75 protein-coding genes and 1 pseudogene are annotated in these 102,472 nt (G+C 45.4%); 64 read left to right on the top strand and 12 right to left on the bottom strand.

The genetic code is table 11. The annotated features are described in order from the left end of the window. Positions 1-1,135 (top strand): helicase-related protein (locus QP794_RS30870; RefSeq protein WP_285080604.1); only part of this gene is annotated, 1,135 nt, incomplete at its 5' end. A 36-nt stretch (positions 1,136-1,171) separates the two neighbouring features. Here QP794_RS30870 and QP794_RS30865 read toward each other — a convergent pair. Beyond that, complete coding sequence (locus QP794_RS30865; RefSeq protein WP_285080603.1) at positions 1,172-1,399, bottom strand: hypothetical protein; 228 nt, start codon at positions 1,397-1,399, stop codon at positions 1,172-1,174. Between QP794_RS30865 and QP794_RS30860 the strand changes: the two genes are divergently transcribed. The 17 genes from QP794_RS30860 to QP794_RS30780 all read left to right on the top strand — a co-directional run bounded on the left by QP794_RS30860 (position 1,394) and on the right by QP794_RS30780 (position 19,584). Continuing rightward, positions 1,394-2,392, top strand: coding sequence for a ComF family protein (locus QP794_RS30860; protein WP_285080602.1), 999 nt, complete (start codon positions 1,394-1,396; stop codon positions 2,390-2,392). The two genes, QP794_RS30865 and QP794_RS30860, sit on opposite strands and share 6 nt — an antisense overlap. Positions 2,393-2,723: 331 nt before the next feature. After that, complete coding sequence (locus QP794_RS30855; RefSeq protein ID WP_285080601.1) at positions 2,724-6,728, top strand: fibronectin type III domain-containing protein; 4,005 nt, start codon at positions 2,724-2,726, stop codon at positions 6,726-6,728. Beyond that, entirely contained in the window at positions 6,713-7,714 is a 1,002-nt protein-coding gene (locus QP794_RS30850) for a fibronectin type III domain-containing protein (RefSeq protein WP_285080600.1), read from the top strand. The genes QP794_RS30855 and QP794_RS30850 overlap by 16 nt, the downstream gene beginning before the upstream one ends. Before the next feature lie 146 nt (positions 7,715-7,860). After that, a complete protein-coding gene (locus tag QP794_RS30845; RefSeq protein WP_053779525.1) occupies positions 7,861-8,268 on the top strand; it encodes a TIGR03826 family flagellar region protein in 408 nt (135 codons plus the stop codon). Positions 8,269-8,538: 270 nt separating this feature from the next. After that, positions 8,539-8,823, top strand: a complete 285-nt coding sequence (gene flgM / locus QP794_RS30840; protein WP_053779526.1) for a flagellar biosynthesis anti-sigma factor FlgM — start codon at positions 8,539-8,541, stop codon at positions 8,821-8,823. Between the two features lie 11 nt (positions 8,824-8,834). Beyond that, positions 8,835-9,338: a flagellar protein FlgN gene (locus tag QP794_RS30835; RefSeq protein ID WP_072733605.1), complete on the top strand. Its 504-nt coding sequence runs from the start codon at positions 8,835-8,837 to the stop codon at positions 9,336-9,338. Between the two features lie 19 nt (positions 9,339-9,357). Next, a complete protein-coding gene (gene flgK / locus QP794_RS30830) occupies positions 9,358-10,914 on the top strand; it encodes a flagellar hook-associated protein FlgK (protein WP_285080598.1) in 1,557 nt (518 codons plus the stop codon). 24 nt (positions 10,915-10,938) lie between these two features. Further along, positions 10,939-11,859, top strand: coding sequence for a flagellar hook-associated protein FlgL (gene flgL / locus QP794_RS30825; RefSeq protein WP_285080597.1), 921 nt, complete (start codon positions 10,939-10,941; stop codon positions 11,857-11,859). A gap of 16 nt (positions 11,860-11,875) precedes the next feature. Then, the gene (locus QP794_RS30820; protein ID WP_094939482.1) at positions 11,876-12,445 is read left to right on the top strand and encodes a DUF6470 family protein; all 570 of its coding nucleotides are present in this window, start codon (positions 11,876-11,878) and stop codon (positions 12,443-12,445) included. Between the two features lie 103 nt (positions 12,446-12,548). After that, entirely contained in the window at positions 12,549-12,977 is a 429-nt protein-coding gene (fliW, locus tag QP794_RS30815; protein WP_285080596.1) for a flagellar assembly protein FliW, read from the top strand. Position 12,978: 1 nt separating this feature from the next. After that, the gene (gene csrA, locus QP794_RS30810) at positions 12,979-13,224 is read left to right on the top strand and encodes a carbon storage regulator CsrA (RefSeq protein ID WP_285080595.1); all 246 of its coding nucleotides are present in this window, start codon (positions 12,979-12,981) and stop codon (positions 13,222-13,224) included. 145 nt (positions 13,225-13,369) lie between these two features. Beyond that, entirely contained in the window at positions 13,370-15,124 is a 1,755-nt protein-coding gene (locus tag QP794_RS30805) for a flagellin N-terminal helical domain-containing protein (protein WP_285080594.1), read from the top strand. Between the two features lie 135 nt (positions 15,125-15,259). Further along, on the top strand, positions 15,260-15,646 hold the full coding sequence (locus QP794_RS30800) for a flagellar protein FlaG (RefSeq protein WP_285080593.1): 387 nt from the start codon (positions 15,260-15,262) through the stop codon (positions 15,644-15,646). 17 nt (positions 15,647-15,663) lie between these two features. Further along, a complete protein-coding gene (gene fliD / locus QP794_RS30795; protein ID WP_285080592.1) occupies positions 15,664-17,544 on the top strand; it encodes a flagellar filament capping protein FliD in 1,881 nt (626 codons plus the stop codon). A 17-nt stretch (positions 17,545-17,561) separates the two neighbouring features. Then, positions 17,562-17,972 carry a flagellar export chaperone FliS gene (gene fliS, locus QP794_RS30790; protein ID WP_285080590.1) on the top strand — a complete coding sequence of 137 codons (411 nt, stop codon included), beginning with the start codon at positions 17,562-17,564 and terminating at the stop codon, positions 17,970-17,972. Continuing rightward, positions 17,965-18,306: a flagellar protein FliT gene (locus tag QP794_RS30785; protein ID WP_094939476.1), complete on the top strand. Its 342-nt coding sequence runs from the start codon at positions 17,965-17,967 to the stop codon at positions 18,304-18,306. The genes fliS and QP794_RS30785 overlap by 8 nt, the downstream gene beginning before the upstream one ends. 165 nt (positions 18,307-18,471) lie before the next feature. After that, positions 18,472-19,584 carry a hypothetical protein gene (locus tag QP794_RS30780; protein WP_285080589.1) on the top strand — a complete coding sequence of 371 codons (1,113 nt, stop codon included), beginning with the start codon at positions 18,472-18,474 and terminating at the stop codon, positions 19,582-19,584. A 295-nt stretch (positions 19,585-19,879) separates the two neighbouring features. Here QP794_RS30780 and QP794_RS30775 read toward each other — a convergent pair whose 3' ends face one another. From QP794_RS30775 to QP794_RS30765, 3 genes are all read right to left on the bottom strand, one after another. Next, positions 19,880-20,074 (bottom strand): hypothetical protein, encoded by a 195-nt coding sequence (locus QP794_RS30775; RefSeq protein WP_285080587.1) that lies wholly within the window; start codon positions 20,072-20,074, stop codon positions 19,880-19,882. 44 nt (positions 20,075-20,118) lie between these two features. Continuing rightward, the gene (locus tag QP794_RS30770) at positions 20,119-20,403 is read right to left on the bottom strand and encodes a hypothetical protein (RefSeq protein WP_285080586.1); all 285 of its coding nucleotides are present in this window, start codon (positions 20,401-20,403) and stop codon (positions 20,119-20,121) included. 427 nt (positions 20,404-20,830) lie between these two features. Further along, positions 20,831-20,989: a hypothetical protein gene (locus QP794_RS30765; RefSeq protein ID WP_285080585.1), complete on the bottom strand. Its 159-nt coding sequence runs from the start codon at positions 20,987-20,989 to the stop codon at positions 20,831-20,833. Between the two features lie 483 nt (positions 20,990-21,472). Here QP794_RS30765 and QP794_RS30760 point away from each other — a divergent pair, with 483 nt between their 5' ends. From QP794_RS30760 to QP794_RS30705, 12 genes are all read left to right on the top strand, one after another. Continuing rightward, positions 21,473-22,171 (top strand): S-layer homology domain-containing protein, encoded by a 699-nt coding sequence (locus QP794_RS30760; protein WP_285080584.1) that lies wholly within the window; start codon positions 21,473-21,475, stop codon positions 22,169-22,171. A gap of 68 nt (positions 22,172-22,239) precedes the next feature. Beyond that, entirely contained in the window at positions 22,240-25,170 is a 2,931-nt protein-coding gene (locus QP794_RS30755) for a glycosyltransferase (protein WP_285080583.1), read from the top strand. A 16-nt stretch (positions 25,171-25,186) separates the two neighbouring features. After that, a complete protein-coding gene (locus tag QP794_RS30750) occupies positions 25,187-26,050 on the top strand; it encodes a hypothetical protein (protein ID WP_285080582.1) in 864 nt (287 codons plus the stop codon). Beyond that, entirely contained in the window at positions 26,040-28,787 is a 2,748-nt protein-coding gene (locus tag QP794_RS30745) for a glycosyltransferase (protein ID WP_285080581.1), read from the top strand. Before QP794_RS30750 ends, QP794_RS30745 begins: the two co-directional genes overlap by 11 nt. Positions 28,788-28,802: 15 nt before the next feature. Continuing rightward, positions 28,803-31,472, top strand: coding sequence for an LTA synthase family protein (locus tag QP794_RS30740; RefSeq protein WP_285080580.1), 2,670 nt, complete (start codon positions 28,803-28,805; stop codon positions 31,470-31,472). A gap of 5 nt (positions 31,473-31,477) precedes the next feature. Beyond that, complete coding sequence (locus QP794_RS30735) at positions 31,478-32,392, top strand: interleukin-like EMT inducer domain-containing protein (RefSeq protein ID WP_285080579.1); 915 nt, start codon at positions 31,478-31,480, stop codon at positions 32,390-32,392. Further along, positions 32,389-34,077, top strand: coding sequence for an interleukin-like EMT inducer domain-containing protein (locus QP794_RS30730; protein WP_285080577.1), 1,689 nt, complete (start codon positions 32,389-32,391; stop codon positions 34,075-34,077). Before QP794_RS30735 ends, QP794_RS30730 begins: the two co-directional genes overlap by 4 nt. A 187-nt stretch (positions 34,078-34,264) precedes the next feature. Next, on the top strand, positions 34,265-34,462 hold the full coding sequence (locus QP794_RS30725; RefSeq protein ID WP_024631599.1) for a cold shock domain-containing protein: 198 nt from the start codon (positions 34,265-34,267) through the stop codon (positions 34,460-34,462). Between the two features lie 425 nt (positions 34,463-34,887). Continuing rightward, entirely contained in the window at positions 34,888-35,451 is a 564-nt protein-coding gene (hpf, locus tag QP794_RS30720) for a ribosome hibernation-promoting factor, HPF/YfiA family (RefSeq protein ID WP_053779540.1), read from the top strand. A gap of 844 nt (positions 35,452-36,295) precedes the next feature. Next, on the top strand, positions 36,296-38,800 hold the full coding sequence (secA, locus tag QP794_RS30715) for a preprotein translocase subunit SecA (protein WP_079350368.1): 2,505 nt from the start codon (positions 36,296-36,298) through the stop codon (positions 38,798-38,800). A 441-nt stretch (positions 38,801-39,241) separates the two neighbouring features. Further along, positions 39,242-40,355, top strand: a protein-coding gene (gene prfB, locus QP794_RS30710) for a peptide chain release factor 2 (protein ID WP_285080576.1) whose coding sequence is annotated in 2 segments (ribosomal slippage) — positions 39,242-39,313 and positions 39,315-40,355 — 1,113 coding nt in all. Because the reading frame shifts where the segments join, the coding sequence is not laid out codon by codon here. A 100-nt stretch (positions 40,356-40,455) separates the two neighbouring features. Then, the gene (locus QP794_RS30705) at positions 40,456-41,361 is read left to right on the top strand and encodes a YitT family protein (protein ID WP_024631595.1); all 906 of its coding nucleotides are present in this window, start codon (positions 40,456-40,458) and stop codon (positions 41,359-41,361) included. Positions 41,362-41,584: 223 nt separating this feature from the next. Here the strand turns inward: QP794_RS30705 and cls are convergent, their stop codons facing one another. Then, positions 41,585-43,033, bottom strand: coding sequence for a cardiolipin synthase (cls, locus tag QP794_RS30700; RefSeq protein WP_285080575.1), 1,449 nt, complete (start codon positions 43,031-43,033; stop codon positions 41,585-41,587). Between the two features lie 331 nt (positions 43,034-43,364). On the opposite strand from cls, the gene argC reads away from it, so the two are divergent. The 7 genes from argC to argH all read left to right on the top strand — a co-directional run bounded on the left by argC (position 43,365) and on the right by argH (position 52,474). Next, complete coding sequence (gene argC, locus QP794_RS30695; protein ID WP_285080574.1) at positions 43,365-44,414, top strand: N-acetyl-gamma-glutamyl-phosphate reductase; 1,050 nt, start codon at positions 43,365-43,367, stop codon at positions 44,412-44,414. Between the two features lie 117 nt (positions 44,415-44,531). After that, a complete protein-coding gene (gene argJ / locus QP794_RS30690) occupies positions 44,532-45,770 on the top strand; it encodes a bifunctional glutamate N-acetyltransferase/amino-acid acetyltransferase ArgJ (RefSeq protein WP_483311973.1) in 1,239 nt (412 codons plus the stop codon). Positions 45,771-46,104: 334 nt separating this feature from the next. Next, the gene (gene argB, locus QP794_RS30685) at positions 46,105-46,944 is read left to right on the top strand and encodes an acetylglutamate kinase (RefSeq protein ID WP_285080573.1); all 840 of its coding nucleotides are present in this window, start codon (positions 46,105-46,107) and stop codon (positions 46,942-46,944) included. 283 nt (positions 46,945-47,227) lie between these two features. Next, the gene (locus QP794_RS30680; protein ID WP_285080572.1) at positions 47,228-48,484 is read left to right on the top strand and encodes an acetylornithine transaminase; all 1,257 of its coding nucleotides are present in this window, start codon (positions 47,228-47,230) and stop codon (positions 48,482-48,484) included. A gap of 192 nt (positions 48,485-48,676) precedes the next feature. Continuing rightward, positions 48,677-49,645: an ornithine carbamoyltransferase gene (argF, locus tag QP794_RS30675; RefSeq protein ID WP_285080570.1), complete on the top strand. Its 969-nt coding sequence runs from the start codon at positions 48,677-48,679 to the stop codon at positions 49,643-49,645. A gap of 85 nt (positions 49,646-49,730) precedes the next feature. Beyond that, a complete protein-coding gene (locus QP794_RS30670; protein ID WP_285080568.1) occupies positions 49,731-50,966 on the top strand; it encodes an argininosuccinate synthase in 1,236 nt (411 codons plus the stop codon). A 104-nt stretch (positions 50,967-51,070) separates the two neighbouring features. Further along, positions 51,071-52,474 carry an argininosuccinate lyase gene (argH, locus tag QP794_RS30665; protein WP_285080607.1) on the top strand — a complete coding sequence of 468 codons (1,404 nt, stop codon included), beginning with the start codon at positions 51,071-51,073 and terminating at the stop codon, positions 52,472-52,474. Positions 52,475-52,623: 149 nt separating this feature from the next. On the opposite strand, the gene QP794_RS30660 is transcribed toward argH, so the two are convergent. Then, a complete protein-coding gene (locus QP794_RS30660) occupies positions 52,624-53,412 on the bottom strand; it encodes an alpha/beta hydrolase (protein WP_285080567.1) in 789 nt (262 codons plus the stop codon). Between the two features lie 305 nt (positions 53,413-53,717). Here QP794_RS30660 and QP794_RS30655 point away from each other — a divergent pair, with 305 nt between their 5' ends. The 4 genes from QP794_RS30655 (at position 53,718) to QP794_RS30640 (ending at position 57,442) form a co-directional block, all read left to right on the top strand. Beyond that, positions 53,718-54,341 carry a YhbD family protein gene (locus tag QP794_RS30655; RefSeq protein ID WP_285080565.1) on the top strand — a complete coding sequence of 208 codons (624 nt, stop codon included), beginning with the start codon at positions 53,718-53,720 and terminating at the stop codon, positions 54,339-54,341. A gap of 14 nt (positions 54,342-54,355) precedes the next feature. Next, positions 54,356-55,081 carry a polymer-forming cytoskeletal protein gene (locus QP794_RS30650; RefSeq protein ID WP_285080564.1) on the top strand — a complete coding sequence of 242 codons (726 nt, stop codon included), beginning with the start codon at positions 54,356-54,358 and terminating at the stop codon, positions 55,079-55,081. A 32-nt stretch (positions 55,082-55,113) separates the two neighbouring features. Continuing rightward, positions 55,114-55,809 (top strand): hypothetical protein, encoded by a 696-nt coding sequence (locus tag QP794_RS30645; RefSeq protein WP_285080562.1) that lies wholly within the window; start codon positions 55,114-55,116, stop codon positions 55,807-55,809. Between the two features lie 73 nt (positions 55,810-55,882). Beyond that, the gene (locus QP794_RS30640) at positions 55,883-57,442 is read left to right on the top strand and encodes an MDR family MFS transporter (RefSeq protein WP_024631582.1); all 1,560 of its coding nucleotides are present in this window, start codon (positions 55,883-55,885) and stop codon (positions 57,440-57,442) included. Positions 57,443-57,625: 183 nt separating this feature from the next. Here QP794_RS30640 and QP794_RS30635 read toward each other — a convergent pair whose 3' ends face one another. After that, positions 57,626-59,059 carry a VanW family protein gene (locus QP794_RS30635; protein WP_285080561.1) on the bottom strand — a complete coding sequence of 478 codons (1,434 nt, stop codon included), beginning with the start codon at positions 59,057-59,059 and terminating at the stop codon, positions 57,626-57,628. 252 nt (positions 59,060-59,311) lie between these two features. On the opposite strand from QP794_RS30635, the gene ftsE reads away from it, so the two are divergent. The 5 genes from ftsE to QP794_RS30610 all read left to right on the top strand — a co-directional run bounded on the left by ftsE (position 59,312) and on the right by QP794_RS30610 (position 65,339). After that, positions 59,312-59,998 (top strand): cell division ATP-binding protein FtsE, encoded by a 687-nt coding sequence (gene ftsE / locus QP794_RS30630; protein ID WP_024631580.1) that lies wholly within the window; start codon positions 59,312-59,314, stop codon positions 59,996-59,998. Further along, positions 59,988-60,905, top strand: coding sequence for a permease-like cell division protein FtsX (gene ftsX, locus QP794_RS30625; protein WP_079350381.1), 918 nt, complete (start codon positions 59,988-59,990; stop codon positions 60,903-60,905). Before ftsE ends, ftsX begins: the two co-directional genes overlap by 11 nt. Positions 60,906-61,059: 154 nt before the next feature. Continuing rightward, on the top strand, positions 61,060-62,346 hold the full coding sequence (locus tag QP794_RS30620; RefSeq protein WP_079350382.1) for a murein hydrolase activator EnvC family protein: 1,287 nt from the start codon (positions 61,060-61,062) through the stop codon (positions 62,344-62,346). 133 nt (positions 62,347-62,479) lie between these two features. Next, positions 62,480-63,949 (top strand): S41 family peptidase, encoded by a 1,470-nt coding sequence (locus QP794_RS30615; RefSeq protein ID WP_285080605.1) that lies wholly within the window; start codon positions 62,480-62,482, stop codon positions 63,947-63,949. Between the two features lie 64 nt (positions 63,950-64,013). Further along, positions 64,014-65,339 (top strand): PDZ domain-containing protein, encoded by a 1,326-nt coding sequence (locus tag QP794_RS30610; RefSeq protein ID WP_285080560.1) that lies wholly within the window; start codon positions 64,014-64,016, stop codon positions 65,337-65,339. Positions 65,340-65,391: 52 nt separating this feature from the next. On the opposite strand, the gene QP794_RS30605 is transcribed toward QP794_RS30610, so the two are convergent. Together QP794_RS30605 and QP794_RS30600 are read right to left on the bottom strand one after the other, a co-directional pair. After that, a complete protein-coding gene (locus QP794_RS30605; protein WP_285080558.1) occupies positions 65,392-66,084 on the bottom strand; it encodes a response regulator in 693 nt (230 codons plus the stop codon). A 19-nt stretch (positions 66,085-66,103) separates the two neighbouring features. Next, the gene (locus QP794_RS30600) at positions 66,104-67,378 is read right to left on the bottom strand and encodes a sensor histidine kinase (RefSeq protein ID WP_285080557.1); all 1,275 of its coding nucleotides are present in this window, start codon (positions 67,376-67,378) and stop codon (positions 66,104-66,106) included. Positions 67,379-67,586: 208 nt separating this feature from the next. Here QP794_RS30600 and QP794_RS30595 point away from each other — a divergent pair, with 208 nt between their 5' ends. The 3 genes from QP794_RS30595 to QP794_RS30585 are packed head-to-tail and all read left to right on the top strand — an operon-like array spanning position 67,587 to position 70,895. Further along, positions 67,587-68,522, top strand: coding sequence for an ABC transporter ATP-binding protein (locus tag QP794_RS30595; RefSeq protein ID WP_024631573.1), 936 nt, complete (start codon positions 67,587-67,589; stop codon positions 68,520-68,522). 11 nt (positions 68,523-68,533) lie between these two features. Next, positions 68,534-69,724: an ABC transporter permease gene (locus QP794_RS30590; RefSeq protein WP_285080556.1), complete on the top strand. Its 1,191-nt coding sequence runs from the start codon at positions 68,534-68,536 to the stop codon at positions 69,722-69,724. After that, the gene (locus tag QP794_RS30585; protein WP_285080555.1) at positions 69,717-70,895 is read left to right on the top strand and encodes an ABC transporter permease; all 1,179 of its coding nucleotides are present in this window, start codon (positions 69,717-69,719) and stop codon (positions 70,893-70,895) included. Before QP794_RS30590 ends, QP794_RS30585 begins: the two co-directional genes overlap by 8 nt. 188 nt (positions 70,896-71,083) lie before the next feature. On the opposite strand, the gene QP794_RS30580 is transcribed toward QP794_RS30585, so the two are convergent. Together QP794_RS30580 and QP794_RS30575 are read right to left on the bottom strand one after the other, a co-directional pair. Beyond that, on the bottom strand, positions 71,084-71,926 hold the full coding sequence (locus tag QP794_RS30580) for a flagellar motor protein MotB (protein ID WP_285080554.1): 843 nt from the start codon (positions 71,924-71,926) through the stop codon (positions 71,084-71,086). Further along, complete coding sequence (locus QP794_RS30575; RefSeq protein ID WP_285080553.1) at positions 71,910-72,707, bottom strand: flagellar motor protein; 798 nt, start codon at positions 72,705-72,707, stop codon at positions 71,910-71,912. The genes QP794_RS30580 and QP794_RS30575 overlap by 17 nt, the downstream gene beginning before the upstream one ends. Before the next feature lie 169 nt (positions 72,708-72,876). Here QP794_RS30575 and uvrB point away from each other — a divergent pair, with 169 nt between their 5' ends. The 15 genes and pseudogenes from uvrB (at position 72,877) to ligA (ending at position 100,222) form a co-directional block, all read left to right on the top strand. Next, a complete protein-coding gene (uvrB, locus tag QP794_RS30570; RefSeq protein ID WP_285080552.1) occupies positions 72,877-74,868 on the top strand; it encodes an excinuclease ABC subunit UvrB in 1,992 nt (663 codons plus the stop codon). 790 nt (positions 74,869-75,658) lie between these two features. Beyond that, positions 75,659-78,517 carry an excinuclease ABC subunit UvrA gene (uvrA, locus tag QP794_RS30565; protein WP_024631566.1) on the top strand — a complete coding sequence of 953 codons (2,859 nt, stop codon included), beginning with the start codon at positions 75,659-75,661 and terminating at the stop codon, positions 78,515-78,517. 526 nt (positions 78,518-79,043) lie between these two features. Next, a complete protein-coding gene (locus QP794_RS30560; RefSeq protein WP_024631564.1) occupies positions 79,044-79,256 on the top strand; it encodes a hypothetical protein in 213 nt (70 codons plus the stop codon). A gap of 274 nt (positions 79,257-79,530) precedes the next feature. After that, positions 79,531-80,697 carry a S1C family serine protease gene (locus QP794_RS30555; RefSeq protein ID WP_285080551.1) on the top strand — a complete coding sequence of 389 codons (1,167 nt, stop codon included), beginning with the start codon at positions 79,531-79,533 and terminating at the stop codon, positions 80,695-80,697. After that, a complete protein-coding gene (locus QP794_RS30550; protein ID WP_285080550.1) occupies positions 80,684-82,639 on the top strand; it encodes a stalk domain-containing protein in 1,956 nt (651 codons plus the stop codon). The genes QP794_RS30555 and QP794_RS30550 overlap by 14 nt, the downstream gene beginning before the upstream one ends. A 578-nt stretch (positions 82,640-83,217) precedes the next feature. Then, positions 83,218-85,731: a U32 family peptidase gene (locus tag QP794_RS30545; protein ID WP_285080549.1), complete on the top strand. Its 2,514-nt coding sequence runs from the start codon at positions 83,218-83,220 to the stop codon at positions 85,729-85,731. A gap of 191 nt (positions 85,732-85,922) precedes the next feature. Further along, entirely contained in the window at positions 85,923-89,630 is a 3,708-nt protein-coding gene (locus QP794_RS33405; RefSeq protein WP_483311975.1) for a DEAD/DEAH box helicase, read from the top strand. Positions 89,631-89,703: 73 nt separating this feature from the next. Next, a pseudogene (gene galU / locus QP794_RS30535) lies at positions 89,704-90,581 on the top strand (UTP--glucose-1-phosphate uridylyltransferase GalU). A gap of 181 nt (positions 90,582-90,762) precedes the next feature. Next, a complete protein-coding gene (gene rfbC / locus QP794_RS30530; RefSeq protein ID WP_094939665.1) occupies positions 90,763-91,311 on the top strand; it encodes a dTDP-4-dehydrorhamnose 3,5-epimerase in 549 nt (182 codons plus the stop codon). Between the two features lie 53 nt (positions 91,312-91,364). Continuing rightward, complete coding sequence (gene rfbB / locus QP794_RS30525; RefSeq protein WP_285080547.1) at positions 91,365-92,390, top strand: dTDP-glucose 4,6-dehydratase; 1,026 nt, start codon at positions 91,365-91,367, stop codon at positions 92,388-92,390. Next, a complete protein-coding gene (gene rfbD / locus QP794_RS30520; RefSeq protein ID WP_285080546.1) occupies positions 92,387-93,268 on the top strand; it encodes a dTDP-4-dehydrorhamnose reductase in 882 nt (293 codons plus the stop codon). Before rfbB ends, rfbD begins: the two co-directional genes overlap by 4 nt. Positions 93,269-93,458: 190 nt before the next feature. After that, entirely contained in the window at positions 93,459-94,334 is an 876-nt protein-coding gene (locus QP794_RS30515; RefSeq protein ID WP_285080545.1) for a phosphatidylinositol-specific phospholipase C/glycerophosphodiester phosphodiesterase family protein, read from the top strand. A gap of 296 nt (positions 94,335-94,630) precedes the next feature. Further along, entirely contained in the window at positions 94,631-95,317 is a 687-nt protein-coding gene (pcrB, locus tag QP794_RS30510) for a heptaprenylglyceryl phosphate synthase (protein ID WP_483311974.1), read from the top strand. Positions 95,318-95,728: 411 nt separating this feature from the next. Further along, positions 95,729-98,089, top strand: coding sequence for a DNA helicase PcrA (gene pcrA / locus QP794_RS30505; RefSeq protein ID WP_285080543.1), 2,361 nt, complete (start codon positions 95,729-95,731; stop codon positions 98,087-98,089). Positions 98,090-98,203: 114 nt separating this feature from the next. Next, positions 98,204-100,222, top strand: coding sequence for an NAD-dependent DNA ligase LigA (gene ligA, locus QP794_RS30500; RefSeq protein ID WP_285080542.1), 2,019 nt, complete (start codon positions 98,204-98,206; stop codon positions 100,220-100,222). Between the two features lie 158 nt (positions 100,223-100,380). Here the strand turns inward: ligA and QP794_RS30495 are convergent, their stop codons facing one another. Further along, positions 100,381-101,733, bottom strand: coding sequence for a molybdopterin-dependent oxidoreductase (locus QP794_RS30495; protein ID WP_285080541.1), 1,353 nt, complete (start codon positions 101,731-101,733; stop codon positions 100,381-100,383). Positions 101,734-102,472 lie beyond the last annotated feature (739 nt).

The following is a 102,472-nucleotide window of genomic DNA, read 5'->3' as shown; positions in this document are numbered from 1 at the left end:
CGGTGAAGCATCGCGTCGTGGCATGGCCGTTGACCCCACCGAGGGCGGACTTGCCCGGTGGGGGTTGAGCCCGGCGCAGAGCGCGGCGGCTGCCGAGGCGCTGGCGTTTTTGGCCCGGCCATCCGCAGGGGATGGGCCGGGGCGGTTTTTGCTGTGGGCCGTGACCGGGGCCGGTAAAACCGAGATGATATTCCCTTTGCTCCAATACATATTGGAGCGGGGTGGACGAGCTCTTGTTGCTACGCCGCGCAGGGATGTTGTGCTGGAGCTTGCTCCTCGTCTGGCGAAGGCGTTTCCCGACATCTCACTTGCTACGCTATATGGAGGCAGCACCGAGCGCTGGAAAGACGCACAGCTCACACTCGCGACAACGCACCAACTGATGCGTTTTTACCGGGCATTCGATATCGTCATTATCGACGAACTCGATGCTTTTCCCTATCACAACGATCCTATGCTCGCTCATGCTGCAGCGTCCTCGTGCAAACCTCATGGACACTTTGTATACCTGTCTGCTACGCCGCCAGCTCGGCTGCAGAAGGAAGCTGCTCAGGGGGGACTCGCTCACGCCAGAGTACCGGTTCGTTTTCATCGCCATCCCCTGCCTGTGCCACACCTGATGAAAATGCCTACCGTCGCTGAATGTATTCGGAAGCGGGAGCTGCCCGCCACACTAAAAAAAAGCATTCAGACTTCATTACTACGCGATGCTCAGGTATTTGTATTTGTGACACGCATCGCGCAGATTGAAGCGTTTATTCACTTGATGCGTCGCATGTTTCCACAAATCCATATCGAAGGAACATCATCCCAAGATCCAGATCGCGCGAGCAAAGTGATTGCTTTTCGTGAACGGACCATACGTCTGCTCGTGACCACCACTATCTTGGAGCGGGGCGTCACCATCCCGCGTAGCGATGTATTCATTTTGGATGCGGATAATGGCCTCTTCGACGAAGCATCTCTGGTACAGATGGCGGGTAGAGCAGGTAGATCCATGGATGATCCAGCAGGAAGAGTCGTCTTTGCATCGTCCCGTCGTACACGTTCTCAGGTCCGAGCAGTGGCACAGATCCGAAAGATGAATACCATCGCCCGCCGCAAAGGATACCTGCACCCACCGTCTCATCCATAAATCCAACTTTGGAGGCTCAAATCTATGCCCATCTGGCTAAACGATATAACTGATCATTTGCACCAGCTTACCCATCGTCTGCATAACCTGTTCACCCCACCAGGAGCAACTTGCCTGACCTGTGGAACCCGAGCGATCCTTTCGAAAATCTATCCAGGGGTATGTACCCGATGTGTACAGCAAATTCCGTGGATTCGTACCATTCGCTGCTTGCGCTGTGGTCGAGGAATCGGTTGCCCGGACTGTGTCCGTCCACACATGCAAAACCGTTCTTTCATCCTCAACCGCAGCGCCGTTCAGTACAATACTTTAATGAAGGAATGGATTGGCATGTACAAATTCAAAGGTCACGCACGCTACGCGCCGCTACTAACATCTCTTCTGATTCAAGCATTTCAAGCAATGAGTGAGGAACTTAACCCTGTTTTGGCAAAAGAAACCCTGGCCCCCGTGGCTCATCCCGCCACCCCTGCTCAATCTCATATGGATGCCAGTTCACATCCATGTAATTCGAGTGCGTCAACAAACGCACTCGTTCACCGACCAGGCGGGGGCGATTTAAACAACAACGCGCCCGTTCACCGACTTGGCTCGCGTCAATCAATCAGCACGCCTGTTCACTCACCAAACTTGTATGCGCCCGTGCATATACACGCGCAACTCAATAGCCACAGCCCATACGCGAGCTATACGCATGCTCATCCAGGAGCAGCACCACGCAACCGCCAGTCGCTGCTCCAAAACAACAAGCCGCGATGGCGGCCAGACGTGGTGACCTATGTCCCCGTCAGCAACGAACGCCTTGCCGAGCGCGGCTTCAACCAGGCCGAGCGGCTCGCATCAGGACTCGCCGCAGCCTGTCGGCTACCAGTTGTTGATCTGCTACAGCGCCGGATCAACACCACCAAACAAAGCTTCAAAACACGCGGCGAGCGCATCCAGACCATGCAGGATGCTTTCTCAATGCAGCCGGGTGGAACGGAGATAATGGCTGATCTCTACAGAGCTTCAAATGAAACCATGCCAATGAACATGCATTCACAGCCAGTTAATTCATATACGATTGGAAAAGAAGCCTCTTCACATATCCTACCTACAGCACAAGGTGGGCGTATTGCTCCCTTACGCTTGTTACTGATTGATGATATTTACACAACCGGTAGTACCCTGGATGCCTGTGGACATGTGATCTTAAACGCTGGGCATTCGATGAACATTCCAATCGAAATTTACACGCTGACTTTGGCCAGATCCTGACCTTTGATATGCATATTCACTTAATAGATGGCTATCTATGTGGTTATCATACGCAAGTTAGATAATGAACTAAAATTAATAGCTTTTATATACAAAAGGGAAAGTACGTTCTTGTATGTACAGAGTTATCACTTTTGTTTATTTTCATATACATACATATAATTTGTGTGTTGGTTGTTTAACGAAATTATAAGCATAAATTTAGACAAGAATATTTTTATATGTAAAAAAGAGGAATTGTTTTTGCCGTGTAGAATAGATAGTTCTGCCGTTCACCATAGGTGACAGCACAGGGAGTGGCAAAACATATCTTTTTAAGGGGAGAACAAAGGTGAGTGCAGGAAAAAGAAAAAATGGGTTTTACTTATGGACCGTCCGTTTACTGGTGCTGATGCTGGTATTCGGACAGTTTGGCGTGTACGAGGGGAACCGGGCGAATGCCGCAACAGGTAGTGGTATTGTCTCATCGAGTAATGACTTTCAGTATGTAATGACAAACAACAACGGTAAATTACAGGTGAACCAGAGGGATGTTAACCTCAGTTGGGTTAGATCCTACAACATTTCAACAACAGGTTACTCTTTTACAAGAAGGCAGTCTATCTTGGGATTTACCAGTGATATTACGAATATAAGTTTTGGATCGTATACCTCTAAATATACGGGGCAAATCGATAATGCATTTCTTATTGATTTAAGTAAAGTTCGTGAATACTTCACTGAGATGACGTATAGGCAATCCGGCATGGAAGTGGGGCAATGGACCATTTCGAACTATAATGTTTTGGGTCAGCTTACACCGGTTGATGTATACAATTATGATGTTAGGCAGTTAAGTTTGGTTGTTAATGCGGATACGGGAGAGGTCGTGGACTTCTATTCTGAACTGAACCCATATTATACACGCAAAGCGGAACCGGCCTCTTTTACCAAACAGTTGGTGGACCCGGTGACGATTGACAACATGCCAGCTATTCCAGCTGGGATCACAGGAAAACAAAGTGAAAGTGCAGTTAACTTGAACTGGCAGCATGCGCAGCAGGCTGTGCAATATGAAGTTGAGGAGAATGGCATCATTAAGGGACCTTATTATGGGACAACCTTTGTCAGCAACGCATTATTGCCAGATACGTTGTATTCCTATAGAGTGCGTTCTCTTAATTCAATAGGTACAAGTGAATGGAGCTCGTTGTACGAGATCAAAACCTTGCTCCAACAACCGGTGATTTCGGCAAGCTCCCAGGAAGGTAAAAATATTATCCAATGGAACGCGGTTGATCAAGCTAGTCATTATCAATTAAAGATTGATGATGAAACGCCTATTGAGCTTGGCAATGTGACATCGTATGAGCACGAGGGTCTCGCAGCAAACTCAAGTCATACGTATACGCTAAAAGCTCTGTCTTCGAACAATGAGAGCGATTGGAGTAAAACCATAACGCAACTGGTAGTTCCGGACTCCGTCAGTGGTTTGAAAGTAACAGAAGCAACATTTAATAAAGTTGCACTATCCTGGACCGCTGTAAAAGGTGCGACAGGTTACGATTTAGAGATTGATGGTAACATCGTCGCTGTAACTGGTACCACATACAGCAAAACAGGACTCATTCCTAATACAGAACATACTTTTCGGTTAAGACCTAAAAATACAGGCGGGGCAGGCAGTTGGTCTGATCTGTTAACCGTGTCTACTCAATTGAGTACACCCGTATTGAAATCAAGCCCTTCACAGGAAGAAATTATTCTCGTTTGGCCTTCTATTGAGGGTGCTACTTCATATGAAGTGGAAGCCGATGGAGTAATTGTTGGTAATGTTGTAGATCCGACATTTACGCATACCGGACTCACACCAGCTACAGCTCATAAATACCGTGTGCGTGCTTTGACCGATACCAATACAAGTGCATGGACAGCCATACTGACTCAAAATACGTTACCAGGTTCTGTGGCAGGATTAACAGTGAATTCTGTAACCAATACGGCTATAGCATTAAAATGGACAACTGTAACTGGAGCTACCGGATACGATCTGGAAATCGACGGAACAGTTGTCGCTGTCACCGGCGTTGCCTACACGAAGAGTGGCCTTGCAGCAAACACAGATCACACCTTCCGCATACGGTCGAAGAATGCCGCTGGTGTAGGAACATGGAGTGATTTAATCAGCGGAACCACGCTATTGAATACACCTGTTTTGAAAGCCGCATCGGAAGAAACCGCTATTAATCTGACGTGGGCAGAAATCGCCGACGCTACGAAATATGAAGTAGAAGCCGATGGCGTGGTAGTGGGGACGGTGAGCGAACCTTCATACACGCACAGCAGTCTGCTCGCAGGAACAGCACATAAATATCGTGTACGGGCTTTGACCGACACCAACACAAGTGCATGGACAGCCATTTTAACGCAAAGCACATTGCCTACCTCTGTTACTGGACTGACTATTAACTCCGTAACGAATGTAACAATAGCTTTGAAATGGAATGCAGTAACCGGAGCAACGGGATATGACCTGGAGATCGATGGGACCGTAGTATCCACTACCGCTACTTCATACAACAAAAGTGGTCTTACAGCAAACACAGATCACACCTTCCGCATTCGTTCCAAGAATGCCGCAGGAGTAGGAACATGGAGTGATTTGATTAGCGGAACCACGCAATTGAACACTCCTGTATTGAAAGCCACATCGGAAGAGACAGCCATTAACCTAACATGGGCAGAAATTGCCGACGCTACAAAATATGAAGTTGAGGCTGATGGTGTGGTGGTGGCCACAGTGAACGAACCATCGTACACGCATAGCGGATTGCTTGCAGGAACAGCACATAAATATCGCGTGCGTGCACTGACCAACACCAATACGAGTGCATGGACAGCTATTTTGACGCAAAGCACAATCCCAGCTTCCGTCAGCGGACTGACTATTAACTCGGTAACGAATGTAGCAATAGCATTAAAATGGAACGCAGTAACTGGAGCAACTGGTTACGATCTGGAAATCGACGGTACAGTTGTCGCTGTTACTGGCGTTGCCTACACGAAAAGTGGTCTCGCAGCAAATACAGATCATACCTTCCGCATCCGTTCCAAAAATGCCGCAGGTGTTGGAACGTGGAGTGATTTAATCAGCGGAACAACACAATTAAACACTCCTGTATTAAAAGCTACATCGGAAGAAACGGCTATTAACCTGACATGGGCAGAAATCGCCGACGCTACGAAATATGAGGTGGAAGCCGATGGTGTGGTATTAGCGACAGTGAACGAACCTTCGTACACGCACAGCAGCTTGCTCGCAGGAACAGCACATAAATATCGCGTACGTGCTCTGACCGACACCAACATAAGCGCATGGACAGCCATTTTAACGCAAAGCACATTGCCTGCTTCGGTTACCGGATTGACCATTAACTCCGTAACGAATGTGGCAATAGTTTTGAAATGGAACGCAGTAACCGGAGCAACGGGATATGACCTGGAGATTGATGGCACGTTAGTATCCACTACTGCTGCTGCCTACACGAAGAGTGGTCTTGCAGCAAACACAAATCACACCTTCCGCATCCGCTCGAAGAATGCCGCGGGAGTAGGGACGTGGAGTGATTTGGTCAGCGGAACTACGCTATTAAATACCCCAGTGTTGAAAGCGACATCGGAAGAAACGGCTATTAACCTGAGATGGGTAGAAATCGCCGATGCTACGAAATATGAGGTAGAAGCCGACGGTGTGGTAGTAGCGACAGTGAACGAACCTTCATATAAGCACAACAGCTTGCTCGCTGGAACAGCACATAAATATCGCGTACGTGCTTTGACGGACACGAACGCAAGTGCATGGACAGCCGTACTGACTCAAAATACGTTACCAGGTTCTGTTACTGGATTAACTGTAAACTCCGTAACCAATACGGCTATTGTCTTGAAATGGAACGCAGTAACCGGAGCAACTGGTTACGATCTGGAGATCGACGGTACAGTCGTCGCTGTTACTGGCGTTGCCTACACGAAGAGTGGTCTCGCAGCAAATACAGATCACACCTTCCGCATCCGTTCGAAAAATGCTGCAGGAGTAGGAACATGGAGTGATTTGATCAGCGGAACTACGCAATTGAACACTCCTGTATTGAAAGCGACATCGGAAGAGACGGCTATTAATCTGACGTGGGCAGAAATCGCCGACGCTACAAAATATGAAGTGGACGCTGATGGCGTGGTAGTGGTCACAGTGAACGAACCATCGTACACGCATAGCGGCTTGCTTGCAGGAACAGCACATAAATATCGTGTACGTGCTTTGACCAATACCAACACAAGTGCATGGACAGCTATTTAACGCAAAGCACACTGCCTGCTTCCGTTAGTGGATTGACTATTAACACGGTAACAAATGCAGCAATAGCATTGAAATGGAACGCGGTAACCGGAGCAACGGGATTTGACCTGGAGATTGACGGCACAGTTGTTGCTGTTACTGGCGTTGCCTACACGAAGAGTGGTTTCGCAGCAAATACAGATCATACCTTCCGCATCCGTTCCAAAAATGCCGCAGGATTAGGAACATGGAGTGATTTGATCAGCGGAACTACGCAATTGAGCACTCCTGTATTAAAAGCGACATCGGAAGAGACGGCTATTAATCTGACGTGGGCAGAAATCGCTGACGCTACGAAATATGAAGTAGAAGCCGATGGCGTGGTAGTGGCGACAGTGAACGAACCTTCGTACACACATAGTAACTTGCTCGCAGGAACAGCACATAAACATCGCGTACGTGCGCTGACCGATACCAATACGAGTGCATGGACAGCCATTTTGACGCAAAACACATTGCCTGCTTCGGTTACCGGATTGACTGTTAACTCCGTAACAAATATAGCAATAGCTTTGAAATGGAACGCAGTCACTGGAGCTACAGCTTACGATTTGGAGATCGATGGTACAGTTGTCGTTGTTACTGGAGTTGCCTACACGAAAAGTAGTCTTGCAGCAAACACAGATCACACCTTCCGCATTCGTTCCAAGAATGCCGCTGGAGTAGGGACATGGAGTGATTTAATTAAGGGAACAACACAATTGAGCATCCCTGTATTGAAAGGAACTTCAGAGAGAACCAGTATTCTATTAACATGGGATTCAGTCAGTGGTGCCTCTTCATATGAAGTTGAAGCAGATGGTCAAATCGTAGCCACTTTAAATGATACAACCTTTATTCATTCCGATTTGCTTCCATCGAGCTTTCATAAATATCGCATTCGTGCATTGAATGATCAAAATATAAGTGCTTGGTCTTCTATAGTAAGCATCAAAACATTAAATTAAGGAGTAGATCGGGGGATAGGTTGCGCATACATGCACCCTATCCTCTCTTTTTGTTCGCAAAGAGACTATGGCTTGATGTGAAAAAATAAGGTAATGTATAGTTATTATCCATTCGGAAAAGGAAGTTTGAGAGGGGCGTTTTAACAATGAATCTGGGTAATTGTCCGCGTTGTGGCAAATTATATGCGTTGAATTTTCGGGATGTATGCTCGAATTGTATCAAGGAAATTGAACTGGAATACCAGACTTGTGTGGAATATCTACGCGAAAACAAAGGCACTAACATACAGGAACTATCTGATGCAACAGAAGTTTCAATTAAAAATATTACCAAGTTCATTCGTGAGGGACGGATTTCCATCGAAAACGCTCCAAATATGATGTATCCTTGTGAAGTATGTGGAACCCTGATTCGTGAGGGCCATATGTGTGACTCTTGCCGGAATCGTTTGACCAAAGATTTGGCTGGAGCGGCCCGAGAAGTAGGTCAGAAGGATAACGGCAGCATAGGCGGACGAACCTATAATGCTGTCGACAAACTACGGGATCTATAGGAACGAGGGCTTAAATACAAGTTTTGCTATAACAAATGTTTTGGAACGTACCGATAAACTTATTAAAGATTATCGGTTTTTTTTATTATCCTAATCGTTCGACAACATAAAGATAATGTAAGAAGAAACATTGATCGACGTAGATTCAAGGGAGACAGACCGCAGTTCAGCAGTAGTTTTTCTTGCGATTATAGAATCCTTCAGCTTCGCTGAAAACGTATGAATTCTATAATCTAATAAAATCCTAAGGTGGAAGGAAGTGCAATTCGTATGAAAATCAATGAACCGAGTAGAATTGGTGCAATCAATTCATATCAGAGGAACGTTGAATCCAATCAGCAGGCTGATGCCAAAAAGAGCCGCCGTAAGGACGAGGTATCCATTTCTCCGGAGGCGATGAAGATGCTTGAGGAACAAGGTCGTACACAGGATGCAGGACGTATACAACGGATACAGGAACTGAAAGAGCAGGTAAGTTCGGGAACTTACCAAGTGGACAGCAGCAAGCTTGCTGACAAGTTACTGCCGTACTTTAAGTCTTTTGATAAGGAATAGGTGATCACGTAATGGCAGCACTGGACAGATTAATTGCAGTTTTGCAGCAAATGGAACAAAGTCACCGCGAGATGCTGGCTCTCAGCGAGATCAAGAGACAGGTCATTGTCAAAAACGATGTGGATCAACTCATTGCTGTAATGAATAAGGAATCCAAATTTATGAAACAGCAGGAGCCACTTGAGAGCGAACGATTGAGTGCAGTACATGAACTGCTTCAGGAGCGGGGTATCAAGTCGATGCTTAACCTGAATATCACAGAGATCTCCAAGCTGATCTTTGATCCGGCTGATAAACAGCGATTGCTTGAAGTCCAGAAGAAGCTAGCGGGAACATTGCAGGAATTGAAAGAAATTAATCAATTGAATCAAAAACTGATCGAGCAATCATTGATGTTTATTGATCTCTCAATGGACATATTTGCTTCTCGGCCGGAACAGGATGCCACATATCAGCATCCTGCTGATAAGAACGGTAATCCAGGGCGAATCGGTCTTTTTGATACACGTGCCTGATTAATTAGGGGGAAACAAGGTGACATCTACTTTTCATTCAATCGAAACCGCTAAACGCAGCTTGTTCACACAGACGACAGCGCTTAGCACAACAGGACATAACGTGGCGAATGCAAACACGGAAGGGTACTCCCGCCAGAAGGTAAACATGCAGGCGTCCATTCCGATGGAGCCATTTGCGTTTTTGCATAGTACAACACCAGGACAACTCGGAACAGGGGTGGAGTTTGACTCCATTACCCGTGTGCGTGAGAAATTCTTGGACGACCAATTCCGAAATGAAAACACTAACTTCGGGAGTTGGTCCATTCAGCGAGATACGCTGGAGAAACTCGAAGCCATTGTGAATGAACCATCCGACACCGGATTTCGGACGGTAATGGATAACTTCTACAAATCCTGGTCGGATCTGAGCAAAAATCCAGAGGATGTTACTGCTCGTCGTATCGTGAAAGAAACGACTCTGGCACTTACAGATGCGATGAATCAGATTAGCCGCCAACTGGACAATCTTAGTAAAGATTTGGATAACAATATCGAAGTTAAAGCTAATGAAATTCAGGGCTATCTTGGTAATATCGCTAATCTTAACAGCGCTATTGTTAAGGTCGAATCGCTAGGCGATAATGCCAACGATTTGCGTGACCAACGGGATTTGATGGCGGACAAATTGTCTAAGATAATGAACGTTACTGTAACGGATTCTCCGCAAGGATACTCCGTTCAGATGAACGGACAAGCGCTGGTTACAGGTGGTGCTGTGCAAGCAACGGTAGATTCTGCTTTTCTGAATACGGCTTACACTGCGGGCGATCTTACCAATGGTGAAGTCCACGGTATGATTAAGTCCAGAGACACCTTGGTGAGTGATTATCAGAAACAGATGAATGAACTGGCCAACACGCTTGCTAATGGTGATATTGAAATCACGATTCCAGCGGGCTCTGTCTTGCCGGATAACACCGTCCTGGACGGTGTTACATACACAGGTACATCGCGTACACTAACTGCGGATCTAAAGGTTACGGTTAAAGGCTTGAATGGTCTGCATCAGCTTGGGTACAGCATGGACGGCACCAATTCACCAGGAGTACCTTTCTTTACAGCAGCTGGTGGTGGAACCACGATTACAGCTGGGAATATCTCATTGAACGCCGAAATTCTGGCTGATCCCAATAAGATTGCAACTTCTCTGCGTACAGTTACTGATGCTTCCGGAGCAGAGACTGTGGTTAAAGGGAATAACACCCTAGCACTTTTACTTGCTAATCTGAAGGATACCCCTATGAAATCCTCGGATGGATTGCGTAATGCAACCATTGGTGCACAATTCAGTGCAATCGTAGGTCAACTGGGGGTTCAGTCTCAAGAAGCTGCACGTCAGACGTCTAACTCTGAGTTTCTTGTGGAGCAAGTAGACACGCGTCGTCAATCGGTAAGTGGTGTATCGTTGGATGAAGAGATGTCAAATATGATCAAGTTCCAGCATGCATATAACGCATCTGCTCGATTTATGACCACATATGATGAATTACTTGATAAGTTGATTAATTCTACTGGGACAGTAGGTAGATAATAGAAAGGAGTGACTTAACAGACCATGAGAATAACCAATAATATGCTCAGTTCACAGTTGCTTTTGAACCTGAACCGGAATGCCCAACAGATGAATAACACTCAGACCCAACTCGCGACAGGTCGTAAAATTAACAAGCCCTCTGACGATCCAGTAGGAATAACATACTCCCTTCGTTATCGAGCAGAGCTTTCATCTAATGAGCAGTATCAGAAAAACGTAGACAGTGCTATATCCTGGCTGGAATTTAACGATACCGTTATGAACCAAGCTGGGGAAGTCGTTCAGCGTCTACGTGAATTGACGGTGAAGGGTTCAACAGGAACTAACCCTCAGTCAGCACTCGATAGTATTAATGAAGAAGTGAAACAGCTCAAGGAGCAGTTGATTGATATTTCTAACAGCAAGCTAAACGGTAAATATATCTTCAATGGTGAAACCTATGATGTGAAGCCATATGATTTTTCTGCTAATCCAGATGGATCTTTCGACACATCCAATGCTGCCTCCGTTTTAACGGACAAAGGTAAAATCAATTTTATTGTTGGTGAAAGCGTACAACTGCCTATTAACGTCAATGGCAATGAGGTATTTGGCAATGAAACGGAAGAGGATAATTTGTTCGTAACAGTTAACAACATTATGAAGGCTTTAACAGACGGGAACATTGAAGAATTATCGAAGCAATTGGATAACATAGATAGCCGTATGGACAAAATGCTGGCGATCCGTTCCGAACTTGGTGCCAAAACGAATCGTGTTGATCTAATGATGGGGCGTCTCGATGATCTCAATATCAATTTGACAGATTTACAAGCCAAAGTTGAGGATGCAGACTATGCTGAACTGGCGATGAAATCCAAAATACAGGAAAATATCTATAACGCTTCTTTGTCTGCTGGTGCCAAAATCATTTCTCCATCTCTGGTAGACTTCCTGAGATAAAGAGGAGGAGTAATTAGTGAAGACTCTTCCTGTCGTTCAGATTCGAACAACGCCATCTATTCTCAATATTGATGCTGACCCTGGTCAGTACTCTATTCGCCAGCCTAAGGCAGAAGTGCAGCTAAACACCAGACCTGCCAAGCTAACGGTAGAGAGTCATCCAATCACGCTTCATGTAGATCAGAGCAAGGCTTTCTCAGCTTACAATGGCGGGAATATGATTGATATGAATGCGCGAATATATTCGGGAATACAGCAACAGTTCTTGCAAAACATAGCTGAACGTGTTCAACAGGGGAATCAATTGGCAGCGATTCATAAGCCGGGTAATACGATTGCAAATATAGTAGGCATGAACTGGCAACCACAGCCTTTCCCTGAAACGCGCACTCCGGCTTCTTTTGATAATGTTGATACACGTGTTGATACAAGGCCACCGGATATTAACTTTCAACCTGCCGTTTCTGAAATGAACGTCATCGTTAATAAACCGGAGATTGAGTATCAACGGGGTAAGCTTGATATTTATGTGAAGCAATATGCATCAGTTCAATATACTCCACCTGACATAGATGTTGGGTTGTAAGTTATAATGTAGAGCTATAGACGGGTCTCGATGCAGCCATCTATGGCTCTTTTCGTATAAATTCTTCGCCAAGGAGGCGTTTACCATTCAGATTCAGACAAGTATGTGGGGAGAACTAGAGGTCAAAGAGGAAGATATCTATCTATTTCCAAAAGGTTTACCCGGATTTGAAGATGAGACGAAATATGCGTTAATTCCATGGGAGGAGACTCCGTTCAGTTATTTACAGTCTGTACATGAACCGGGTCTATCTTTCTTGTTGGTTAGTCCATTTATGTTTGTACCCGATTATAGTTTTGAATTGGGGGAAGTTGATAAGGAAGAGTTGGGAATTAAGGAGCAAGTGTCGGTGTACTCCATGGTGACCATCCATTCTGAAACGAATAAATCCACCATGAACTTGTTGGCTCCTGTTGTGCTTAACCCGGATCAACATTTAGGGAAACAAGTTGTACTCCACCATTCCAGCTATGAGACACGTCATCTCATCTGGGCAGAAGACGAAGCGAACTCAGTGAAGGGTGGCGTCTGATATGCTGGTATTATCACGTAAAAAAGGTGAATCCATTGTGATTCAAGATCATATTGAAGTCACTGTGCTTGCTGTAGAAGGGGATACCGTACGAATTGGTATTTCTGCTCCTAAGCATATCGATATCTTTCGTCAGGAGATCTACGCATCCATTCAGGAAGCAAATCGGGAGTCTGCAACGCCTCTGGCAGCCAATATTGAAGCGTTTATGGAGCGGTTAAGGAAAACAGATCATAAAAAAGATTAAAAATATTCCAATTTGCTATAAACAGTTGCTCACCTTCCGTCGATATATAATTTAGACGCTGCTTCGGCAGGGCGGCCGACCTTAATGTCGCGGCGTTTACCACATGGATGTGGAACTAATTTATTTTCAGGGAGGAAATACTCTAATGATTATCAACCATAATATCGCGGCATTGAACACACACCGTCAACTGTCTGCAAACACTGCTAACACTAACAAAAATATCGAAAAATTGTCTTCCGGTCTTCGCATCAACCGTGCTGGTGACGATGCTGCAGGTCTGGCAATTTCCGAAAAAATGCGCGGTCAAATCCGCGGTTTGGACCAAGCTTCCCGTAATGCTCAAGATGGTATCTCTTTGATCCAAACAGCTGAGGGTGCTTTGAATGAAACTCACTCCATCCTGCAACGTCAACGTGAGATTGCTAACCAATCCGCTAACGGAACAAACACAGATTCCGATCGTCAAGCTTTGCAAGACGAAATGAACCAATTGACTTCCGAAATCAACCGTATCGGTAACACAACTGAGTTCAATACTCAGAAATTGTTGCAAGGTGATGGAAAAGCAACATTGCCAGGCACTAACGGTGCTGTTACTGATGCTCTTGTAGGTGTTGGAACAGCTGGTGCAGCTGGAACTGCTGGTACAGTGGTAGTAGGAGCAACAAATCATACTCAAGCTACCCAAGCAACAACTGTGGCCGCTGAGGCTGCGGCAGGTAATACAGCAACGTTCGTAGTTAATGGTCAAGAATTGAAAGTAACCTTTGCTGCATCTGGTTCAAATGGTGGGGTAGCAGGCGACCGTAAAGCATACGATGTAACAGGTAACTCTGCTACAATTACTTTGGATGCAACAGGAGTGAATAATACTGTAGCCTCAGCAGCGGCAGACATTGAAAAAGCTTTAAAAGCAATGATCGAGAAGAATGATGTACTTAAAGGGAATGTTTCGACTACTTCTAATGCTACTTCGGTGACACTTACTGCAGTTTCTGAAAATGCTGGAGGTCAACTGTATGGATCTTTAGGTAATATCAGTGCTTCTTCCGGAACTGCAGGATTTATTACGGCTGGTGCTGATGATGTGGGCTCAACAACGTATACACAAGCCTCAGCAAGTATTGGTTTCACAGTTGCCAATGCTGCGGATGCAGCAAAATTAGTGGGTACTGGTTTGACCATTAACGATCAACAAATTGAATTTTATGATGCGACTAAAGGTGCATACACAGGTAAGGCACTGGGTGTTAACATTAGTGGGGCGGCTAATGCAACTGATGTTGTAAAAGCTATTACTAATACACTTAGTAATAAATTGGATGGTGTTAAACTTACTGGAGCGGCAGGGGTCCTTACAGTTACGGCAACTGCTAAAGGGGAAGCTGGTAACGGAATTAAAGTATCTAATGGAGGAGTTCAAAAGAACTTTGAAACTTCTTTCCAAATCGGTGCTAACACTGGCCAATCCATGAGCTTGGCAATCGGAGACATGCGTTCTTCCGCTCTGGGTATCACTGGTAAAGCTGGTGATGCTGGTTTCACAGCTGCCAACACAGTTACTGACGGAACAAACGATGTTAAAGGCGAAGCTGCTTTGAACATCTCCACTAAAGAAGGCGCAGCTGCTGCAATCGCAGTTCTGGATAAAGCAACTGCAACTGTATCCAGCGAACGTTCTAAACTGGGTGCTGTTCAAAACCGTCTGGAGCACACAATCAACAACTTGGGAACAGCTTCTGAGAACCTGACAGCTGCTGAATCCCGTATCCGTGACGTTGACATGGCTAAAGAAATGATGAGCCAAACGAAAAACAACATTTTGGCTCAAGCAGCTCAAGCAATGTTGGCGCAAGCAAACCAACAGCCACAAGGCGTTCTGCAATTGCTTCGTTAATTTTATCAGGCTCTATACTAAACCTTGGATCTTTGATCCAAGGTTTTTTTGTTGGATTTTACATATTTCCTAAAGCTGGGGACTTGCTTGACCGATATATATTATAAATGCGAACATGTTGGAGGTCGTTTAAGGGTGAACATTCAATTTTCTTTATCTGCTGCCTCATCTGTAAGTAGTGCTGGGCTTGAGGTACAGAACCCGGCAAGCGCTTCACAAGCGGGACCAGAAACAACTAACATCAAGACAGCCAAAGAAGCTTATAACAAGGAAAAACAAGGTATGCACTTATCGATCGGGGAAGAGCAGTTGATTCGTAATATCGATCGTGCAGTCAAGGCTCTACAGGGGCCGGAGACTACGCTGGACATCAGCATTCATGAGAAGACACATGAGATCATGGTCAAAGTTCTGAACAAGGATACAGGAGAATTAATCCGTGAGGTTCCTCCAGAGAAGACGCTGGATCTGGTAGCCAAGATGATGGAAATTGCAGGGATACTCGTTGATGAAAAAATATAATTGGTGGAGGTGCTGATGTGGTTACACGTATTAATGGATTTTCCGGAATGGATATCGAAAGTATGGTCAAAAGTATGATGGCAACAAAGCGCGTACCTTTGGACAAACTTAACCAGGAAAAACAACTTTTGCAGTGGCAACGGGAAAGTTACCGTGAATTAAGCAGTAAATTATATGATTTCAGATCCAATAAGTTAATTACAAAATATGGAAGTTCTACAGCGTTGAACGCGAATAAAGCAACAGTTACAGGAAACACCGATGCGGTCAAAGCAGAAGCATCTGCAACGGCTAACGGAGTTGAAATGAAGGTAAGTGTCACCCAACTCGCTAAAAGTGCAACGGTGTCCACGTCTGGTTTGGGACAAGGTGTAAGTGGTTCTACGTCATTAGCAGCCCTTGAGGGTGTAGACTTATCCAAGATGGGTTCGGCAGATATGGCGAAGTATCTGCAAAAGGGTTTTGATATAAAAATTAATGGTGTAAGCTTTACTGATAAAGATGGGAAGTCCTTATTTAATGGAATGACATCGATCTCTACGCTGGTATCTACAATTAATACGAATACTCAGGCGAATGCTATCGCGAGTTATGATGAAATTACAGGTAAGTTATCAATAGCTTCGAAAACAGGCGGACTGGATAGTAAAGTAATTGTTGAAACCCCCACAGGTGGAAACTCCGTTTTGGCACTATTTTCTAAAAAAACAGTGATTGAAACAAATGGTGCAGGTACAGGGGTTACCGATGATAAAACACTGGCTGATCTGTACAAGCTAAGTGGTGGTAAAGATCCGGAATCGGGTGCGCCTGCGAAAACATACAGCTTTGTTTTGAATGGGAAGACTTTTAATTTCAGTGAAACGGATAAAATATCAGATGTAGTAGATAAAATAAATTCTGGTGACGCCAAGGCAACAGCAAGCTTTGCAGACGGGAAGTTAACTATTACTGCTTTGTCAGGTGAAGAGTTGAAGATGAGCGGTGGTTCCTACGATTTTATGAATTTGTTTAAAGGAACCAAATCTTATGAGGATGTGACAGGTCAACTTACATCTACAGCAGGACAAGATGCCATAGTAAGTGTGAATGATGAACCCTTAAAAGATATCAAGAGCAACACGTTCTCTCTTAATGGAGTACAAATTACCTTGATGGATGTAACGACGAAAAATGGAGTAGATACTCCAACCATCATTAAAAATCAAAGTGACCCAGACAAAGCTTTGGAATCCATCAAAGGGTTTATTGAAGATTACAATACATTGATCAAAGCTCTGAATTCAAAGGTTGAAGAGACGAAGTATCGTGATTTCAAACCATTGACAGATGAGCAAAAAAAAGAACTGAAGGAATCTGAGATTGATACCTGGACTGAGAAAGCAAAGAGCGGTTTGCTTAAAAATGATGATATCATTAAATCCGTATTGTCCGAGATGCGTGCAGTAATTACGGAGAAACTTGGTCCTCTAAGTGCTTTGGGGATTACAACAGGTAACTATTCGGAAAATGGTAAACTGGTTATTGAGAACGAAACAAAATTGAAGAATATGATTAGTTCCAATCCACAACTTGCATTGGATCTGTTTCAAGGTCCTGCCAGCGCTCCAAATGAAGGTATATTCGACAAATTGGCAGATAAGGTATCTAATGCGATTGAGAAAGTCTATCAGCGTGCAGGTACCAACAGATATACAACTGATATAACCAGTGCTTTTCGTGATGAGAACATCATGGGTCGTAAAATGAAAGATTATAATAATCGAATTCTGACGATGCAAACGAACTTGCAAAGAACGGAAGACAGATACTATAAACAATTTGCTGCGATGGAAGCAGCGATGAACAAGATGCAAACACAGTCGTCCAGCCTCTTTTCCAGTTTGGGACAATCTTAATATAAAGGGTGAGACTTTTGATTACATCTCCTTATGATAAATACCGCCAATCTTCGGTCCAGACATCAAACCCGGCGCAATTGGTCATTATGTTGTATGATGGGGCAATCCGTTTTGTAAAGACAGCTATAGACGGTTTAGCACAAAATGACAATGAGAAGACAAGCTTGAATTTGGGGAAAGCCCAAACCATTATCAGTGAGTTGATGAGCACGTTAGATCGTTCTTATGATATCTCCAAAAACTTGCATTCGCTCTACGAGTATACTAACTATTTGCTTGTAGAAGCTAACATTCGTAAAGATGCAGCTAAAGCCGAAGAGGCAGTGGGTTATCTGACGGATCTTCGTGAAACGTGGCTGCAAGCATCCAAAATTGCTGCAGGGCAGGAAGCACCGCCTGTTTCTACGGAAAGTGCTCATGGATAGATTGACGTATATGACTCAGCTGCAGCAGCTAACGAGCACTATTATGGAAGAGTTATATGAAGCCGATTATGAGAAGCTTGAAGCTTTTGTTGAGGAACGTCAGTTTATTATTGACGGACTCGTGGAGCAGTTCTCATCACGGTCTGCAAGTTTATCTGAGAAGATGGAGATCGAGCAACTTCTGGGCAATGATAACGAGATTGTAGCGCGTATGAACGTTCTTCGATTGGAAGCCCAGGACTGGCTCCATAAGCGTGGACAGGCCAAGACACAACGAAATGCTTATGAGTCCGGCTATACGCCAGATAGTTTTTTGATGGACAAGAAAAAATAAGAACTTTACAGAAACCTTCATGCATTACTTGACTAAGATTTAGTCAGGATAATCGCAAGAAGGTTTCTTATTATTATTTGTAGATATTTGTTACCGAAAAAAGGTATACACCTATTTTTTTTGAATAACATTATTGTTAATAAAATACATAAAAGGAGAATTGATATGAGGAAAATGTTTTTAGTAGCATCGAAGTGTTTACTGGGCCTCACATTAGTAAGTGGACTGTTTAGTGGAACAACATGGGCAGAATCTAATGGAGAGAGCCTGCAGGCAGTTCAGATTGAGCTACCCAACAATTTATCTAAACTAGAGCTTCCTGATACCGCCTATTCAACTAAAGGAATTGCTAGAGGTAAGAAAATTGAGGTTGATCGTCCTGAGATTTCTATTTTATCTAATTTTAACGTGACGGGGGATCGCATAAGTTTTAGTGACAGTTTAACTGCAGCTGATCCAACAGACTTCTGGTTTTTTAGTGTTCCAACCGATCGCACAATTTTGACTCAGTTACGATCTGCTAACGCTAATTATAGAGTTGATTTGTATTCAATAGATTGGAACACAGGAACTGCAACTCCAACACCATTTTGGGGCAAGGCAGGTGAGATCAAATTTGCAACCGATTTGGCAGCAGGGGATTGGGGACTTCGAGTTACCTCCACAGGTACAGTAGGCGACTCCTATAGTATTCATGCTAACATGGCTAATCCTTCAGTAGTTCCTGATCCAAGTAATCCTTCCAAAACAGCGAAACTCACTTCGTATTCTGAAAACCTAATCTTTGCAGTAATGGAGTATCCTAATGGTGATATTACTGTAAACGGAGAAAAAATTGGGAATACGTCTGCTGTGAGTAATATTAATGCACATCTCGCTTGGGCTAGGGAATACACCTTTACAAACGGAGGAGCACATTCATCCATAAATCATGATGTTGATGATGTAAGGATTAAAAGTGTCACAATTCCATTGAAGTATACGTCTCAATATGCGCAGTCGGACAATGCTGTGTTTATAACTCTAGATAAAGGGACTTTATTTACTTCATTCCGTTCTAATTTTGTTTCTGGTGTTCCCACTTCAAGCTGGAGTACTTTTGATGATGTACAAGGCAGAACGACACCTCGTAGACTTGATGATATTGATATGCTTGGTGATCCAGATCTCTTGGTGTATGATTTGGATAAGAAAAAAGTTATTGATTTTGCGAGTAGCTTGAACTATTGGTATGCAAAGGGGATAGAGGCTTTCCCTTCTGTTGTTTATTATAGATAATTTAGTACTCATTTAAGTAGTTAGAAGCTAATGTTGAAAAATAATGATCTAAATAAAAAGAAGCTCATCGTAGGATGAGCTTCTTTTTATATTTATACTTTAGTTAAAGTTAGATTACGTTACACGCTATCGTTTTCGTATCTAAATCCAAAATCAGGTCTCCGAACCACAACTTGTTACAAATGCAACACCACCCTGATATGGGCTTGTTAATTATTAAAACTCCAGTGCATCTTCAACATCGATTCCGTAAAGTTTAATCATTCTTTTTAATTCAATGACGCACCGACTTTGTCTAATAGATTGTAATCAGATAAATCTGTTCATCTTCTTCGAGATAGTGAAAGGATAGCGAGCGCGAACCGTATTTGTAGATCATGTCATATCCGCCTTCTGCTTCATTTAAATATTCTTTCTGTGGTTTACCTAGCCATAACTTCACCGTTTCAGGATAGAGATTACGTTGCTCTGCGAACAGGTTGAAGACCATGATTCTCGATCTGTTATCCAGTTCGTGCAGGTAAGAGTCAAAGCCTATCGCGAATAAACATAATATGCTCCCCATTCGCCTTTCTCTCTAAATTTAGCCTTTTTCAATGTGTTGAGCATAGATTTGTGGGTCATACCCAGCTTGATATTGGGCTGATTCGGGAGAATCCCCTTCATTGCAGAGTTCTTCAAGCTTTCGAGATAGGCGCGATCTCCGATTCCTGAGTTAGGCCATGTTGGCTGATCAAAATTAAGATAACGAGTGTCAGTTAAACGCAATTCTAATTTACTAATGTTGAGTTTAAAGGTTTCTATTTCATATTTAAACACGGTGTTATTGTAGAACTTGAACTGACCCGTGCGTCAGACAACATCTGTATGCCGCTATCGCGACCAGCAGGATAGAAATTATTTATTTTTTTGCCTTTGTTATCTACGAATTTCAACGGTTGTAATACACCTGAGCGAATAATAAACGGTTTAGCCAAATTAAAGTTAGATGATCCCCACTCCGTGATGAACAGCATATCTGGTGTAAGTTTTTCCTTACTCTTAATGGTGTAATGCCAGGTTTGTGGTAAGGTAATAGAATGAAGGTCAAGGTCCGCGAACTGAACTGTGCCGTAGGTGGCTCCTTTTTTTAATAATGCTGCGCGATAAGTGCCTGTATATGTAGGGTCACCAGGGTTGTTATTGGTCCATAAGTCTTCTTCCGTTAGAGTTGAGATTTCTTCATCTTGAGCAAAAATAAGACTGTTTATGGCGTTTGGTACGCATCACGAAGTGTGAAGGATAACCGACTGATTTCTTTTAATTCCTCTGCAGGTATTCGATCCCCTTGAGCATCTGCATGATTGGATTGGGCCAATACAATATCCCGGAAAAAAGGATAGGTAGTAGAATAATAGCAATCCAATTTTGCTTCCGAAGTGAGTGAATCATTTCTGAAATCTCCCCTTGTTAAATGAAATATTACTACCCTGTGACGTTCTAGACTACGATTTTTGGGCGTGCCTAACTGACATGTTATATCTCGAATAACACTTGAGTCAAGAGATGGATGTCTGCGCAGAGCACGTGGCTGGTACTAAATTCTGATTTAAGAAGGAAATGATAGGTTTTAAAAACTTATTAAATGCAATTCTAATCAATTGGAAAAGAACAACGGGCTATTTAGGGAAAATACTTAAATTAATTTTCTATGGCATTTTTTTGCTGGTAGGGCTTGCTTGGAAACGAATTAACTCTTATTGGAAATTGAAAAATCTTAAAAAAACCTTATAATTTTTGTAATTAAATAGAATTTTAATTATGTTTTTTACAGGAATATTATAGGTCAATATGATATTATAATCATGGTGTTTCCATAAACATACATAGTAGAATCTGGGAGGATGGCATGTTGCAAAGAAAAAAGGATAAAATCACGAAATATGTTCTTTCATCAACTCTATTGGCGACTTCTTTCGCCGGGCAAGCATCTGTTTATGCTGCAGATGAAAAAGTAGCACCTGATGCAACTCAGGCTATAGTTAAAGAACTCATGGATAAGGGTGTCTTAACGGGTAACCAAAATGGAGATATGAATCTGGACGGAAAACTAACTCGGATTCAAGTAGCGGCTATCTTAGCTAGATCTTTAAATCTTAAATTGTCAGATAGTCCTAGCATTAGTTTCAGGGATGTAAGTTCTGATAGTTGGGGACTGAAGTATATTGACGCTCTGGAGAAACTTGGAGTAATCACAGGCTCCTCTGGTAAATTCAGACCTAATGACGTAATCACTAAAGAAGAGTTAGCAGTAATTTTGGTTCGTGTTACTCAAACAAGCATTGTTGGAAAAGGTGACAATCTTACTTTCTCGGATAAAGAAAGTGTTAGTTCATGGGCTAGAGCTTATGTCCAAGCAGCAATCGATGCTAAGTTGCTATCTGCTGATAATGGCCAGTTCAATCCGAAAAAACAGGTGACTCGTAAAGAAGTAGCAATCTTCACAGATAGTTTCATAAAAAGTGAAAAATATGAAACTTACAAACAATCCGCTAATGATCTGTTAGACAAAGGCGGAAAAATCTCCAACAGCGATCCGTCTATTTAATTTAATCACCCCAAAGTTGCTACAATGTGTAGCGACTTTGGGGTGATCCTGAAATATAGGGGGAACATATGTTTATTTCTGCTTGTATACTTACAAAGAATAACGAAGATACAATAGGTCTGGCTATAAGTAGTTTGAAAAATCATGTAGACAGAGTAATTGTTGCAGATACAGGTTCGGATGATTCTACGGTTTTAATTGCTTCAGAACTAGGAGCAGAAATTCATTCTTTTTCTTGGTGTGATGATTTTTCGAAAGCAAGAAATTTTTGCCTTCAATTAGTCCGAAATGATAACTGGGTTTTATGGTTAGATTCAGATGAAGAATTTGTCTGGTCAAATGACGTTAGTTTTAAAGGTTGGTTACAAGAAAAGTTCTTTAATTCCACGGATGTACTTTTGCTTGAAGTAAGACATATACGAACTGGAGAGCCACAGGAAGTGATGGCTCTTACTCATGCAGAAAGATTGTTTTCACCAATGTTCTTTCGGTATACAGGAAGCGTACATGAAAATATAACTTGTGTTTCAGAAGATGGTTTTCAGAAAACAATTCAATACTGTCCATATGCTTGGATAATACATTCTGGATACTCCCCCGAATTTCAAGAGCCAAAGCATCAAAGAAATATGGCATTTTTAAAAAATGAATTAACTGAGAACCCCTCTAATCCATTAACTTTCAGATACATAGCCAATGAGGCTTATAATTTTGGTGATTACAATCAGAGTCTCCTGAACGCTTCAAAGGCCTTGGAGTTGATCCCATTAACTGGAACATACAGTAGGGCACAATCCTACTTTTATAGTATCATGTCCAACGTACACCTAAACAAAACAAATGAAGCTCAGGAAATGATAGAACGTTGTGTTGCTGAACTCCCTCATTACTCGGACCCGTATTGTATTGCTGGAGAATTATGCTTTAGTCAGTCGCTTTGGGAAGAAGCTCTAAAATGGTATGACGCATGGTTTGATTCAGTAAATCAGGAAAAAGAAATGTTTCCTGACTATTTTATATCACAAAGAAAACAAATATATAAACGAAGACAAGAGTCGTATAGAAATTTAAATGGGAGTATATCTATGAAAGAGGTAAAGGATATGAATCTGTCAATTTTGATTACTTACCCTGAACTAGAATTTGATTGGGAAGAGTTAATCCTTCACATTAAGGAGAAGCTAAGAGATGTAAATTTTCATATTGGGGTATGGTGTGATCAGAAATTCCAAGTCGATCAAAAGATTAAGTTGTTATGGAGAGAAAATAAAATTCAAACTTTTTATGAAGCGGACTGGCAAAAAACAGTTTCCAGTTTTGTGAAAAAGAATAACACTCAGTACTTATGGAAATGGGAAGCTAACGAACGATTAACATCAGATTTTAACTTAGAAACATTTATCCATCATATTAATAATTATAAAAATGAGGTCGTTATAAATAGATTTTCTGAACGAGTAGGCTGTACGTGGCAGGAAAAACGTATATGGGATGTAAGCCATACAGAATATAACGATTTTCGAGTTGAAATAAACTCCTTGTATAATGGAGATAACTATCACGAAAACATGATTACTTTAGAAAAACCCCTCATGGTCCCGAAGGAGCGACAGAAGGATTATAGTGAGAGAGTCTCAATGGAGTCTGGATTCAATAGAATGTTGACAAACTTTGGGTGTCAGAGATATGAAGAAGTGATTAAACAATCAACTGCTAGTGAAGAGGATTTTTGGATATCCTCTCAATTTTTCAAAGCACTTGCTTATATTTGTCTGGAGCAAATTGATCAAGCAGCAAATATTGTTTATGACATGATCGATAATGATTTAACAGATAAAGATGTCTTTGATTTTATTTATCTACACAGTAAGCTTGCGCAGAATGTAACTGTTGATGAAATGAAAAAGGAGTCAATACAATTATTAACAGACGTGCTTGAATCGAACCCTATTATTGAGACAAAGCACCTAAAGATTCTGGAGACTCATTGGTGGGCCCAGATGGGAGAGCTCTATTGGCAAATAGGTGACGCGGATCAAGCCATTAAGTCCTTTCGTCAAAGTCTGGAAGTTTCTTCGTTTAAAAACTTGGAGTGCGCATATCGTTTAGTCGAGGTAATCCAAATGCAATTCAAAGATGAGGGTATTGATACGATTGTACGAACCATATTAGGGGTGTTCCAAGATTCTCCTAATGGTAAATCAGTTTTAGGACTCATGTTTGAACATTTAAATCTCCAAGATTGGGCTTTATTGTTTAAGAGGGAAGATATCACAACCGCTTTGGATATCTCCGCTATTGAAAAAGATAACTTGGTGAGTATCATTCTACCTGTTTACAATGATACCCAGTACTTGTCAGAAAGCATTAGGAGTATACTCTCGCAAAGTTACGTTAATTTGGAGTTGATTATCATTGATGATGGATCAACTGTTGATGTCAAGAAATATGTTGATAGATATAAATATGATAGTAGAATTAAATACTTTAGAACAAAGAATAATTCAGGAATTCCTAGCGCAATAAATTACGGGATCACTAAAGCTGTTGGATCCATTATGGCATGGACATCAGCTGACAATTTCACTCACTCAAGATGGGTGGAAAAAATGGTTTTAAGACTGGAAAGTGAGCCGACGGCAGTGGCTGCTTACTCTTCATATTATCATGTGGATGAAGATGGAATCATTATTGGTACTAAAAAGGAACCCTACTATAAACTTAATGGATTACAGAATAGTGGGCCTTCATTTTTTTGGAGATCGAACATACTACGTAAGTCAGGGGTTTTTGACGAATCACTATTTGGAATAGAAGATAGAGATTTTGCAATCAGAATTGCATTACAAGGTAAAATTATTTATCATTCCGAACCCCTTTATTACTACAGAATTCATGAAGGATCTCTTTCGTCCAAAATTGAATTGGGCAGTCATGGTGGTTGGAACGAGTTACATGAGAAGTTGAAGAAAAAGTGGATATATCTGAGTTTTGTTTAACCAGGGGGTAAGTTAGTTGATTAATCAAATGATTATCGATGCTATCGGAGATGGACGTTCAAATCAGGAACATTTGGAGATTCAATTAGAAAATTTGAAATCAGTATATAAAAAAAAGACATTCGATATTTTTAAACTAGAAAAGAAAATGGAAGCGGTTCTTGAGAATTTAACCAGCATTGATCTGAAAATTAATGGTTATATGCAGGAATTGCAGATATTACAAGTTCAGATTGACGGTATGGAAATTCCTTTAAATAATGCAAGATCCCAGGTCCCATTCGAAAACGATTATTTAAATAGAAAGAGTTATTATCAAGCAGCATACGAATCTGTTGACCCTGAATGTTTTAACCTAATTGGATTAGAAAATGAAAAGCTTATGAAGGTCATTATCTCATTGGATGGATTGGATTTCCAAATAAAGAGAGCTAGTGAACTAATGGAGGATTTGGCTGAGAGAGAGTATGTATGTTTTCATTTTGAAAGGGATATAGAAAATGATGTTGAGCGCATTTCAAAAAATAACTATGCATATAAGAGCGAAGTTCAACTATTAAGTTGGTTAAAATCAATAGACATCGTACCACTAATATTGGTGAATTCTGTACAGCAAACAGCGTTGCTAGATTTGATTGACAAAAAGTATATTTGGTATGACATATGTAACGATGGCGACTTATTGTGGGGGGAACAAGCAACTTCAAAAATGAAACATTTTGAGTTGCTCGAAGCTGCGGATATGGTTACGTACTCTGATCGAAGGTGGAAGAGATACACGCTCTCAAGAAATGATTCAATGGTATGGAAACCTTGTGAAGGATCCTATGAAGTGTTGACTAAAATGATTTTTGGGGAGTCCTTCAATCATGATAAATAAAAACAGTGCTAAACCATACTCAATCATTCGTCAGGAAATTAACAGTGTGCAAGCAGCTTTACAGCAGATGGAACTTATTAAAGAAAATCAGCAGATGAAACTGGAAAGCTTGAATTCGGAATTTTTAAACCGTGAAATAACGGTTATTGAAAAGAAAGCAGCTATCGAGCAGCTTAATGAAAGAGTGACTACTCAAAATTATGAGTTAGCAAAATATGATTTGTTATATTTTACAGAGTATAACGCGCAGTATAAATATTATAAAACAGTTGTTGAGTCTCCCATATCTGAAGAAGCAATTCAAATAATTAAAATTATACAGAAATATGAATATACTGGGATTGTAGTGTACCCTAATGCTGTACAATGGAATCCAGTACAAAGACCACAGCAAATGATGTTGGATTTGGCTAAGCGAGGATACCTTTGTTTCTTTTGCGATACATCGCAAAGTGTTGACATACATAAGGAGCAAGAGGGGATGTATGTTATATCCAATCAGAGTCATCTGCTTCAAGCGCTACAAACGTATCATGTGTTAGTGTTGAATTCTTGGTTGATGCAAAATGCCTGGATTGAGCATTTGCCTCATAAAACAATTTGGTATGACGTTTTAGATCGGGTTGATTTTTTCTCGTTCTATGATAAAGGTATGTTAGCGGCACATTATCAAAATCTATATGAAGCCGATATTGTTACGTACTCAGCACAAGCCTTATCAGAATATGTCTCTAAACGCAAAGATGCAGTGTATCTACCAAACGCTGTGAATTTTGAAGATTTTGTTATAATAAATCAAAAAAATGATATGCCTGAAGATCTATCACCTTTAATAGATGGAACAAGTAAGATCATTGGTTATTATGGTGCAATTGAAGAATGGTTTGACGTTGAACTCATATCAAAATTGGCGAATCAGAAAAATATTAAAATTATTTTGATTGGTTATTGCGGCCTGACTGAGATCGAATTCCCGGAAAATGTACATCTATTGGGACCAAAACCATATTCAGAACTGAAGCAATATACTACATTTTTTGATGCAATGATTATACCTTTTTTGGTAAATGATCTTACAAATGCGGTTTCCCCTGTAAAGTTTTTTGAATACTGTGCAATAGGTAAACCTATTATTACTACCCCTATTGCGGAAGTATTGCAGTACGAGGGCCCTGGTATCACTTTAGTGAATACGGATGAGTTTGTATCTTTGGAACCCTCGTTTTGGAGAATGGAATCGAACGCATTCCATCACTTGCGCAAGATTGCCCGAGAAAATCAGTGGAACCAAAGAACGTCGACTGTTTTGGATGTTTTAGAGAAAATACCAGCATTTCTACCCGTTCTTGCTAATAGGGTTTATGACAAAACACAAGTTAATGTATTTGCAGCTACATTTTTGGATTACAAAGGAGAAAACTATTATTCAGGTGGAGCGGAACGCTATCTAGTAGACCTTCATGAGGTATGTGAAGATTTGGGGTTGAAACTGAATATTTATCAATATGGACACTTTTCATGGTACCGAAAATACAAGGATATAGATGTCTATAGTTTAGGTCATAAAATGCTTGATATGGATGAATTTACCATGGAAAATCTCTTATCTTTTAGTCGGAGATTTGATTATATGGCTAAAGGGCATTCCATGTTGAATATTTATTCTGCTTTTTTTCAATCCTATCCTAATGTAGCACATCCTAGTATAGGGATTAGTCACGGGGTTGCGTGGGATTCTCCGCATAGCCAGTTTGAGAATGGTACTCAGTTCTGGAATGTTAATGAGAGATATATTCAGAGTGCAGATGATCTGCAAAAAGTTGTATCAGTGGATACTAATACAGCTAATTGGTTCCAAACCGTTTCATATGGCACCTCATTAAAAATAGAAACAATACCTAATTACGTGGATCGAACTGAATTCTTTCCGGTGCAGAGGAAAGAAGATGGGAAAATAAGAATTGTATATCCGCGAAGGCTTTATAGACCACGAGGGTTATATATCACTCTTGATATCGTTGATAACATATTAAATGATTATCCTAATGCAGAGTTTCATTTCGTAGGAAAAGGATTTCCGGAAGACTTGCAAGCAATATATGACAAGATGGAGCAATGGACGGGAAGAATATATTGTTATCATAGTGAACCTGAGGATATGCACGCTGTGTATAAGAAGGCAGATATTGTATTGATCCCCACCCTATACAGTGAAGGTACCAGTCTTTCTTGTTTAGAAGCTTGTGCAACGGGGAATGCAGTAATTGCTACCCGGGTAGGTGGGCTTACAGATATCATTATTGACCATCATAACGGGTTGCTAATTCACCCAGACCAAGCTTCACTTGAGAAAGCTGTAAGAACTTGTTTGGATAACCCTGAACTAATGAAAAAAATTGGTGAGAATGCTATTGAAGTCTCCAAAGCGTTTAATAAAGATATTTGGAAAAAACGTTGGAAAGATGTAGTTAAAGAGTTGCTTCAGGAACAAGGAGTGGAATGGGATTATAATTCAGCAGGTAATTCAAAAAATGAGATAATTGAGATTGTAATCGGTCCAAATGTAAGACAAAGTAAATGGCTTCCATATGTTATACAGTGCTTGAAGCAAGGGATGAAAGTCTTTATAAGATCGGGACAAAAACCGGAGTTGGATCTTAATTTTGCAAGAATACAGTGGCTACCTCTGGATGCTGAAGTTTATTTTGAGCCAGACGTTGTGAAGAAGTTTGTTTAGAGAAAGGGAATGTATATGTCCTCTTTGATCGTTTCTGTTTTAGTGTTTGTTTGGCATTTTTCTTGGAATTTAACGATTAATAAAGCGTTGGGCAACAAAACTCTATCATGGGCTCATATACTACTTATGAGCCTCCTGGTGGGGCTGTTATCTGAACCGATTCACCAACAGAGTAAAGTGTTACTGCTGGTGGGAATATCATTTTTCAGCCTTCTTTACTATATCAATTTAATTCATGTTCGTTTTTTTGGACACTTGGTTCCTTGGGTACAGATTAAGGAATTTTTTTCGAAGAAAAAAACTACCGCCGCAGGCGGCGATATGTTAGTGCAAGCGCTTAAAGGATTAGTAAGATCTGTAGATTTGATTCTTCTACTAGTTTACCTTGTCACCACAATAGGTATCTTATTTTTAAAGACAGAGCTCCTTAATTCCATTTATAGCATTGTGGCGCTTAATATTGTTTTATTATCACTTATCATCGTTACATGTTTTAAATACAGGGAGATAAAAGAAGGACGGGTTAATCCCTATCTATTTGGTGTGTTCTTTTCTTATTATTTCGTATATTTGAATGAGCAGAAGAGGAAGGAGCAACACGAAGAACTATTTAAAATGTTTGAAAAAGAACAGGATCATGATACGAAGCTCGAAGAATCGAAAAAGGAAGTAAGACAAAAAGATGAGTTTTTCGGAAAATGGAAGGGTAAAAATGTTATTCTTATTCAATTAGAATCGTTTCAACATTTCCTTATTAATCACAAGGTTGACGGTCAAGAGGTGACACCTTTTCTTAATCGTATGGCTCGTGAAAATATACAATTCACAGAAGTTTACAGCCAGTTTGCTATAGGACACACTGTTGATGCAGAGTTTGCAGCGTTACATTCGTTATATCCATTGAAAGACGAAATTATTAACTTTAAACACTTTGACAAAAATTATCGTGGATTAGCTCAAATTCTTAAAGAGAATAATTATGAGACCGCAGCTTTCCACGGGTATAAGGGTGATTTTTATAATCGGAGAATTATGATGAAAACTCACGGATTTGACTCTTTCTATGCGGAAGAGGATTTTGATTCTTCTGAACGAGCTTCAAATTGGATGTCGGACAGGTCATTCTTTGAACAGTCTATTGATAGAATTAAAAACATGAAAGAACCGTTTTTTTCATTCATGATAACCCTGACATCGCATTTTCCGTTTGAATTGGAACAGAAGTACTGGGGATTAGATATAGAAAAGGATCAAACTGATTTTATGTCCGGATATTATCAAAGTGCTAACTATACTGACCGTGCACTAGAATATTTCTATAATCAGTTGGTAGAAGAAGGCCTTCACAAAAACACGGTCCTTGCATTTTACGGAGATCATGAAGGAGTGACACTGGAGAATCTTCCTGCTTTATTCAATATTTTAGGACTTGAGCAAGATAATATTCTTAAAGCAATTAACCAACAGAGAGTGGCAAAGATCCCATTTATCCTGGCTTCGGCTGATGAGGAACAGTCTGTTAAATTGTCTTCATCTAATATTGGTAGTACTTTGGATATAAGTGAAACTTTACTGCATTTAATGGGACTTCCGGCGATTTCTTATGCGATGGGCGAGAGTTTATTTACATTTTCTCCCGATAGAACTGTCCCTTTGACGCAGTACCCTCTAGGATCCTTTGTGTCTAAAAAAATGTTTTGCTATGCTTCTTCAACGGGAAATTATAGTGAAAGTACCTTTTTTGATCGCGAGAAAAATAGAATGGTATTGCCGGTTTTTGGGGAAAATAAAAAGTGTTTTGATTTTAGCAAGCAGCAAATTATTAAGTCAGAATATTTAATCACTGGTAATCAACTTATCGATATCAGAGCTGAGAAAGACAAGAATTATATAGACGTTATAGATATTAATCCAAAGTTAGAAGAACTCCTTTTTGTTGCTGAACGAGATGCTATTATCATTCCCATAGCAAAGAGTTTCGAGCAGGAGTACAAGAAACAGACACAAGATAATCTTTTGATTTTAGATAATCTTCAAAAGTATTACTGTGAACAGACTAAACGAAATATCAAATTCTTCTCTATGATAGATTTCGACATTAATAGACAGAGAATATATTTTGAAGATCCTCAATATGTTGATGATATAGTTAATAAAGGTTACTCTGTTTCTGACGCAATATCGGACTCGTTAGAAGTTTTCTTGGACAGTTTGCCAGATGATGTTTGTATCATAATCACTTCCAAGGACGATGCTTCTAATCAGTTTGATGAGCTATATTATAATGAAATTCAAAACTATGGATTTGAAAAGCTGAAAAAAGGCTCTAATTACCGATTTAGTTATATTAACTTAATTTATAAGAATAAGGGGTTTACTTCATTTTATGAAGTGAGTTCAAGTTCTGCGTTAGAACTCCATTTGAATAAAAACCAGTTCTTTAATGGATTGTATATTCCTTTTAAACTTGGTGCTATAAGTAAGGGGGCCCTTGTTGGAAATCGTTCTGAAATCAATGTTAATGGTTTCCCATATAGTTTAAATAAGCGAGGTCTGAATATTGTTGTAGTAAGTATGCAGACATCAAAAGTACTTCAATCGGTCTGGGCAGATACGTATTTAAATACGAAAGTCAATAATGGAATGTACAAAGCTACAAAAAGTGATGTTACAAATGGGGGGTAAGTATTGTGCTTAGTTTAAATATAACTGCAACAGCACTTGCTCTCTTATGGATTTCCTTACTTGCATCCTTAGCTTTAAAGAGAGAAAAAAAGCAATTTACGGTACAGTTAGAAGAACAAGAAGAACAGCCATTAGTTGTGAAAGATATATCTGAACGATACAACCCAGTTAGTTTTTCAGTGTGGTATGAATTTTTAGAGAGTGTTCTTGAGGTACGAACTAAAATTATTTTTAACCCACAATGGTATCGCGCTTCGGAGGAGTACAAAAAATTTGACGAATATTGTAAGGATAAAGGTGTTACTGTGCTTAAAGAACACAATCTTGATTTTCAAAGGGATCGATCTGCAATTCACTTTGATGATCCACTTTTGATGCCGTTACTATGGAATAAAGGATACAATATCAAATTTGTAAAAGGGAAAAGTTTTACAGACTTATTAAAAGAGGTTGCTCCATTCACACTAATATTTCTATCAGTCAAGGACGACGGTTCTCAAGCGCTGAATCATAAATGGCAAGAGAAACTTGCGGACTACGGTGTACAAAAGTTGACTCGTGAATTTTTGCGTTCGAGTTACATTAACGTAATCTGGAAGAAGGGAGAGAGGGAATATATCAGTCTTCATGAAGAAGTTTCAGACAAAGCAATATCTAAGACAATCGAGTCAGGATATAAGGTTAAAGAATTTATTATGCCAATCCATTTGGAAGTCAAAAGTGCCGGGTATAACAGTGGAAATGTTTCGAGTGTTAAGATAGAGGGATTAGAATATTCGCCTAATTTACGTGGTATGAATATTATAGTTTACGATCTAATAGATTCAAAGGTTAAAAGTGTTCATAGAGTGGATACGTTTGTGAGTATTTTTGAAGATAATACGATATATTGTGCATATCCTGAGGAGGAGAAAATGTGAATAGCGAACTAGACCTATCACTATTGGATTATGGGGCAATTTACATTCCTCTTTCTAATTATTCTAGAAGTCAAAATGATTTGGCTTATGCTGCATATCGTAGTATGTTTTATAGAAAAAATGATACTTGGATCGAAGATATTTCCAAGATCGATTTGGATCTGAATCGAAAAAGTATATATTTCCACACAAGCATTTATATACCTCAGTTTAGTCAACATAATTATTCTGTTGAGCTTACACAAGGAAAATCCTTGGTACAATATCTTATGGAAACTGAAGTAGGATCTTATGTTGTAATTTCAATAAAAGATGACGGGAGTCAACAAATTAAAGATGATGTCTTAGAAGAAGTTAAAGCTCTAGGTATTACACTTCTGGATAGCAGTAAACTTCGATATAGCTATATATGGTTGGCGCGCAAAACGAATGAAATTAGTTATGAAGTAATATACCAGGAATGTTCTTCTGAAGAATTAAGCTGGGAAGGTCAACTGGATGGTAACCACATACTGATAAAAAGTAGCGGAGCAAATGCAGGGAATTATAGTAGCGTAATGATCAATGGTGTTGAGAAAAGTATGAATTCCCGAGGGATGAACATTGTAAGTTGGAAAGAATCGCATAAGGTAGTTTCAACTAATTTCGATACATTCTCTACAATTTATATGCAAGGTAGTTTATTCAAGGCTACTCCTTCTAACTTAAAAAGAAATGATTCCCAATTCAGCGTTGTTAGCCATGCTGGTGGTATATTTCAAGGTCTCAGCTATACTAACTGCAGAGAAGCGATAGAATGGAATTACCGGGTTAAAGGACATCGTATTTTTGAAATAGATTTTGAGTTGACTTCAGATGGCGAAATGGTTGCTAGACATGATTGGCAAACATACCTCTACGATTATTTACAGCAGAAACCGCCCGAAGGAGTAAAAGAAGATGAGCCTCTAACTTTGGATCAATTCAAGGAACTTAAAATATTAAATAAGTATACTCCACTCACAATCACGGATATTTACGAACTTATGGTCAACTATCCCGATTTATATATCGTAACTGACACCAAATATCTGAAAGCTGACATAGTGAAGACTCAATTCAAGAGGATCATATCAGCAGTTGAACCGTATGGTTATGAATTACTTTTACGCATTGTACCACAGATATATAGGGAAGATATGTACTCAATCATTGAAGAGATATTTCCGTTTCCTAGTTATATCTATACACTATATGCGACCCATTCTTCTGATGAACAGATCCTTCAATTTGTTGAAGGAAAGCCTATTGGTGCTGTGACTACATATCCAGACAGGTATACTTCTAATTTTGGTAGAGAGTTAAAGTCACTTGGTGTTGAAGTTGCACTTCATACAATTAATGATATGGAGCAGGTCAAGAAATATGTGGGTATGAATGTTGATGGGTTTTATACAGATAGTTTATCTTCTATTGATATTGAGAGTGAGATTATAAGATATCAATCTGAGGTAAATGCAAGCAGGGACATGTTACTATTATATATCGAAAAACGTTTTGGAACGGTTACTTCACGTATATTAAATAGGTTTCAGCAATTTAGCAAACAGGAACTTAAAGAATTTGCTCCCAAGTTGTTTCTTATCAACACCTTAGAGGAGTTCTATCAGCTATGTGAAGAAGTGAAATTCCAATTAAATGCATAATTATTTTATAGAATTAAGTTAAGGTGACAGCATTATTAAAATAACGCCATTTTCCAACAAAAAATTCCAAGAAAACATTTACGTTACCAATTGACAATGGATAACTTTGGATGGTATTATCTGAGTTGTGGGCAGAGGTTAAGGCCGAAAGCTTCACTTCATTTGATGACGAAGGGAATGTTAGTGCATGCAAGGTAAAGTAAAATGGTTCAACGCAGAAAAAGGTTACGGTTTCATTGAAACTGAAGACGGCGGCGACGTATTCGTACATTTCTCCGCAATTCAATCCGAAGGATTCAAAACTTTGGAAGAAGGTCAATCCGTAGAATTCGACATCGTCGAAGGCGCGCGTGGACCGCAAGCAGCTAACGTAATCAAATTATAATCATCCGGACAATCCGACCTACATATATGGTTAGATGGTTACCAATTGAATTATCGCTAGCATCAGACTCCGGTTTTTCCGGGGTCTTTTTTTGTTTTAATAGATTCATAATATACAATTTCACAGGTCAGTTGAGGTCAATATTCGTAGGAGTCTGGCAGATACAACAGGTAAATTAATTTTCATTTTACATAACAGATTGAAGGAGCTCGGAAACGGTTAATTACATCATCAAGCGCCTAATAAGACCATCCATGTTAATTAACGATTATGCCTCAAAATGGTGAAATATCGCGAAATATGGCGGTAATCCTATATTGGCTGATGTGGCTTGAACAGATGTCATTATTCGGTCACCGGGAGTTTTTACATGGCGCTTACATTCGTGTTATAATGAAGTGGCAAAGGAAAAGGAGGAGTGCCCTATGAATTTAAGTATTCGAGGTCAACAAATCGAGGTTACCGATGCTTTGAAGGATTATGTCGACAAAAAGTTGAGTAGACTCGAGAAGTATTTCGATGCACCCCTTAACTCTGACGGTGCTGTTACCCTGAGCACGACGAGAGGCTTGCATACAGTAGAGGTGACGATCCCTTTGAAAGGCATTGTGCTCCGCGCCGAGGATGAGAGTGACGATATGTACGCTTCCATTGACTCCGTGGTAGACAAGCTGGAACGTCAGATCCGTAAACACAAAACGAAAATTAACCGTAAGTTCCGCCAGGAAGGCAGCCTGAAAACACTGTTCGTCGAAGATCCGACAGGCACAGTAGCTACTGCTGAACTGGATGCGGAAACTGAAGATGACGACTTGGAAGTGGTTCGGACGAAACGGTTTATGTTGAAACCGATGGACGTGGAAGAGGCTATCCTCCAAATGAACATGGTTGGCCACAATTTCTTCGTATTCTCCAACATTGAGAATGAAGAAGTCAGCGTTGTGTACAAACGGAACGATGGAAAATACGGTTTGATCGAACAAGGTTAATGGAGTCAGTGTAATTGACTGACCTAATGCACTGATTTAGTACACTAACCTGGTTTAGTAACTAAACTATTGAATTGAAAAATAATTTCTTAACTGATAGCGAATGAACACAGGGACATCTTAGCTTCCTGTATTGGATTAAACTAACAAGAGCCTCCATCCTTTATGGGATGGGGCTCTTTTGTGCGTTGTCGGGCTGGAAAAAAGTCGCTGGGGCAAGATTGTGAAACTATTTCCCATGCTACTGCGTCTAATATATAGTAGGAATGAGACAAATCCGTGCAAGGAGGAATACCAAATTCCAAATACTCACGGAAATGTTACTGAGGATATATTCTTTTTCTCAACATTGAGATTTTCATCCAAATTTACCACCAAAATTCGTTAACATGGCTTATCTAACTGGAAAATGAAACGATAGAATCCAGGGCTTCCGCTAACGACTATGATTTTTTGCACTTAAACTACTTTTGAGAGGCTTCAAAAGTTCAAAGAAGTGTACCGTGGCGTGTTGCGGCGACCCTTACAAACTGTTACAATTTATGCAAGAGAATCATTGTCCTGATGAGGAATTGTCAACGAATGATCGCTAATCATAATCAATGACAGGCACAGCACCATGAACATGATTCATAAGGCTCGGTTTTCGGCTTATTTCTAATAACCTGATCCGGTTGAATACCGAATCAGCTTCATGAGGGAACCTTGGCAAGCCTGGAGTTGATTCATCCATATTATTATTTATATTGTTTGTCACCCCCGGGCAAGTGGATACATATCCATCCGATGGTGTCGCGTGGCGGCAGCAGGGGGTCTATTCTGTTTTGCACGAAAGGGGTATACCATGCTAGGACTTGTCAAAAAGATCTTCGGCGACATGAACGAACGTGATGTTAAACGTCTGATGAAGACAGTCGATGTAATCAATAAACTGGAACCACAATTTCAGGCTCTGTCTGATGAACAACTGAAATCCAAAACGGATGAATACCGTGCCCGCATTGAAAAGGGAGAAACAACTGATGAACTTCTTCCGGAGGCATTTGCAACCGTACGTGAGGCATCGCGTCGTGTATTGGGCAAACGTCACTATGATGTACAGATGCTCGGAGGCATTGCTTTGCATGAAGGCCGGATTTCAGAGATGAAAACGGGTGAAGGTAAGACACTGGTAGGAACACTCCCGGTATACCTGAATGCATTGATGTCCAAAGGTGTACACGTGGTAACGGTCAATGATTATTTGGCTCAACGGGATAGCCAGGAAATGGGACAAATTTATGAATTCATGGGCATGACGGTAGGGGTTAACCTGAGCGGTATGGACCATGCTTTGAAACAACATGCGTATGCATGTGATATTACGTACGGAACGAACAACGAATTTGGCTTTGACTATTTGCGTGACAACATGGTGTTGTACAAAGAACAGATGGTACAACGTCCATTGTTCTTCTGTATTATTGATGAAGTGGACTCCATTTTGGTCGATGAGGCACGTACGCCTTTGATCATTTCCGGACAAGCTCAGAAATCAACGGACCTGTATTATGCAGCCGACCGTTTCGTGAAACGTTTGGTTCCAGAAGAAGACTTTACGGTGGACATCAAGGTGAAATCCGTAGCGCTGACTGAAGCGGGTGTGGCGAAAGCGGAGAAAGCATTTGGTATCGAAAACTTGTATGATCATGCCAATGTTACGCTCAACCATCACATCGTACAGGGATTGAAAGCGAACGTAATCATGCGTCGTGACGTTGACTACGTGGTGAGTGACGAGGAAGTACTGATCGTCGATGAGTTCACAGGCCGTTTGATGGCAGGACGTCGTTATAGCGATGGATTGCACCAAGCGATTGAAGCCAAAGAAGGCATTGAAGTACAGAACGAGAGCATGACTCTTGCTACGATTACATTCCAGAACTATTTCCGGATGTACCGCAAGCTTGCGGGAATGACGGGTACAGCGAAGACCGAGGAAGAAGAGTTCAAAAAAATCTACGGTCTCGAAGTATTGCAGATCCCAACCAACCGTCCGAACAAACGGGATGATATGGCTGATGTGGTGTACAAGAGCATTGATGGCAAGTTCAAAGCGGTTGTGGAAGAAATCGTGGAACGTCACAGCAAGAACCAGCCAGTTCTGGTTGGTACGGTATCGATTGAGAACTCCGAGCGTCTTTCGGACATGCTGAAACGCCGTGGAATCAGACACCAGGTATTGAATGCCAAGTACCACGCTGAAGAAGCGGAAATCATCTCAGGTGCAGGTCAAGCAGGAGCGGTGACGATTGCAACTAACATGGCTGGACGGGGTACAGATATTATCCTGGGCGAAGGTGTCGCTGAAGTGGGCGGTCTTCACATCATCGGTACAGAGCGTCATGAATCTCGCCGGATTGATAACCAGCTGCGTGGACGTGCAGGACGTCAGGGTGACCCGGGTTCCACACAGTTCTACCTGTCACTGGGTGATGAGCTGATGAAGCGTTTCGGTGCAGACAATGTACTGAACATGATGGAGCGTCTTGGTTTTGAAGAAGACCAACCGATTGAGAGCCGGATGATTACCCGTGCGGTAGAGTCGGCACAAAAACGGGTTGAAGGGAATAACTTTGACGTACGTAAAGTCGTTCTGCAGTATGATGATGTCATGAACCAACAACGTGAAATTATATATAAACAGCGCCGTGAGGTGCTTGAGTCCGAGAATATCAAACAGATCGTTATGGATATGATCAAGCCTTCCATTGAACGTATCGTGGAAGCTCATTGCAGTGATGATATTCCGGAAAACTGGGAGCTTCAAGAAGTTGCCGACTACATGAACAGCAAATTGCTGGATGAAGGCTCAGTAACGAAAGATGACCTGTGGGGCAAGGAAGCGGAAGAGATTATCGACTACCTGTTTGAGAAAGTTCAGAACAAGTACAATGCACGTGAAGAGCGAATCGGTGAAGAGATGGTTCGTGAATTCGAGAAAGTGGTTGTGCTCCGCGCAGTAGACAGCAAATGGATGGATCATATTGATGCGATGGATCAATTACGTCAAGGTATCCACCTTCGTGCCTACGGCGGTACAGATCCACTGCGTGAGTACCAGTTCGAAGGCTTCGAAATGTTCCATCAGATGATTGCTTCGATTCAGGAAGAAGTGGCAACCTATGTGATGAGAGCGCAAATCGAGAGCAACCAGGAGCGTCAGGCGGTTGTTGACGAAAGTCAGATCTCGACAAGCGGCGAACCTACGGAGAAACGTCCGGTAAAAGTATCTGACCAAATCGGACGCAACGATGCTTGTCCATGTGGCAGCGGCAAAAAGTTCAAACACTGCCACGGTCAAGAGTAGTCAAAAGCTCCTCTTATATACCCTGTGTATAAGTTGGATCTGAATTTTTTACACCATAACGGAGAGTGCAGAAGCAATCTGGAGAAGCAACGCGTTCGCCTTTATCACCGGATTTTTCCCTTGTGAGAGGGAATCAAAAAAATCTGGGGATAAGAGCGATCGAAAGATGCTACTGCAATCGGAGTGGTAAGGTGTAACGAATGCTGGCTCAACTTAAATAGAATGACATGAACGGCTCCTTGCAGCCGGGTATTCCAAATGATCAAGTGAAGGATGCATAACCTGTAATTGGTGCATAGTTATAACTATGTGACCAGGATTATGGAGAAGAGGATTGCCGATATAAAGGTGACCGAGACTCCAAGGTGAAGCATCAGATACTTGTTCTGGAGGAATGCCCTGGATGCGGGGAGCTTATCTTAATGAAAAGAGGAATTGCACATGATCGATCCAAGCGTGAAGCAGGACCTGCGTGAAATAGGCAAGAAACTAACAAATCTTAGGGGGTCTCTTTGACTTAGATCTCAAGCAAGAGATGATTGAGAACTTCGAAGTGAAGATGTCCGTCCCGGATTTCTGGGATGATAATGATAAGGCACAAGCCTTAATCGCTGAGCTGAACGCGGTGAAGGGTTCTGTGGATCAGTACACCAAGCTGCAGCAGGATTATGACGATGCGGTCATGATGGCAGAACTGGCTGACGAAGAAGGCGACGATGATCTGGCTGTGGAGATCGGCAACAGCGTAACAGCCATCGTGAGTAAAGTAGAAGAGTTCGAGCTACAGCTTCTGCTGAATCAGCCGTATGACAAGATGAATGCGATTCTAGAGCTTCACCCGGGTGCTGGTGGTACCGAGTCTCAGGACTGGGGACAGATGCTGATGCGGATGTACACACGCTGGGCCGAGAAGCGTGGCTTCAAGGTTGAGGTGCTGGATTATCTGGCAGGAGATGAAGCAGGAATCAAGAGTGTCACATTATCGATCAAGGGGCATAATGCTTATGGGTATCTGAAAGCCGAAAAGGGTGTCCACCGATTGGTGCGGATATCACCTTTTGACTCCTCAGGACGTAGACATACTTCCTTCGTATCCTGTGATGTGGTTCCAGAGATTGATGACACGATTGAATTGGATATTCGAACAGAAGATCTTAAGATCGATACGTATCGTGCGAGCGGTGCGGGTGGACAGCATATCAATACCACCGACTCAGCCGTACGGATCACTCACCTTCCAACTGGTGTGGTGGTAACGTGTCAGAATGAACGTTCACAGATCAAGAACCGTGAGCGGGCGATGACGATGCTTCGTTCCAAATTGTATGAACGTAAAATTGAAGAACAAAAACAGCATCTGGACGAAATCCGAGGAGAACAGTCGGATATTGCGTGGGGTAGCCAGATTCGCTCCTATGTATTCCATCCCTATAGTATGGTAAAGGATCACCGTACGAGCGTAGAGACGGGAAACACTGGTGCAGTAATGGATGGCGACCTCGATGGATTCATCGACGGTTATTTGCGCAGCCAGATTAAAGTAGATACCGATTAATCAAAAGTTCCTGTATAGACCCGATACGTGTAGGCGTATGCTGGGTGTATACAGGGGCTTTTTTTTGAGCATATATACAAAAAAAGGAGAGCACGATGACATGCAGCAGCAACAGCATTTACACAATAACCGCAAGAAGAGGCTAACTACCCTCATTCCCCTGAACGGTCCATGGAGAAATGTCGTGGATACCGTATCCATCATATTAGGTTCGTTTTTGATTGCCGTGGCCTTTAATTTATTTTTACTTCCGAATCAGATTGCGTCAGGCGGGGTATCCGGGTTATCGATATTAGGCAAACAATGGCTGGGGCTTGAGCCGGCATACACCCAGTGGGCTATTAATATTCCGCTTCTGATCGCGGGTTTTCTCCTGATTGGCAAGCAGTATGGTATCCGTTCTGTGCTTGGCAGTATCGTTCTGCCTTTGTTCGTATTTCTCACGAAAGACTGGGCCATCCCAACAACGAATCCGCTCCTAGGTTCACTCTATGGAGGAATTGGGGTTGGTCTCGGGATTGGGATTGTCTATCGGGGGAGAGGTTCAACAGGAGGCATGAGCATTCTTGCCAGGATCGTACAAAAATACAGTGGGCTGAGTTATTCCCTTTGTGTCGTGATGATGGATGCTACAGTTATTATTATGGCTGCCTTTGTACTGTCTTTGGAACAGTCGCTCTTTGCTCTGATCGGGTTATACGTTACCGGAAAAGTCATTGATGCCGTCGAGATGGGGCTTGGTTACTCGAAGGTTGCTTATATTATTTCCAACCAGACCGAACCGATTACGAAGGTGATTCTGGATGATCTGGATCGCGGACTGACGAAGCTGGAGGCAAAAGGTGGCTACACCGACGATCAGCGAACCGTTCTGATGGTGGTCGTTGGACAGAATGAGGTGCCGAGACTGAAAGCCTTGATCCGGTCCGTCGACCCGGGGGCTTTTGTCATTATTAGCAATGCGCATGAAGTATTGGGCGAAGGCTTTAAGCGCGAGGAAGTGTAAGGTACAGCGAGTAGGCAATCTATAAATTAAACTTAACATTTACATGATAACAGAGAGCAGTTTAAGCAGTTCGTTTAACTAACAAGAAAGTAAGCATATAAATGTAAAAAAAGCAGGTACTCCTCCACCAGACATGGCTGGAAAGGAAGTACTTGCTTTTTGTTTTGTCTTTTGAACGAAAATCACTGTGCTACTTGCTGTATATCTACTATCACTACTATATCTACAGAATCGGAGACAGCAGACGAGAAATCGCTTCTTTAAATTTGATCTTCACACTGCGTTTATTGTATTCATCAAGCGTCATCTCACGGGATACAAGAAGATCATGCTCAAATGTCTGCACAAGAGCAGTCGCAATTGCTTCGTCATACATAAATGCATTTACCTCAAAGTTCAGGCGGAAGCTGCGGTAATCAATATTAGCGGTTCCCACGGATGCGACCATACTGTCGATAATGAGTGTTTTGGCATGAATAAAGCCGTTATCGTATATAAATACAGTTGCCCCTACTTTTAACAACTCACCGATATAAGACAGCGTAGCCCAATATACGAAGGCGTGATCCGGTTTATTAGGAATCATGATGCGAACATCAATCCCTGACAGGCACGCAAGACGAATGGCTTCGAATACACTGGCGTCCGGGATAAAATAAGGCGTCTGTATGAGAATGGAGTGTTTGGCACCATTGATCATTTTCAGATAACTGTTTTTGATGTGCTCGGTCTCAGCATCCGGTCCGCTGGATACAATCTGCATCGCAGTTGTTCCTGTACCCTCAATATGAGGGAAATGCGCCGGAACATAAGGGGTATCATGCTGCTTGGACGCTTCATTCCAATCCAGAAGAAAACGGGTCTGAAGAGCATGAACAGCATTACCCTGAATACGCAAATGCGTATCGCGCCAGTAACCGAACTTGGAATTCAAACCGAGATATTCATCCCCTACATTAAACCCGCCTGTATAACCTAGGTTACCGTCAATAATAACGATTTTACGATGATTTCGGTAATTCATACGTAGGTTAATCAGACTGAATTTGGATGGGAAAAAGACTTCAACCAAACCGCCTGCTTCGCGCAATTCTTTGAAAAAGCGTTTGGATACCCGCCGTGAGCCGAGTGCGTCATATAGCAGACGAACTTTGACGCCTTCCTTCGCTTTGCGGATGAGTGCATCCCGGATTCTTTTGCCGAGTCGGTCACCTCTATAAATGTAGTATTGCACATGAACATGATCCTGCGCTGCCTCGATATCATCAAGCAACCGCTGGAATTTGTCTGTCCCGTCCGTGATAATTTCGACCGCATTGTCTTCGGTCAACAGAGCGTCATTCTGCTTCAGGTTCATATAAATCATGTCCTGACTGCTCTCTGTGGCCTGATTACGGAACGGTGTTCGGTTGTCTTGCAGCTGTTCAAGCTGAGCAGCAATACGTTCTTCAAGCCCGAGCTTCTTGCGCTCTTTCCACTGGAAAAGCCGGTAGCGCGTCAGGTTTTGCCCTGTTAATAGATAGAGTACAAACCCGAACACCGGAATAAAGTTTAAGACGAGCAGCCAAGCCCAGGATGCACTTGCATCCTTTCGTTCGAAGAAAACGACCGCTGCTGCGAAAATAATATTCAGGCCCAGGAGTACAACAAGTAAAATGGATTCGATATGCACTGTAGTCCCCCATGTCTCATAATGACCATCATGAATCCATTCATAAACCCTTCCTCGTGTAGATTGATTATGAAATAGACCCTGGTTGTAATGTTTCCTATAATACGTATTTTAGCAGAAGTATACGGGTTCGTCCGCAGATGTTGGAAAGATATGTTCGGGATACAACATTATCCGTGTTAAATTGATGGTAGAGTGTTGTATTTATATAACTAGAGTTGTATAATAATACACAAATATGCATAGAAGCGACGGAATTGCTGTATGAACGTCCCTTGAGGGCAGGAGAACAGTTATAAATAGCGCATACAACAGGATTGGGGGAGCGAGAGTGAATAACAAATTAAAAGTGGCAATCGTCGGTTCCACCGGCTACGGCGGGGTGGAACTGATTCGTTTTTTCCAAAACCATCCGCTGGTTGAAATTACTTCGGTAATCTCTTCATCCAGCAGTGGTGAGTCCATCGCAGATGGATTCCCGCATTTGACGGACGTGATTCATAGGCCACTCGACGGCGTAGATCCGGCTGAGATCGCAAGTCGTGCAGATCTGGTGTTCACAGCAACCCCGTCTGGTGTAAGTGCGAAGCTCGTTCCAAGCCTGCTTGAGGCTGGTCTTAAGGTCATTGATCTCTCTGGAGATTTCAGACTCAAGGATGGAACGGTGTATGAAGAGTGGTATAAACATCCGGCACCATCTGCTTCATTGTTGGAACAAGCGGTATATGGCATGGCAGAGGTGTATGGAGACGAAGTGAAGGGGAAGAACTTTATTTCCAACCCAGGCTGCTACCCAACGGCGACGTTACTTGGATTAATTCCAGCTGTTGAGGCAGGATGGATTGATCCTACCAGTATCATCATTGATGCCAAATCCGGCGTGTCGGGTGCGGGACGGGGAACAAGTCTGATGAATCATTATGCAGAAATGAACGAGAATTTCAAAGCATACAAACTCAATAAACATCAGCATATTCCCGAAATCGAGCAAGTGCTGGGCAATATCACTGGAACTCCAGTCACAGTAACGTTCACAACGCAGCTGGTGCCGATGACGCGTGGAATCATGAGTACGATGTATGCCAATCTAATTGGCGAACACAGTGACCGTGAAATCGTTGATCTGTACCGCAAATATTATGAGAATCGGCCTTTTGTGCGTGTGCGTGAGCCGGGGATCTGGCCTTCAACGAAGGAAGTGTACGGATCGAACTATTGTGATATCGGATTTGCAGCTGACCCTCGTACAGGTCGTTTGACGATTATTTCGGTCATAGACAACCTGGTGAAAGGTGCATCCGGGCAAGCCATTCAAAATATGAACCTGATGATGGGATGGGAGGAGAACCTCGGGCTGAACATGACGCCGGTATATCCATAAGGTTTGAATTATTGGGGGAGCGTCCAGACGCAATTTCCGAAACCATGTGGGGAAGACGGATCAGGCAAAGCAAGCGGACAATCGGCATGCAGCCGAACGCTTAACGGGGGATAACATATGGAAACGAATGTGGAGCAAAAGGCTTTTACGATAGTTGAGAACGGAACGATTGTAACCCCGCGCGGGTTCAGTGCTGGCGGATTGCATTGTGGTTTGAAAAAAACATCTCGCAACGACATCGGAGCGATCCGCTGTGACGTGCCGGCAACTGCAGCTGCGGTGTATACAACGAACGTATTCCAGGCCGCACCTTTGAAAGTCACGCGTGAGAGCTTGAGCAATGGACGCCTTCAGGCAGTCATCGTGAACAGCGGGAATGCCAATGCTTGTACCGGACAACAAGGGGAAGAGGATGCCTACGCCATGCGTACGGCGGCTGCACGTGAATTGGGCGTAGCGGAAGAGGATGTTGCTGTCGCTTCCACAGGTGTTATTGGTGAATTGCTGAAGATGGACGCTGTGCACTCGGGGATTAGCGGACTTCCGGCACGCTTGGGCAAGGAAGCAGGAGAAGCGGAGCATTTTTCCCAAGCTATTCTGACTACCGATTTGGTGAAAAAAGAAGCCTGCGTCGCCGTTGAGGTGAACGGCAAAACGATTACGATTGCAGGTGCTGCCAAGGGATCGGGGATGATTCATCCGAATATGGCAACCATGCTGGCCTTTATGACCTCGGATGCAGTCATTGGCGCAGAAGCGTTGCAGCGCCTGCTGCGCCAGGCGACCAATCATACATTTAACATGATTACAGTAGATGGAGATACAAGCACGAACGACATGCTCGTTGCGATGTCCAGTGGACTGGCAGACAACGAAGAACTGACCACGGAACATCCGGACTGGGAAGCTTTTGCTGCTGGATTTACTTATGTGTGCGAGGTACTTGCCAAAGCCATTGCGCGTGATGGCGAAGGAGCAACCAAGCTGGTTGAGGTACAGGTAACAGGTGCGGTAAGTGATGAATCGGCGCAAGCCATTGCGAAGACTGTCATTGGATCGAGTCTCGTGAAATCCGCCATGTTTGGCGCAGATGCCAACTGGGGACGAATTATTGCAGCTGTAGGGCGCGCAGGACAGCCGGTGAACCCGGAGACGGTGGATATCCGTCTGGGAGACATTTCTGTACTTGCTCAATCCCGTCCGGTCGTTTTTGACGAAGAAGCGGCACTGGCCTACTTGCAGACCGATAACGTACGCATTGTAGTCGATTTGCACCACGGCGAGGGAACAGCCATCGCTTGGGGCTGTGACCTGACGTATGACTATGTACGAATTAACGCGGCATACCGTACGTAATAAGTAACTGTTTTATATTTACACGTTAAAAATGCAGCTTTCCTATGAGAAGCTGCTTCGTAAAATATGTTGAAAATTATATATGAGATTTAAACTCACCTTTGGTGTTTGACAACTGGCGAAGGCAGTGGAAGAGTCGGAATCGATTCTGTAGAAGCGTAGCGTTCGCCTTTGTCTCCGAGTTTTTCCCCTTAGAGAGGGGAATCCAAAAAACTTGGAGACAACAGCGATCGAAAGAACGATCCGGATCTGTAACGTTCAGCCGCTTTCTGTCAGGCATCTATGAAGTGTTAAATCTGTTTAAATTAAATTTTAATATGAAAGGAGTGCCCTCATGAATTCAACATTGCAAAATGAGAGTGCCGGAACTGAGGCAGGCGCCGAGAAGCAGACGTTTGTCATGAAATGCGGAGGCAGCACGCTGGCGGCGTTGCCTGACTCCTTTTTTGCAGATCTGCGTGACTTGCAGTCCCAGGGAACTCAGCCTGTCATTGTGCATGGCGGCGGCCCGGCGATCTCGGATAATTTAGCGAAGCTGGGCATTGAGACCGAGTTCGTGAACGGATTGCGGAAGACGACGGAACCTGTATTGGATGTCGTAGAGATGGTTCTCGCGGGGAGTATTAACAAACAAATCGTACGTCTGATCCAACGTGTTGGTGGACGTGCGCTGGGCTTATCCGGTGTGGATGGTGGTCTGATCCAGGCGAAACCGGTTAGCAATCATGCAGAGATAGGCTGGGTAGGTGACGTAACGGGCGTTAACGCGGAGATTATTCAAGGAATTGTAAATATGGGCTATATGCCAGTTATCGCGCCGGTTGGTGTAGATGCAACTGGTCAGCGCTATAACATCAATGCGGATACAGCCGCAGGTGCCGTAGCTTCCCATCTCGGAGTTAGCCGGATGATTGTAGTAACCGATGTCCCTGGCATTATGAAGACTATAGGCGGCGAGAAAAAAGTATTGCCAGCCGTCTCTGTACAAGAGATCGAGGATATGATTCAAACCGGAGAAATCTATGGCGGCATGATTCCAAAGGTGCGTGCAGCCATCGCTTGTATTCACGGCAAAGTGCGTGAGGTCGTTATCGTAGACGGCAGCGAACCACAGATTCTGAGCCGTGTGCTTGGCGGAGAAACGATCGGAACCCGAATTATGCGTATGCAATAATACGAACTTGTAATAACGTGAGGAATCAACATTTTGTACACGGCTTTTTTTATATAAGATGAACTGGACATGACACGAGAACGGAGAGTGCAGAACCAATCTGAAGAAGCGAAGCGTCCGCCTTTATCCCCGGATTTTACCCTCTATTAAGGGGATCGAAAAAATCCGGGGATAACAGCGGTCGGAAGATGGTACTGCAATCGGAGTGGCCTTGTGGAAAGTAGGGTTAGCTTATAGGGTTTGCCTAGTGTACTCATACAAAGGAATAGGAGTGTGATAGGTGATGGCAAAAGGCAATGAACAGCCAGGTTCTGGCACAGCAGTAGCGGGCGTAGCGGCGACAGGTGCAGCGGTACAGACGGATAGCTCTCTTTTCCAAACGTATGCACGTTATCCAATCAGTCTGGTCAAGGGTAAAGGCAGCTGGCTATGGGATGATCAGGGCAATCGTTATCTTGATTTCATGTGCGGGTTGGCTGTAACGAGTCTGGGCCATGCACCGGAGAAAGTCGGAGCCAAGCTGAAAGCGCAGATTGATGAGCTGTGGCATGTATCCAACCTGTTCCAGATTCCGGGTCAGGAAAAAGCAGCGGCTTTGTTAACAGCAAATACATGTGCAGACGCGGTGTTCTTTTGTAACAGTGGTGCAGAAGCGAATGAAGCGGCAATTAAACTGGCTCGTCGCTATCACCAGAAAGTGAAAGGCACAGGTCGGTACGAAGTTATTACATTTGCCCAATCCTTCCACGGACGGACACTCGCAACCTTGACAGCAACTGGGCAGGATAAGGTGAAAGAAGGATTTTTGCCATTGCCAGCCGGATTCGTAACGGTTCCTTTGCATGACACAGCGGCACTCGAAGCGGCAATCGGACCCAATACAGCAGCAATTATGCTGGAGATGGTGCAGGCCGAGGGTGGGGTACATCCGGTCAAACCAGAGTTTGTCCATCACGTTCGGAAACTGTGTGAAGAGCACGGACTGCTGTTGATCGTAGACGAGGTGCAGACAGGAATGGGACGTACAGGTAAACTGTTTGCGCATGAGCATTATGGCATTGAGCCTGACATTTTCACAGTAGCCAAAGGTATTGGCAGCGGCTTCCCTGTAGGTGCGATGCTGGGTAAAGGTTATCTGAAAGATGCGTTTACTGCGGGCAGCCATGCAACGACGTTTGGCGGTACACCGCTCGCTTCCTCGGTTGTCATTGCGACGATTGAAACGATGCTCGAAGATCAACTGCCAGAGCGTGCAGCTGAAATGGGCGAGTACTTGATGAACTCTTTGCGGGAACGTCTGGCAGGCAACTCATTTGTGAAAGAAGTTCGGGGGATGGGTCTGCTTGTTGGGATAGAATGTGCTGAAGCGGTGGGAGACATCGTGCTCGCTGGTCAGAAGCGAGGCATTCTCTTTGTTTCTGCAGGACCGAATGTCATTCGTCTGCTTCCAAACTTGTATGTGAGCAAGGAAGAGATCGATGAGGCAGTATCCTTGGTAGCAGCGTTAATTGAAGAGCATGTGGCGGCGAAGAACGCTTAATAAGACTTTATAAAACCTTTCTGACTCGGGGCCTTCATTGGCCTCGAAGAGGAACAAGATGAAGAATCCCTGTAGCCGCGCGGTAAATTAGCGGAAGATGAAAGTGAGCACCCGGATGGCAAGAGCTCAACCTTCTACACTCTTCTGCCCATGCGGGTGCAGGGAACCGGAAATAAGGAGGACAAAATGAACATGACACAAACACAACAGACGGAGAAGGTCCAGAAGGTCGATCTTAGAGGCCGTGATTTTATTGAATTTACAGATTATACAGCGGAGGAAATTCGCTATTTGCTGGACCTTGCGATTGAGATTAAAGGCAAACAAAAAAACGGCGTACCGTATCAGCCACTCCAAGGCAAAACGATCGGACTCATTTTTGAAAAGTCATCTACGCGTACACGTGTATCCTTTGAAGTAGGCATGTTCCAATTAGGCGGTCACGCGCTCTTCTTGAGCAAAAACGATATTCAACTCGGTCGTGGCGAAACGACACATGATACAGCTAAAGTCCTGTCACGTTACCTGGATGGCATCATGATTCGTACCTTTGGACACCATAATGTGACTGAACTGGCACAACATGCGGATGTTCCAGTTATTAACGGCCTGAGTGATGCAGCGCATCCATGCCAGGTACTCGCGGACTTCCAAACCGTGCTGGAGCACAAAGGCAAGCTGGAAGGTCTGAAAATGGCTTATGTGGGAGATGGCAATAACATGGCCCATTCCCTGATGCTTGGTGCAGCGAAGATGGGTATGCATGTTGCAGTAGCCACTCCTGAAGGTTATGAGCCTGACAGCGCAGTGGAAGAGCAGGCGCGCAGCATTGCACAGGAGAGCGGCTCACAAGTGACTGTAACGTACAGTGCAAAGGAAGCTGTGAAAGATGCAGATATCGTCTATACAGATGTATGGGCAAGCATGGGTTTTGAAGAGGAGCAGAAGATTCGTGAACAAGCATTCGCCGCGTATCAGGTGGATGAGGAACTGATGAAAGGCGCGAAGCCGGATTATATGTTCCTGCACTGCCTGCCAGCTCACCGTGGAGAAGAAGTGAGTGCCGGAGTGATTGACGGTCCAAACTCCCTGATCTTTGATCAGGCGGAGAACCGGCTGCATGCGCAGAAAGCGTTAATGGCTGCGTTAATGAGCGAATAGACGCTGTTTGCCTGATTGGGTTGATTTTAGGCACAGATTTCGCGATGATAGATTAAGCAACTGAACTTGGGGAGGACCATTGAACATGGCTAAGGAAAAAATCGTACTCGCTTATTCTGGCGGGTTGGACACATCTGTAATTTTGAAATGGTTGAAAGAAACATATGATGCGGAGATTATCGCATTTACGGCGGATATCGGACAAAAGGATGAACTGGACGGCCTTGAGGAAAAAGCTCTCGCTACAGGCGCTTCCAAAGTGTACATCGACGATCTGCGCGACGAGTTCGCCAAAGATTTCATCTATCCAATGTTCCAGGCAGGCGCCCTTTATGAAGGACAGTACCTGCTTGGTACAAGTATCGCACGTCCACTGATCGCTAAACGAATGGTCGATATCGCTCGTGCAGAAGGCGCTACTGCGATTGCTCACGGCGCTACGGGTAAAGGGAATGACCAGGTTCGTTTTGAGTTGAACGCAGCTGCGCTGACACCAGACATTCAAGTCATCGCACCTTGGCGTCTGGAAGAATTCCGCAACCAGTTCCCGGGACGTGCTGAGATGATTGCTTATGCTGAAAAACACGGCATTCCGGTAACGGCGTCGGCGGCTAAGCCGTACTCCACAGACCGTAACCTGCTGCATATCAGCTATGAGAGCGGCGTGCTTGAAGATCCTTGGTTCGATCCAAGTACGGACGAGAACAAGGACATGTTCCTACTAAGCAGTGCACCTGAAGATGCACCAGATCAAGCGGAGTATGTTGTACTTGATTTTGAACAGGGTAATTGTGTTGCACTGAATGGTGAGCGTTTAAGCCCACTGCAAGTGATGGAGCAACTGAACGAACTTGGTGGTAAACATGGTATCGGTCGTGTGGACATGGTTGAGAACCGCTTTGTCGGTATGAAGAGCCGTGGCGTATACGAGACACCGGGTGGAACCATTCTGTTTACGGCACACCGCAAAATGGAATCCATCACGATGGACCGTGAAGTCATGAACCTGCGTGACAGCCTGATCACACGTTACAGCACACTCGTTTACAACGGTTTCTGGTTCGCACCGGAACGTCTGGCGCTGCAAGCACTGGTAACGGAAAGCCAGAAAAATGTAACAGGTACCATTCGTGTGAAACTGTATAAAGGTAACATCATTGGCGCAGGTGTGAAAAGTCCTGTCAGCCTGTACAACCCGGACATTGCCACAATGGAAGCTGATCCAACGCAAGCATACGATCAAGGGGATGCAACGGGCTTTATCCGCCTGAATGCATTGCGTTTGAAAGTAAACTCCGGTGTGGAGCAAAACAAAAACTAATTTCATCTGCATATTGAGCATCACGATTATAACTGACAAGGCGGGCCGTTCTTGCACATCTGGCAGGAGCGGCTTTGTCCATGAGCGAAAGGGGAGCACTCACTGTGAGCAAGCTGTGGGGAGGACGTTTTACCAAACAAACCAATCACCTGGTTGAGGAATATACAGCGTCAATCAATTTTGATAAAGCGTTGGCCGAGGAAGATATTCAAGGAAGTCTGGCTCATGTAACGATGCTGGGCAAATGCGGCATTCTTCCGGCAGAGGATGTAGAAACGATCAAGGAAGGTTTGATCACCGTTCTGCATAAAATCCGCGCAGGCGAAGTGGAATTCTCCGTATCGGATGAAGACATCCACATGAATATTGAGAAAAACCTGATCGATACCATCGGCCCTGTAGGTGGCAAATTACATACAGGACGCAGCCGGAATGATCAGGTAGCAACGGATATGCATTTGTACTTGCGTGAGCGCGTGGTTGGATTTGTTGGCATGCTGCACTCGTTGCAGGAAGCGTTGATCGGACAAGCCAAAGATAATCTCGATACGATCGTGCCGGGTTATACGCATCTTCAACGTGCACAACCGATTCTGTTCGCCCATCACCTGATGGCGTATGTATCGATGTTCCAACGGGATGCGGAGCGTCTTATGGACAGCTACAAACGCATTAACATTTTGCCACTGGGTGCAGGTGCCCTTGCAGGCACAACGTTCCCGATTGATCGTCATTTTGTGGCGGAACAACTGGGCTTCGACGGTGTCTACGAGAACAGTCTGGACGCGGTCAGCGACCGTGACTTTATCGTGGAGTTCCTGGCAGCTGCATCGCTGATCATGACGCACTTGTCCCGTCTGAGTGAAGAACTGGTCCTGTGGAGCAGCACGGAGTTTGGTTTTGTTGAACTGGACGACGCATTCTGCACGGGCAGCAGCATTATGCCACAGAAAAAAAATCCGGACGTTCCCGAACTCGTTCGTGGTAAAACAGGACGTGTGTACGGCAACCTGATCGGTTTGCTGACCGTACTGAAATCTCTACCGCTTGCTTACAATAAGGATATGCAGGAAGACAAGGAAGGCATGTTTGACACTGTGGCGACGCTGGAGGGTGCGCTTCAATTGTTCGCACCGATGATCGCAACGATGACGGTCAACAAAGGACGGATGCGTCAAGCGGTCAATCAGGATTTCTCGAACGCTACGGATATTGCGGACTTCCTCGTGGGCGAAGGTTTGCCGTTCCGTCAAGCGCATGAGGTTATCGGCAAAACCGTATTGTACTGTATCCAAAACGGCAAGTACCTGCTGGATCTGACAATTGATGAATTCCGTCAATTCTCTCCGCTGTTCGATGAGCGTATTTACGATGTACTGCAACCGGAAGCGGTTGTAAATGCTCGTAACGTATACGGCGGAACTGCTTCGAATCAGGTGGCTGAAGCAATTGCCCGCAGTGAGAAGGTGCTTGAAATGACAGAGCAATGGATTACCAATCGAGGTTAATTTTACGGTATCCTTTTGGAGTAAAACCAAAAAGCAGGCAGAGAGATTTTTCTCATGCCTGCTTTTTTTGTTTTGTACACTCACGATCTTTCAGTGAATGAACCGTTCCACTTGAGTATGGATTGGCGGGTTCCATCGGATATTTCTTTTTATTTACGCTCACGCAGAGGCAACCATTTCAATACATTCTGAATCTTCTTGTCCCAATAGCCCCACTCATGCTCACCGGGTTCCTCCTCATAGGTCAATTGGAGATCAGTCTGGGAACAGGCTTCACGGAAGGACTGGTTCTGCTCATACAGGAAGTCTTCCGTACCACAGCATTGATAGAGCAATGGTCGAGGTCCACTGCTCGCTTGGTTCTCCTTCAGTAGTTGCAGCAGATCGTTCTCCGAGCCTGCAATCTTCGGGCCAAAGATACGTTCCATTTCGGCCCGCCAGAGTGGGCTGGAATTCATATTATCCAAATGCGCTACCATGTCGAGCGCTCCCGACAAACTTGCCGCGGCAGCGTATTGATCCGGTTTCCGAAGCGCAAGCTTGAATGCCCCGTAGCCACCCATGGACAACCCGGCAACATAGTTGTCTTCACGTTGGTGAGATAGCGGGAAGAAGGAACGCGCGAGTGCAGGCAGCTCTTCGCTAATGAACGTCCAATAACGTCCACCTTCAGCCATATCCGTATAGAAGCTGCGATGAACCTGAGGCATCACAACGGCAATACCAAGGTCGGCAACATATCGTTCGATGGATGTACGGCGCAGCCAGATGGAGTCATCGTCCGATAGACCGTGCAGCAGATACAGTGTGGGATGCAGTCCTTGGCCCGATACGCTCTCCATACCAATCTGATTTTGGGTTTGTTGTGGCAGGATAACATGCATGCTGGTGCTTAGACCAAGCGTGTCCGAGTAAAAATTACATTGAATAAGTGCCATGTGTTAAAGTAACCCCTTTCATAATTCATTGATGAAGGTCCTGAATTGAAACGAGAGGATGGATCTGGAGTGGAAATGGCTCCAAAGTGTCTGTAGTAAACAGGTTATACGTAAATCTCTTTCGACGCAATAACAAGATCCGCTGTAGGAACAAAGAAAATAAGCGCTTCCAAAAGCATATGGATTTTTATGTGGGAGCAGTAGATATGAACAAAAATCGGAGATTCCATTCACCATGTTGTTCGCTCTCTTTACAGCGTAACAATGTTATGTTACACTGTTTTCAACGTAAAGGGGGACCATATATGACGGATGATTTGATCTCCAAAAAAGAATTGCTGGACCTGACGGGCATCTCTTACGGCCAGTTATACCGCTGGAAGCGGAAGAATCTCATTCCAGAGGAGTGGTTTATTCGGAAGTCGTCCTACACCGGACAAGAGACTTTTTTTCCAAAGCAACAGATATTACTGCGGATTGACAAGATTCTCAATATGAAGGACGGATTGTCTCTGGATGAACTGGCAGACGTGTTTTCACCAACTTTGGGTGAAGTGGAAATGTCCGCTGAGCAGCTATTGGAGCGAAACATTGTTTCGAACATTTCGCTCGAGCTGTTGAATGAAGCAGGCCGGGAGCGGCCGCTGTATGCATTGGATCAGATCATGATGCTCTATGTCCTTGATAAGCTGCTAATGAGCGGGGATATTACCCGCCAGGAGGGTACGCTGCTCATCGACGTCATGTCGGAGCATTACTATCGTTTCACAGGCAAACCAAGCGAGCTGGTGCTTATTCGCAAGATGGGTGTCCCTTTATTGATGCTGGTAACGGCAGGGACGGAGCTTTATTTTGACAATGGTGTGAAGGTTGTTCTTAGACAGCCCATGGGAACGTTTATGGAAGAGCTGAAACTCAAATTGGGATAAGGAGTGGGTCATATATGGAGGAACGAAATTTGCGAAATGATCTGAACGTAGCAGGTTTGAGCCAAACGGCAGGCGGGGAATTTCACCGGGTATCCATTGATGGCATGGCTAAGGTAAACGGTAACCTGGACTGTACCTCCCTTAATGTGAATGGAACATTGAAGATGCATGGAGCTTTGAGCGCAGAAAGTGCAACGATTAACGGTATGTGCACGCTGAACGGCCCTTTGAACAGTTCTCGTGTTCGTGTGGATGGCTTGACTACGATTAATGGAGACCTCCATAGTCCTGAGCTTGAAGTTAACGGAAAATGTACCGTACGCGGACGAGTGAATGGGGAACGAATCGATATTGGAGGCGTGATTGATATTGAAGGTGACGTACAATGCGAGTCCCTGAACGTACAGGGCAATATTAAAATCAGCGGCTTCCTGAATGCGGGAACGGTAGAGATCAGGCTGCATACCTCCTCTTCGGCCAAAGAGATTGGTGGGGAGCGCATTGATATCCGTCGTAAGGAACAGACTGGTTTTTGGAAAAGTATTGGACTGGGCGGTACCCCTTCATTTAAGACATCTTTGATTGAGGGGGATGAAATCGTGCTGGAAGATACCGAGGCAGACATTGTTCGTGGCAACAAGGTTCATATCGGTCGCGGATGTAACATCAGAGTGGTTGAATATTCGGGTGAACTAGAGGTTGATCCAGATGCCAAGGTGGGCAGCAGTCAGCGAATTTAATTTTGATTTGGAGTGAAAGGGATGTGATCGACATGAATAATCATTTTGCCAGTTCAACGGATAAAAAACATGACATTAGTATCATCGGCGACGGCAGTTCTTCTGGTGGTGTATACGGAAAGGTCAAGGTAGTGGGGGATTCCTCGTTTAATGATAATCTGATCTGTGATCAATTCAAATGTACCGGCACATCGGTCATACACGGGTCTCTTGAATCGACCGATATCAAAATTACAGGAACCCTTACCCTGAAAGACCGGACTGCTGCTGATAATGAAGATCAGGAGGGGCATTACGCTTCTAACCTGTATGCAAAAGCTGAACATATGAAAGTGGTAGGGGAACTTCATGTATCAGGTGACTGTCAGGTGGAGGATATAAAACTGAACGGCCGTTTTACGATAGCGGGTATGCTCAGCGCTGAACAAATGACACTCAAAATCATGGGTCCATCCGAGGTCAGGGAAATGGGCGGATCCATCATTTCAGTGAAGAGCGGCAAGGGCAAACTGTTGGAAGGTCTATTTTCGGGGCAAAAGTCGGTACTTAAGGCAGGAATGATCGAAGGCGACGATATCGAATTGGAGTATACCGAGGCAGAAGTTGTTCGAGGGGATAAAATAAAAATTGGCCCTGGCTGCCGGATCGGCACGGTGGAATACCGCTCTTCTCTGCAAATTCATCCGCTATCGGAAGTTTTGGTGCAAAGCAATCGGTCCTTGGACTGATTATCCACCGTAACTTTTCGGATATACTAATTCAGTCATATGAATCGGTTGTGAATGGGAGAGATTGAGTACAATGGCTACACGTAAAAATAATATTGGATTGGTGCTGGCAGGGCTACTGCTGAGCATACTGATGGCTTCGATGGACAATACCATCGTGGCAACAGCTATGGGCGACATTGTCGGGAAGCTGGGTGGGCTCGACAAGTTCGTATGGGTTACTTCTGCGTATATGGTAGCCGAGATGGCGGGTATGCCAATCTTCGGTAAGTTATCCGACATGTATGGAAGGAAGAAGTTTTTTGTTTTCGGAATACTGGTATTTATGCTTGGCTCCGCATTATGTGGAACGGCAACAACAATCGTCGAGCTGACGATGTACAGAGCTATTCAAGGTATTGGTGCAGGTGCACTGGTGCCGATTGCCTTTACGATTATGTTTGATGTGGTCGCACCAGAATCACGAGGCAAATTGGGCGGTTTGTTTGGAGCTGTGTTCGGCTTGTCCAGCGTATTTGGCCCACTGCTGGGTGCTTACATTACGCAGTATGCGACATGGGAATGGGTATTTTATATCAACCTGCCGCTTGGTCTGATCGCGTTTGTGTTTATTGCATTCTTCTATAAGGAATCGCATCAGCATCAATCCCAACAGATTGACTGGCTGGGTGCAATCACCCTGATTGGTGCGGTAGTCTGTCTCATCTTCGGTCTTGAACTGGGTGGCAAAACGTATGCTTGGGGCTCATGGCAGATCCTCGGTTTGTTTGCCGGATTTGTGGTGCTTGCACTGCTATTCCTGTTTGCAGAAACGAGAGCCAAGGAACCAATCATCTCGTTCGGCATGTTCCGCAACCGGGTGTACTGGTCCAGTAACGTCATTGGCATGTTCAGTGGTGCGGCGTTTATTACCGCATCCGTGTACATTCCGATCTTCATTCAGGGTGTTCTTGGTGGCAAAGCGACCAACTCTGGTCTAGTGCTATTGCCAATGATGCTGGGCTCCGTTGTGACGGCGTCCTTGGGTGGGGTCCTGATGACCAAAATCAAATATCGCAGCATTATGATTCCTACGCTGGCCTTGCTGGTGGTTGGTCTTGGCTTGCTGACAACGCTGGATGAAAGTTCATCTTTATGGACGATTCGTATATATATGGTGATGGTTGGTCTTGGTGTCGGAGCTTCATTCTCGGTACTCAGCAATGCAGCCATGAACGCGTTTGAACCGCAAAGACGCGGAGCAGCGAGCTCCACACTTAACTTCCTGCGTTCGCTGGGGATGACGATGGGCATTACGATCTTTGGTATCGTGCAAAGCCAAGTATTTACACGCAAAATGAATGATGCCCTCGCCGGATCAGCGGCGGAAGCGGGTGGAACGGGTGCTCCTGCAGGCGGCGTGCCTCAGGGAGTGAATCTGAGCGATCCACATGCGTTGCTGTCGCCAGAGCTGAGAAAGGCGATTCCGCCTCAGGTGCTGGACGCCATTACGCACGCGCTGTCATCATCCATCGTGCAGCTCTTTGCCTGGGCTGCGATCCCGGCTGCACTGGCGTTGATTGCTGCATTCTTCATGGGTAAGGAGAAGATGGTTATAGGTGAAGAGCAGGGAGAGTACACGGGCGGACATTAAAAAGGTCTGGTCTGATCCATACACAATATGAACCTGTAGAACAATTCTATAGAAATAATTAAGACACATCTCTGAGGAGCCCCAGTATGGGGAACAAGAGATGTGTCTTTTTCAGTTTGTTATTATTTTGCTGAGTTGGACCTATTCATGTGTATGTGTGGTGGCACTCCAGTGGAAGAAAGTTTAAGGCTGCTTCGTGTCGCTGATCCCATCCTCTACGACTGAAGGTTCCTTGGGATCTGGGAGGTTGGTATGACCAGAGCGGGCAATCAGGCGATTCTGGGCTTTGTACGTATCACGTGTAATGGTTTTGGATTCGACGACTTTGCCATCCACCCTTTTGGTGCGCATTGTCTCAACAATATATCCGGGCTGACCATTCTGGAGCACCTGCTGGGCACCGTCAGGCAGCACATTGCTCGATACATATTTCACGGGAACACTTAACGTCTCAACCGTACGGGATTCCAGTGCATAACTGACGTTTTCCGGGAAGGTACCGAAAAATTTAACTGTTAACCTCCCGCCCTCCACTTTGGCATGAATGAGCAGGGACTTGCCGGTATTGTTTTTGAACCGAAAATTGATCGAACCTGAGGCGAACGTGGCATCCAGCCCCTTTGGCAAATATTTGACGGGCAGGGAGTGATTGCGACGCTCTACAATGTCCAGTCCGGTTAAGAGAGCTGCGTTATAGACTGTACTCGATACCTGGCAGATGCCGCCCCCAATCCCAGGGGTAAGCTGCCCGTTTACGATGACCGGGGCTTCCCGGAAACCGTAGTCTTTTTCGGCTTTACGGATGACCTTCTCATAATCAAATGTACCATTTGGCGGTAAAATCAAGCCGTTAACCGCTTGCGCTGCTGCGCTGACGTTATGTATCCGGCCTTCACTACTGTTTCCGAGGCCAGTGGAAAACTGAATGATTTTTCGATCAATTCCCTCCTGGCGCAGCGATTTAAGGGTCACTTCAGGTTGCAGCGTATAAAGTGGCAGCTGAATCAGCAGAGGGTTCGGCTTCACATCATGATCCAGTGCAGCGAAATCCCGGTGCAGTTTAGCCTGCATCAGGTTTGCGAGTTCATCCCATGCGATCCGGCGGACGCCTTTTTCCGGGATGTATTGCACTTTGTCACTTTCGGTAATGCGGCGGACAGCGTCTGCAGGTGAACCGAAGGTTTCCTTTTCCCAGGCAGGATTAAGTTGTTCTTGCAGTGATTTTGAATTATACGTCAGCTTCAGGGACCATTCCTTGGGGAAATGATATCGGGCGTAAGCTCGCTCCCACAGATTGCCTTCGTCCAGCTGCTGTACGGCAGCCCGGAAGTCGTCAGCGCTGTAATTTGCACCCGTCTGGGCGGCGGTGAACGTCATCGTTTTGGCTGCCGGATCCTCCACCTTAAGAGTAACTGGCCACTCCTTCAGTTGTTTCAATCGAGCATCCAGTGCTTGCTGCACCTCCTTGCGATTCATACCTTCCAACGACCATTCCCCAACACGCACATCTTTCGGTAGAGCAGGTTGGTTCACGTACATATACAGCAATCCATAGGACGCGGAACCGATCAAGAGGATAGAGAACAGAATAATGACCGTCAAATGTATTTTTTTCATATCCGTACACTCCTTTGTACTTCTGTTGTTCCGCAATTCGTAACACTTTCCATATATATGATCCTATGATGGAAAACTTTCGGGTACTCAATAGGTAACAAATTTGTTACAATAAAACTCATATGAATCCAAGCTTCACCATCGAAAATAGGGCGAAATGGATTTCTCCTGATGAAATTCAGGTCTTTTTAAAGGAAATGCCGGGATTGTGTCGAAATGATAATGGCTAACTATGCAACGGGAAGTGATGATGTGATAGAAATGCAGGACGTGTGGAAGACCTACGCCAATGGTACCCACGCATTACAAGGGGTGTCGGTGAAGATCGACCGCAATGAATTTGTCTATATCGTCGGTCCGTCCGGCGCAGGCAAATCGACATTTATGAAATTGATGTACCGTGAAGAAGTTCCGACCAAAGGACAAATATCCATTAACGGATTTAATATCGGGAAGTTAAAGCCACGCAAAATTCCTTATGTACGCCGGAATATCGGCGTTGTGTTCCAGGATTTCAGGTTGCTGCCACGCATGACCGCATTTGAGAATGTGGCATTTGCCATGGAAGTTATCGAAGCGCCGAAGCGTCACATCAAGAAGCGAGTGATGGAAGTGCTTGATCTGGTAGGACTGCGCAGCAAGGCGAACCGTGAACCTTCGCAGTTATCGGGTGGGGAACAGCAGCGTATTGCCATCGCGCGTGCCATCGTGAACAATCCGTCTGTCATTATCGCGGACGAGCCTACGGGGAACCTTGATCCGGAGACGTCATGGGGCATTATGCAGCTGCTGGATGAAATTAATTTTCGCGGGACAACCATTGTGATGGCGACCCATAACAAAGATATCGTGAATACGATGCGTAAACGGGTTATTGCGATTGAACGGGGACAGATTGTACGGGATCAGATGAGAGGGGAATACGGATATGAATTTTAGTACTCTCTTGCGCCATTTGCGGGAGGGATTCAAAAATGTATTCCGCAACGGCTGGATGTCCGTGGCCTCCATCATGTCCATTATCGTGTCACTGCTTATTCTGGGTGTGTTCATGCTGCTGGTGCTCAACGTGAATTCCATGGCCAACCAGGTGGACAGTCAGGTCGAGATCAGTACGTATCTCGAACTGAACGTGGATGAGAACCTGCGTAACACGCTGGAGCAGGAAATCAGTGCCATGCCTGAAGTTAGTGAAATTCGTTTTGTCTCCAAAGAAGAAGGACTCAAGGAGTTCCGTGAACGTCTGGGAGCAAGTGCAGACAACGTGCTGAGCGGTTTCGATGTGGATAACAACCCACTGCCGGAGACCATTGAAGTAGAGGTCATTGAACCGGAAACCGTCACTTTTGTGGCGCAAAAAATCGAAGCATTGAACGATAAACATCCGGAGAAGCCGATCATGAAAGTGAACTACGGCAAAGAAACGGTGGAAGTGTTGTTCAAATTTACAAAGCTTGTTCGGAATATCGGATTTATTTTTGTCGGGGGACTGGGTTTGATGTCCATGTTCCTGATCTCGAATACGATTCGCGTAACGATTCTGGCCCGGCGCCGGGAGATTGGTATTATGAAACTGGTTGGAGCCACCAACACGTTCATTCGCTGGCCTTTCTTTGTTGAAGGGGCATTGATTGGATTGATCGGTTCGGCGATTACGGTAGCGGTACTGTTCTTCGGCTACAGCCGACTGATGGCAACAATTGGTCAGGATGTATTCATGCAGATGCTTAATCTGATTCCACTCGGCGATATTTGGCTGCTGTTTGGAACACTCTTGATTGGACTTGGTGTGCTGGTTGGTATTTTGGGAAGTACATTGTCCATCCGCAAGTCTCTTAACGTTTAATCGAAAAAGAATGGCAAAGCAGGTTCACAACAGAACGCTGTTTGACGATATGTAGTAAAGACGGAGTCTTTAAGTGTAAAGAAAGCAAAGAACATGCTGTTCACCACCTGTGCAGGTTGCTTTCTTGTGAAATCATAGGATGGGGGATCACATTTTGAAAAAAACAGCTTCGCTGCTGGCTTTAACGTTATTGGCCAGTTTGACGCTTCAACCTTCTGACGGATATGCCAAGAGTAGCATTAGCGACATTGATCAGCAGATTCAGCAACTGGAGAGCAAGGCGGCTTCGGCCAAAAAGGAGCAGCAAAAGGCTGCCAGCAACAAAAAGGAAGCCCAGCATTACAAGAACAAGACCAATGCTTATTTGAAAGTGGTCATGGAACAGATCAATGTGGTTAGTGATGAGCTGGCAAACGTATCCTTGCAGATTGAAAATACGGAAGAGGATCTCCGGACAACGAAAAAAGACCTGCAAGCCGCAGAAGAACGTATCGTTGCAAGAGAGAAATTGCTTGAATCTCGTGTACGGCTGATGTATACAGACGGTGCCGTTTCGTATCTCGATGTGTTGTTAACTTCAACAAGCTTCTCTGATTTCCTGACTCGTGCCGATTCACTAAAAACGATTGTGGATCAGGATCAGCATCTGCTGGATGAACACAAAAAGGACAAGCAACTCGTCGTGGACAAAAAGGCAGAACTGGACGTGCAATATGCAGAAGCCAAGAGTCTGTATGCGCAGAAGAAACAGCGCAAGTCCCAATTGAACGAGAAGGAACAGGAGAAGCAAGTGCTTCTCGCTTCCTATGATGCTAAAATTGAAGAATCGGAAGAGCTGACGCAGGAACAGGAAGACGTATTGATGCAGATTGCAAGCAAGCGTTCATCCCTTCTCCAAGAGAAAAACAAATTGCGTGAACAGCAAGCGGCCGCGGCCGCCAAAGCAAAAGCAGCGGCAGCTGCACGTGCGGCGGCAGCTGCGAAGGCGCCGACCAAGGTCAGCACAGGCAGCAGTGAGACCAGTGAGACCACGTATTCAGCGGGGAATGGCATTTTCTCCAAACCCGTATCCGGTGGACGTATTTCTTCTCCATTCGGTCGCCGTACACACCCTATTACGGGGGAAGTTGGAAAAATGCATAATGGTGTTGATTTCGCTGTTCCTGTGGGTACCTCAGTTCATGCTGCATCAGGCGGTATCGTAATCATGGCTGAGTGGTACACTGGATACGGCTATACCGTTATTGTAGACCATGGTGGCGGTCTTTGGACATTGTATGGTCACCTGCGTGAAGGCGGATTTAAGGTAAGCAAGGGAGATACAGTCAGCAAAGGCGATCTTATTGCCGAATCAGGCAATACAGGCAACTCTACAGGACCTCACTTGCACTTTGAAGTTCGGGATAATGGTACGGCAGTCAACCCAATGAATTATCTATAATAGAATGGATTGCAAGGGAATGGAATAAACATATTCCGTACAAGCTAGGCATATACTAAGCTGGCATGTTCAGGGAATGATTCAGGAACAATTGAATTTGACACGCTTCAATACTAAAGGCGGTGACAAACGGATGATGAAGAAAAGATCGGCCCTGCTGCTTGTCATTGTAGCCCTTCTTGGAGGCAGCCTGCTTACGCTGGTGCTAATGAGTTCCCCAGGCCTGGCAAAGACGGCACCAGGCGAAGGATTGCTTGCCAGTGTAACTGGCACGGCACAGCAGAAGAACGATTTAAAGAAGATTGAAACCGCGATGGATTTGATCTCAAGCAACTATTATAAAGACGTGGATCGAACCAAACTCATTGATGGTGCGATCAACGGCATGATGGAATCCCTTGGTGATCCGTACTCCAACTATATGGGACAGGAAACAGCAGCCCAGTTCGAGGAGTCGATTGAAGGTTCGTTTACCGGAATCGGTGCAGAGGTATCCTCTCAAGACGGGAATGTCGTCGTGGTATCGCCGATCAAAGGATCACCTGCCGAAAAAGCGGGTATTCGTGCGAAAGACATGATCATGTCCGTGAATGGTGAATCCCTGCAAGGTTTGGAACTGAACAAAGCTGTTAACAAAATCAGAGGTCCAAAAGGCAGTGAAGCGAAGGTGCAGGTTAAACGTGCCGGATCTTCCGAGCTAATTGAATTTGTCATCGTGCGTGCTGATATTGATTTGGAAACGGTCTACGCCCACATGGAGGATAACGGTGTTGGTGTGATTAGCATCACTCAATTCTCGCTGAATACTGGCGATCGCTTTAAGGAAGAACTGGCGAAGCTGGAGAAGCAGAACATGAAGGGCCTGATCATTGATGTACGGAATGACCCGGGTGGTGTTTTGCAGGTCGTTATTGATATTGCAGAACAATTTGTTCCCAAAGGCAAGGTTATTGTTCAAGTCGAAGATAAGAACGGTAAAAAGGAACAAAGCAAATCAAACGGATCAGGTAAATCCTATCCAATTACGGTTTTGATGAACAAGGGCAGCGCGAGTGCGTCAGAAATTTTGGCTGGTGCTTTGCAACAGTCGGCAGGCGCAACGTTGGTTGGAGAAAACTCCTTTGGTAAAGGAACCGTACAGACGAGTTATGACAAGCAGATGGGTGATGGCAGCTTGCTGAAAATCACCATCGCGAAATGGCTGACTCCGAATGGAGACTGGATTCATGAAAAAGGCATCAAACCGGATATTGCGGTGAACCAGCCGGATTACTTCTCGGTGGCACCAATCAATAAAGAAAAATTACCTTTGAAATACGACAGCAATAGCACGGATGTGAAAAGTGCGCAGACGATGCTGAGAGGACTTGACTTCAAGCCGGATCGTGTGGACGGATACTATGACCAGAAGACAGAAGAAGCGGTCAAAGCATTCCAGAAACAAAAAGGCATTCAGGCAACAGGCCAGATTGACGAGAAAACCGCGGAATCACTTGAAGCGGCTCTGATTGAACGCATTGCCAATCCTCAATATGATGCACAGCTGAAGCGCGCGATTGATAATGTCTCAAAGGATATTTCATCCGCTGTGTCGAAACCATAAAGAAGGCTGATTTTCAGCCTTCTTTTTTTCTGAACCGGCTGAAGGAGAGGAGTGACCATCCACAATGGAATGGGCTTGGCCATGGTTAACTACATTAGGGGAAGCATTGTTGCAGTTGTTTATTCAGCCGTTTTATTATATTGCGGTAATCTTGATTGCGCTCGTTTATCATCGTCAACTATTGCAGGAACGTAAATTGTTTCACGTTCGTCTGCAAAGCTCGATAACACAGACCATTCGTGCAGTGCTCGGAGGTATTCTGATCGGTGTAATGGTCTCCATCGTGTCGCTGTTTCTCGGGGCACATCTTACACTGGGCAGCCTGATCTGTATATGGGCAGCAACGTTATTTCTGGCCTTATTCCGTATCCGATACTTATGTTTTGCTTATGCTGCAGGTTTGCTCGGTGTGTTGCAGTTTGGTTTAAATATGGCTTCGGGCTGGCAGCCCGCAGGATGGATAGGAACTGTCACTGAAGCCTTACGTGAGCTGGATATGCCTGCACTTCTTGTGCTCGCAGCTGTATTACATATCGGTGAAGCACTGATGCTACGTATGCAGGGGGTATCCATGGCATCGCCTTTGCTCTTTGAAGGTAAACGCGGCAAGCTCGTTGGAGGATACCAGCTGCAGCATTTCTGGCCGATTCCGTTACTGATTCTTGTTCCGGTTACGGGCGGGGCAGCATTACCATGGACCGCCTTAATCAGCGGAGGAAATGGCTACATGCTGGTTGCACTGCCGATTATGCTTGGATTCGGAGAGGTTACTCAAAGTATGCTCCCGGGGAGAAAAGTTCAGATTTCCGCAAAGCGATTGCTGTTATATGGGACAGGGCTGCTTGTGCTCAGCCTTCTGGCTGCGTGGTGGTCTCCACTCATGATTGTTGCAGCCTTGGCTGCTTTCATTGGACATGAGTTCCTGGTGTGGTATAGTGGCTTCGAAGAACAAAACCGCAGCCCACTGTTTGTTCACCCTGAGCACGGCTTGAAGGTGCTGGGTGTCATTCCCGATAGTCCTGCGGAAGACCTGGGGATTGAAGCAGGAGAGACCCTGTACAAGGTGAATGGCGTGCTGGTACATTCGCCTGAGCAATTACATCGCGCCTTGCGCATGAATCCGGCTTTTTGCAAGCTGGAGGTACGCAATCATCAGGGAGAGAGCAAGTTCATGCAGCGAGCGATCTATGAAGGCGAGCATCATCAACTTGGCGTTCTCATGGCTCCGGACAATCATGAAGCCTGGGCGCTCCGGTTGCGTCCGCTAACCCTGGTTCATATTGTAACTCTCAAGTTGTTTGCAAGACGTCGGAAAGACAAGCATGAGGTTGAAGCTCCACTGGCACTGCCGCCAGCTCCTGTGGGAGAGCAAAGGTCGATAGAGATGTAATAATTAATGGGTATTTCCTCCGCCTAATGAGGCAGGGGAGATACCCTTTTTGCTACTTATTTTTCAACATGAAGATGGCGATTTGTGTCCGATCACGCAAACTAAGCTTCCCGAGAATATCAGTAACATAGTTTTTGACCGTACCTTCGCTCAGAAATAGCTTTGCAGCGATTTCTTTATTGGACAGTCCTTCCGAGATAGCCTCTGCAACAGCCAGTTCCATACGAGTTAGGCCGTAAGAGTCAATGGGTTCATGGGTCTGAGCCGATGCAGCAGGGCGGAGCAGAGTCGCGAGCTTACGAGCAATATCAGGATGAATCAACATATCCCCGTTATGTACAGTCTTGATCCCTTGAATAATTCGGTCAGGTGGCACATTTTTGAGCAAATAACCGCTGGCCCCGTTTTGCAAAGCCTGAATAATATACTCATCATCGTCAAACGTGGTAAGCATCAGTACACGCACGTCAGGGAAGCGTGTCTTAACGATTCGGGTACCTTCGACTCCGTCACCATCGGGCATGCGAATATCCATAAGTACAACGTCGGCAGGTGTTCCTGACTCCAGCAGTTCGAGAGCTTCTCGTCCGTTTGAAGCTGTACCTGTAACGCTAATACCGGGATCGAGTCCAAGCAGGACTTTAAGACTTTCACGGATAAAGGAATCATCATCCGCAAGGATCAGCCGAATGGTCTGAGGTTGGACAGAATGGCTTGAGTTATTTAATTCATTCAGGTCAGACATGAGCAAATCACTTCCTTTTTCAGATCAGTTCAGCTTTGTTCGTTATGGGCAGTCGTGTAATCACCGTATAGGGATAGTCCGACTTGATTTCCAGTTTCCCTCCAACCAACTGTGTGCGTAGACGCATTCCTTCAAGCCCCATGCCGAGCCCTGTAAACGCTGCTTTTACACTCGGGTTAGCACGAGATCCTTCATGGCTTCCTTTTGTTTGTTCCTTCGCGGAAAGGGGATGTCCCTTCCCATCATTGCTAATAGACATACAGATCTCTCCTTCTCCAAATTCCAGTTCCACCGTAATCGTAGTGGCATTTCCATGACGGAGGGCATTGGTCAGGGCCTCTTTAGCATTTTTGTACAAGACGATCTGTATGCTGGGATAGAGTACATGTGAATGCCCACGCACTTCGTAACGCGTCTTCACACCCGTTTCCCGGCCAACGTCTTCCAGCAGACGATCTAGTGCGTAGGCATCGGATATATAAGAGTTTGGCCGCAATTTGTGGAGCGTGGTTCGCATGTCATCCATACTGGCGGCCAATTGATCCCGAATCTGTCTCACCATTTCCGTGCCCTGTTCCGGATGTATAGGGAGGGTCAGAAGGGCTGCGTCAGACATCATTTTGGTGCGAATCAGGCGGTGACCAATATCATCATGAAGCTGCCGGGATATTCGGGTACGCTCCTCAATCTGTGCAGCTCCTTCAAGTTGCTTCGTGAATTGCAGCAATTGCTCTCGTGCGTCCTGAAGCTCGTAATGTTTACTGCGCAGCTCATCATACACCTGTTCAAGCTGTCCCCGGCTGCTCGCAGTTCTAGACCCCTGCCAAGAGAGTGTTGCGGTGATGAGCAGGAGCAAGTTACCTGTAACCCGAGCCATGGTCTCTTGGGTGAAGGTAAACGGAATGGCAGTGTTTGTGTGAAGTATGAGCCATGCATGAAGCCCCTGTGGTGGGGCGTAATACCAATGTAACGCGATATTGCTGGCGATAAGCTGAATTGCGAGCATTAACCAGCGCTGGGCCCCATCTAGTCTGTACATGTACACATAAAGCGCAGATAAGGAGAGGAAAAACATAAATGGCCCATATAGAGCGATCAGCCAGCAGCTGAAAAGGATTTCGGCCACAAGCAGCAAACGCTGCATACCTGAACGGGTGAAATCTTTCCACACCGCGAGTCCAAGTGCAATGATAATATACAGCGTATAGCTATCTTCTTGTTCCAGGGGCAGCACCAGAATGTACAGCACCGCGGGAACTATAAGTAAACCGTACTGCAACAACCGCATCGGCATATGTCAGAGACATCCTTTATTTTAGAAGTGAAGGTATACCTTCCGGTAATCTATGTCGATTATATCATAGGCAGTTTCCCCGTCCGAAGATGACTTAAGTCACCTTTGTTTCATGACCTTTCGTACCTTCGCAGAAGATCACAATTCGTTACAATACAGATATATAATCCAATGGCAGGAAGCTGGACGGAAGAGGAGTGTATAATCTATGGCTATGCTTGAAGTGGACCATGTAGTAAAACGATACGGCAGCAAGCTCTCGGTGGATCATTTAAATCTGAGTGTCGGTAAAGGTGAAATTTTTGGATTGCTTGGACCGAATGGAGCAGGGAAAAGTACCACCATTAGCATGATTGCCGGTCTTTTAAAGATTGATCAAGGTGAAATTCGGTTGGATGGCATATCGGTCAAGGAACGGCCGTTAGAAGTGAAACGCAAAATCGGGCTGGTACCACAGGATCTGGCTCTATACGAAACGATGACTGCTGCGGAGAATGTAACTTTTTTTGCCCGGTTGTACGGACTTCGCGGAAAGATGCTTAAAGAAAGGGTGCAGGAATCCCTCGAATTTGTAGGTTTGCAGGACAAAGCGAAGGATGCCCCATCCACGTTCTCTGGCGGGATGAAACGCAGGCTGAACATTGCGTGTGCCATTATGCATCGCCCGGATTTAATCATTATGGATGAACCGACAGTGGGGATTGACCCGCAATCGCGCAATCATATTTTGGAGTCTGTCCGCACGCTTAATCAGATGGGATCAACCATCATTTATACAAGTCATTACATGGAGGAAGTAGCTGCAATCAGCCACCGGGTAGCGATTATGGATCAGGGGCATATCATTGCCTGCGGCACCGAAGCAGAGCTGAGAGAACGGGTTGCATCCGAGGAAAAAATCGTTCTGACCACTTTGGGCGTCGGTCCCGCTGTTGTGGAGGAGTTGAAGCTTCACCCCCGTGTGCGGGCGGTAGAAGTATCAGACAATATATTGACCATTACACTGCCATCCGCCCAGCAGGATCTCCAGGATATGCTTTTCATTTGCAGCAAACATGAAATTTCCATCCAATCGCTCAAGGTCGAAGAGCCTGATCTGGAAACGTTGTTCCTCAATCTGACCGGACGTACGCTTCGGGACTAGGAGGATTTCAGATGAACATATGGCATATTTGCATCTTTGAGCTGAGACGGATTCTGAAAATTCGCTCGGTTCTGCTGAATCTGTTTATTCTGCCGCTGCTGCTCATCTTTATATTGGGTACTGCACTTTCCAGTACAATGGGCACGGCAAAAGAAGCCATTCCTGACCCGGTGAGAGTAGGAATCATTCAGGCTGAAGAAAATTCCGGTTCCGGTGCGATCAGCGAAGCTTTGAATACATTTGTGACATCCCCGGCGGTAGCCGACATGATGAAGGTGCAGAACATTTCTACGGAAGAAGAGGCTGTAAGTGCACTGCGACGTGGTGACCTGGATTTTGCCGTAATAGTCCCATCCAATCTGGAGGAGCAGATCATGAATGGGGAAGAGGCGAGGTTGCAATGGATACTTGGGAGAGATGGCACGCTCAATGTCGTGGGTGAAACATTGTTTACCCGGTTTACGGATGAACTGAACAGGCAGGTCGCTATGGTAAACGTATTTGGTCCCGAAGTGGTCGCTGCCATGGCTTCCTCTTCTGAATCAGATGCTGCCAATTCCTCCTATATTGCTATAAGCAGCCCCGGAAAGGCCGGGACATCATACAGTGCCTCCCAATATTATGCAGCTTCTATGCTGGCTATGTTCATGCTATATTCTGGACTCACGACCAGCAACAGCCTCTTCGGCGAGCGTGATAAAAAAACGTTAACCCGTCTGCAGGCTGCTCCAATAGGCAATGGCGTTATCTTTGCAGGGAAAATTGCAGGAAACAGCCTGCTTGCCTTCATGCAGGCCATCATTATTGTACTGATGACACACTGGTTATACGGCGTAAATTGGGGTACACATCCATGGCTGCTTGTTTTGATCTGTGTGCTGATCACGCTGGCTTCCATGACTCTCGGTGTGATTGTCGCCCTGGTCTGCAAAAATGCTGCATCGGCAAGTGCTGCTCTACAGGGCATAATCATTGCGATGACGTTTATCAGTGGTGGCTTCACACCCATAGCGTCCGATTTTGTACAGCAGATTAGCGAATTTACGGTAAATCATTGGGCTCTTCAGAGTTTTTTGCAAATGATGCTTGATGCTTCACTAAGTCAGATTATGTACAATATCATGATGCTTGGTACGGTAGGTGCAGTATTATTGGCACTTGCGGCATTGATCTACAGAAAGGCGGGATACCGCTATGAATAGTCTGAATATTGCCTGGTTAATGATTAGACGCACACTTGGACGTAAGTGGGGCTTCATCACATTTCTCCTTCTTCCTTGTTTAGTCGTCACAGGGGCAGTTTCGATATTTGGGGGGCAGCATGAAACGCGTGTAATCATTCCCTTTATAAACGAGGATCATGGTGCGGCAGGTGCGATGATTGTGGATGAACTTGCCCGCAAGGAGGAGTATCTGCTCAAGCCAATGGATGATGTAGTGGAACTTAAGGAAGCCATCGCCCAGCAAAAGGGGAGTTCCGGCATCATCATTCCGGCGCATTATACCGATGATCTGCTGCAAGGCAAGCAAACGAAAGTACAACTGGTAGAACTCCGTGTAAGTGAAAGTTCCTATACATTAAGAGCCGCGGTTGAAGGTTTGGCAGCAGGGCTGAAACAGTCTGCAACAGCAGTGTTGACTACAACAGGTAGTCCTGATGGTGCGGCCCCTGATCCTGTATTAAACCAAGAGAAATTCGAACAGTTGTTACAGGAAACGAGCAAACATCAAATTTCGGGTGAAGCAACCGATCTTCAAATTTATCCGAAACCGGGTCTGAACAATGTGACTGGATTTACAATCATGTTCATGATGGGTTTGCTTACAAGTGCAGTAGCCGTCATAATGGAGGACCGCAGGCAGCGTACGATGGCACGAGTCTACACAGCTCCGGTCCACGCCTATGAAATCGCGCTGGGCAATTTTCTGGGAAGTTTTGCGATCGGTTTGATCCAAATTGTCTTGGTGCTGGGGATTAGCCGATGGGTGCTCCATTACGATGCGGGAATTCCATTTGGTATCCATCTTCTCATCCTGGCCGCGTTTATGCTGGTTTCGATGGGGATTGCGAGTACGGTTGCCGGATTGATTCGTGAATCCAAAAATGCAAACATGCTGAATTCACTAATCATCACACCGACGTGTATGATTGGCGGCTGTTTCTGGCCACTGTCAATCATGCCGGATTATATGCAGAAACTCGCTAATTTTGTTCCTCAGAAATGGGCAATTCAGGCGGTTGAAACGATCTCCGCTGGCGGTACGTTATCGGATATTGCCCTGCCGATGCTGATTCTGTTTGGCATGGCAGCCATCTTGCTGACGGTGGGTTCTGCGATTCTTCGTCCAAGTCAACCAGGCGTGGATGCATAATGTATGAAATCGGTTGTAAGTTGAAGGTGATCCATCAGGTGCCATTACCATAAAACGAAGAAAATAAATGATCTGCTGTTTAGCAATAGGAGATAGAAGTAAAAACAAAAGCACGTTCTGCTGAATCGAATTCAGTAAAACGTGCTTTTTATAATAGTGCTAGGATGTTTCATACGAAATGTTGGCGATTAAGGCTGGAGTTGACGCAAGACGGTGATTTCCACACGTCTATTTTTTTGCCGTCCTGCTGCGGTGGTATTATCCCCAGTTGGGCGGGTGTCCGCGTATCCGGCATATTGAAAACCGTCAGGGTCAAGCTTTTCTTTGTCGATAAAAAATCGCAATACAGACAGTGCGCGTTCACCGGAAAGCTCCCAATTGTCTTTATAGGTAGCATTCGCCCCGACAGGAACGTTATCCGTATGGCCTTCAATGCTGACAACGGTGCTCAGATCACGGAACAGGCTTGCCAATTTGCTCAGTGTGGGGGCAGCATCGCTTTTGAGGGCTGCTTGTCCCTGATCAAACAGGAAGCGGTCACTGAGTGTAATGGAGATGCCCTGAGGCTTGTCCGCAACAAAAATCTGATTCTCCAGTTTGTTGTCCTCGATATACTGAGTAATTACATTGAAGAGATTTTGCAGTTCCAGTTCCTGTGATCTGAATTGCTCTTCCCGCTCCGTAAGTGGCTGATTATCATCTTCTGACGTACCTGTCCCGGAGCCGGAAGAAGATCCTTCGCCTTCTCCGGGTTCTTCTCCCTGAATCTGGGAAGGCGGATTTTTGGTAATAGCTTGTCCCGCTGTACCGGCAATCCCTTCACCTTGGTCAAGCAGGGAATTGGATTGGTTAAATGTATTTTGCAACGATTGAGTAACCACATCGTATTTACCAGAATCCAGATGGCTCATGGCATACATGATCACAAAAAAGATCAGCAGCAGGGTAATGAGATCGGCATAGGTAATCATCCAGCGATCTCGATGATCTCCAGGTTCACGTTTTCCGCGCCGTTTACTGCGCCGACTCATCCAATCCCTCCTTCACTAAAGGACGTGTAATCTGGCGGTGAGTGAGTGTGAAGGACTCCAGCCGTTTACGCACGAGTTGGGGGTTTTCCCCGTTCTGGATAGAAAGTACTCCTTCGAGCAGCATTTCCATCGTCTGAATTTCGTCTGCGCCACGGGATTTAATTTTGGACGCAATGGGTAAAAAGATAAGATTGGCACTGGCGACCCCGTACAGGGTTGCGGTAAAGGCCACAGCAATCGCTGGTCCGAGTCCTGTAGGATCGGTCAGACTGCCAAGTACCTGAATAAGTCCCATTACGGTACCAATGATCCCCATCGTTGGAGCATAGCCGCCTGCTGATTCAAAGATTTTGGCATATCCATCATATTTTTGTTCGACGGAATCAATCTCCATCTCCATGATCTGGCGAACAACATCCTGATCTGTGCCATCGACAACCATCTGAATACCATCTTGCAAAAATGGATGCGGATGGTCCATCACTTTTCGTTCCAGTGCAAGTACGCCTGAGCGGCGAGCAATTGAAGACATATCTACAAGTTCTTCAACCCACTGGCTTGAGTCATTGTTATTACGCCCAAAGGCCATGCGGAGGGCGGCAGGAATCGTACGCAGCCGATGTGCAGGGAAACTGGCAACGACTGCAGCAATCGTTCCACCAAATACAATTAGAGCAGCCGTCTTTTGCATCAGACCGGATAATTGGCCGCCTTCCCATAAAAAACCACTAATGACTGCGGCAATCCCGGCAATAATGCCGATAAGTGTCGCAATATCCATAAATTAACCCACTCCTATCTTTACTTCGCGATTGCATCACTTGCATAGACTTGGTATAATTAAACGGGAACAAATATTCCTATTACTATAAGTTTTCCCATATGTAAATTCGGGGAACTTCGACAATATATAGTGACTATTATTTTAGACGATAGGGTGAGATACGGCAATGAGCGATATTATAATGAGCGACAAAACGTTCGAAATCGAGTCAGAGTTTTCTCCCCAAGGTGATCAGCCTGCAGCCATTAAAGAATTGGTGAAGGGTGTTCAGGAGGGGAAGAGATATCAGACGCTGCTGGGTGCAACCGGTACGGGTAAGACATTCACCATTGCACAGACGATTGCCAAGCTGCAACGTCCCACGCTGATTATTGCCCACAATAAAACGCTGGCAGCACAGCTTGCAAGTGAGTTCAAAGACTTTTTTCCGAATAACATGGTTGAGTATTTTGTCAGTTACTACGATTACTTTCAGCCAGAGGCCTATATTCCTTCCTCGGATACGTATATCGAGAAGGATTCAAGTATTAATGAAGAGATCGATAAGTTGCGCCATGCGGCTACGAGTTCATTGTTTGAACGCAGGGATGTCATTATTGTAGCGAGTGTATCCTGCATTTATGGTTTGGGTTCGCCGCATTCGTATTCCAGCATGCTTCTGTCCTTGCGGGTAGGGATGGAGAAACCGCGCAATCAGATATTGTCTCGTCTGGTAGAGATTCAATATCAGCGAAATGACATTAACTTTGTGCGTGGCACGTTCCGCGTTCGTGGCGACGTTATCGAGATTTTCCCGGCTTCAAAGGGTGAACATGCCATTCGGGTGGAATTGTTCGGTGATGAGATTGAGAAAATTACGGAGATTGACGTGTTAACCGGAGAACTGGTTGGCGAACGTGAACATATCGCTATTTTCCCGGCATCTCACTTCGTAACCCAAGAAGAGACGATGCGCGTCGCGCTGGTGAACATTGAGCGTGAACTGGAAGAGCGTCTTGAAGTGTTGAGAGAACAAGGTAAATTGCTGGAGGCTCAGCGACTGGAGCAGCGTACACGGTACGATATCGAGATGATGAAGGAAGTCGGGTTCTGTTCAGGAATTGAGAACTATTCCGGACCACTGACATTCCGCGAACGTGGCGATACACCGTACACTTTGATGGACTATTTCCCGGATGACATGTTAATTGTGGTCGATGAGTCCCACGTGACTCTGCCACAGATCCGTGCGATGTATAACGGTGACCAAGCACGGAAGACCGTACTGGTGGATCACGGTTTCCGTCTGCCATCTGCGCTGGATAACCGTCCGCTCAAATTCGAAGAGTTCGAGGGAAAGATGAATCAGATCATCTATGTATCTGCAACACCGGGTCCCTACGAGATTGAGCATACGGATACGATGGTACAACAGATCATTCGTCCAACGGGTCTGCTTGATCCAATTATTGAACTGCGTCCAACGAAGGGGCAGATCGATGACCTGATCAGTGAGATTAACGACCGGATTGCAAAAGACGAGCGGGTCCTGATCACCACATTAACGAAGAAAATGTCCGAGGATCTAACGGATTATCTGAAGGAGATCGGGATCAAGGTGCGTTATTTGCACTCCGAGATTAAGACGTTAGAGCGTATGGCGATACTGCGTGATCTCAGGCTGGGGGTTTTCCATGTACTGATCGGGATCAACTTGCTGAGGGAAGGTCTGGATCTTCCAGAAGTTTCTCTGGTAGCCATTTTGGATGCCGACAAGGAAGGCTTCCTGCGTTCCGAACGATCACTGATCCAAACAATTGGCCGGGCGGCACGGAACAGCGAAGGTCGAGTCATTCTGTACGGTGACAAAGTGACGGATTCGATGGATAAGGCGATTAAGGAAACGGAACGCCGCCGCGCAATCCAGATTGAATATAACGAAAAGCATGGCATTACACCACAGACGATTCGGAAAAAAGTGCGTGATGTGATTGAAGCAACCAAAGTTGCCGAATCCAAAAAAGACTATCTTACAGGCGCTGCCGAGAAGATGTCGAAGAAGGACCGTCAGGCGCTTATTCAACGCCTAGAGGTAGAGATGAAGGATGCTGCCAAAAACCTGCAGTTTGAGCGTGCGGCTGAGCTTCGCGATGCATTGTTGGAACTGCGCGCGGAATAGCTCGTAAGGGCCGGTTGCAGGTTGTTTAGAGATAAGTAGAGGCACAGATAGTGAATATTTCGCTGCAAGGATAGATCTTCAACAAGAGAACGGCCGCGTGGCCGTTCTCTTGTTGAGTAAGGAAATCAGTAATCTACCGGTAATTAGATATGTTGAAAACTTAAAATCAGGTCTATACTGGTAGAAAAGTTGAAATTGGTTAAAAGGTTTATAGGAAAGCATTTGGAAGTTGTGTCCTTGGGAGCCGAGCCGAAGGCAATGGCGACCTTTCGCGAGCGAGGCGAAGCCGTGAGCGTCCCGGTGTTTAAGGGGAGCCGAGCCGAAGGCAATGGCGACCTCTCGCGAATGAGGCGGAGCCGTGAGCGTCCCGTGTTCAAGGGGAGCCGAGCCAGAGGCAACGGCGACCTTCGCGAGCGAGGCAAAGCCGTGAGCGTCCCGGGTTCAGGGGAGCCGAGCCGAAGGCAATGGCGACCTTTCGCGAACGAGGCGGAGCCGTGAGCCTCCCGGGTTTAAGGGGAGCCGAGCCGAAGGCAATGGCGACCTCTCGCGAATGAGGCGGAGCCGTGAGCGTCCTCTCGTGGTAGAGGCAGCTGTCCAGGATACCGGCAAGAGCCGGAATCTTGGACGAAGCTGCGGGCACACAACAACCATTCACATAGCAAGACCCGACCATTCACCACGCACCGCCTGTTTCGGGTGTCCAGAGGGCTGCGCCCTCTGGGGCCCTCCCTTGGAAGGGAGGGTTTGGGAGGGATCGAAAAGCATTACAACATTGAGAGGATGAATACTATTGGCGAGCGAGAACATTGTCATCAAAGGCGCGCGAGCGCATAACCTCAAAAACATTGATATCACCATCCCGCGTGACCGTTTTGTCGTATTGACCGGTCTGAGTGGCTCAGGCAAGTCCTCGCTGGCTTTTGATACAATTTATGCCGAAGGACAACGACGTTACGTGGAATCATTATCGGCTTATGCACGGCAGTTTCTGGGGCAAATGGAGAAACCGGATGTCGATTCCATTGAAGGATTGTCGCCGGCTATTTCCATAGATCAGAAAACGACAAGTCGTAACCCGCGTTCTACCGTCGGAACCGTTACGGAAATCTATGATTACCTGCGTCTGTTATTTGCACGTGTGGGACATCCCCATTGTCCGGATCATGGCGTGGAGATCACCTCCCAGACCGTAGAGCAGATGGTAGACCGCGTGATGCAATATCCTGAACGGACCCGGCTGCAGATTTTGGCACCGATCGTTTCAGGCCGTAAGGGTGAACACAAAAGTGTGTTTTCCGATATTTCCAAACAAGGCTTTGTCCGTGTTCGGGTGAATGGGGAATTACGTGACCTGTCTGAAGATATCCAATTGGAAAAGAACAAGAAACACACGATTGAAGTAGTCGTTGACCGGATCGTGATTAAGGAAGATGTGCAATCACGTTTGGCCGATTCGATTGAGACTGCACTAAATCTGTCCGGTGGACAGCTGCTGGTAGATATTATGGGTGAAGAAGAACTGCGTTTCAGTTCCAACTTTGCCTGCCCAGTGTGCGGATTTAGCATTGAAGAGCTGGCGCCACGGATGTTTTCTTTCAACAGTCCATTTGGGGCTTGTCCCGATTGTGATGGATTGGGCGTTAAAATGATTGTTGACCCGGATCTATTAGTACCGGATCGAAGTAAAACGATTGAAGAGGGTGCGTTTGATGCCTGGACAGGCGGTACATCCACCTATTATCCGCAATTCCTGAAGTCGGTATGTGAACACTTCAACATCCCGCAGAATGTGCCTGTAGAGGATCTTCCTGCAGAGCAGATGAACAAGCTGCTGCAGGGTACAGGTACGGAGAAAGTTCGTTTCCGGTACGAGAATGACTTTGGGCAACGGAAAGAAGCAATGGTTACCTTTGAAGGTATTGTGAATAACTTGGAGCGTCGTTACCGTGAGACAGCATCCGAGGGTATCCGAGAATTCATTGAAGGTTATATGAGTGCGAAGCCGTGTGGTTCTTGCAAAGGGCACAGACTGAAGCGTGAGAGTCTTGCCGTTACAATTAACGATCACAATATGGCGTATGTGACAAGCTTGTCCATTGGAGAAGCAGGTCGTTTCTTCGACTCACTGCAATTGAGTGAAAAAGAGCAAACCATTGCCAAACTGATTTTAAAAGAAATCAACAGCCGTCTTGGCTTCCTGGTAAACGTAGGTCTGGATTATTTGACCCTTAGCCGTGCTGCCGGAACGTTGTCCGGTGGTGAAGCCCAACGGATCAGGCTAGCGACACAAATTGGTTCCAGTCTGATGGGTGTACTGTACATTCTGGACGAGCCAAGTATAGGTCTGCATCAACGGGATAATGATCGTCTAATTTCTACACTCGCTCATATGCGGGATATCGGTAACACACTGATCGTGGTTGAACATGATGAAGATACGATGCTTGCTGCCGACTATATCATCGATATTGGTCCGGGTGCAGGTATCCACGGCGGTACTGTGATGTCGCAGGGTACACCGGAAGAAATCATGAATGACGAGAACTCGTTAACAGGTCAATATTTGAGTGGACGTAAGTTTATTCCGGTACGTACCGAGCGCCGTAGTGTTGGGGACCGCTGGCTGGAAGTGCGCGGAGCGAAGGAAAATAACCTGAAAAACCTGAATGTAAAAATTCCGGTAGGTGTATTCACGGCTGTAACGGGTGTATCCGGCTCAGGTAAATCGACACTAATTAATGAAATTTTGTATAAAACGCTGGCTCGCGACTTGAACCGCGCACGGGTACGCCCAGGTCAGCACAAAGAGATTCGGGGTCTGGAACATATCGATAAGGTTATTGATATTGACCAGTCGCCAATCGGACGGACACCACGTTCCAACCCGGCTACCTATACGGGCGTCTTTGATGACATCCGTGATCTGTTTGCACAGACCAATGAAGCCAAAGTGCGCGGTTACAAAAAAGGCCGGTTCAGTTTCAATATTAAAGGTGGACGTTGTGAAGCTTGTCGCGGGGACGGCATTATCAAGATTGAGATGCACTTCCTGCCGGATGTCTATGTTCCTTGCGAGGTCTGCAAAGGCAAACGGTACAATCGCGAAACCCTTGAAGTCAAATACAAAAATAAAAATATTGCAGATGTGCTGGGAATGACAGTAGAGGATGCAACGCAATTCTTCGAGAACATTCCTAAAATTCATCGCAAAATGCAAACCTTGCTTGACGTGGGGCTAGGCTACATTAACATTGGGCAGCCTGCAACAACCTTGTCCGGTGGTGAAGCACAACGTGTGAAACTTGCTTCTGAGCTGTATCGTCGCAGTACGGGTAAAACCATCTACATTCTGGATGAGCCAACCACAGGTCTGCACGTCGATGATATTGATCGCCTGCTGACCGTATTGCATCGTCTGGTGGATTCCGGAGAGTCAGTACTGGTGATCGAGCATAATCTGGATGTAATCAAAACAGCCGATTATGTCATTGATCTGGGTCCTGAGGGCGGAAGCGGTGGTGGAACCATTGTTGCGACAGGTACGCCAGAGGATATTATTAAAGTGGAAGCTTCTTATACAGGCAAGTACTTGAAGCCAGTATTGGAGCGGGATACAGAACGAAGCAAGACGCTACAATTGACGGAGTAATGCTGCCCAAGGCTATCCTGAGAAAGTGGACATGGATCTACCTTTTCAGAATAGTCATCTGTGGTGGTTCATTCAAACTAGCTGCAAAGCTATGTAGTATGGCTATAGGAATAAAATATTATCTAACCCTTCTTATTGCGAAGTGTGAGGCATCCATGTATCATCTGATGTTCTCGTCTTCCCAAGAGAAGGGTTTTCTGATATTGTGGCGTTTGGCCAATCTCAATATGACATCGGTGAAAGTGTTTACATATGCGATAGAGCAAGCATTCCATCAATCTACTGCCAAACTGGATTTTTTTCATTTTTCTGGATGATAGGGCTTGCATTACAGGCAGGGTACAGATAACATAGAGGAAGATATTAGGGTATGCGTTAGCATTCTGTATTTTGCATCACTTGAATCGGTTCTGGATACAAGTTGTAAATGAGAGTCTCATTTCAATTTACATCCTGCTGATTGGAATTCAATGATTGGGTTGTTGCAAAATGCATGTTCAACTATGGTGAGGAGGTCTGTCTATCCATGCTGTTTGCAGAAGCTGCCACGGCGAGTACTTCAAATTTTAATGCGTTTGATATTTTTGTCATCTTATTTACGATCCTGATTTTCATCGGAGTGGTACGCCTGATTCGTGCACCGAAGAAAAATTTATTTGCTATCGGATTTGCAGTAGTCAGTCTGCTGGTATTTCTGTTGACCGACTATGCCATGATTACCGGTTGGTTTGGTTCGTAGAGACACCGCTGAACTTATTTGAAAACAGCAAATAGAAGAACAGACAAACACTTTCCAGGGGAGTTTAGGAGGGTGTTTTTTTGTGTTTACAGAATGTGTGGAAATATGCGGGTTTTTTCTGTTAAAAAATAGGGCTTGAAGCGATTGTACAGGAATAATTTGTATGTTAAATTGAAGGATACCGGTATTGCAGATGGTAGAGAAAGAGATTCAGCAATGAGTCATATGGTTCGGTTGCATAACGGAAGATATATAGAGAGGGTTAGGTGAGAGAATGAGAGTGTTGGGGAAAAAGGGCGTAGCCACGCTGATGGCTGCTGTACTCTCGATCAGTGTTGCAGCAACAGCTGGCGCAGCGGAGTCTTCATCAGGAATGCAAGCCAAAGTGGTAGATGGACAAGTATATGTTAGTTCAACGGATTTGGTCAAAGCACTCGGAGGAAGTGGTCAATATGATGCCAAATCCGGAACGTTTCAGTATAAGGGCAGTGAAGCAGTCCCGAAAGTAATTGAAAAAGTATCCCCGTCTGTTGTAGGCATCATCGGCAAATCTACCGAATCACAGGATGGCGTCACATCCGATCGCTATAATCTAGCTCATGGTACTGGCGTGATCATCCGCTCCAACGGCTGGATTGTGACGAATGCCCATGTGGTTGATGGGTTAACCGATCCGCTGGTTGTGACGACCGATGGCAATACATATAAAATCACCAAAACATACAGTGACCCGTTAAGCGATATCGCTTTGATCAAAATTAATGCCAAGTCTCTTCAACCGGCGACCTTTGCCAAAGCTTCACAGACTACCGTTGGAGAAACCGTTATTGCTATCGGTACACCGATATCCTTCTCTTTGCGTAACTCTGCGACAGTAGGCGTAATCAGTGGTCTTAATCGGGGAGTGGAGGCCACCTATCGGTTAATTCAAACAGATACAGCCATAAACCCAGGCAACAGCGGCGGACCACTGGTCAACCTCAAAGGCGAAGTCGTGGGTATTAACTCTATGAAATTTTCAGCAGTGGGTATCGAGAGCATGGGATTTTCAATTCCAGTAGATACCGTTCAATATATTATCAATCAGTTCTTTGAATACGGGAAAATTAAGCGTGCAAGCCTTGGCCTGCAACTGGAAGAGAGCTGGTCAGCGATTGTGGGCTTGCCTACAGATGATCCTTTGACGATTACCGGCGTACTGTCAGCCCAAGCGAAGAAAGCGAAAATCAAAGAGGGGGATGTGTTATACAGTGTGGCAGGCACACGTGTGTCCTCTGTGGTGGATATTAATGAGCTGCTCAAAAAGTATGTGCCAGGACAGAAGGTCAAACTGGTGATGCAAACGGAAGGCGATATTGTCACTCGTACGGTGGTCCTTGCTGATCGAGCGGATATCCAAGACGATGAAGATGAGCAGTTCCCTGTAGATGAAGACCAATAAAGCCCGGCGAGCAATCCGGATCCAGAGAGGACGAATGAACGGAATGAAGAAATCTTTTTTACGTGTGCTGAGCACAGGTATGTTAGCCGGGATGCTGAGTATTGGAGCGGCATTGCCTGCATGGGCATCCGATCTTACGACAAGCGAGCTGCGGATCACCGCAGGTAGTACGAGTGCCTACATCAATGGCAGCAAGCAGACAATCGCTAAACCATATAAATTCAAAGGGGTTACGATGGTTCCCGTCGGTGTATTCAAGAAAGCTTTTGGCAGCGAAATTCGACTGGAGAAGAATGATGTAGTCAAAGTCAAAGAAGGTCCGCATACCGTCACCTTAACGATTGGCAGTTCGATTGCCTGGGTGGATGGTGTCAAAAAAGAGATGGGCGCAGCCCCAAAAATGATGAACGGGGTGCTCATGGTGCCACTTCGCCCGGTAGCTGCGGGGATTGGCGCTACACTTGCCCCAAGCAGCTCAGGAGAGATGGTCATTCGTTTATTGCAAACGGATGGATCGACGGATGACGACGAGAGTAGCATTAATCTGGATGAAGGCAAAACAAGAATTGGTAACAGTTATTATGGCTGGTCCATGAATTATCCATCTGACCTCATGATTCTGCAAACGGGTGAGCAGGAGCGTATGATGACTTTTGGTGCAGAGGACAGCAGTTATTATCTTGAAGTGTATGTGAGTGACCAAGATGTCAATCTGGATTCGGATGATTTGTTACAGCAACTTGTTCAGGAAGCCAAAGAGGCCGGAGATACAGTGCTTGATCGGGAATCGATTGCCAAAGGGGAAACCCCGTATGCCCGGATAGTGGTTAAAGATGCGGACGGTGTTTTATGGGAAATGCGTCAATATATCAAGGATGGTCGCCAATATGATGTATACCTCGCGGATTATGGAGCTCTGAATTATAAGGATCTGGGCAAACGTGCAGCGCTGCTCAACTCATTCCAACCTACGTATGTTCAGTCGGATCGTACGATTAAGGATCTTTCAACGGTGGATGAGGGTATGCGCTCTACCTGGAATGACGATTACGGCATTGAACTGAAGATTCCAGCAGGCTGGTCTATGGACAACACCCAGATGATATACGAAGCCAAGGATGGTGCATATCTGCAACTTCGTGTTACATCTGCACCGAAGGGTGCAACAGTCCAGGAGTGGAGCGGCCAACTGGACAAGTGGATGCGTGAGACGTTCACGCCTGAAAGTTATGAGCCGATCGGTTCGTATACGATGGATGTATCAGGCGAGACTGCCGAGGTGAATGAATTCCGTTATAACTTTGGCGATGGATGGCAGACGGAGTTCGATGTTCTTTTGCAAAAAAACGGGTATCGTTACTATGCAGAGTATACGTTCCCTGAGGAGCAGACGAAGGACCGTGAATGGTTTAAGAGTATCATGAAGAGTGTTGAGATTGACTTTGATACGGTAGCCGATAATTTCGGACAGCTGGATGAAGACCCGTATTTGACGGATAAAACAAATTCCGTGACACGAACATCCAAACGTTATCATTACAGTGTGGATATTCCACGTTACTGGACGCCGTACAATGACCGATTTGAATATTCTCCCGTCGTATATACCTTCACAGGTGGTCAATTCTCCATTGCCGCGAGTGAGGACAAATCGATTGAAATGACGGTCAGTCAACTTCGAGAGGCGTATGCGGAAGCAACCAAAACACGTAAAAACTTCAAATTGATTAGCAGTGAGGAGATGACGTTTGCCGGTGTGCCTGCGTTTTCCTTCATCTATCATGAAGTGGACAATGGTGTGCCATATACCGGACGTCAGATTGTGTTTGAACAGAACGGAACGACATATACGATAACAAGTGGGTTGAATGACGCCAACAAGACGGAAGTCCAGGCAGCAGCGCTGGAAAAAGCCGTGAACTCATTTACATTTATTAAATAATGCGAAATGCTGAAATAACAGAGATACATGTTGCCGGAGGGTCATAAGACCTTCCGGTTTATTATTTTTTTATATCTATATAGATCCTTCGACTGAAGTGGTCGATGTAAACTGGACCAAACATTTACACGATAACGGAGAGGACAGAAATAACCTGAAGAAGCATTAGCGTTCGCCTTTATCCCCGGATTTTCACCTTAAAAAGAAATCAAAAAAATCTGGGGATAACAGCGATCGGAAGGTTATTCTGTCATCGGAGTGCCGAGTGTAAATATTTTTTAGATCAATGTATATAGTGTGCATCTATTGTTGTAGAGATGGAAATGAAAATGATAAACGGTTTTTTCAGGAAAGCGTAGAAGAGTCGTTGCAGAAGTGGTACACTATACTAGTTCAGGAGTTATGACTGCTGTTCTGAAAAATAAGAATGACTGTAGGCTTGGGAATCAGGCAATACAGACATAATGTATAGATATAGCGATACAGTGACAATGCAGGCGTATGGAATCAAGGTACAGGATTTAACGTACAGGGTACAGGGATGAAATCAGGCTATGCCGGTTATGGGGAGGATACACATGAAAACAGCAACAATACGAAGAGAAGACGTTGAGCTTCTGGCACCCGCAGGTGACTGGGACTGTATGCGTTCGGCGGTAGCCAACGGCGCGGATGCGATTTTCTTCGGAGTCGAAAAATTTAATGCACGGGCACGGGCGAACAATTTCCGTATGGACGAGCTGCCGGAGATTATGGCGTTTTTGCACAGTTATGGCGTAAAAGGTTTTTTGACCTTTAATATATTGATTTTTGAAAATGAATTGACGGATGCCAAAGAACTGATCGATGCTTGTGTCGATGCAGGTGTGGACGCCGTGATTGTACAGGATCTGGGCCTGGTCAAAATGATCCGCGAGATCTCACCGGACTTCCCGATTCACGGTTCAACCCAAATGACGATTACGTCACCGGAAGCGGTGGAGTTTACGAAGCCGTTTGATATGGAACGTGTCGTGCTTGGACGGGAGAACAACCTGAAGCAGATTCAGAAGATCGGAGAACAGGCGAAGTTGCCAATGGAAGTATTCGTACACGGTGCGTTGTGTGTGTCCTATTCCGGGCAATGTTTGACTTCTGAAATGTGGGGCGGACGCTCCGCCAACCGTGGGGAATGTGCACAGGCTTGTCGTCTGCCTTACGACCTGATGGTGGATGGCGAGCATAAACCAATGGGCGATGTAGCGTATCTGCTGTCTCCGAAGGATCTGGCTGCGATTGACTTGATGCCGGAACTGATCGAAGCGGGCGTAACTTCTTTCAAAATCGAAGGACGACTCAAAACGCCGGAATACGTGGCCAACGTGGTTAGTAAATATCGCAAAGCAATCGACCGTTACTTTGATGGAGATAACACTCCGCCGAGTAAAGAGGAAGTTCGTGAATTGCAGCAGAGCTTCTCGCGTGGATTCACGCACGGTTTCCTGGACGGAACGAACAATAAACAACTGGTAGACGGTACGTTCCCGAAAAGCCGTGGCGTCTATCTGGGTCGTGTAGACCAAGTATTACGTGATGGTGTCGTCCTGAAGCTGGATGCACCAGTTAAACGTGGAGACGGAATCGTATTTGATGCCGGAGATCCGACGAAGAAGGAAGAAGGCGGACGTGTCTACGATGTTCGTCGCAAAGGCGTTAAGCTTGAAGGCGAAGCAGAGGAAGGCTGGATTGTGGACGTCGTACCAGGACGTAGTGACGTGGATCTGCGCCGCGTGAAAGTTGGCGACAAAGTGTGGAAAACGAATGATCCGGCGCTGGACAAACGTCTGCGTCAGAGCTTTGAAATCGAGAAGCCTTATCGTATCTTCCCGGTAAACGTGAAAGTCATCGGCAGCCCAGGGCAGCCGCTTAGCACTTGGTGGACGGACGTACAGAAGGGTACGACGGTCCGTGTGAATTCCGAGATGGAACTGGATATTGCCCAGAAGCGTCCTATGACGCACGAACTGCTCGAAGAGCAATTCGGACGTCTGGGCGGCACTGTGTTCCAGCTGGAAGAGCTGGACGTCAACCTGCATGGTGACGTCATCATTCCGATGCGCGAGTTGAATAACATTCGCCGTCAGGCGGTGGAACAACTCGCGGGTGAGCGCCCTAAACCGCCCGTCTACGTGAAACGGGCGGTGGAAGTATACGGCGATGCGGTTAAACCGGCATCACCAGTCGCTCGCGGTCAAGCGGAGCTGACCGCGCTCTGCCGCAGCCTGCCACAAGTGGAGGCAGCGCTGGAAGCAGGCGTCGGCATGATCTACGCCGACTTTGAGTTTATCAAGCAGTTCCCGGCAGCAGTGGAAGCCGTTCGTGCCGCAGGCCGCAAGATTGCGTTGGCAACACCACGCATTCATATGCCTGGGGAGAACGGGTATCACAACAACATCCTGCGTTTGCAGCCGGATGCTGTGCTTGTACGTAATACGGGTGCATTGTACTTCTACTTGCGCCATCGGATGGAGAACCCGGATGCGAAGCACCCGGAATTGATCGGTGACTTCTCACTGAACATCGCCAACCACAAGGCAGTGGAACTGTTCCTGGAAGCGGGTTGCGACTGGATTACGCCTTCTTATGACCTGAACATTCAGCAAATGGTTGATTTGCTGGGACACTCCCGTACAAGTCAGACCGAAGTGGTTATTCATCAGCATCTGCCGATGTTCCATACCGAGCACTGTGTGTATTGTACGTTTATGAGTGAAGGAACAGACTTTACGAACTGTGGACGTCCATGTGAAGATCACCGTGCTTCTTTGCAAGACCGGATCGGCATGTCCCACCCGGTACGTGTGGACGAAGGCTGCCGCAATACCGTGTATAATGCGGTGGAGCAATCTGGTGCTGAATATCTGACCAACTTTATGGATCTGGGTGTATCCCGCTACCGTGTGGAATTCCTGGAGGAAACTCCAGAGCAGGTGCGCGAGGTTATTGATCTGTACAACCGTGCTCTGCGTGGCGAGATCAGTGGTACACAAGTATGGAAAACACTGAAAGCAACCAACCAGCTTGGTGTAACACGTGGTCAACTGGTGAAATAAATTGACCGATACGGTAATAAATAGGCAACAAGCATGAACTATGAACTATGTGTTAACCCCAATCTCTGCTTTACGGAGCTCTTGGGGTTTTTTCTATAAAAGAGACTTGAACTATACCGAGTTCAGATTCGTATGTGGTATCTTAGTTGTCAGAGAAATATAGGAGGCGAAGAACCGTGGCGCCATTCACGATGATGGATATCAAATTGCTGTGCGGAGTCACGGCATTCAAACGGGGAGAAGCGTATAACCAATCTGGCAGGGTGACTAATCTGGTCGCCAGTCAGGATGAACGTCATTACGAAGCTGTGGTCCGAGGTACAGAACGATACAAAGTAACAGTTGATCTGGATGATGCAGGTGAGGTTGTTGCCGGATGCAGTTGTCCGGGCGATGGGAGATATTATGACTATTGCAAGCACGTCGCTGCAGTCCTGCTAGCGATCCATGAATGGGGGGAACAGCGTGACCGTAAGTCTGGAAGTGGAGAAGAGGGGATTAAAGGGAACGACAAGAGGGATGCAAGTATTGTTTCTCATACAGGTTCTCAAACGCCATTAAATCCCATCTCTAAACGTGATCGTGGCTCCAGTTCTAGAGTAGGAACGTTGGTGGAGGAGAATGTTTGGGAGCGCCCAAACTCTATTTCAAACACGGACTCAGTAATGAATGTGGGGTCTCAACCCACTTCATCTGCTCATACCTTTGCAACGGAGCCTTTCCCTTCCCACTCCAAGCTTGATGACCATTTGGATGTGGATCGTCCTTCTGTTCATTTTGCTCAAGCAGGTCGGCCAAGTTCTGCCCCTGGATGGGGAAAATCAGCAGATAAACCTTCGTACCGCACAGCGGATCAGATTCTTTCCATGTTTGCCAAAGAACGCAGCCCCTTGCATGCAAATGAGCGTAAATACACTGCGCCTGTGACCCGGTCTCCATTGCGGGAGGAGCTGCAGCTCCAATTTATATGCAAGCTTGTGCAGGTTCACAAAGGCGGAGCCAAACTCGCACTCGAACTGAAGGTCGGTAATAAACGCCTGTATGTCGTTCAGAAAGTGAAGCAATTCCTGAATTGCATTGAGAATGGTGAGCCCATGTCGTTTACCAAGCTGTTTTTCTACGACCCTTCAATGCATTATTTTAGTCCCCAGGATCAGGCGATCCTGTCTATGCTTATTCGGATGAGGCAGAGTGAGGAAGCATACCGTGAGTCCATCTCGGGTTACTTGGGAGCTTCAGACGGCAGAGATATATTGATTGCTCCACTGGTCTGGAAACCTCTTCTGGATTTGCTTCTTCAGGCAGATAGCCGGATGGAGGGAACGGGGTTAGCGAATGGACCGCTCACTTTGGGTGAGGGGGCACTGCCTTTATTTTACCGTATTGCGCAGGGTACTAACGAAGGATATCAGCTTGAAATTTCCGGATTGCGGGAGCTGATTCTTCTTCCGGCCTATGATGCTGCAGTGGTGGAAGGGCAATTGCATATGTTGGAGCCGATGCAGATGCGAAGTCTGGAGGATCTGAGCAGAGCGCTCACTTCTTATGGGATCAAGGAAAGTATCGATATTTCCGCTCAGCAGGTGGATGAATTCGTTCAGCATGTCGTGCCGGAACTGCGTACACTTGGGCATCTGTCCATCGACTCCCAGGTGAGAGAACGAATCGCAGAGCCGGAGCTTGCACCAAAGTTGTATATCGATTTCTACCGGGAACGGATTACCGCGCGTCTGGAGTTTGATTATGGTGTAATGGTGATTAATCCGCTGGCTGAATATTTGATTGATGAGGAAGAGAAAAAGGTGATTTTGGTACGTGACCGCCATGCAGAGCGTAACCTGATCGACCGACTAGATCGCTCTTTCCTGGAACGGGATGGCAGTGTATGGGCAAGTGAACGAGAAGACGCGATATATGATGTGATGTATCATCTGCTGCCAGAGCTTGAGAAGCAGGTAGATATTTATATTCCGAATGCCGTGAAGGCTATGGTGCAATCCTATCCGACACCGCCGAAAGTTCGGGCAGATCTGGGTAAAGGGTTGGACTGGTTGGAGATCTCATTTGAGATGGAAGGTGTAGACGAGCAGGAGCTTCAGGAAATGATGCGTAACATTGTGGAAAAGAAACCGTATTTCCGTTTGCGCAGCGGTGTGTTTGTCTCTCTCGAAAATGAAGGGGCGGACAGCTTCGCACACATGGCGGATTCGCTTGGACTTGCTTCGGGCGACATCAAGAGCAGTCATATTCGCCTGCCGGCCGTTCGGGCTCTGCAGCTCCCGGGCCGGGACGAGGTTTCGGGACATGTGAAGTGGGGAGGTTCCCTGAAACGTTTCCTGGATGATCTTCGTGATCCCGAGCGGATGGATTTTGCACTGCCGGATGCGCTTGCTCCTGTGCTGCGTTATTATCAAGCTAGTGGATATCAGTGGTTGCGTACACTCGCATTTTACCGATTTGGCGGCATTTTGGCGGATGATATGGGACTTGGCAAAACGCTGCAAAGTATTGCCTATATCGCGGCAGAACTGAAAGAAAAGCCGCAACAGCACCATATCAATCTTGATGATGCTAATCACACTGTCGATGGACATGGTTTATCTAGTGATGGGGCCAGTGCCACGACAGGTATCCACCCCATTACGGGCGTTCTGATGAACAATGCATCTGATGAGGGTATGGCTACTCATCCTCCGGTACTCGTCGTTGCACCAGCTTCATTAACGTACAACTGGGCGAATGAATTTGCCCGATTTGCTCCGCATTTGCGAGTACTGATTGCAGCAGGTCAAAAAGATGAACGAGCCAGTATGCTGGCAGGTATGGATGAAGCAGATGTTATTGTGACTTCCTACCCGCTATTACGGCGCGATCTGGACACATATCTCGGAAGAACGTTTCATACGCTTATTTTGGATGAAGCCCAGGCGATCAAGAATTCTTCTTCGCAAACTGCTCAGGCGGTTAAACAGATTCAGGCACCACGTCGCTTCGCGCTTACAGGAACACCTGTGGAGAACTCACTGGATGAGCTCTGGTCGATCTTTGAAGCCGTATTCCCGGGCTTGTTCCCAAGCTATCGCAGATTCCGGGATCTGCCTCCTGAGCGTATTGCCCGGATGGTCCGTCCGTTTATTCTCCGTCGTCTGAAGAAAGATGTGCTGGAGGAGCTGCCGGATCGTATTGAAACGGTACAGCGCTCCGAGCTAACAGTTGAGCAGAAAAAACTATATGCTGCCTACCTGTCCCAGCTTCAGGATGAGACATCCAAGGATATGGAAGAGAACGGTTTTCAGAAGAACCGCATCAAAATTCTGGCTGGCATTACACGCCTGCGCCAGTTGTGCTGTCACCCCGCTCTTTTTGTGGAGGGTTATCAGGGAGATTCCGGGAAAATGGAGCAACTGCTGGAGACGGTCCAGAATTGTCTGGCTGCGGGCAAACGTATCCTCATCTTCTCTCAGTTTGCAAGCATGCTGAATCTGATCCGACAGACGTTGGCAGCGCAGGGAAGAGATTTGTTCTACCTGGATGGTCAGACACCTGCACAGAGTCGGGTGGAAATGTGCCGCAGATTCAACGAGGGTGAAGCTGAGCTGTTTCTGATCTCGTTGAAGGCTGGCGGTACCGGATTGAACTTAACGGGTGCAGATACTGTTATTTTATATGACCTTTGGTGGAATCCTGCCGTGGAAGAACAGGCCATCGGACGTGCCCATCGTATGGGGCAGAAACAAGTCGTACAGGTTATTCGTCTCGTTACGGAAGGGACGATTGAAGAGAAGATTCTGGAGCTGCAGCAGCGCAAAAAAGATCTGATTGCCGAAGTCATTGAACCCGGAGATGGAGGATCGACCACCTTATCCGAGCAGGATATTCGGGAATTGTTGATGGTATAATGAGGCCTAGCCAAATTAGTATTCGATTCATCTAATATATAATTATTTCTCTACCAGAAGGGGCGGATCTAGCGTGCGTATTCGCAAAGCAATTATTCCAGCAGCCGGGCTTGGAACCCGGTTTCTGCCTGCCACGAAAGCGATGCCCAAGGAAATGTTGCCCATCGTCGACAAGCCGACGATTCAGTACATTATTGAAGAAGCTGTGGCTTCAGGCATTGAGGATATCATTATCGTAACAGGTAAAGGTAAATGGCCATCGAGGATCATTTTGACTATTCATTCGAGTTGGAGCAGAACCTGGCTGGTAAACAGAAGTGGGATCTGCTGAATGAAGTTCGCAAGCCCTCCGAAATGGCAGACATCCATTATATCCGTCAAAAGGAACCCAAGGGCCTCGGCCATGCGATCTGGTGTGCACGCAAGTTTATTGGGGATGAGCCTTTCGCTGTTCTGCTAGGGGATGACATTGTGGAGTCTAATCATCCCTGTCTTCAGCAGATGATCGAAGTCTATGATGAATTGCAATCGCCGATCGTAGGCGTACAGCCAGTCGATTGGAGCGAAGTGTCGCGTTACGGGATTGTGGACGGAGAATTGGTATCTCGTACCGAAGATCGTGTGTACCGCGCCCGTCGTTTGATTGAGAAACCGAAGACGGAAGAATCACCTTCCAATTTGGCTATTATGGGACGTTATATTCTGACGCCGGATATCTTTGATATCCTGGGTCAGCAGTCTGCTGGGGTAGGTGGAGAAATCCAACTGACAGATGCCTTGTCCTGTCTGAACGACCAACGACAGATTTTGGCCTATCACTTTGACGGTCTGCGCCATGATGTTGGGGAGAAGCTTGGTTTTATTGAAACCACGATTCATTATGCCCTTCAGCGCCCGGATTTGCGGGAGGATTTGTTGAAGTATTTGGAGCAGATTGTACAGAACAAATAGAGAAATCGCTAGTAGTAAGCCCAGCCGAAAATTAAACACGGCTGGGTTTTGATTATTTTATGGAACAACGTATTGAAATATCATGATATAACCAGGCCAATGAACGATCACTTGCCCCATGCCCTACATATACATAGTTATTATGAAGAAATGCTGTTATTAGCAAAAACGGAGGGGTAACATGAAGGTGATTCCGTTGTTTATGGATGGCGCAGCTATATTGGAACCCAAGGTTTATGGCGATCATCGGGGATATTTCATGGAAAGCTACAATGAGCGTGTTCTGTATGAGAATGGTATACATCATGTGTTCGTTCAGGACAATCAATCCCTGTCCGCCGAAGCTGGAGTTCTTCGCGGACTTCATTACCAGCTTCAACCGAGAGCCCAGACGAAGTTAGTCAGAGTTATATCCGGAGCTATTTATGATGTTATTGTAGATATTCGTACCTCATCACCAACCTTCGGACAGTGGAAAAGTGTCATTCTCAGTGAGTATAATCAGCGGCAGTTGCTTGTCCCTCAAGGTTTTGCTCATGGATTTTGTACACTGGTGCCACATACCCAGGTGACATATAAGGTGGATGCATACTATTCCCCTGACCATGACCGTGGTATTTTGTGGAATGATCCTGCACTCGCGATTGATTGGCCTGTTACGGCTCCCACTTTATCAGAGAAAGACCAAAAGCATCCGTTACTCAAAGATGCAGAACTGAACTTTGACTAACAAAAAGACTTCTCAGGTACTTCTGTATCTGGAGGCAGAAGGAGAGAGGCGGCATGAAACTACTCGTTACTGGTGGAGCTGGATTCATCGGCAGCAACTTTGTGATGTATATGCTTCGTGAGCATCCTAATTATGAAATTGTTAACTTGGATTCCCTAACTTATGCAGGCAATCTGGAGAATTTGCAATCCGTGGAATCCAATCCTCAATATACGTTTATCCGAGCGGATATCACTGACGTACAGCAGATGGAACAAATCATCTCCAAAGGGATTGACGTAGTGGTTAATTTTGCAGCTGAATCTCATGTGGATCGCAGCATTCTGTCCCCAGATATTTTTGTGCGTACCAATGTACTTGGGACTCAGGTTTTGCTGGATGTGGCGAAGAAATATCAAGTTACTAAATACGTTCAGGTATCTACAGACGAAGTATATGGCTCACTCGGCCCCACAGGTTTGTTTACAGAAGAGACACCTTTGATGCCGAATAGTCCATACTCTGCCAGTAAAGCTGGTGGAGATTTGCTTGTAAGAGCGTATCATGAAACCTTTGGCTTGCCTGTAAACATTACACGTTGTTCAAACAATTATGGACCTTTTCAATTTCCAGAGAAGCTCATTCCTTTAATTATATCCCGCGCATTAAATGATGAGGCTATTCCTGTCTATGGTGATGGACTTAATATTCGTGATTGGCTTTATGTAGAGGATCATTGCAGCGCTATCGATTTGGTCATTCACAATGGCAAGAACGGAGAGGTTTACAACATCGGGGGAAATAATGAGCGGACCAATCTATATATTGTTGAGACTATTCTAAAACAACTGGGCAAGCCGGCCGATTTGATTCAATATGTTCTGGATCGGCCGGGGCATGACCGGCGTTACGGGATTGACCCGACCAAGTTGGGTACAGAGCTTGGGTGGAAGCCTGTGCACAATTTTGAGACAGGGATTAAGGAAACCATTCAGTGGTATCTGAACCATCAAGATTGGTGGACACGGATTCAATCAGGGACGTATCAGGATTATGTTCAACTTCAGTATGGTAAGCGAATGGGTGATTTCACAGAATGAAGTACAGAGTACTGGTAACGGGAGCTGCGGGACAGCTCGGATACGATGTTGTGAAAACATTTCAAGCAGGTGGTCATGATGTCATGGCCTGTGACAGGGATCAATTGGACATTACCGACCAACAGCAATGCAGAGAAACCATTAATGTATTCCAGCCTCACATTATCGTTCATTGTGCTGCATATACAGCCGTCGATTTGGCCGAAACAGATGAGGATATGGCATACACAGTCAATGTAACAGGCACTAGAAATATAGCAGTCGCTGCGGAGAAAGTGAAAGCCAAACTCATTTATATTAGTACGGATTATGTATTTGATGGCACAGCAACGAGACCTTATCAGGAGTTTGATGTAACAAATCCGCAGACTGTGTATGGCAAGTCGAAGCTTGCGGGAGAGAGACTGGTCGAGGGGCTCTGTTCGCGATGGTTTATTATCCGAACATCATGGGTATTTGGAGTACACGGTAGCAATTTTGTCAAAACCATGCTGGAGCTTCTGGAGAAGCGTCCCCGACTTCAGGTGGTTCATGATCAACAAGGATCACCCACATATACTGTGGATTTAGCTAGACTCGTAAGTGAGCTTTCTTTAACTGAAAAATACGGTATCTACCATGCCTCTAATTCGGGAACATGCACATGGTATGAATTTGCTCAGGCCATCGCCGAAGAAGCAGCCAAGCAATCCCGATTCAAACAAAGCGCTGTTCTTGAGCCCTGTACCACCGAGCAATTTCCGCGTCCTGCTCCTCGCCCTCAATATTCCGTAATGGATCATCTCGCTATTCGTACAAATGGTCTGCAACCTATGAGAGCTTGGAGAGAGGCTTTGATCGCATTCCTGAATGAATTAAGTGTAGAGCAAGCCGATTAGGTAGGGCTTCTTATTCATCCGAAATACTGTATCCCTAGATTTTACAGCCGCCTCCGGGCGGCTTTTTGTTTTACACCTCTCCAATCAGGGTAGTTAGCTATCAAAAAGGAAAAACCGCACATGCTTCGTCATATCATGATTATCATGCCCTTTTTCTTCCCTACCACCCTATTAAGGATGTGAACGCCATATGAAACGAATTGCCGCCGTCATTACACTACTCATCGTAACCGTGGGCACACTCTTTTTTGCCTATGACAGTCAAAGCGAGGAGCAGCACGATGGATTTACGGCCTATCGATTGATTGCCCATGCGATGGGCAGCATCCGTGAGCAGCCTTACACCAACGCCTATGAGGCGATGATTGCCAATTATGAGAAGGGCACACGTGTGTTTGAGATCGACTTTATGCTTACCTCGGATCGCCAAGCGGTAGCCAGACATGAATGGACCGCCAACATGAGCAAAATGCTGGGACAGGACGAGGAGTTACCCGAAGACAAACAGGCTGGGGCGCTGACACATGATGAATTTATGAATACGCCCATTCTGGGTAAATACCAACCCATGGATGCCGACGGCATTATGGACGTATTGGCCAAGTACCCGGATATGTATATCGTGACCGATACCAAAGAACAGAAGGATGAGGATATTCAGCAGGTGCTGAAATCACTCGTGGACGCAGTTAAGAAACATGATCCGACAATCCTTAATCGGGTTGTTGTGCAGATCTATAACGAGCCGATGCTCGAAACCGTGAAAGAAATCTACGCTTTTCCTTCTATTATCTATACTCTTTATGCTACGCAAGATACGGAAGCCCAGGTGGTTGATTTTGTACAAAAGAATGACATCGATGCCGTAACTATGCCGGAGTATAAAGTGAATCAGAATTTTGTTGCCAAGCTGAAGCAGGCAGGAGCCGTTACCTACGTGCATACCATTAATGACACCGACCAGGTGGCGAACTATGAAAAATGGGGTGTGTATGGCGTGTATTCGGATGTATTGACCGAGCAGGAATTGGATGATATGAACACACGTTTTGCCTGGAAGCCTTGAGATATTATATTTTGTTCCAAATGGATACAGTGCTCCTACGAAAGAATGTTGAGCTCTACTCATGATATTGATGTTCGTAGTGGCACCTGCACTTGGTACCTAACTTGAATTATTCTGTAACATCGCAATCTTATCTTTTAAAATTACAGGCTTCTCCTGCAATTCCAGGGAAAAGTCTGTGATTTTTTGTTCCCCTTTTTATACGAACATTGACACTCACTCCCTGCTGACTTAGACTTAGTTTACAAGCTTTTTAGGATGCAGAAGAACCTCTGGAGGAATGTTCGTTGATAGACATGATTAAGCAGTGGAGACATGTATTTAAGCTCGACCCGGACCGGGAAATAACGGATGAAGCACTCGACCTGATTTGCATGTCGGGAACCGATGCCATTATGGTAGGCGGATCTTCGGGAATTACCTATTATAACACGGTGGACCTGATGTCCCGAGTACGTCGCTACGAGCTGCCCTGTGTGCTGGAAGTATCCGATCTGGAGGCCGTTGTGCCCGGTTTTGACGGATATCTGATTCCGATGGTACTGAATGCAACAGATAGCCAATGGATCATTGGACAACACCAGCAAGCCATTGAGCGTTACGGTTATCTGATTCCATGGGATCTGCTTATTGCAGAAGGCTATATTGTCCTCAATGCCGATTCCACTGTTGCCCGAATGACCGGAGCGGATACGGAATTGACTACGGATGCTGCGGTTGCTTACGCCCAGGCTGCGGAACGTCTGCTTAACCTGCCTATTGTATACATGGAGTACAGTGGAACGTTTGGAGATATGGAGCTGGTTGGAGAGACACACAGACAACTCACCAAGGCGCATCTCATCTATGGCGGCGGGATTGATTGTTCGGAGAAAGCTGGACAAGCCGCTCAGGTCGCAGATACCGTTGTGGTTGGCAACATTGTGTACAGTGATCTGAACAAGGCGCTGGAGACGGTCCAAGCTGTGAAACAATCCGTTTAATCGGTTTAGTTTACCATTCCCCCAATTTACCCTCCTGATCTGTTAAAATAGAACTTTGACCTACTAATTAAATCAGTATAAGCGTAATGTTGTTTACAAAGAAACAGAGAGTGCAGAAGCAATCTGAAGAAACGAAGTCCCTTTTTAAAAACTGAAAGAGTCATTACAGTTTTCTTGTTATTTTAATTATCTCTAAATTATAAGCTGACTATTTTTACACGCGAACGGAGAGGACAGAAATAAGCTGGAGAAGCGGAGCGTTCGCCTTTATTACCGGATATTCACCTTTAGAAATTTAATTGAAAAAATCCGGGAATAACAGCGATCGAAAGTTAATTCTGTCATCGGAGTGGCAAGTGTAATTGTTAGTGACCTTATATCGATCTCAACCAACGAAAGGAGCATGCATGCATGCAACCTGTAAATATACATGATGCCGTTGCAAGGCTTAATACCCCTCAACGGCAAGCCGTCGAAGCGACGGATGGACCGCTGCTGATTATGGCCGGAGCGGGTAGTGGCAAGACGCGGGTGCTCACACATCGGATTGCCTATCTGATTGCAACACGGAAAGCACCCCCATGGGGTATTTTGGCTATTACTTTCACGAACAAAGCGGCACGCGAGATGCAAGACCGGGTATCCCAACTGGTTGGCGGCTCTCAGGGCCGTGATATTTGGGTTTCGACGTTTCACTCCATGTGCGTGCGTATTCTGCGCCGTGACATTGAACGTATCGGATTCACCTCCAATTTCAGCATTTTGGACTCATCTGACCAATTATCTGTAATTCGTAGTTGTATGAAAGACCAGAACATCGATACCAAGAAATTTGAACCGAAAGCTGTTCAATCGATGATGAGCACCGCGAAGAATGAATTGATCAGTCCGGAACAATATGAGAAGCAGGCTGCTGACTATTTCGAAGGCATTGTGGCGAAGGTATATAAGATGTATCAGAAAAAACTCAGAGCCAACAACTCGCTCGACTTTGACGATCTCATCATGGCGACGATTCAACTTTTCAAAGAGGTACCAGAGGTTCTCGACTTTTACCAAAAGAAATTCCAGTACATTCACGTGGATGAGTATCAGGATACTAACCGCGCGCAATACATGCTTTGCCGCATGCTCGCTGATAGTCATCACCGTATCTGCGTCGTAGGGGATAGTGACCAATCGATCTATCGCTGGCGTGGAGCGGATATCAGCAACATCCTGAATTTTGAAAAAGACTACCCTGAAGCAAGTACGATTTTGCTGGAGCAAAACTATCGTTCCACTTCGAATATCCTGAATGCAGCGAATGAGGTGATCGGCCTGAATACCGGGCGCAAACCGAAGAAGCTGTGGACGGACAAGGAGGGTGGTTCGAAGATCAAGGTGTATCGTGCGGACTCTGAGCACGATGAGGGATACTTTGTAACTTCCGAGATTAGTAAAAACGTGAAGAACGGCAAATCCTATCAGAATCATGCCATCTTGTACCGTACCAACGCACAGTCCCGGGTTATAGAGGAAATTTTGATCAAGTCTGATATTCCGTATCAGATTGTTGGCGGCATCAAGTTCTATGATCGTAAAGAGATCAAGGATATTCTGGCGTATCTGCGCCTGCTTTCCAACCCCGACGATGACATCAGCCTTACCCGGATTATTAATGTGCCGAAACGCAGCATTGGTGATACAACGGTAGCGAAGCTGGCAGCTGCGGCAGGAGAACGGGGAATTTCTATATACCGTGTGCTTCAAGTTGTGGACGATCTTGGTTTTGCTGGTCGAACGCGGAATGCGTTGGTGGAGTTCTATGACATGATCGCCGCGCTGCATCAGATGGTAGAATATCTGTCTGTGACCGAGCTAACCGAGAAAATTCTTGAGATGAGTCAGTACCGACTAGAGATGCAAAATGAAAACACGCTCGAATCCCGTGCACGGCTCGAAAACATTGATGAGTTCCTGTCCGTTACGATGGAATTTGAGAAAAATAATGAAGACAAAACGCTCGTTTCGTTCCTCACCGATCTCGCACTGATTGCGGATATCGACAGCATGAACGATGATGAAGAGGATCAGAGTGACGCAGTTACTCTGATGACAATGCACAGTGCCAAAGGTCTGGAGTTCCCTGTCGTCTTTATCGTTGGTATGGAGGAAGGCGTTTTCCCGCACAGCCGGGCCTTTATGGACAACGAAGAGCTGGAGGAAGAGCGCCGGCTGGCTTATGTAGGGATTACGCGTGCGGAAGAACAACTCTTCCTGTCTTGCGCGCAAATGCGGACCTTGTTCGGACGTACAACTGCGAACCCGCCTTCGCGTTTCCTGGATGAAATCCCGGATGAGCTTAAAGAGGATACCTCAATGGCTCGTGACCGCTACCGTCGTGGTAGCAGCGCAGGTGGATCTTATGGTGGTCGTGGACTTGGGGCAAGTGGTGGAAGTAACTTTGGTGGGGGCAATACGGCTAAGCTTTTCGAACAACAAAGCAGAAGTGGTTCCTCTGCTACCACATCCACGCCAACTTCGCGTGTGACCACAAGCACTTCCCGCCCAGCATATTCTACGCCAACATCTGCGTCCAAACCCGCAGCTTCTAATGGAGAAGCAGGTTTCAAAGCCGGAGATAAAGTACAGCATGGCAAATGGGGGACAGGTACGATTGTTGGGGTGAAAGGCTCGGGTAATGACACGGAGCTTCAGATCGCATTCCCGGCCCCGGTGGGTCTAAAACGTCTGCTTGCAGGTTTTGCTCCAATTACCAAAGTGGAATAGATTTAAGAACGAAACATTCATGTTGCACAAGCTGTAATGTCAGCGGAGTTCCAGTGCCATATGAATGTTCGTTCTACATAGATTCAAATTTTATTTACGGAGGGATGGCCCTATATGGACCCGATGCACCGGATGGAGCAACTCGTTACCGAGCTGAACCAGTATAATTATCAGTACTACACGATGGATCAGCCGCAGATCAGCGATAAGGAGTATGATCTTCTGTACGATGAACTGGTTACGCTGGAACAGGAGAGTGGCATGGTTTTGCCTGATTCTCCGACACAGCGTGTGGGGGGTGAACTGCTCAAAGGGTTTACACCGCATCGCCACTTATCTCCATTGTGGAGCTTGGACAAAGCCCAGAATATTGAGCAGCTGCGGAGCTGGAATACTCGTGTGCTCAAACTGGTCAATGATTACAACACCAAAAATCCGGACAATCCGTTGCCTGAACCCGGCTATGTCATTGAACTGAAGTTTGACGGTCTGACCCTGAATCTAACGTACACGAACGGAGAGTTGGTTCAAGCCTCTACCCGTGGGAACGGAACCGTAGGTGAGGGCATCTTGGCTCAGGTTAGAACGATTAAGTCTGTCCCGCTCAAAATCCCTTATACAGGCGGCACGATTGAAGTCCAGGGTGAAGGCATTATGAATCTGTCTGTGTTGAACCGATATAATGAAACGGCAGCAGAGCCGCTTAAAAATGCCCGTAATGCCGCAGCAGGAGCGCTGCGTAACTTAAATCCGAAGACAACCGCTGAGCGGCGGTTGAACGCCTATTTCTATAATGTAGGTTATTCGGATGATATTCAGTTTGCCAACCATCAGGAGATGATGGATTTTCTCCGTGAAAATCGATTCAAAGTCAATCCATCGATTACGTATTTCCATGAGTTTGATGATGTGATGGAGCAGCTTGCAGCGATACAGGAGAGCCGGGGCCAACTGGACTATCTGATAGATGGAGCTGTTATCAAAATTACAGACATGCGCACCCGTGAGGCACTGGGTTACACAGACAAATTCCCTCGTTGGGCGGTGGCGTACAAGTTTGAGGCCGAAGAGACTACGACCGTTCTGAACTCTGTTGTCTGGAATGTCGGTCGTACCGGCAAAGTGACTCCGCTTGCGCGGGTAGAACCGGTTGAGCTGGCGGGGGTAACGGTACAGAACTGCACATTGAATAACGTCGGTGACATTGAACGGAAAAATCTGAAGTTTGCCTTGGGCACACGTGTCTTTATCCGTCGCTCCAATGATGTCATTCCTGAAATTCTGGGCAAAGTGACTGAAGAGAGTGATGGCGAGGAGATTGTGTTCCCTGAGCAATGTCCGGCATGTGGATTCCCGCTGGAACAGCGTGGAGCGCATTTGTTCTGTAACAACAAGCTGGCGTGCAAACCGCAGACCGTAGCCCGTATTTCTCATTTTGCTTCCCGTGATGCAATGGACATCGAGACGTTCAGCGAGAAAACGGCGATTCAGCTGTACGATGAATTGAACGTGCGTGAGCCCGCTGACCTGTATACGTTGCAATTCGATGATTTGGTTAAGCTGGAGCGGTTTGGTGAAAAGAAAGCAAACAACCTTATTGCTGCCCTGGAGCAGAGCAAGGATCGTGACCTCGCTTCGTTCCTATATTCACTGGGTATCCCGAATACAGGCAAATCAACTACACGCATGCTGGCTGATCATTACCGCGACCTGCATGCCATTATGAATGCTACGGCAGAGGAGCTCGTTGAACTTCCGGACGTCGGTGGTATTGTAGCCGAAAGCATTGTGACTTTCTTTGCAGATCCGTTTACAGAGGCGGCGATTGAGAAAATGCTGAATTTGGGGGTGAAAGCCCAGGCACCTGAGGCACCAGCAGCGATTGTGGAAGATTCCTTCTTCAGTGGCAAAACGGTCGTGCTGACCGGAACGCTGCATCAACTGACGCGGGAAGAGGCAACGCAACGACTGGAAGCGCTTGGAGCGAAGGTAACGGGCAGTGTCTCCAAAAAGACAGACCTTGTTATTGCTGGAGAGAAGGCAGGTTCCAAACTGGCCAAAGCTCATGATCTCGGCATTCCTACCATTGAGGATGAGGATGAACTCGTACGTCTTTTGAATCAACAGGGATAAATCCTGAATGTGAAGTATGACTTGGGGATTTAGAACTCTTTGTCATCCAAGTGAATAATAAATGACATAAAGACCTCTGTACCACGAATGAGTGGAACAGGGGTCTTTGGTTTACACACGTATATTCAAACTTAACCTTACATCCGTATCAACTTAAATCAGGAACGCGCCTGGGAAGCACCCGTGAGCCATGCGTCCTTGTCGTATCCACGTTCTTCCCAGTAACCGATATGGTCGCTGTCGATCAGTTCAATGCGATTCAGCCACTTGACGGACTTATAGGCATACATCTGGGGAATGACCAATCGTACCGGACCGCCCAGATCTGCGGGAATCGGTTTGCCATCATGCATGACAGCGACCATAATATCATCCATCTGGGCCTGATCCATCGTAATGGCATCCGTATACACACCATCTCCGGAGTAGAACTTAACACTTTGCGCTTCGGGTTTAACTCCGGCTTGCGTCAATAGTTGTTTAAGGGATATGCCTTCCCAAGTATTCTTATATACAGACCAGCCTGTAACGCAATGAAAGTCACTAACCTGAACCGTACGTGCAAGCTTCACGAACTGTTCCCAGTTCCAGACTTGCGCCCGTTCAACAAGCCCATCGAGCCGGAATGACCAGTTTGCATTGGAAAAGGAAGGTATCGGTGTTACCGTATAAACGCGAAAATGACCTTCGGCTCCGCCTCCCACGGGTGGTGAAGAAGCAGGTAATGCTTGCGGTAGGGGCACCATGCGATTGGGGTCATTCTCCAGTATGCTATCAATACTGTTGTCTATATTGAGGTTCCGTCCTACCCAAGATATAAAAGTAGGTCCCAAAGTCACAGCTAGCCCCACGCCAACAGCAGACCGAATAAATGCCCGCCGTGTATACATGGGTTGAGGTTTCTCAGGTTGATGGAGAGAATCTTCCTTTGGGGTACGTAAAGATGCTGTAGGAGCTATCGCTGCTGGTGGCGTAATTTCATCAGGAGCATCAGTTGGATGTGTCATTTTTCTAGCTTCTGCTGCTGTTGTCGTTGTTTTTACTGCACGTCGTGCAGGGTCTTTTAACCACTTGGTTCGCGTGATGGAGTGGTAGATAATATAAGGCAGGCCAACCCAAGTCAGCAAATCATGAATTAGAAGCGCAGCGTTCGACCATCTCGGTCCAGCGAGCTTGAACTGCCATAACACAATACCTGACAACAGCCACCCTACCAGCAGTGCAAGAACAACGATAGTATTTGCTCTCTGCCAAGGCCTATTGCGAAGTTGTTTCCAGTGCTTTCCTGCCAAAAGCAAGTAATATACTACGGGTGCCAGCATAGCTAGCCCGACGATAATATGCAGCCACTTTAACCATACGCGTCCAATCCCGAGTAACTCACGCCAGAAACCACCAACCAACATAAGACCTGTTACCGCGAGGATGACAACAATCCAGGCATTCCAGGCATGAATGGAAACGAGCTTTTTACCATAACCCTTTCGAATGTCCTTCAGCCATTGTTTCATATGTGTTCACCCCATATAGGTTATTCATCCGTGCATCTTCAATATGAATAAAGCCGATTGTGATTTAGAAAGCGGGTTCTGAATTAAGTATCATCGAGCAGCTGTCATAAACAATTGGAATGGAAGCAGCATTCATCCCTTAATCTATAGTATATATACTGTATTATAGAGCGTTTGGATCACTTACATCAAAGGGAGTGGAGGAAAACACTTCTTATATAAAAGTATCCTCTAAATAGTTATCTAATACTATTTGCGTAAAAGTAGATGTGTCTATCCGTTTTTAGTAAATAGAATTATTCACTTATTCAGTAAACCGAAAATATCTGTATGTAAATATAGTCGATTCTTCTGGATTGATATAAGCTGTCGAATGCTGTAGTTAAGAGTTCTATATTTATGGTACTTGCGGATTATAAAGTATTTATATAAAGGTTATTAAAAAGTGCTTGCTAAATGAATTAGATCATGATATATTATTTCTTGTCGCCTCAAACGAATGATTGTCGAAACGCTTTGAACGCTGACGAAAAAAAGAGTTGACGGTTACTTGGTCAACATGATAAGATAAGATTCCTGTCCGGTTGACAAGCGTCAACACGAACGGACACAAGTTCCTTGAAAACTGAACAAATGGATAGTAACTTTTGATTCATAATGAATCGTCAGTTTCAAAATGAGCATATCGCTCTTTTCAATACTTTATTGGAGAGTTTGATCCTGGCTCAGGACGAACGCT

Source organism: Paenibacillus sp. UMB7766-LJ446, from assembly GCF_030226665.1.
Classification (GTDB): Bacteria; Bacillota; Bacilli; order Paenibacillales; family Paenibacillaceae; genus Paenibacillus; species Paenibacillus vandeheii.
This window is presented reverse-complemented; position numbering and strand designations above follow the sequence as displayed.

What these genes read in the sequence shown, in the direction of transcription:
- QP794_RS30860 (WP_285080602.1), top strand. Translation starts at nt 1,394, where the DNA reads ATGCAAAACCGTTCTTTCATCCTCAACCGCAGCGCCGTTCAGTACAAT.
- QP794_RS30850 (WP_285080600.1), top strand. Translation starts at nt 6,713, where the DNA reads ATGGACAGCTATTTAACGCAAAGCACACTGCCTGCTTCCGTTAGTGGA.
- QP794_RS30845 (WP_053779525.1), top strand. Translation starts at nt 7,861, where the DNA reads ATGAATCTGGGTAATTGTCCGCGTTGTGGCAAATTATATGCGTTGAAT.
- flgM (WP_053779526.1), top strand. Translation starts at nt 8,539, where the DNA reads ATGAAAATCAATGAACCGAGTAGAATTGGTGCAATCAATTCATATCAG.
- QP794_RS30835 (WP_072733605.1), top strand. Translation starts at nt 8,835, where the DNA reads ATGGCAGCACTGGACAGATTAATTGCAGTTTTGCAGCAAATGGAACAA.
- flgL (WP_285080597.1), top strand. Translation starts at nt 10,939, where the DNA reads ATGAGAATAACCAATAATATGCTCAGTTCACAGTTGCTTTTGAACCTG.
- fliW (WP_285080596.1), top strand. Translation starts at nt 12,549, where the DNA reads ATGTGGGGAGAACTAGAGGTCAAAGAGGAAGATATCTATCTATTTCCA.
- csrA (WP_285080595.1), top strand. Translation starts at nt 12,979, where the DNA reads ATGCTGGTATTATCACGTAAAAAAGGTGAATCCATTGTGATTCAAGAT.
- QP794_RS30805 (WP_285080594.1), top strand. Translation starts at nt 13,370, where the DNA reads ATGATTATCAACCATAATATCGCGGCATTGAACACACACCGTCAACTG.
- QP794_RS30785 (WP_094939476.1), top strand. Translation starts at nt 17,965, where the DNA reads ATGGATAGATTGACGTATATGACTCAGCTGCAGCAGCTAACGAGCACT.
- QP794_RS30780 (WP_285080589.1), top strand. Translation starts at nt 18,472, where the DNA reads ATGAGGAAAATGTTTTTAGTAGCATCGAAGTGTTTACTGGGCCTCACA.
- QP794_RS30775 (WP_285080587.1), bottom strand. Translation starts at nt 20,074, where the DNA reads ATGGTCTTCAACCTGTTCGCAGAGCAACGTAATCTCTATCCTGAAACG.
- QP794_RS30760 (WP_285080584.1), top strand. Translation starts at nt 21,473, where the DNA reads ATGTTGCAAAGAAAAAAGGATAAAATCACGAAATATGTTCTTTCATCA.
- QP794_RS30755 (WP_285080583.1), top strand. Translation starts at nt 22,240, where the DNA reads ATGTTTATTTCTGCTTGTATACTTACAAAGAATAACGAAGATACAATA.
- QP794_RS30745 (WP_285080581.1), top strand. Translation starts at nt 26,040, where the DNA reads ATGATAAATAAAAACAGTGCTAAACCATACTCAATCATTCGTCAGGAA.
- QP794_RS30740 (WP_285080580.1), top strand. Translation starts at nt 28,803, where the DNA reads ATGTCCTCTTTGATCGTTTCTGTTTTAGTGTTTGTTTGGCATTTTTCT.
- QP794_RS30725 (WP_024631599.1), top strand. Translation starts at nt 34,265, where the DNA reads ATGCAAGGTAAAGTAAAATGGTTCAACGCAGAAAAAGGTTACGGTTTC.
- hpf (WP_053779540.1), top strand. Translation starts at nt 34,888, where the DNA reads ATGAATTTAAGTATTCGAGGTCAACAAATCGAGGTTACCGATGCTTTG.
- secA (WP_079350368.1), top strand. Translation starts at nt 36,296, where the DNA reads ATGCTAGGACTTGTCAAAAAGATCTTCGGCGACATGAACGAACGTGAT.
- QP794_RS30705 (WP_024631595.1), top strand. Translation starts at nt 40,456, where the DNA reads ATGCAGCAGCAACAGCATTTACACAATAACCGCAAGAAGAGGCTAACT.
- argJ (WP_483311973.1), top strand. Translation starts at nt 44,532, where the DNA reads ATGGAAACGAATGTGGAGCAAAAGGCTTTTACGATAGTTGAGAACGGA.
- argB (WP_285080573.1), top strand. Translation starts at nt 46,105, where the DNA reads ATGAATTCAACATTGCAAAATGAGAGTGCCGGAACTGAGGCAGGCGCC.
- QP794_RS30680 (WP_285080572.1), top strand. Translation starts at nt 47,228, where the DNA reads ATGGCAAAAGGCAATGAACAGCCAGGTTCTGGCACAGCAGTAGCGGGC.
- argF (WP_285080570.1), top strand. Translation starts at nt 48,677, where the DNA reads ATGACACAAACACAACAGACGGAGAAGGTCCAGAAGGTCGATCTTAGA.
- QP794_RS30670 (WP_285080568.1), top strand. Translation starts at nt 49,731, where the DNA reads ATGGCTAAGGAAAAAATCGTACTCGCTTATTCTGGCGGGTTGGACACA.
- QP794_RS30660 (WP_285080567.1), bottom strand. Translation starts at nt 53,412, where the DNA reads ATGGCACTTATTCAATGTAATTTTTACTCGGACACGCTTGGTCTAAGC.
- QP794_RS30655 (WP_285080565.1), top strand. Translation starts at nt 53,718, where the DNA reads ATGACGGATGATTTGATCTCCAAAAAAGAATTGCTGGACCTGACGGGC.
- QP794_RS30650 (WP_285080564.1), top strand. Translation starts at nt 54,356, where the DNA reads ATGGAGGAACGAAATTTGCGAAATGATCTGAACGTAGCAGGTTTGAGC.
- QP794_RS30645 (WP_285080562.1), top strand. Translation starts at nt 55,114, where the DNA reads ATGAATAATCATTTTGCCAGTTCAACGGATAAAAAACATGACATTAGT.
- QP794_RS30640 (WP_024631582.1), top strand. Translation starts at nt 55,883, where the DNA reads ATGGCTACACGTAAAAATAATATTGGATTGGTGCTGGCAGGGCTACTG.
- QP794_RS30635 (WP_285080561.1), bottom strand. Translation starts at nt 59,059, where the DNA reads ATGAAAAAAATACATTTGACGGTCATTATTCTGTTCTCTATCCTCTTG.
- ftsX (WP_079350381.1), top strand. Translation starts at nt 59,988, where the DNA reads ATGAATTTTAGTACTCTCTTGCGCCATTTGCGGGAGGGATTCAAAAAT.
- QP794_RS30615 (WP_285080605.1), top strand. Translation starts at nt 62,480, where the DNA reads ATGATGAAGAAAAGATCGGCCCTGCTGCTTGTCATTGTAGCCCTTCTT.
- QP794_RS30610 (WP_285080560.1), top strand. Translation starts at nt 64,014, where the DNA reads ATGGAATGGGCTTGGCCATGGTTAACTACATTAGGGGAAGCATTGTTG.
- QP794_RS30605 (WP_285080558.1), bottom strand. Translation starts at nt 66,084, where the DNA reads ATGTCTGACCTGAATGAATTAAATAACTCAAGCCATTCTGTCCAACCT.
- QP794_RS30600 (WP_285080557.1), bottom strand. Translation starts at nt 67,378, where the DNA reads ATGCCGATGCGGTTGTTGCAGTACGGTTTACTTATAGTTCCCGCGGTG.
- QP794_RS30595 (WP_024631573.1), top strand. Translation starts at nt 67,587, where the DNA reads ATGGCTATGCTTGAAGTGGACCATGTAGTAAAACGATACGGCAGCAAG.
- QP794_RS30590 (WP_285080556.1), top strand. Translation starts at nt 68,534, where the DNA reads ATGAACATATGGCATATTTGCATCTTTGAGCTGAGACGGATTCTGAAA.
- QP794_RS30585 (WP_285080555.1), top strand. Translation starts at nt 69,717, where the DNA reads ATGAATAGTCTGAATATTGCCTGGTTAATGATTAGACGCACACTTGGA.
- QP794_RS30580 (WP_285080554.1), bottom strand. Translation starts at nt 71,926, where the DNA reads ATGAGTCGGCGCAGTAAACGGCGCGGAAAACGTGAACCTGGAGATCAT.
- QP794_RS30575 (WP_285080553.1), bottom strand. Translation starts at nt 72,707, where the DNA reads ATGGATATTGCGACACTTATCGGCATTATTGCCGGGATTGCCGCAGTC.
- uvrB (WP_285080552.1), top strand. Translation starts at nt 72,877, where the DNA reads ATGAGCGATATTATAATGAGCGACAAAACGTTCGAAATCGAGTCAGAG.
- QP794_RS30560 (WP_024631564.1), top strand. Translation starts at nt 79,044, where the DNA reads ATGCTGTTTGCAGAAGCTGCCACGGCGAGTACTTCAAATTTTAATGCG.
- QP794_RS30555 (WP_285080551.1), top strand. Translation starts at nt 79,531, where the DNA reads ATGAGAGTGTTGGGGAAAAAGGGCGTAGCCACGCTGATGGCTGCTGTA.
- QP794_RS30550 (WP_285080550.1), top strand. Translation starts at nt 80,684, where the DNA reads ATGAAGACCAATAAAGCCCGGCGAGCAATCCGGATCCAGAGAGGACGA.
- QP794_RS30545 (WP_285080549.1), top strand. Translation starts at nt 83,218, where the DNA reads ATGAAAACAGCAACAATACGAAGAGAAGACGTTGAGCTTCTGGCACCC.
- QP794_RS33405 (WP_483311975.1), top strand. Translation starts at nt 85,923, where the DNA reads ATGATGGATATCAAATTGCTGTGCGGAGTCACGGCATTCAAACGGGGA.
- rfbC (WP_094939665.1), top strand. Translation starts at nt 90,763, where the DNA reads ATGAAGGTGATTCCGTTGTTTATGGATGGCGCAGCTATATTGGAACCC.
- rfbB (WP_285080547.1), top strand. Translation starts at nt 91,365, where the DNA reads ATGAAACTACTCGTTACTGGTGGAGCTGGATTCATCGGCAGCAACTTT.
- rfbD (WP_285080546.1), top strand. Translation starts at nt 92,387, where the DNA reads ATGAAGTACAGAGTACTGGTAACGGGAGCTGCGGGACAGCTCGGATAC.
- QP794_RS30515 (WP_285080545.1), top strand. Translation starts at nt 93,459, where the DNA reads ATGAAACGAATTGCCGCCGTCATTACACTACTCATCGTAACCGTGGGC.
- pcrB (WP_483311974.1), top strand. Translation starts at nt 94,631, where the DNA reads ATGATTAAGCAGTGGAGACATGTATTTAAGCTCGACCCGGACCGGGAA.
- pcrA (WP_285080543.1), top strand. Translation starts at nt 95,729, where the DNA reads ATGCAACCTGTAAATATACATGATGCCGTTGCAAGGCTTAATACCCCT.
- ligA (WP_285080542.1), top strand. Translation starts at nt 98,204, where the DNA reads ATGGACCCGATGCACCGGATGGAGCAACTCGTTACCGAGCTGAACCAG.
- QP794_RS30495 (WP_285080541.1), bottom strand. Translation starts at nt 101,733, where the DNA reads ATGAAACAATGGCTGAAGGACATTCGAAAGGGTTATGGTAAAAAGCTC.